The sequence below is a fragment of the Novosphingobium sp. BL-A-41-Hi4B-X5A genome (genome assembly GCF_055521705.1).
On the sequence record NZ_CM145500.1, the window covers coordinates 1,193,568 to 1,303,295 of the forward strand.

A 109,728-nucleotide genomic window follows, 5' to 3' on the forward strand; every position below is an offset into this window, starting at 1 on the left:
CGGAACCCAGCCACGAATCGACCGGCCGGGCATTCGGGCGCCTCACCCAGCGCGGTCACTATTCCTGCACGGTCACGCGGCCCGCACTGTTCGATGATTACCTGAAAGAGCAGATCGACCTGATCCGCGAAGGCTTCGAGGTCGAAATCGCGGTTCGTCCCTCGCGACAGGAAATTCCCTTCCCCTATGTGCTCGACGGTGCCTACGGTGCCCAGATCGGCCGCATAAACCCGCAGGAACTGGCGCAGCACTTCCCCGCCACAGACCTCGCCCACATCGGTGACGAAATCGCGGATGCCGATTATGCCGTCGGCGATGGCCCGATGCCGCTATCGCTGTTCGACGGCTTGCGCACCGATTTCAGCCTTGCCCGCCTGGCGCATTACACCGGCACGCAGATCGACGATTTCCAGCGCTACATCCTGTTCACCAACTATCACCGCTATGTCGACGAGTTCGTCGATTGGGCCGCGCAGCAGATCGATGGCGAGAAGTTCGTTGCCCTCACCGGCGCGGGCGGCCTCTCGCTCGATGCGCGCACCGAGAATGCCCGCGCGCGCCTGTCCGACACGGCATGGCGCCGTCATCAGATGCCCGCCTATCACCTTGTTGCCCCCGACAAGTCGGGCATCACGCTGGTCAATATCGGCGTCGGCCCATCGAACGCGAAGACGATCTGCGATCACCTCGCCGTCCTGCGCCCCGAGGCCTGGTTGATGATCGGCCACTGCGGCGGCTTGAGGCCGACCCAGAAGATCGGTGATTACGTGCTCGCCCACGCCTATCTGCGCGACGATCACGTGCTGGATCCGGTCCTTCCGCCCGAGATCCCCATCCCCGCCATCGCCGAAGTCCAAGTGGCCTTGCAGAAGGCCGCGGAGCTTGTCTCGGGCGAAGGCGGAACCGACCTCAAGAAGCGCATGCGCACTGGCACGATCGTTACCACCGACGATCGCAACTGGGAGCTGCGCTACACCCATTCCGCCCGGCGCCTGTCGCTCAGCCGCGCAGTCGGCATCGATATGGAAAGCGCCACCATCGCCGCGCAAGGCTACCGCTTCCGCGTGCCCTACGGCACCCTGCTATGCGTCTCTGACAAGCCGCTCCACGGCGAGATCAAGCTGCCGGGCCAGGCCAACCGCTTCTACGAGGAAGCCATCGCCGCCCACCTCGCCATCGGCACGACCGCGTGCGACCTGCTGCGTCAGGAAGGCCCCCGTCTCCACAGCCGCAAGCTGCGCGCGTTTAACGAACCGCCGTTCCGATAAGGCCACAAAAAGAAAGGCAATCCGGAGCAACTAGCCTTGCTCGCGGATTGCCGAGGTTGCGTCCCATCGCTCCGGGGTGGCCGGAGCCTGGTCCTGATTACTTGAAAACTTCGGCGCCCAGCGTGTCCATCGCGCTGCGGAACATGTCGACCGAGTTCGAGAAGACCTCGAAGTCGATACCCTTCCCGGTGACCATGTCCCAAGTCATCATCACCGCATCGTCCTTGCCCAGCGAGACCGAGGCAAAGCGGGTATTGCGATTGAAGCGCACGGCGTCTTCGGCGGTGAACTTCTTCTCCGGTGTGAAGTTGGCGACGAACTGCAGCGACTGGCACCCATCATGGGTCTTTTCGTTGCATTCGTAGAACAGAAGCGCCGCTTGCCAGCCACCGATCTCGGTGTTGATCAGCGGATCGCCATTGCCATCCTTGGCAAGTTCGGCGGTATATCCGAGGTTCTTCAGCGCTTCAGCCACACCTTCCGGCTTTACCGCGCTGACAGTGGCAGTTGCCGCCTGAGCTGCCGAAGGGGCAAGAACGCTGACGGCAGCGGCCGCCAGCAGGCTCTTCCAGATCATTCGCATCCTCAATCCCGAAAAGGGCTCTTGCCGGCCCGTTCGTTTATGGACGCGAAGCTGCCATCATTGCGCGCCCTCGGCAAGAGGGCTCGAAAACCCTTTTTCAGTCCATCAGGAACGCGGCGAGCTCCTCGCCCATTTCCGGCCTTGTCACACAGCTCATATGTGTGCCGGGGATCCAGGTAAGCGTGCCATCCGGCAGTGCCGCTGCCAACCGCTCGGCCGAGCCGTTGTCGCTGTCCCGATCGCCGCACAGCACCTGGCACGGCATCGTGATCGCCGAAAGCTCGGCCGGATCCGTGTCTGCCATCGTGCCCAGCAACATCCGCGCGGCCAGCCTGTCAACACCCATGGTCTTGAGGAACTGCTGCGAGAAATAGGCGGGATCATCGCGCTTGATCGTGCCGAAGCGGTCGATCACGTCGAGGAAGAAGTCCTGCCGCCGCGCCCAGCCGGCCAGCCCTTCCAGTCCCATGCCGGAAAGCACCAGCTTGCGCGGTTTCATGCCGCCGATCACCGCGCGCGCCGCAGTCCGCGAGCCGAGCGAGAAGCCGACCAGGTCGAAGTCCGTCAGGCCAAGATGCGCTACCAGCGCCTCGAGATCGCGCACCAGCACGTCTTGCGGATAGGCGGCTGGGTCATGTGGCGCCGCACTGCGGCCATGCACGCGCAGGTCCGGCATCAGGCATTCGAAGCCAGCCTCAGCCAGCTTCGCAGCCGTCCCGAACTTGATCCAGTTGACCTCAGCCGAGGAAAACAGGCCATGCAGAAGCACCACCGGTCTCCCCGCGCCCAGGCGATGCAGCGCCAGCTGAGCGCCGCCAAAGCCGGGGAAGAACGCGGTGGTTGCTTCCGTCATCAGGCGATCAGCCCTTCTTCAGGTGGCGGCGACCGAGCAGCTCTGCGATCTGCACCGCGTTCAGAGCGGCGCCCTTGCGCAGGTTGTCCGAAACGCACCAGATGTTCAGACCGTTGTCGATGGTCGAGTCTTCGCGAACGCGCGAAACGAACGTGGCGAAATCGCCGACGCATTCGACCGGCGTCACGTATCCGCCGTTCTCGCGCTTGTCGATCAGCATCACGCCCGGCGCTTCGCGCAGGATGTTCTGCGCTTCCTCGGCAGAGATTTCGTTCTCGAACTCGATGTTGATCGATTCCGAGTGGCCGATGAACACCGGCACGCGCACGCAGGTAGCCGTGACCTTGACCTTGGGGTCGAGGATCTTCTTGGTCTCGGCGACCATCTTCCATTCTTCCTTGGTTGAACCATCGTCAAGGAAGACGTCGATGTGCGGGATCACGTTGAAGGCGATCTGCTTGGTGAACTTCTTGGGCTCGACCGGATCGCCGACGAAGATTGCGCGGCTCTGCTCGAACAGCTCGTCCATGCCTTCCTTCCCGGCGCCAGACACCGACTGATAGGTCGAGACGACGACGCGCTTGATCTTGGCGGCATCATGCAAGGGCTTCAACGCCACGACCATCTGCGCGGTCGAGCAGTTCGGGTTCGCGATGATGTTCTTGGCGGTGTAGCCGTCAATCGCGTCCGGATTCACCTCGGGCACGATCAGCGGCACGTCCGGGTCCATGCGATAGAGCGACGAGTTGTCGATCACCACGCAGCCCGCAGCCGCGGCACGAGGCGCATGAACCTGGGTCGGACCGGAACCTGCAGCGAACAAGGCAATGTCCCAGCCGGTGAAATCGAAGTTGTCGACGTTCTGGACTTTCAGCATCCTGCCCGTCTCGCCGAATTCGATCTCGGTGCCCTGCGAGCGCGACGATGCCAGTGCCGCGATCTCGTCGCAGGGAAACTCGCGCTCGGCCAGAATGTTGAGCATCTCGCGGCCCACATTCCCCGTCGCACCGACCACTACAACCCGGTAACCCATTTCCATTCCCTTCCTGCGGCCCGCCCTTCAACAGCGGACGGGCCGTTCCCTAGCGGCTGGTTCCGACCAGCCAAGTGTTTTGGGCTTTAGGCCCATGAAGTGAGGCTACTTGCCACTCCCCGCGCCATTACGGTCAAGGAAGCGGAAAATCGTCTCGTACAAGTGCTGGCTCACCTTCGGCCCGCTGATGCGGTGGGTGTAGCCGGGATAGAGCATCATCTCGAACGGCACCGCCTCGGCCTGCATCTTGGCGATGATCGCGCTGGCGTTCTCGAACACCACGTTGTCATCGGCCATGCCGTGAATGATCAGCAGCGGATCGCTGATCTTGCCGGTGTCGGCCAGCGCGTTCGACTTCTCGTAGACCTGCGGCAGCTTGGCCGGATCGCCCAGATAGCGCTCGGTATAGGTCGTGTCGTACATCTGCCACTTGGTCACTGGCGCCACGGCGATGCCAGCGGCATATGCGCCCGGATTGGCCTCGAGCATCTTGATCGACATGTAGCCGCCATAGGACCAGCCGAACGTGCTGATCTTGTCGGCATCGACGAAGCTCTGCTTCTTCAGCCAGTTGGCTCCGGCCAGCTGGTCCTCCACCTCGACCGAACCCATCGCGTGATGCAGCGCCGAGGCGAACTTCACGCCGCGGTTTTCCGAGCCGCGATTGTCGATCGCGAAGTAGATGTAGCCCTTGTCGACGATCGCCTGCGCCAGCGCGCCCTGGAAGCCCTTGCTGACCACCTGCGCGGTCGGCCCGCCGTAGTGGTAGGTGAACACCGGGTACTTCTTGCCGGGCTCCAGCGGCGGGGTGATCATCATGTAGTGCAGCGGCGTGCCATCAGCGGCCGGGATCGTGCCGAACTGCGCCGGACGATGGCTGGCGAGGTAGGGCGCGTAAGGATGCGAGCCTGCGACCTTGTTCTCCTCGATCCACGCCAAGCGCTTGCCGGTCGTGTCGGCAATATAGGACTGCGCCGGCTGTGCGTCGGACGATCGCGTGATCATCAGCGTCTGCCCGCTCTTGTCCATGCTTGCGCCGTTGACCCAGCCCAGCTCGGTCAGCCGCGTCAGCTTGCCCGGTACCTTCAGGTCCATCGCATAGACCTGCTGCGCCAGCACATCGTCCTTGGTGCCGGTGAGGTAGAGCTTGCCGCTCTTCTCGTCCACGCCGACAAGCCCGGTGACTACCCACTCACCCTTGGTCAGCTGGCTCCACTTGCCCTTGCTGAAGCGGTAGAGGTGCCCGAACCCGTCGCGCTGAGACCACCAGACGAGGCTGCCGTCCGAAAGGAATCGATAGCTGTCCGACAGGTCGATCCAGTGCTTGTCCGCCGCCTTCTCGCTGAACAGCACGCTCGACTTGCCGGTCATGGGATCGACCTTGAGCATGTCGAGCACGGTCTGCTCGCGGTTCATGCGCTGGACATAGAGCGTCTTGCCATCGGGCACCCAGTCGACACGGGCGAGGTAGATGTCCTTGTCCTGCCCAAGATCAACCTGCACGCGGTTCGAACCATCCGGCCCCATCACGTAGAGCGAAACTTCGGCGTTCGGCGTGCCCGCGGCCGGATAGCGCTGGTCGAAGGTCTTGGTGCCTTCCGCGCCAATGGCCGCGCGGGTGACCACGCCGACCATGCTTTCGTCGAAGCGCTCCACCGCGATGCGGCTCTCATCCGGCGACCACCAGAATCCGTTGAAGCGGTTCATTTCCTCCTGCGCGACGAACTCGGCTTCACCCCAGTGAACGTGGGCGTTTGCCTCCTCAGGCGTGATCGCCTGCGCCGCCGCCCCGGTCACCGGCCCTGCCCACAGGCGACGGTCGCGCACGAAAGCGATATGCTCGCCCTTCGGCCCAAGCTTCGGCGTCAGCTCACCACCCTTGGTACCTTCAACCTTGCGTACCGACCCATCGAGCCCTGCCAGCAGCAGATCGCCATCCACCGGTACCAGCACCGACTTTCCGTCCGCACTCCACTCGTAGGAGACGATACCCTTGAGATCGCCGATGCGCTGGCGTTCGCGCTGCATCTTCTCGGCCTCGCTCAACTGGCGGCCCGAGGAGAGCTTGAGCGAATCCACCAGCATCTTCCATTCACCGGTCTGACGGTCGAAGCCCCACAAGTCGTAGCGCTCGCGGTCGTCGGCGCGGTTGCGCAGCAGCGTCAGGTAACGGCCATCGGGCGAGAGCTTCACCGCACGCGGCGCCGGGCCGTTGAGGCTCGGGCTGGCAAACACGCGCTCGAACGTGAGATCCTTCGCTTCAGCAGGCGCGGCAGTGGTCATCGGTGATCCCTGTTGGGCAAGCGCAGGCGAGGCGACGAGGGAAAAGAGCGCGCAGGCGGCGAGCAGGCGGAAATGACGCATGGGTTTTCGGTATCCTCTGGCCCGGCTTGCCGCCGGGGCATGTTAGCGATGCGCCTACGTGGCCCGAAATGGTTGCGCTTGAAAGCAGAAAAGGCGCCCTGGCCTTGAGCCAGGACGCCTTTCTCAACACGTTACCCGTGCTTTGGCGTTGCTCAGGCCTTGGTGACCTTGCGCTCAGCAATACGCGCCGATTTGCCGGTGCGGCCGCGAAGGTAGTAGAGCTTCGCACGACGCACGACACCACGGCGCACCACGTTAATCGAATCGATGTTGGGCGAGTAGAGCGGGAACACGCGCTCCACGCCTTCGCCGAACGAGATCTTGCGAACGGTGAAGTTCGAGCCGAGGCCACGGTTCGAGCGTGCGATGCACACGCCTTCGTAGGCCTGGACGCGGGTACGCTCGCCTTCGACGACGCGCACGCCAACGCGGACGGTGTCGCCTGCGCGGAAGTCCGGAATTTCCTTCTTCGCCTTGAAATCGGCGATGGCTTCAGCTTCAAGCTGCTGAATCAGGTTCATTTTCAATCGTCCTGCACTTCACGCTGCGCGCCAGAGGCAGACTGGACCCGAACGCCGATGTGGCGCTCCCAAAGGTCCGGCCTGCGTAACCGTGTATCGTCTTCCGAACGGCGTTTCCGCCATTCCGCGATTTTCGCATGATCCCCCGATCGCAGCACTTCAGGGATCGTGCGCCCTTCCCACTCAGCAGGTCGGGTATAGTGCGGGTATTCAAGGAGTCCGTTCTCGAACGACTCCTCATGCCCGCTAGAAGCCGCGCCCATTACGCCGGGAAGCAACCGAATGCAAGCGTCGAGCAGCATCAGCGCCGCACATTCGCCACCCGAAAGCACGATGTCTCCAACCGAGACTTCTTCAACGTCGCGGCCCTCGAAAATCCGCTCGTCAAATCCCTCGAACCGCCCGCAGACGAGGATCACCCCCGGCCCGGCGGCAAGCTCCCGCACCCGCTCCTGCGTCAGCGGCTTGCCACGCGGCGTCATGGCGATCACGGGGCAACCGGGATGGCTTTCCCTCGCATGGTCGATGGCCTTTGCCAGCACATCCACCCTGAGCACCATCCCTGCCCCGCCGCCTGCCGGCGTGTCGTCGACGGTCTTGTGCCTGTCGATGGCAAAGTCCCGGATCTGCACCGCATCCATCGCCCAGGTCCCCTCACGCAACGCGCGCCCAGCAAGGCTGACGCCAAGCGGGCCGGGGAACATCTCGGGGTAGAGCGTGAGAACTGTGGCGGCGAAGTTCATTTGAACACATCCATGTCTGGCGCACCAGAGCGACCGCGCCTGACGACAGTAACCGTAACGAAGGCCAATATCGCCCAGCCAACGAAGATTGCCGCGAGCAATCCGAGCATTGCCAGTCCCGCAGCCATCGCCATGCCGCAAGCATCGACGCCGCAATTGTCAGCGGGCGTGGTCATGGCATTGATGATCACGAACAGGCACGGAACCGCCCCGATTGCGGGGATCGGCCCTGACGCCCACAATACGACTTTACGCTTGGACCAATCGGGCCTGAATCGCGCAAAGCTCCAGGCGAGCGCAAGTGGCATGGCCAGCCCGAGCATCAAGAACAACAGCGCCAGCATCAATCCGACCAATTCTCAACCACCAACCCCGGCACATCCGCAAAGTCCTTTGCGTTGGCCGTCACCACCGTTAGGCCGAGCGAAATGGCATGGGCCGCAATCAGCCGGTCATAACTGGCCCGCTTGAACGGAATCTTCGCGTAAGCCCTTGCCGCCTTCTCATCAAAAGCCAGAACCGGCACCTCTTCGAGAAAGATTTCCAAAATCTTGGCCGGAGGTGGCTTGCCCTGTTCAGTGCCGAGGGCGACTTCCGCAAGAACAATCGACGAGATTACGATATCACCCTCGTCGGCCTCGGCCATTCGTGCACGAAAGACGGGATCATCACCCTCGATGGCCACGATCACCGCATTGGTATCCAGCATGTATTTCAAGCGGGATCGCCATCTTCAGATGGCTCGGGCCAGCCATGCTTCGCGCGCCATTCGGCATCATCCCAAACGCGCGGGCTATCCTCGAACACCCGATCTTCCGGCTCGATCCGCTTCAAGCCAGAACCCCGTCCGATGCCCCAGACCTTCTCGATATTGAACTTGCGCTTCGCCTTGGACTTGGGGTGAAGGATCAGATCGCCGTCCTTCTCCTCGATCACCCACTCGCGATCAGGCTCGACGCCCAAGGCCGCCGGAATGCGGATGGCAACCGAGTTTCCCGATTTGAAGCTCTTGGCAGTATGCTCGATGCCCATCACGGCCTCCGTATATACGCAGCGTATATACTACTCGACCCACCCCGCCTCAATCACAATCCGCTCGTCGGTCCATTCCGGAACCGCTTCGGGCTTCATGGGCACCATAAACTTCTTTCCATCCGGCTTACGGATCTCGATCACGTCGCCCGCGCCGAAGTTCTCGACCGCGACGCATTCGCCCAGCGCCTCGCCCTCGGTCGAGATGGCAGGCAGGCCGATCAAGTCGGCATGGTAATATTCGTCATCAGGCAATGCCGGCATTTCCGAGCGCCGCACGGTCAGCGCCGTTCCGCGCAGCTTCTCCGCCGCGGTGCGATCGGGCACTTCGGCGAAGCGGGCAATCGCGCCGCCCTTGCCGTCGTCCTTCAGCTTTACCACGGTCAGCGCGGAGTCGTTGAAGGCGCGGTAACGCTTCAGCGCCACCACGCCTTCACCGAACAGCTTCAAGCGGACCTCGCCCGCCACTCCATGCGCGCCGGTGATGGCGGCGAGCGTGACGGGCTGATCGCGCAAGATCAGGCCTCAGCCTGCTCTTCAGCAGCCGGAGCTTCCTCGGCCGGCGCAGCCGATGCAGCGGCAGCGGCTTCAGCAGCTTCACGAGCCTTCTCGGCCTTTTCCTCGGCGCGCTCCTGCGCCTTCTTGCCGGGGACGCCAGCCTGCGGGTTGTTGGTGGGCTTGCGCTCCTTGATGCCGGCCTTGTCGAGCATGCGGGCAACGCGGTCGGTCGGCTGGGCGCCAACGCCGATCCAGTAACGCACGCGGTCTTCAACCAGGCGCACGCGGTTCTCGTCGTCCTTGGCGAGCAGCGGGTTGTAGGTGCCGACCTGCTCGAGGTACTTGCCGTCACGCGGGGCGCGGCTGTTGGAAACGACGATCTTGTAGTACGGGCGCTTCTTCGAACCACCGCGCGAAAGACGCATAGAAACGGACATCTGGATTACCTTTCAATCAAACTGGAAAAACGGAAAAACGCGAAATCACTTCTTCTTGAGCAGGTCGCCGAGATTGCCCGGCAAGCCGCCCGAACCCAAACCGGGCAGGCCGCCGCCACCCAGACCACCGAGACCACCGGCCCCCATCTGCTGGTCCAGCCCCGGCATCGCGGCGCCAAGGCCACCCTTGCCGAACAGCGCGCCCAAGCCCTTGAGACCGCCCATCTTCTTGATCTGCTTCATGGCCTTGGCCATTTCCTGGTGCATCTTCAGAAGCTTGTTGACGTCCTGCACTTGCGTGCCGGAGCCCTTTGCCACGCGGATCTTGCGCTTGGCGTTGAGCAGTTCGGGGCGCTCGCGCTCCTTGGGTGTCATCGAACCGATGATCGCGTCCATGCGCAGCAGCACCTTGTCGTCCATGCCGGACTGCGCCATCGCCGCCTTGGCCTTCTTCATGCCCGGCATCATGCCCGCTAGCACGCCGAGGCCGCCCATGTTCTGCATCTGCCGCAGCTGGGTGCGCAGGTCGTTCATGTCGAACTGACCCTTGGACATGCGCTGGGCGAGCTTCTCGGCGTCTTCTGCCTGGATCGTCGCCGCCGCCTTCTCGACGATGGAGACGATGTCGCCCATGCCCAGAATGCGGCCTGCCACGCGCTCGGGGTGGAACGGCTCGATCGCGTCAAGCTTTTCGCCGGTCGCGGCAAACTTGATCGGCTTGCCGGTGACGGCCCGCATCGACAGCGCTGCGCCGCCGCGCGCATCGCCGTCCATGCGGGTGAGGATCACCCCGGTAAGGTCAACCTCGCCCGAGAACGACTGCGCGACGTTGACCGCGTCCTGACCCGTCAGCGAGTCAACGACAAGCAGCGTTTCCTTCGGCACCGAGACGGCGGCAACCGCCTTCATCTCGTCCATCAGCGCCTGATCGACGTGGAGACGGCCTGCCGTATCGAGCAGCAGCACGTCCACCGCCTGCAGCTTGGCCGCATTCACCGCGCGGGTGGCAATGTCGACCGGCTGCTGGCCGGTGATGATCGGCAGCGTGGCAACGCCCGCCTGCTCGCCCAGCACGCGAAGCTGCTCCTGCGCCGCCGGACGGTTGACGTCCAGCGAGGCCATCAGGACCTTCTTGCCCTGCTTTTCCTTCAGCAGCTTGCCGATCTTGGCGGTGCTGGTGGTCTTGCCCGAACCCTGCAGGCCGACCATCATGATCACGACCGGCGGCGCGGCGTTCAGATCAAGCTCGGCGGTGCCGCCGCCAAGCATCTCGACCAGCGCATCGTTGACGATCTTGACGACCTGCTGGCCGGGCGTGACCGACTTCAGGACCGACTGGCCGACGGCCTGTTCCGAAACCTGATCGACGAAGCGGCGAACGACGGGAAGCGCAACGTCGGCCTCGAGCAGCGCGATGCGCACTTCGCGCATGGCGGCGAGGACGTCTTCCTCACGCAGCGCGCCGCGGCCGCGCAGGCGATCGAATACGCCTCCAAGCCGGTCTGAAAGACTGTCGAACACGCGCAATTCCCATCATCATGCCCTTGATCGGGGACCACTTTCGCGTAACGCGAAAAACGCCGGTGGGCGAAACCTCGCCGACCAGCGTGTGGCATCCTGAACAGGGGCCGTTGTCGAATCCGCAAGACGCCATGGCGCTCGCAGGCCCGCCCCTTAACTCCGCTTTGCCCGCAAGGCAAGCAGCTTGCTCCGACGTCCACCCACTGCTCCCGTCCCTGGCGCTGCCGCTGACCGGTGCCGGACATAGTTCTTAACCAAAATTTCAGGACGTTCCCTTAGCTTTGGCCCTGACGGTATCGAACCGCAGGACATGCGGCAAAGGTGAGAGCGGGGGCATGGCGACAACGCCGATCAAGTTCGAGAAACGGGATATTGCCCCGGATGCTGGCAGCAGGGCGACCACCGACCGGCGGGAACACGATATCGTGGGTCTCGGTGTCATCATTGCAGCCGTCCTGCTCTTTGTGGCGAACGGCTCGTCGGTACTGCGCGACTTCCTGCATTCACTGGCCACGGGCGCGAGACCGCAGGAGCCGATGCTCGGAACTGCCTTGGTCCTCAACATCGCCCTCCTGCTGTTCGGTTGGCGCCGCTACGTCGATCTCACCCGCGAAGTCGGCCAGCGCCGTATCGCCGAGGAAGTGGCCCACAAGCTTGCCCATACCGACGCGCTGACCGGCTGCCTCAACCGCCGCAGCATCGGCCCTGCTCTTCAGGACATGATCCACGCCGCCCGGGTCACCGGCCACGAGGTCGTGGCGATGATGATGGACCTCGACAACTTCAAGAAGTCGAACGACGCCCATGGTCATCAAGCAGGCGATGCCGTGCTGCTGCAGACCGCCGAGCGGATTCGGGCACTGCTGCCTGAAAAATCGATCATGGCGCGCCTTGGTGGTGACGAGTTCGCCTTTGCCACGATCTACGATCCGGACCACGTCGAAGCTATCGACCGCCTGATGCTCCGCCTGAACACTTCGATCGCCCGCCCCGTGGAGATCGATGGACTCGCGCTCGAAGTGACCGCCTCGATCGGCCTTGCCAACACGAGTCCTGCTGACACGAGCGACGCCGCCGCCTTGGCGGAACTGCTGATCCACCGCGCAGACCTGGCCATGTATCAGGCCAAGAAAGCCGGCCGGAACCGCTACTACTGGTTCGAGCAGAACATGGAGAGCGAGTTGCGCTTCCGCAGCGAGCTGGAGCGCGGCATCCGCGAAGGAATCCCGCGCGGCGAATTCGTGCCCTATTACGAAAAGCAGGTCGATCTCGACACTGGCGAACTGACCGGCTTCGAAATGCTTGCCCGCTGGAAGAGCCCCAAGCACGGCCTGCTTTCGCCCGAACTGTTCATTCCCATCGCCGAGGAAATCGGCCTGATCTCCGAACTGTCGGAAAGCCTGATCCGCCAGGCACTGCGCGATGCGCGCGAATGGGATCCGCGGCTTACTCTCTCGGTCAACATCTCGCCGCTGCAGTTGCGCGATCCGTGGTTTGCCCAGAAGCTGCTCAAGCTGCTGGTCGAAGCCAACTTCCCGCCGCACCGGCTCGACATCGAAATTACCGAGACCTGCCTGCACGAGAACGTCGGCGTCGTGCGCACCCTGATCACCAGCCTCAAGAATCAGGGCATCCGCATCAGCCTCGACGATTTCGGCACCGGTTATTCGTCACTGGCGCAGCTGCGCACCCTGCCCTTCGACCGGATCAAGATCGACCGCTTCTTCGTCTCGACGCTGGGCAAGAGCAAGGACAGCGGCACCATCATCGAGGCGATCTCCTCGCTCGGCAAGGGCATGGACCTGCCGATCACTGCCGAAGGCATCGAAAGTCCCGAAGTGCTGGACGAACTGCGCAAATACGGTTCGTTCAAGGGCCAGGGCTACCTTTACGGGCAGCCGGCAGATGCGGACGAAGTCCGTGCCCTGCTGGCCAGCAGCAATCTTCTGCCCAGCATTGTCGTCCCCTCGCCCAGCGAACCGCTCGAACTTCCGCGAGCGGCGACGGCCTGATTTTCGGCGAAATGATTGCCACGAGGCGCGGCAATCCCTAAGTCGCGCGCCATGCGCATTCCCTTCCGCAAGATGCATGGCCTCGGCAACGATTTCGTCGTGATCGACGCGCGCGAGACGCCGGTGGCGATGACCACGCGCCGCGCCGCCGCGCTGGCCGACCGCCGCACCGGCATCGGCTGCGATCAGCTCATCGTGCTCGAACCATCGCAGGTCGCCGACGTGCGCATGCGCATCTTCAACAACGACGGCGGCGAGGTCGAGGCCTGCGGGAACGCCAGTCGCGCTGTTGGGCTTCTGCTCGGGGGCACGAACGCGATCGAGACCCTGGGTGGCCTGATCCGCTCCGAGGCGGGCGAGGATGGGGTCACCGTCGACATGGGCCTGCCCCGCTTTGGCTGGCAGGACATACCCCTGAGTTATGCCATGGATACCCTTGAGTTGCCGCTTGGCTGGGAAGAGTTGGAAAATCCCGTCGGCGTCAATGTCGGCAACCCCCATGCGGTGTTCTTCGTGCCCGATGCCGATGCGGTAGAGCTGGAAAGATTGGGCCCAGTCATTGAAAACGATGCGGTTTTCCCCGAGCGCGTGAACGTCAACGTCGCCAGCGTGGTCGGCCCAGACCACCTCAAGCTGCGCGTGTGGGAGCGCGGCGCCGGCCTGACCCGCGCCTGCGGCACCGGCGCCTGCGCGACGGCCGTTGCGGCGATGCGCCGCAAGCTGACCGGCCGCAAGGTCCGCGTCGACCTGCCCGGCGGCCCCCTCACCATCGCCTGGCCTGAAGGCGGCTCGATCGAGATGACCGGCCCTGCGGCGCTCAGCTTCGAAGGCTCGTTCGAGGATGCCGACTTCCCCGCATGAGCGGACGCATCGTCTCCCTTGGCTGCCGCCTCAACATTGCCGAAAGCGAGGCAATCGGCGGCTTTCTGCGCGATGGACCGCCCACGGTGGTCGTCAATTCCTGCGCGGTGACCGCCGAGGCCGTGCGGCAGTCGCGCCGTGCCGTGCGCAAACTGCGGCGCGAGCATCCCGATGCGCGGCTTGTCGTCACCGGTTGCGCAGCGACGATCGAGCGCGATGCGTTCGCTGCCATGCCGGAAGTCGATGCAGTCGTGCTGAACGGCGACAAGCTGAAACCGCAAGCATGGCGTCCCCGCGCAGGCGGGGAACTCGGCGTTGTTACGAAACCTCGCGCAAACCGACTGAAGCCCCCGTCTGCGCGAGGGCGCATTGAAGCGCAAACGCCCAGGCACACCCGCGCCTTCGTGCCGGTGCAGAACGGCTGCGATCACGCCTGCACCTTCTGCATCATCCCGCAGGGTCGCGGCCCGAGCCGGTCGCTCGACATACCACGAGTGCTTGAGGCCATCGCCCGCCACGAGGGCGTCAACGAGGTCGTGCTGACCGGCGTGGACGTCACGTCCTGGGGCGCGGACCTGCCGGGCCACCAACACCTCGGCAATCTCGTCGCCGCGATCCTTGCCGCGTTCCCCGCCCTGCCCCGCCTGCGCCTCTCGTCGCTCGACGGCGTGGAGATCGACCCGCTCTTGTTCGAGTTGATTACGCACGAACCGCGTGTGATGCCGCACGTCCACCTCTCGCTGCAATCGGGCAGCGACATGGTGCTCAAGCGGATGAAGCGGAGACACTCGCGCAAGGATGCAATCGAACTCGTCCAGCGCATGAAAGCTGCTCGCCCCGGAATCGCCGTCGGTGCCGACCTGATCGCCGGTTTCCCGACCGAAACGCCCGAGATGCACGCCGACAACGTCTCGATCGTGCGCGAATGCGCGGTCGTCCACGGTCACGTCTTCCCCTACTCCCCGCGTCCCGGCACGCCCGCAGCGCGGATGCCGCAAGTCGATCCGATGCTCGTCAAGGAACGAGCGGCCGAGGTGCGGGCCGAAGTGGCAAAGCAACGCCGGGATTGGCTGCGATCTCTGCTCGGCATGCCTGCGCAAGTCCTTGCCGAGCGCGACGGAACCGGCCATGCGGGACACTTTGCGACCTACCGCGTTCCGGAAGGTACTCCTGTCGGGAGCCTCGTCACGGTAACGCCGACCAAGATTGTTGAAGGAATACTGGAATGAGTCCGGAACCTGCCAGCGCAAGCTGGTCCGACCGCATCCTCGGCGGATTCCGCAAGACGTCCGAGCGGCTTGCCGAGAATCTCGGCGGCATCGTCGGCAGCAGCCGCCTCAGCGATGCGCAGCTCGATGATATCGAAGACGCGCTGATCCTGTCCGACCTCGGCCCGCGCGCCGCTGCCCGCATCCGCGAACGCCTGAAAGGTGCCCGCTTCGAGAATGGCGTGGACGAACAGGGCCTGAAGGAAGCCGTGGCCGAAGAGATTGCCGCGATCCTGCGACCGGTTGCCAAGCCGCTCGAAATCGTGGCCTTTCCGCGCCCGCAGGTGATCCTCGTCATCGGCGTCAACGGATCGGGCAAGACAACCACCATCGCCAAGCTTGCCCACCTGTTCCAGGAGCAGGACTATGGCGTGATGCTGGCGGCCGGCGACACTTTCCGTGCTGCCGCCATCGGCCAGCTTAAGGTCTGGGCCGATCGGCTCGGCGTGCCCATCGTCACCGGCCCCGAGGGCGGCGACCCGGCTGCTATCGTGTTCGATGCGGTAAAGACTGCCACCGACACCGGCATCGACACACTGATCGTGGATACCGCCGGTCGCCTCCAGAACAAGCGCGAGCTGATGGACGAGCTGGCAAAGGTGCGCCGCGTGCTCGGTCGCCTCAATCCCGAAGCCCCGCACGACGTGGTGCTGGTGCTCGACGCCACCAACGGACAAAATGCGCTGCAGCAGATCGAGATCTTCAAGGAAGTGGCGGGCGTGACCGGCCTGATCATGACCAAGCTCGACGGCACCGCGCGCGGGGGCGTGCTGGTGGCGGCGGCCGAGCAATATGGCCTGCCGATCCACGCGATCGGCGTGGGCGAGAAGATCGACGATCTGCGCCCGTTCGATCCCGACCTTGTTGCCAAGGTCATCGCAGGAGTGTTCCGGTGAGCGAAACGCAGAAGAAGCCCAAATCATCATGGGTGAACCTGCTGGTCGATTACGGCCCGCTGCTCGTGTTCTTCCTCGCCTACCGCTACTTCAAGCGCGATGGCGGGGACGCCGGACTTGCCGAGGTAGTGGCAGTTACCAAAGGCACCGCGGCCTTCATGGTCGCAACGGTCGTGGCGTTGATCGTCTCGAAGCTGCGGCTCGGTAAGATTTCGCCGATGCTGTGGCTGTCGACAGTGCTGATACTCGGGTTCGGGACCTTGACCGTCCTGCTGGGCGATCCCTTCTGGATCCAGGTCAAGCCAACGGCGATCTACCTGCTTTTTGCCGGCGTGCTGTTTGCGGGTCTTGCCAAAGGCAAAGCCATGCTGCGCTACCTGCTTGAGGCCGCATTCGACGGGTTGAACGAGGAAGGCTGGCTGAAGCTTTCGCGGAACTGGGCGTTCTTCTTCCTGTTCCTTGCCGCGCTGAACGAAGTCCTGCGCTATTTCTTCAACACGGCGAACGGCAATTTCGAGATCTGGCTGCAGGCCAAGCTATGGGGCGTCACCACGCTGTCGTTCCTGTTCACTTTCGCGCAGATTCCCATGCTGATGAAGCATGGCCTTGCTGTGGAAGACCAGACCGAAGTGGAACAGAACCCACCGCACGACTGAGGCGCGCCTGCGCCTCCCCAAGGGACTGGAACCCCATCCCTAATTTTGTGTGACATTTGCGGCACGCTGCCTAATATGCACGGCAACCGTGGGGGCATGGTCGTGCTCCTGCCATATGACGGTTGCACATAGGGGGAAATCACATGGCCAAGTTCTTTGGCAATCTTCATCTCGTTCTTGTCGTCGGTCTTGTCGCTGCCATCGCGGTTATGGTGGGCTACGGCGCATCCGCTCCGGCTGACACCAACTCGGTGTTCCGCTGGCTCCATGCCTTCTTCGGGATCCTGTGGATCGGCCTGCTCTATTACCTGAACTTCGTGCAGGTTCCGACCATGCCGAAGATCCCCGCCGAGCAGAAGGGCGCGATCACCGGCCACATCGCACCGAAGGTGTTCTTCTTCTTCCGTTATGCCGCGCTGCTGACCGTGGTCACCGGCCTCGTCATCGCGTTCGTCAACGGCTATGGCCATCAGGCATTGTCTTTCTCGGGCGAAGGCAACGTCAACATGATCGGGCTTGGCATGTGGCTGGCGCTGATCATGGCATTCAACGTGTGGTTCATCATCTGGCCCGCCCAGAAGAAGATCCTCGGGATCGTCGAAGCCTCGGCCGAGGAAAAGGCTGCTGCAGCACCCCGCGCTCTCGCCGCAAGCCGCACCAACCTGCTGCTGTCGCTGCCGATGCTGTACTGCATGGTGAGCGCGAACCTGGGCTGATCATCCCGGCCTTGATGCACTGGAACAGGGGGCGCGGCATCATCGGTTGCCGCGCCCTTTTTCTGCGACGGGATATTAAATCGCGTTCATGCGTTGCCCCCTCAACCCGCACTGCGGGTGCGAACACCAAGGGGAGTAATTCACCACATGCGCAAGTTCACGATCCTCGCTGCCGCCGCGGCGACCGCCCTGACGCTTTCCGCCTGCTCGGAAAAGACCCAGGAAGCTGCCGAGACGACAGCGGAATCGGCAGGCAATGACGTTGCCAATGCTGCCGACAACGCAGCTGCCGCTACCGACGAGCTGGGTGACAAGGCTGCTGCCGCCGTCGACAACGCCGCCGCAAAGACCGACGAAATGGCCGACAAGGCAGCTGCGGCTACCAAGCAGGAAGCCGCCGAAGCCGAAGCCAGCCTTCACAATGAATCGGTGGCGGAAGCCAAGAAGGACTGATCCGATCTCCCGGGGCGGCACTGCCGCTCCGGGCATCGACGTGATTGGACGTCAGCTTGTGAAAAGACCGGCAAGCTTTTCGATGAGATGAGCCGATACATAGGGCTTGCTGAGAATTGGCCGATCATTGAACGGCGGATCGACAGACCCATAGCCCGTGGCAATGATGAAGGGCACTTCGCGCGCGGCAAGTGCTTCTGCCAGAGACGAGCCGGATTCCCCGGCAAGGTTCCAATCGAGGACCGCTGCATCGATGCCGCCTGCAGCGATCGCCTCCAGGCCCTCGCTCACCCTGCCGACCGGCCCCAATGGCACTGCGCCGTGATCTTCCAAGGCATCGCACAACATGGCGGCGACTATGAACTCGTCTTCAACAACCAGTATGCGTTTGCCGTCAATCATCGTGCGTCCCAGGAGTTGGCCGGACATGCGGCACCGCGATACGGCATCGTAACCCGGCCCGATTATAGTCCAGATCAACCCGGCCACCAAGCTGGCGGGGTATCGCTTCGGTCAAGAGGCGCGAGCCGAAACCCTTGCGTTCCGGCACATTCACCGCAGGGCCACCACTCTCCACCCAATCTATTACAACCATTTCGGATTCATCGACTGCCCAACGCACCGTCACCCGGCCGGTCAGGCCTGACAGCGCGCCGTATTTCATCGCGTTGGTGGCCAGTTCATGCAGGACCATCACCAGCGAAACTGTGGCATTCGCCGGCATGACCACATCCGGCCCCGACACGTCGAGCCGCATGTCATCTGCCCTGCAGATCAGCAGCCCGTGATTGACGATGTCGGCGAGGTGCGCTCCCGCCCAGTTGGTCCGGCTCAGGGCGTCATGGGCGCCGGACAGAGCGGCGAGCCTGTTGCTGAATGTGCCGATCCGACCATCGGCAGCACCTCCCCCGCGAAAGGTCTGGTGGGCCATCGCCTGCACCACCATCAGCGTGTTCTTGACGCGATGGTTCAATTCATCAACGAGCAGCTTCAGTTGCTCTTCCAGTTGCTTGCGCTCGGTAATGTCGATGCCGGTCGATTGGGCAACCGACCACTCGCCTGCATCGTCGAATTCAAGGGCGTGATTGCGCCACAGCATCCACCGGGTCCCACCCGCCGCTTCGAAACGGTTTTCGATGGTCAGTTCCGGATGCGCAGGAGTCAGATTGCGCAACATGGCGCGGACATGGTTCTGGTCCTCTCCGGTGACGAAATCCCAAAGGTTTCTGCCCGTCAACTCATGCGGCTCGCGCGCGAGGGTGGCCGCGTAAGCTCGGTTGACGAACAGGATCAGCCCGTCAGACCGAAAACGGCAGACAGTTTCAAGCTGAGCATCGAGAATTTCGCGCAGTAACGCGCTATCGGACATGCGGGCGCCCCTGTTGCCACAATGGGCCAGAAGTAACGGAATTCTGACGAATTCCAATATCCTTAGCTGGAAACCGGATGAACCGAAGCGGACCGGTCAGATCTTCAGCTGGCTACCGAGTTCGACAACGCGGTTGGTGGGAAGCCGGAAGAACTCCATGGCACTTGCCGCGTTGCGCAGCATCCAGGCGAACAGCTTCTCTCGCCACAGCGCCATGCCGGGCTTGTCCGAAGGAATCAGGGTCTGGCGTGACAGGAAGAAGCTGGTCTTCATCATGTTGAACGGCTCGCCGCACATGCTCACGCCCTTCAATGCGCCGGGCACGTCGGTTTCCTCTAGGAAGCCGAAACGCAGGGTCAGGCGGTAAAAGCCATTGCCGAAGTCCTTGACGGCGTAGCGTTCGCCTTCATCCATGTAAGGCACGTCTTCGATCGAGACGGTGAGGATCACGACGCGCTCGTGCAGAACCTTGTTGTGCTTGATGTTGTGCAACAGTGCCGAAGGAACGCCAGCGGCGGTCGAGGCCATGAAGATTGCCGTGCCGGATACCCTGGCTGCGCTCGAATGCGCGGACTTTGTGAAGACCTCGAGGGGGATCGTGCCTTCGGCCATGTTCTCCCGCATCAAGGCACGCCCGCGTGACCAGGTTGTCAGCAAGGTGAAGATGGCAATGCCCATTACCAGCGGCACCCAGCCACCGTCGGGGATCTTGGTCATGTTGGCGCCAAGGTATGCCCCGTCGATTGCGAAGAACAGGGCCAGCATGGCGACGGCCGCAGGGGCCTTCCAATGCCACAGCTTGAACAGCACGACCGCCAGCAGGAAGTTGTCGATCAACATCGCCCCGGTCACCGCGATGCCATAGGCGGCGGTAAGGTTGGACGAGCGCTGGAACACCAGCACCAGCAGGATCACCGCGATCATCAGCGCCCAGTTGATCACCGGGATGTAGATCTGGCCGGCTGCGGTCGAGGTGTGCTTGATCGTCATGCGCGGGATAAAACCAAGCTGGATTGCCTGCTGCGTCACCGAGAATGCGCCGGAGATGACCGCCTGCGAAGCAATCACTGCAGCGCATGAGGCGATGAACAGCAGCGGCCATTGGAACCACTCTGGCGCAAGGTAATAGAACGGGCTTTCGAGCGCGGCCGGATTGCGGATCAGCAACGATGCCTGGCCGAGATAGTTGAGCACCAGCGCTGGCAGGACGAAGATCAGCCACGACATGCGGATCGGGCTGCGGCCGAAGTGGCCCATGTCAGCGTAAAGCGCCTCAGCGCCGGTCACCGCGAGCACGGCGGCGCCCATCGCGAGGAAACCTCGCCATGGGTCGGAGATGAACATGGTGACCGCGTGGTGCGGACTGAGCGCGGTGATGACCTGGGGGTATTCGGCGATGCTGAGGCTGCCGAGCACTGCAATGGTGCCGAAATAGACCAGCATGATCGGCCCGAAGAACGCGGCAACCTTTTCGGTCCCGCGGCTCTGGATGAAGAACAGGCCGATCAGGATACCGACGACCAGCGGCACGATCAGGGGATGCATGTCAGGCCGGTAAACTGCGACGCCTTCGATCGCGCCCATCACCGAAACCGCCGGGGTGATCATCGAATCACCATAGAACAGCGCGGTGGCAAACACGCCGAGCAGGATGATCCCCTTGCCCCAGCGCTTGCCATCCGTGTGCTGGTTGATCAGCGCAAGCAGCGCGAGGCTGCCGCCTTCACCCTTGTTGTCGGCGCGCATGATGATCGAGACGTACTTGAACGTCACGATGATCATCATCGACCAGAACATCAGGCTGATGATGCCGTAGATGTGCAGCAGGTCCAGCGGGAGCTTGTGGTGCCCTGCAAACGTGTCGCGCAGAGCGTAAAGCGGGCTGGTGCCGATGTCGCCGAAGACGACGCCGATCGCGCCGACAGCAAGCTTCGTCAGGGAGCCGTGCGAGTGCCCTGCATGGCCGTGGCCGGCGGTGTGCGCAGGCGCGCCCCCACTGGCATGTTCGGCATTGCTGACAGCATTACTCATGGCAACAGCGCCCCCGGGCTCACAGCCTCGATCGCAACCACCAGAAGGGCGGTGCGGCGCGGCGCTTTAGCACTGCCCCAATGCACCCGCAATGGGCTGGAAAACGGCCGCGCGCGAGGATAACGAACGGCATATGCAGCCGTTCCGAACGCCATTTTTCTGCTTTTTATTCAGCAGCTTCGTTGGAGGCGCCAGCTTCTGGAGCGGGTACCGGAACCGGCGCCCCCGCGGTCACCGCGCCGGAGCTTGCCGCCAGCATCGAGTCGATCCGCTGGATTCGTTCTGACAGATCCGCGCGATAGGGAGCGTCTGCGGGAGAACGCCGGAGCAGCTCTGCCCACATTGCGCGAGCATCGGCTAGCCTGCCGGACTGGGCGAGTGCCAGACCCATGAAGAACGGGGGACCGGGATGATCCGGCGCAATCGCCGCCGCCTTCTGGAACGCGAATTGCGCCGCCGGCGTGATGATCCCATCACTGTGGCCGACCAAGGCGTTACCGAGCGAAACCCACAGGTCAGCATCCTGGGGGAACTGCTGCGTTCCCTTGCGCAGCACTTCCGCCGCGGCGCCGTATTGCCCCTGCCGGGCAAGTCCGTCGGCCAGGATCATCCAGCTCTGCCCTTGCGCGAACTGGTCGCCCATCTGCTGGCGTTGCTTGACCAGAGCCTCGTCCGCAGCGCGCTTGTTCTCGATCGGCGCCTTGGGCGCACCGGGCGTGCCAGGGTGCCCTTGCAGCGCATAACCCGCAATCCCGACGAGCAATGCCGCGCCTGACAGCTCCCAACCGGCACGCGGCATCTTCAAAACGAATGCCAGCAGCGCGAAAACTATCGCTGCAACCAGCACGATCAGGATCCAGGTCATTCGCTGCCCTCCGGCTTTGCGCCCTTGCGGAAACGGCCGCGCAGCAAGATCGCCGCAAGCAGCAGGATGACCAGCGGAGCCGCAAACAGCGGCCACATGATCGGCTTGTTCTGCGGCGCATAGCTGACGTAATCGCCATAGCGCTCAACGAGCCAGGCGCGAATGGCCTCGGGATCCTCGCCGGCCTTGATGCGGGTGCGGACTTGATGCCGCATGTCGCCAGCCATCGGCGCATCGGAATCCGAAATGGCCTGGCTCTGGCACTTGAGACAGCGCAGCGTCTCCATCAATCGCTGTGCCTTGGCCTCTTGCGCCGGATCTTCAAGCTGCTTGTAGGCATAAGGTGCGGGCGGCAGTTGATCCTGAGCGAAGAGCGGCTGAGCCGCCAGCAAAGCCATGATCGGGAAGAAAAGGCGCTTCACGATTGCGCCTCCTTCAGCTTTTCAAGAATGAGCGGCACATCCTCGGGACGGATCTCGCCAATGTGCTGATACCGGATCACCCCTTTGGCATCGATCACAAAAGTCTCTGGTACGCCGGACGAGCCAATGGCGAGCTGCACTTCCGAGAGATCGTCCTTGCCGATGCGGGCGAAGGGATTGCCGTTTCTCGCAAGAAAGTCCTCAAGGTCCTGCTTACGATCACGCAAGGCAACACCGTCGATCTCGATGCCCTGCTGACGCAGCGCTTCCAATTGCGGCGCTTCGACCGCGCAAGGAATACACCAGCTCGCAAAGACATTCAGCAGCCTTGGCTTGCCCTTCATCTCGGCCGTGTTCAGCCCGGGCCTGTCGTCGGTTGCTGCCGCGAGATTGAACTGCGGCAGTGGCTTGCCGATGAAGGTGCTTGCCACTTCGCGGTCAGCCGGGCGGACTAGGCCCCAGATCACCAGGGCGAAGAATGCGCCGAACAGGATCAGCGGGAGCCAGATGGCCAATCCGGAGCGCTTGGGCGCGGGCTCGGTCACTTGAGTTGCTCCTGCTGCGACTTGCGCCAGGCGATCTTGCCTTCGGCCCGCAAGCGCCGGATATCGTGGGCGACGCGGCCAATCAACGCGAGCAGGCCACCAAATGCCACGAGAAGGCCCCCCAGCCAAAGCAGCGGCACGAAGGGCTTCCACCAGAAGCGCATTTGCCAGCGGCCGTCTTCACCCTCGTTGCCCAGAACCGCATAGAGCTGGCCGTTCCAGCGCGTATGTAGCGCGGATTCGGTGCGCTCGCCCGGCGGCGAGGTAAAAGTGCGCGCCTGCGGGTGCAGCGTTACAGGATTGCCGCCCTTGTAGGACGCGCTCACGGTGGCCTCCAGCGCGGTCCAGTTCGGCCCGGCCACCGGCTCGACGCTTTCCAGCTTGAGCGAGATCGGCCCCACAGCCTGCGTATCGCCGACGTTCATGGCGGCGAGGCGCTCGGTGGAAAATGCGCTTTCGGCCGCCGCGCCGAGCAGGGCCACGGCAATGCCGAAGTGCCCGAAGACCATGCCATAGACCGCAAGAGGGGTGCGGCGCAGATTGCGGCCACGCAGCGGTAACCAGCTCGCTACGGCGAGCCCTATGCCCACGGCGATGCCCAGCATCGGCAGCACGCGAATGCCCGGCGCCATCACTGCTACAGCCAGCAGCACCACTGCCGCCAGCAATGCAGGCACGGCAACGGCAGCGGTGATCCGCCCCGGCTTGTCCTTGCGCCAGCGCAGCAACGGTCCGACCGCCATGACCATCATCATCGGGATCGCAAAGATCGCCGAAACCGGGTTGAAGTACGGCGGCCCGACCGAAACCTTGGCTCCGAACGCCTCGGTCAGCAGCGGGTACAGCGTGCCCAGAAGCACGATGCCGAGAATGCCGCAGAGCATCACATTGTTGAACACCAGGCTGGATTCGCGGCTGAAGACACTGAAGCGTTCCCCCTCAGTCACGGTCGAGGCGCGAATGCCGAACAGCGCCAGCGCGCCGCCAATGTAGATTGCCAGCAAGGCGAGGATGAACGAGCCGCGCTCCGGATCAACGGCGAAGGCATGAACAGAGGTGAGAATGCCAGAGCGGACGAGGAACGTACCCACCATCGACATCGAGAAGGCAATCACCCCGAGCATGACCGTCCACGCGCGCAAAGCGTTGCGGCTTGCCAGCACCGAAGCCGAATGCAGCAGCGCCGTTGCCGCCAGCCACGGCATAAGCGAAGCGTTTTCGACCGGATCCCAGAACCACCAGCCGCCCCAGCCGAGCGTGTAGTACGCCCAGTAGGAGCCGGCGGTGATGCCCACCGTCAGGAAGATCCACGCGCCCAGCACCCAAGGCCGCATTGCCCGGGCGAAAGCGGGACCGACGTCGCGCGTGATCAGCGCACCAATTGCGAAGCTGAAGGCGACCGACAGACCGACATAACCGACGTAAAGCGTCGGCGGATGAAACGCGAGGCCGATGTCCTGCAGCAGCGGGTTGAGCCCTGCCCCTTCCGGTGCTGGTTCGGGCAAGCGCTCGAAAGGGTTCGAGGACAAGAGCAAGAAGGCGTAGAAGCCAAGGCTGACGAAGGCTTGCCCGGCGAGCGTGGCCAGAAGCGTTTCCTCGCGAAGGCGCTGCTCGACCAAGGCTACGATGCCGCCCGAAACCGCCATGATCGTCACCCACAGCAGCATCGAGCCTTCGTGGTTGCCCCAGGTACCGGCCAGCTTGAAGATGAACGGCTTCATCGAGTGGCTGTTCTCGGCAACGAGCTTCACCGAAAGATCAGTCTCGAGAAACAGGTCGATCAGGCAGAGGAAAGACACCGCAACCAGTGCTCCCTGCATCACGGCAAGCGGCCGAACCACGCCGGCCAGCACCTTGCCGCCCGGCCGGAGCGCCGAGAAACCGGCGAACAGTTGCAGCACGGCAAGCGCTGCCGCCATCCACAATACGGCAAGACCGAGTTCTGCGATCATTTGGTTTCGGCCACCACTTCCTTGGCCTGTGCGGCGGTCATGTCGCCCATCTGGCGTGGAACATACTTCTCGTCATGCTTGGCGAGAAGATTGTCGGCTACGAAGGTCTGACCCTCCATGCGCCCCTCGGCGACGACGCCCGATCCCTCGACGAAGAGGTCCGGGGTGATGCCGGTATAGCGGACCGGCACGCGGGCCTTGCCGTCGCCGACGATGAAATCGATCGTCACGCCGTCGGCCTGTGTCTTGAGCGAGCCCTTCTCGACCATGCCGCCGAGGCGGATGGCGCGGCCCTGCTCCGGCTTGTCCTTCACAAGATCGCTTGGCACATAGAAGTAGCTGGCCTGGTTGGACAGGGCATAGGCGGCAAGCAGCCCTGCCCCGATCAGCGCAGCAAGTGCGATGACCAGGAGGACGAGCCGCTGGTGCTTGGGCTTGATGCCGCCGGTTGAATTGGTGCTCACTTGCCTCTCACCTTGTCACGACGGCGTTCCGCCCGGACCATCGCCACCAGCGTCCAGCCGACCAGCACCAGCGTGCCGATCACGCCGATCGCCAGGGCTGCTGCCACGTAATCCCACTGCTGAAGACCTTCGCGCATCGTAAGCTTACGCCATCGCTTTCCGGCGCAGACGCGCCTCGGCCTGAATTTCGGCCAGAAGAGTGCGCATCCGCGCAAGAACCACGCCGCCGAACACCAAGCTGAAACCCAGCGCGGCAATGAGCAGCGGCCAGAGGAATGTTCCGTCGATGGCCGACTTGCCCGCGGTAATCGAAGGGGGTTGATGCAGGCTGTTCCACCACACCACCGAGCGGTTGATGATCGGGATGTTGATGGCGCCGACCAGACCGAAAATTGCCGTGATACGGCTGCCGCCGCCGCCGCCGGCCATGTCCCGCTGCGCAGCGCCGGACAGAGCGATGTAGCCGAAGTACAGGAACAGCAGGACGAGGAAACTGGTCAGACGTCCATCCCAGACCCACCACGTGCCCCAGGTCGGCCTCGCCCAGATCGAGCCGGTCGCGAGGCAAATCGCCGTGAACGTCGCACCGGGAACAGCCGCCGCACGTCCGGCGATGGCCGCCAGCGGATGCCGCCAGACCAGTTCGACAAGGCTTGCAATCGCAATGGTCGACCACCCGGCCATGCCTAGCCACGCTGCGGGGACATGGATGAACAGGATCCGCACGGTGTCGCCCATCAGGCGATCGGGTGGCACGACAATCACGCCGTAGAGCACCGCGCCCATCGACAGGAGCAGGCCGGACACCAGAAGCAACGGCATCATCCAGCGGGCAAGGCGCAGGAAACGGGCGGGATTGGCAAATCCGTGCATGGGCGCGGGGAATCTGATCCTTCTCCCGGCGACCCCCGCCGCCGGTCCGTCATCGCTCTGCCACTTGCCGCGCCACGGGGCAAGCGCAATGGCGCCGAGCCGTACCAAAAGGCGATACGACAGGGCGAAAATGCCTTTGATGTCAGGAGAGAATGGGGCGACCGATGGGGTTCGAACCCACGACCTCCGGTACCACAAACCGGCGCTCTAACCAACTGAGCTACGGTCGCCACATTGCTGCGCAGGTTTGCTCTGCGCGGGGTGGCCCCTTTGCAGAAAGGCGCGACAAAGGGAAGCGGAAATTTGAAGGCGGCAAAGATTCAGCGGCTGAACCTGTCACCCCAAGTGCGAAAGGCGATGCGTGGCGGGTTCACGCCGACATCGATCAAGGCCTGCTCTTCCACGCTGGCCGAATCGACCTTCACAGTCTGCGTAAGCAGGAACCATCGGCTACGCACCTGCAACTGGTTGAGCGGAACGCCAACGCCCTCCCCTCCTGCGCCACGCAAGGCCTCGTCGGCATTTTTCCAGCCGAGCGCAGGCCGTGACGCCAACAAGGCGCGGGCGCGCTGCGCCGGAATGGCCTGCGGCGCGATCATCGTCAGCAGAAGGGACTGATCCGGCCGCAAGGTGTTGACGTTGATCGGTGACAAGTCCGCCCCGGGCAAGGCGCAAAGCCATGGTCGCAAGCGCTCATAGAACTGCGGCGTCATCCCCCGCACCGCGCGAATCTCGCTGACATCGCTGATCAACCGGCCCGCGGTTCGGTATGGGACGGCCTGGCCCTGATAGCTGTCGTCCTCGGCCCCATTTGGCGCCGGTGCATTGTCAGTGTCGATCCAATCGGCAATCGAATCGCTGATGATGGCGGCTTCTGCTTCGGGAATGGCCAGCCCCTTCATCAATGCTCGCATCTGGTTCAGCCCAACCAGCCTGAGGCGCAGGGCGCCTTGGGCATCAGCTTCGGCGAGGGAGTTGAGATTGAAACAGTTCCCCGCATCGTCAACGCGCGCCATCACGGTGCCACGCGGCAAGGGCAGCGGAAAGTCCCGACCGAGCAGACCGCTGCGATCTACCGTCCGGTCCTGCGAGGTTTCGACCAAAGACTTGATCCGCGCCATCGCCAGCGTTTCGGCGCTTGTCGCATAGAGCCGCGCCTGCGTCATCGCCTGGCCATTGGCGGCAAGGCGCGTGGCGAGATTGAGACGGTCGAGCATCAACGCGGCAATGACCGCCATCACCGCAACCAGCAGCAGGACGGAGAGCAAGGCCGCACCCCGCTCGCGAGGGTCATCCGGCCTCACTGATAGTTCACCCCGACAAGCGAAACCACGCGCAATGGCGGCACGCCGTTCTGCGGGATCAGCAGTTCGATCGCCACGGGCAGTTCGGTCGACAGTTGCGGGTCCCAGCGATCACGCCAATTGCCGTCCTTCGCCCGGAAGCGCACCGTGGGTGGCGCATTGAGGGCGAGAACACCCGCTCCGGCTTCCGCCGCCGAACCATCAGGAAAAGGATAGCCGGCCCGAACCAGTGCCTTTGCGGTGATCCGATACTCCACCTTCTGCAGGCCGGGGCGCGGTGCGCCATCGACATTGTCCCAGCCGCTCCGGGTAAAACGGATCATCACGCCATCGGTGTTGGCTTCGAAGGCCGGGTGGCTCGTGCCGGAAATGTCACGCGAAGGACGCGGCACCGCCTGCGCCAGATCGGCCGTCCACACCGAAAGGAAACGCCGCTGGCTGGCAATGCTTTCTGTCTTGTCCCGGCTCGCAAGCTCGGCATCCACCGAGAACCGCAGCAGTCCCAGTGCACCGACCGCAATTACCGCGAACAGGGCCAGTGCAATCAGCATCTCGACCAGGGTGAAGCCGTTGGGCGAAGGTTGCTGCCTCACGCGCCGGGCAGCCTGGTGAAATCGAGAGTGAAGGACTGGCTCTGCGCGCCCGGAGTTGTCTCGCGGACCGACAGGACAATGCCCAAGACGCCATAATTTGGGCGCATCTCGACGGTGCGGGTCCATTGGAAGCGGCGCCCCGCATTCTCGATGGTGCCCGAAGCCGATCCGACCGGCGGCGGCGCTGGATCGGTCAGAATCTCGGCCGCCATGTTCTGCGCCACGATTTCCCGAAGCAGCCGCTGATCCAGATCTGCCGTGCGCGAAATGCTCGCGCCCTCCATCTGCAGCAAGGCAAGCGCCGCGATGGCGAACACCGCAAGCGCCACGAGCAGTTCGAGCAAGGTAAAGCCGTTACGCTCAGCCGCCATCGACGATCACGCTCCCATCGCGACGCAGGTGGATTGAAAGCGCCGCTTCAGCACGCTGCAGACGGATCAGGGCTTCGCTGCTGGCAAGCCCCAGGGAATCGAAGACGATGCGTTGCCGTTGGCCGTCCACCACGGTTTCGGGATTCCAACCGGTGAGCTCAAAGCCCCGGCCCGGCAATGGCTGCCAACGCCCCTCGCGGCGCCCTTCGAAGTAGTAACCCTTCTCACTCACTACCAGTGATACAGGTCGCGCGCCGACGATGGCCTCATCCCGCGCCGCGAGCGTTCGCGCTGCAAAGCGCTCGGCCTCGTCACGCAGCTTGCGCCCATCGCCGGGGATCGTCAGCACTGCCGCCGTCGCCAGGAGCCCCATGACCAGCAGCACAACCATCATCTCGACCAGCGAGAAACCGTTGCGGGCAGTAAAAGAGCGACTCTGACGGGGCACGAAATCTCGCATGCGGCAGGAACGTGACGGTTTTACGACCAAGTGACCAGAGGCTTCAAGTTGCAGTCTGCCGCCTCGTTGGAGTAGGTAACAGGCGATGTCGCTCGCCAACGAAGCTTCCGCCGACCGCCTTCTGACCTTGCCGGGCATGATGCGCGTGCCAACGCCCAGACTCGAGATGTTCATGCTGCGCGGGTTTCTGACCGATCAGGAATGCGCTTCGCTGGTCGCTCGCATCGATCGTGACCGTCGGCCTTCGACTATCGCGGATGCAAACGGTGATCATTACTTCCGGACAAGCGAGACCTGCGATCTGCCGATGCAGGAACCGGAGATCGTTGCCCTTGACGAGAAGATCTCAGCAATCGCCGGAATTGATCGACAGTTCGGCGAGCCCATTCAGGGTCAGCGCTATGAACCCGGGCAGGAATTCAAATCGCACACGGATTACTTTGATCCGCATGGAGCGGATTTTCAGCGCTACTGCAACATAGCCGGGCAGCGCACCTGGACCTTCATGGTCTATCTCAATGACGTCGAGGCGGGCGGTGCAACGCGGTTCAAGGTGATCGACAAGATCATTCAGCCCGAAAAGGGCAAGCTGGTGTGCTGGAACAACCGTCGTCCCGACGGTTCGGTAAACCCGGCCACGCTCCATCATGCCATGAAGGTGCGCAAGGGCCTAAAGTACGTGATCACCAAATGGTATCGCGAACGTCCCTGGACCTGACGGTCAGCCTTCCTCGTCGCTGCTCCGCGCGCTTCGGATGGCTGGAAGGCACCGAAACAGAACGTTCGTGTCCGCCTCCCCGAGCAAGGCCGTAAATCGGGTTTCGTGCCTCTCGATCCGCGCCACGGCGTCGTCCGCCATCTTGCGACCGGCTTCCGTCAAAGTCAGCGCATGGCTGCGACCATCCAGGCGCCGACGCTCGACCAGGCCTCGCTCCATCAGCCGCGAGATGATCGGAACCATGTTGGCGCGCTTGATCGCCAGCACCTGCCCGACCTCGGTCTGCGAACAGTCAGGATTTTCGGCAATGACCAACAGCGTCGTCACTTCGGCCGGACGCAAGTCAAGATCGGAAAGTTCGCGCCCCAGGTCTGCCATCATCACGGCGGACGCCCGGCGGAGCTGATAGCCGAGGCGGCTCTCAAGGGAATTGGTCAGCGTCATGGCCTGATCTTTAGGACGGCTATCGCTGATAGCAATATGCCATGGCAAACCACTCACGCAAAAGAAAAGGGCGACCGAAGCCGCCCTTTCCGTGAATGCCCTGTCGCCAGCGTTCAGCGCTTGAGCGAAAGACCACCAAAGCGCTTGTTGAACTGGGCAACACGGCCGCCCTGGTCCAGCTGGCGCGTACCACCGGTCCATGCCGGGTGCGAGGTCGGGTCGATTTCGAGAGCGAGCGTGTCGCCTTCCTTGCCCCAAGTGGAGCGGGTCTCGAAAACGGTGCCGTCGGTCATCTGCACCTTGATCATGTGGTAGTCGGGGTGAATGCCAGTCTTCATGGGTCTTGCTCCGGTGCGCAGCCGGTTCCGACCGGCCGCTAGAATCTGTAAGGGCGCGCGCCTAGCGGAATGCGGCGCTGTTGTCCAGCGTGGCCAGTGATCAGCTGTCCGCAATCATCGCAGTGAAGTTGACCTCGCAGGTCACCTTGTCGCCGATCATCGCCTTGCCAGCGAACTTGCATACGCGCGAACGCTTCTGGGTGAACTCGACATGCAGGTCGAGCAGGACACCGGGCTCCACGGGATTGCGGAACTTGGCCTCCTCGATCGCCATGAAGTAGACCAGCTTGCCGGACCCCGCGAGACCGAGCGATTCCACGGCGAGGACGCCAGCCGCCTGGGCCAGCGCCTCGATCTGGAGGACGCCTGGCATGATCGGGCGGCCGGGGAAATGCCCTTGGAAGAACTGCTCGTTCATCGACACGGCTTTCACCGCGTGGATACGCTCGTTCAGGGTGAGAGAAGCGACACGATCGACCAGCAAAAGCGGATAGCGGTGCGGAAGCGCCGCCATCACCTTGCGAACGTCATAGTCGGTGATCACGCCCTGCGGCGCGTTCTGTTCCTCGGACATTACCCGGCCCCCAAACCGAAGACCTCAGCGGCCTTCGGGTGCCTTCTTCGCAGGCTGCGCTGCGGTCGCCGGCTGCTGTGCGGCCTGGGCCTGAGCCTGCTGCTCACGCTGCGCGCGCGGCATCCAGCCAGCCGGCGGCACCAGCTGTGCCGAAGGAATGGCCTTGTTGAGCTCGGTCAGGATATCCTGGTTGAGATTGTAGACCTGGCCCGCCTTGATGACCGACTGGGAATCGATCACCAGCGTGATCTTCTTCTTGTCCATCGCGGCCTGGGTGGCGGCATCAAGCTTGTCGCCGATCTGCTCGAGCACGTACTGCTGCGAGAGGTTGAGAGGCTCGAGAATCTTCTGGATCTCGGCCTGGCCAGCCTGTTCGATCTGCTGGATCTGTTCGTACTGGGCCTGCAGCGCAGCACGGTTCGGGTTTGCAGCCTTCGAGTCCGCCTGAAGCTTGTCGATCAGCGGCTTGAGCTGCGCTTCGATCTGGGCTTTGCGCGCATTGGCCTGGTCGATCTGCGGCTTGTAGGTGGTCGGACGCTGCTGCTGCGCGGTCTGGTACGCAGCCGATGCGGCGACAACTGCCGAAGGATTGGCGATTGCGATGCCAGGGGTGACCGTGCCGGAAGTGGCCTGCGCCACAGCAGCAGTCGGCGAAACGGAAAGAACGGCGAGGCCCGCGAGAAGCGCGGAAGCGTAACGGATTTTCATCAGAACTGGGTTCCCACGTTGAAAGTGAAGGTCTTGGGATCATCGCCGTTGGCCTTCTTGAGGACCTTGGCAAAATCGAGGCGGAACGGGCCAAACGGCGAATTCCAGTTCACGCCGATGCCGACCGAGACGCGCGGCGAGATCGTGTCGCCGACGTACTCTTCGACATAGCGCGTGATCCGTGCGGGATCCGCGTTGGGTGGAATAACGGTGGTGATCTTGCCGGCATCGTCGGTGTAATAAGTCACCGCATTGGGATTCTGCGTCAGCGGCTTGGTGATGCCCCATACCGCACCGGCGTCGACATAGACCGAAGGACGGAGGCCCAGTTCGCGGGCGCCTGACCCCAGCGGGATTTCAAGCTCGGCACGAGTCAGATAGTAGTACTTCCCGCCCAGCGCGTCATCGACCCACTGGTTGCGGTCAGTCGAAGCGGTATCGGGGACGCCGTCGTTGTTGGTGTCGATCGTGAGGAACTTGCGCAGAACGCGCGGGCCCACGCCGCGAATGTCGAAACCGCGGATCTGAGGCTCGCCAAGGAAGAAGCGGTCTGTCAGGCGGACATCGTCAACTGTCGGATCGCTCGACCGGCTCGACAGCGCCTTGATCGCACCGCCTTCCGCACGGACCGAGAAGATGAAGCCACCGCCCACCGGCCAGAACTTCGCGGCGTTGGCGGTGATGCGCGCATAGCGGACGGAACCGCCCAGCCCGGCAACGTCGGCGCCGACTACGAATTGGGTACCGCGGCTCGGACGCAGGCGGTTGTCCAGCGTGTCATAGACCAGCGAGGCGCCGAGGATGGAACTGGTGCGCTTGCCGATGGCATCGCACAAGTAGCGCCCTGCCAGCAGAATGCTGCACTGGCCGTTAACGTAGAACGTGTTCTGGTCGAGCGTAACGTCATCAAGATTGAACGTGTAGCGCCCGATCAGGGACATGTATTCCGACAGCGGCACGCCGACACGAGCCGAGAAGCCGGTCGTCGCCTGCTTGTAGGTCGTGTTGCGGTTCGAGTTGAACTGGTTGAAACTGTTCAGGTCACGGCGGTAGACGTCGACGCCCATCGAGATGTTCTTGTCGAACAGATAGGGCTCGGTAAAGCTCACCTGCACCGACCGGGTGAAGCGCGAATAATCCACCGACAGGCCGATGGTCTGGCCACGACCGCGGAAGTTGTTCTGGCGGATCGATCCCTGGAAAATGAAGCTCTCAAGGCTCGAGAAACCGGCCGAAAGCTGCAGTTCGCCAGTCGGCCGCTCTTCCACGTTAGCTTCAAGCACGATGCGGTCGGGCGCGCTGCCCGGTTTCTGTTCGATCTCGAACTTTTCCTGGAAGTAGCCCAGCGACTTGATGCGGTTGGTCGAACGCTTGACCTGGAAGGTATTGAACGCGTCGCCCTCAGCCAGACGGAACTCGCGGCGCACGACCTTGTCCTGCGTCAGCGTGTTGCCATTGACGTCGACCCGCTCGACATAGACGCGAGGTGCCTCAGCGATGCGGAAGGTGACCGACATCGTCAGGTCGTCCTTGTTGCGCGAAAAGTCCGGGCGGACGTCGGCGAAGGCATAGCCAAAGGCGCCTGCGGTTTCCGTCAGCGCGTCGACCTGATCCTCGACCATCTTGGCGTTGTACCAGTCACCGGCCTTGATCGGCAGGCGCTTGGACATCGCATCGCTGTCAAAATCGCGCAGCTGGCTGTCGACCTTCACGTCGCCGAACTTGTAGCGGTCGCCTTCCTCCACCACGTAAGTGATGATGAAGTCCTTCTTGTCCGGCGTCAGCTCGGCCACGGCTGAGACCACGCGGAAATCGGCATAGCCTTCGGTCAGATAGAACTGCCGCAACTTCTGCTGGTCAAACGCAAGACGATCGGGATCATAGCTGGTGCCGCTCGAGAACAGGCGGAAGAAGCGCGCCTGCTTCGTCACCATCTCGCCGCGCAGCTTGCCGTCGCCAAACTTCTCGTTGCCGATGATGTTGATCTGGCGGACCTTGGACTTCGGCCCCTCACTGATCTCGAACACGATATCGACGCGATTCTGGTCAAGCATGACCATCTTCGGCTCGACCGTCGCCGCGAAGCGGCCCTGCCGCTTGTAGAGTTCGATGATGCGCGCAACGTCGGCGCGGACCTTGGAACGCGTGAAGATCTGGCGGGCCGCGAGCTTGATCTCGGGCAGGATCTTGTCTTCCTTGAGGCGCTTGTTGCCTTCAAGGATGATGCGGTTGATGACCGGGTTTTCCTTGACCTGAACCATCACGTCGCCGCTGTTGTTGCGGATCGAGACGTCGGCGAACAGTTCGGTCGCGTAGAGGTCCTTCAGCGCCTGGTCACCCAGCGCCTGGGTGTAGGTCTGGCCGGGGCGCAGGCGGATGTAGGACAGGATCGTATCGGGTTCGAGACGCTGCGAACCCTGCACCGTCACGGTGCGGATGACGTCTCCGGCAGGTACTGCAGCCTGCACCACCGAGGCCGGGGCTGCAGGCTGAGATACGGGAGCCACGGCCTGCGCCGAGGCAATCCCTGGAACAGCCACCAAAGCGCTGGTGGCCAGAAGGCCTGCGCACAGCGGGGAAGTCCTGGCGTTCCGATTTTCTGCCCGGCCCGCGTTACGTCCAATCATCACCAAGCGCCATCCCGTAATAAAGTGGCAGCAGGACGCCCGCGAGGAAGTCCGGCCGCGGCAAGCAATGTAGCCCTCTGCCCGATGCCACAAGGCCAATCAAGCAAACATTGCCCCGCATTTCTGTGGAAAGACATTATGTGGAAGTCCGCCCGTCACCCCTGACCAGACGGTTTTGCGCCCGCCGCACCGGACGCCATCAAACTCGCCTCACCCTCCAAACAGCTTGAGCGACGCCACGTCGTTGATCGTGACGAACAGCATCAAGGCCATGACGAACGCAAGGCCAGTGCGGAACGCCCACTCCTGCCCGCGCTGCCCCACCGGCTTCTTCCGCACGGCTTCCGCCGCGTAGAAGGCGAGATGGCCGCCGTCGAGGACCGGAATTGGCAGGAGGTTAATGAACCCCAAGTTAATCGAAATGAGCGCCACGAAGCTGACGTACGCCTGCCAGCCCGAAACCAGCTGCTCACCAGAAAACTTGGCGATCTTGATTGGCCCGCCAAGCTCCTTGACCTCACGCTTGCCGGTAATGATCTGGCCTATGCCATTGACCATCATCGAGATTATGCTGCCGGTCTGCCTCACGCCGTCGGCGACCGCTTCAAGCGGACCGACCCGAATAATTTCGTAGCTTTTTGGACCGACGCCAAGGAAACCAATCTTCTGGGTGTTGCCGAAGCGATCGCTCTCCACTTTAACCGCCGCGCTTACGGCGATGCTGACCTGCTGACCATTGCGAACAACCACGACATCCATCGGTTCACCGGGATTTTGTCCGACCTCAAGCCTGACATCGAGGAAGGAATCAACCGCATGTCCGCGTATGGACACGATCCGGTCGTCTACTCGCATGCCAGCTTTATCTGCGGCAGAACCGGCCTGAACTTCACCCACAACGGGAGGTACGACAGCCTTTCCGTAAGCCATGGTAAATCCGGCAAGGATCAGTACGGCAAACAGCAGGTTGGTGATCGGGCCGGCCAGCACGATCAACGAACGTTGCCACAAGGGCTTTGCCTGAAACGTGCGATTGCGCTCCTCGGCGGGAAGAGCGAGCCACTCCTGGCTGGGCTGGCTGGCCGGGTTCATGTCCCCGGCAAACTGAACGTATCCGCCAAGCGGCAAGGCAGAGAGCTTCCAGCGCGTACCGCGCTTGTCAGTCCAGCCGGCGAGTTCCTTGCCGAAGCCGATCGAGAAGACGTCGGCCTTGACCCCGAACCAGCGGCCAACGAGATAATGGCCGAGCTCATGGATGAAGACCAATGGCCCCAGCACCAGCACGAAACCGAGCAAAGTGACAAGGATTCCAGGGCTTTCGATCTGGGGCATCAGCGTACGGGTTCCATCAGTTCGCGCGCCCTCGCCCGCGCCTCGGCATCAATCGCAATGACATCGTCAAGACAAGCGGGCGCCGGCATAGCGTTGCGCGACAGCACATCCTCAACCGATTGCACGATCCGGGTGAATGCAATCTGACCATCCAAGAACGCTGCCACGGCGATCTCGTTGGCTGCGTTCATCGTGGCAGGGGCTGCCCCACCTTCGATCACAGCGTTGCGGGCCAAGCGCGTAGCCGGAAAGCGGACCTCGTCCGGCGCGCGGAAAGTCAGCTGTCCGATGGCAGCCAGATCGAGCGGAGCGCAAGGCGTGTCCATCCGCTCGGGCCAGGCCAGCGCCGAAGCAATCGGCACGCGCATGTCCGACGGGCCGAGTTGGGCGAGAGTCGAGCCGTCGCGATATTCGACCATCGAATGCACGATCGACTGCGGGTGGACGATGATGCGCAGGCGTTCCACTCCTACGGGGAACAGATGGAACGCTTCGATGAACTCGAGCCCCTTGTTCATCATCGTGGCGGAATCGACGCTGATCTTGGCGCCCATCGACCAGTTGGGATGCTTGACCGCTTCGGCCGGGGTCGCGCCGTGCAACTGCTCCAGCGTCCAATCGCGGAAAGGCCCGCCACTCGCCGTCAACGTGATTGCATGAACGTGCGAGAGGTTGTTGCCAGCCAGACACTGGAAGATGGCATTGTGCTCGGAATCAACCGGAAGCAGCGTTGCCCCATGTCGCGCCACGGCCGCAGTCATGACGTCACCCGCGGAAACCAACGCTTCCTTGTTGGCCAGGGCGATGACGCCACCACGCTCGATTGCCGCCATGGTCGGGGCAAGCCCGGCGCAACCGACAATCGCAGCTACGGTAATGTCGGCGCCTCTCGAGGCCGCTTCAATCAAGGCCGCAGATCCCGCCGCTGCCTGAACATTGGTTCCGCCAAGAGCTTCGCGAAGAGCGGACAGTGCTGTCTCGTCGGCCACCACCGCAACCTCGGCACCAAACTCGCGGGCCAGCTTGGCCAAGCCCTCGGCATCGCCATTGGCGGTCAGAGCGATAACACGCCAGTCATCGCGATTTCGCCTGATCAGGTCGAGCGTGGAGGCACCGATCGAACCGGTTGCGCCCAGAACGGAAATGGAGCGCGCCATCTGCCTCTAAAGTCCTGCCTGCGTTGCGGCCCAAGCCGTGCCGACGATGATGGCAACCGGGAGCAAGCCGTCAACCCTGTCGAACAAACCGCCATGTCCCGGAATCAGCCCCGAGGAGTCTTTCACACCCGCGCGGCGCTTGAGCCAAGATTCGTAGAAGTCGCCCATCTGCGCGAAGATGGCGAGAACCGCACCTGCAATTGCTGCCATGCCAAGATTGGCAACTTCCAGCGCTGCTGCAACGCTCGCTCCGGTCGGCCCGATTGCTGAGACGAGATAGCTTGCCGAAAACACCATCAGCGACGCCCAGATGCCTGCCGCGGCCATGCCGCCAAGCAGCCCAGACCAAGTCTTGGAGGGACTGATTTTGGGTGCGATCTTTGGCCCGCCGAGCGAACGGCCGGTGAAGTACGCGCCAGTATCGGTGCATATCACAAGCCCCAGCACGGCCAGCATCAGCGGTTCAGGCATTACGGCAAGAGCTAGCCCGCCCCACCCGACATAGACCGCGCCGAAGATCACCATCGATGAGAGGCGCGATGCGCTGTCAGCGATCTTGCCGACCAGTCGCACATACTCGACGAACACGCCGAGAGCCACAACGGCGACGAACAGGTCCAGCAAAAGGCCGCCCGCCCAGAAGGCGGCGCCCGCGATCGCCAGCATGACAACGGCCGAAGCGAGACGCACGCCGAGGTCGGATTTCCTGGGAGCCTCTGCCGCGCTCGGGGTTACTTGGGGTTCAGCGTCCACCAAAGCGCCTCTCGCGCGATCCGAACTGCTCTAGCGCCTCGCGCAGGTGGTCGCCCGAAAAGTCCGGCCACAGAACGTCGGTAAACCACATCTCGGCATAAGCCGCCTGCCACAGCAGGAAGTTTGACAGGCGAATCTCGCCCGAGGTGCGAATCAGCAGGTCGAGCGGCGGCAGGCAGGCAGTATCGAGTTCGGCCTCGATGGCCTCGGGCGTGATCGCACCCTTGGCCGCAGCCTTGGCCGCCGCCCGCGCGATCTCCTGCTGCGAACCGTAGTTGAGCGCGATGGCCAGCGTCGTGCCGGTATTGCCCGAAGTGCGCGCCATGGCATCTTCGATCAGTTCCACGATATCGGGCGCAAGCACCTGATAGTCGCCGATGATCTTCAGCCGGGTGTTGTTGCTGACGAGTTCTGCAAGATCGTTGCGGATGAAGGCCCGCAACAATCCCATCAGGTCGGCAATCTCGTCCGCTGGCCGCTTCCAGTTCTCGGAAGAGAACGCATAGAGCGTCAGCGCCTCAAGGCCCATGTCGCGCGCGGCGCGGGCAATTTCGCGCACCGTGTCGACACCGCGCTTGTGACCAAAGGCACGCGGCATCATCCGCTTCTTCGCCCAGCGGCCATTGCCGTCCATGATGATCGCGACGTGCCGCGCGCCATGGGACGCGCCGCCGCCCGTCGAGGCGGGGACCGCCGTCACTTGCCGAGGATTTCCTTTTCCTTGGCCACGGCCGCTTCATCGGCCTGCTTGATGATATCGTCTGTCAGCTTCTGCAGGTCAGTCTCGGCGCGCTTGCGCTCGTCTTCCGAGATTTCCTTCTTGTTCTCGTCGGCCTTGAGCGCATCCATGCCATCGCGACGAACGTTGCGGATCGCGATGCGGGCGTTCTCGGCATACTTGCTGGCAAGCTTGGCCAGTTCCTTGCGGCGCTCCTCGGTCAGGTCCGGAATCGGCAGACGCAGGGTCTGGCCATCGCTGATCGGATTGAGGCCAAGACCGGCCGAACGGATCGCCTTTTCCACCGGGGTGACGTTCGACTTGTCCCACACCTGCACCGCAAGCATGCGCGGCTCGGGCGCGGAAACGCTGGCGACCTGCGACAGCGGCATGTGGCTGCCATAGACTTCGACCGTGATCGGATCGAGCAACGCGGTGTTGGCGCGCCCGGTGCGCAGGCCGGAAAGATCGCCCTTGAGCGATTCCACGGCACCCTTCATGCGGCGTTCGAGATCGGCCTTGTCGTACTTTGCCATGGCTCAGGCTCCTTGTCTGACGATCGTCTGCGTCCCCTCGCCCGCAAGCACGCGGGCGAGATTGCCGCGCTCACGAATCGAGAAGACGACGATCGGAATGTTGTTGTCACGGCACAGCGCCACGGCGCTCGCATCCATGACCTTCAGGTTGTCTGCCAGCACCGTGTCGTAATCCACGGTTTCATAACGCTTTGCCGTCGCATCCTTCTTCGGGTCGGCGTCATAGACGCCGTCCACGCTGGTGCCTTTCAGGAGAGCGTCGCACTTCATCTCGGCGGCGCGCAGCGCAGCACCGGAATCGGTGGTGAAATAGGGCGCGCCAACGCCCGCCGCAAAGATCACGATGCGGCCCTTTTCGAGGTGGCGTTCGGCACGACGTCGGATCACCGGCTCGCACACCTTGTCCATCTCGATCGCCGACTGCACGCGGGTCGGCACGCCAAGCTGCTCAAGCGCCGACTGCATTGCCAGCGCGTTCATCACCGTGGCGAGCATGCCCATGTAGTCAGCCTGGGCGCGATCCATGCCCTTGGCAGCGCCCGCCATGCCGCGGAAGATGTTGCCACCGCCGATCACCAGGCAGATCTCGAGGCCGCTGTCGCGCGCGTCCTTAACTTCCTGCGCAACGCGGGCGACATAGTCCGTGTCGATCCCGAACTGCTGTTCCCCCATCAGCACTTCGCCCGAGAGCTTCAGGAGGATGCGCTTGTAGCTGGGGACGCTCATGGATCGGATGCACTCGTAACCAAAGGGAAGTGGTCGCCCTTATAGCCCTGTGAAGGGGCCTGCCAAGGGCGCAGGCATAACAATCCCCGCACCGACGGACCAGATAACCGGTCCGTCCATGCGGGGATCGTTTGATACAGACTTACTTGATGCCGGCGGCAGCAGCCACTTCGGCAGCGAAGTCGGTCTCTTCCTTCTCAATGCCTTCGCCGAGCTGGAAGCGGACATAGTCCTTGAGCACGATCTTCGTGCCGGCTTCCTTGCCAGCGGCATCGACGACCTGCTGGATGGTCGACTTGTTGTCCATCACGAAGATCTGCGAAAGCAGCGCGTTTTCCTTGGCGTACTTGGCGACAGCGCCGTCGACCATCTTCGCCTGGACTTCGGCAGGCTTGCCGCTCTCGGCTGCCTTTTCAGCCGCGATCTTGCGCTCGCGGGCGATCAGTTCGGCGTCGAGCTGGTCGGCGGTCAGCGCCTGCGGGAAGGCAGCAGCGATGTGCATCGCGATCTGCTTGCCGAGTGCTTCGAGCTTGTCAGCCGCAGCTTCGGATTCGAGCGCAACGAGCACACCGATCTTGCCGAGGTTGGTGGCGGCCGCGTTGTGCATGTAAGGCACGACAACGCCGTTCGACACTTCAACGTGCTTGATGCGGCGCAGCTGCTGGTTTTCGCCGATGGTGGCGACGTTGTTGGTCAGCTTGTCGGCAACCGAACCACCGTCCGGATAGGCAGCAGCCTTAAGCGTCTCGACGTCAGAAGCGCCTGTGGTCAGCGCAACTTCGGTGGCCTTGCGCACGAAGTCCTGGAACTGATCGTTCTTGGCGACGAAGTCGGTTTCCGAGTTCACTTCGACAGCAACGCCCTTGGTGCCCGAAACGGCGACGCCAACGAGGCCTTCAGCCGCGGTACGGCTCGACTTCTTGGCAGCGGCAGCCAGACCCTTGGCGCGCAGCGCGTCCACGGCGGCTTCGAAGTCGCCGCCGGCTTCGTCGAGAGCCTTCTTGCAGTCCATCATGCCGGCGCCGGTGCGCTCGCGCAGGTTCTTCACGTCAGCGGCGGTGTAAGCCATTGCGTTGATCCTTTATCTTGAAAACACAGGAAGGCCGCAGCACTGCCGCGGCCCGTAAATCGCATCCGGGTCAGTTCGGTGACGGCCCGCCATTGCAAGCGGGCCGTCACTCGAAAAACCGGATCAGGCTTCAGCCGTAGCTTCTTCAGCCAGCGGCTCGGCCATGGCGCCGAGGTCGGCACCCGAAGCGATCGCAGCGTCACGGCCACCCTTGGTGGCGGCTGCGGCAACGGCTTCGCAGTACAGGCGGATGGCGCGGCTTGCGTCGTCGTTCGCCGGAACCGGGAACGCGATGCCGTCGGGCGAGACGTTCGAGTCGAGGATCGCGACGACCGGGATACCGAGGACGTTGGCTTCCTTGATCGCCAGCTCTTCCTTGTTGGCGTCGATCACGAACATAACGTCCGGAATGCCGCCCATGTCGCGGATGCCGCCCAGCGACAGCTCGAGCTTGTCGCGCTCACGGGTCAGCTGCAGGACTTCCTTCTTGGTCAGGCCGGCAGTGTCGCCCGCCAGCTGCTCTTCCAGCGCCTTGAAGCGCTTGATCGAACCCGAGATGGTCTTCCAGTTGGTGAGCATGCCGCCCAGCCAGCGGTGGTTGACGTAGTGCTGACCGGCAGCGCGCGCGGCCTGAGCGATCGGCTCCTGCGCCTGGCGCTTGGTGCCGACGAACAGGACCTTGCCGCCAGCCTGGACGGTCGCCGAGATGAACTCGAGCGCGCGGGCGAACAGCGGAACGGTCTGCGACAGGTCGAGGATGTGGATGCCGTTGCGGGCGCCGAAGATGTACGGCTTCATCCGCGGGTTCCAGCGGTGGGTCTGGTGGCCGAAGTGGGCCCCGGCTTCGATAAGCTGATGCATCGTGACGACTGGTGCCGCCATGGGTAATTCCTTTCCGGTTGTGCCTCCGGGACGCTGGAACCGCTGCGGAGCCCCCGCTGGCGGCACCGGTGAAAGTGCATCCCGTGTGGATTGTTCGCCTTGTTCTGCCAGCACCATGCCAGACAGCTTCAAGCGAACGCGCCGCCGTTAGAGGATGGCGGGGGAAAAATCCAGCATTGAATCGCTGACGCGTCCTCACGCACCGCACGATGCTTGATCGAGATTAATCCGCCCAGGAGGCAAAAAATACGCCCGTCAAATCAGGAAGTTGGTGGGACTCACAGCGAACTCGGGTGCAGCACGCCTGTTGCGGCTTGACGGAACAGAACAAAACAGGAACATTAGCTCCATATCCGAATCAGTCATCGGACAGTCAGGAACGATAGCTCAATCCACAGGTTATCCACAGGCGAATCGTAAAGAGATTCTTAACCAGGTGGATCTGGCAGAACGCAGGGAATGGTCCAATGCTCGCTCTTGTTTGCACAGTCGTCTTCGCAGCCGCAGCCACCTTCGCCGTGGGCGTGATCTTCATGACGATGCAGGGGCGCAAAGAGCAGATCGTTGCCCTTCTGGCTGAATATCGCTCGCTTGAGCGTGACCGCGAATTCCTTGTGCGCATCACCAGTCACGAAGCCGAATCGCCGCGTGCCTTTGCCGCCCCGCAGCTGCGCCGCACCGCGCGCCGCGCATTCAAGCAGGCGGAAGCGGCTCGCTCCGCACGCTCGCTGCGCGCTGCCGCCTGACCCGGGCATAGCGCACTACACCAACCGGGATCAGCAGCAGGTAAACAATGCAGATCCCGGATAGCGTCAACCAGGGTTCGCTCAGCAACGCCGCAATCACCAACCCGAACAAGGCGATCAGTTCGAGCCGCACGCTGCGCCGCGGCCGAAGCGACGACCAGCTCAGCGTAGCCAGATTGGAAATCATCAGGAACGCGACCAGCACGAGCCATGGCCCGACCAGCAACGGCTCGCGGAACACTGGATTGTCAGTGGCGATCCACAGGTAGAGCGGCAGGAACGCCAAGCCTGCCCCTACCGGTGCCGGCACACCCGTCAGGAATCCAGCTGACTTGTGCGGCTGTTCCTCGATGTCGATGCGAGCATTGAATCGGGCCAGCCGAAGTGCGCAAGCGATCGCCACGGCAAGAGCTGCAAACCAGCCCACTCGCGGCGCCTCCTGCAAGGACCACAGGAAAAGAATCAACGCGGGCGCGACGCCAAACGAGACGTTGTCCGCCAGACTGTCGAGCTCTGCGCCAAAGCGCGATTGTGCGTTAAGCAGGCGGGCGATCCGGCCATCGATACCATCGAGCAGACCTGCGATAATGACAGCAGCAACAGCCTTGCGCCAATCGTCGGCAACCTGCAGCGGATCGGTGCCGGACGCTGCAGTAACCGCGAACCGTATGCCGGTAAGGCCCGAGCAAAGCGCCGCAGTGGTAATCGCATTCGGGGCCATGGCCCGCAGCGTGAGGCCGCCGGGCAGGCGCCCGCGACGGAGGCGAGCCGCCCTGCCCTCGTCGATCATTGGCCGATGCCTTCGATCATCGGAGCTTCGCCGATCTCGGCAAGGATCGTCTCCCCCGCCACGCACTTCTGGCCCATGAGCACTTTCGGCTCGGTCCCGGCCGGCAGATAGACATCAACGCGGCTGCCGAAGCGGATCAACCCCACGCGCTGTCCCACCGCCACGATGTCGCCGCCCTTCACGAACGGCACGATGCGGCGTGCTATCAGACCGGCGATCTGCGTAAAACCAATCTGCACCCCATCGCCGCGTTCAACGAGGAAGTGCTGGCGCTCGTTCTCTTCACTCGCCTTGTCGAGGTCTGCATTCACGAATTTGCCGGGGATATAGACCACCCGTCGGATCGTCCCGGCGATCGGAGAGCGATTGATGTGCACGTCGAACACCGACATGAAGATCGAAACGCGGGTGACCGGTTCCGGGTCCATGCCACGAACGCCCGAGCCATCGTCGGCGCAGAGTTCGCGCGGCGGCGGCACCTTCTGAATCAGGGTGATCAGGCCATCAGCGGGAGACACAACGAACTTGTCGTCCCTTGGCGTCACGCGCACGGGATCGCGGAAGAAAGCCAGCACGCCCAAGGTCAGGAAAGCGAGCGGCCAGGCAATCGTTTCCCAGGCCATGAACGCTGCACCAGCGCTCAAGGCTGCGGCAATCAGGCCAAACTTGCGACCTTCGGGATGGATGGATGGCCATGACCAACCGGCGGAACCGCGACCACGGTTATCGAGAATTTCTCCGGACATGCGTCCCATCTAGGCGTTGGCTCGCGCCAGAACAAGCAATCATCCCTGCTTCTGCCACGGGGCGGACACCCTTGGCGGCATGGCCCGCCCGAGAAACGCAATGACCGCCTCGTTGAAAAGGTCGTTGCGATCGCCCGCGACCATATGCCCCGCACCGCCAATATCGGCCACTTCCAGATGAACGATCCGCTCTGCCAGATGGTCCACGCCTTCATTGGTGACGATGTCGGACTTCATGCCGCGCACCAGCAAGCTTGGGACCGACTGTGTCCAGTCCGCTGCGGCAATCATCTCTTCGAGGGAAATACCCGGGTTCCCGCCAGTCAGGAACTTCGGGTCCCAATGCCAGTAGAAGCGCCCATCGCCTCCCTCGCGCAGATTCTTGCGGAGGCCGTCGAGCCGCGCCGGGCGCTTGCGATCCGGGTAGTAGGCAGAGATCGCATCAGCAGCCTCTTCCAGCGATGCAAAGCCGTTCGGATTGGCGGACATGAAGCCGACGATCCGGTCGACGCCCGATTCGGACAATCGCACCACGACATCGACAAGCACCAATGCCGCCGGAACCGTGCCATGGCACGCCGCAGCCATTGACGACAGACCACCCAGCGATGCGCCTACGAAGGCAAACGGCCCTCGTGCACGCTTGGTAACTCTGGCGAGGTCGCCCGCCCGTCGCTGCAGCGAATAGTCACCGTCCGGCTCCCAGTCGCTCTCGCCATGACCGAGCAGGTCGTAGTTGATCACGTGATAACCGGCCGAAGCCAGTTCCTGACCGGCCCGATCCCAGCTGTGCCGGGTCTGCCCGCCGCCATGCCCAAGGATGACGGTCGGCGCATCGGGATCACCCAGCTCGTCTGCAACAATGGACAAGTTTCCTGAAACAGGGATGCGGATCTTCGTCATGCTGCGCAGCGTTGCGCAACTGCCATCGCAGCGCAACCACAATTAATTGGCCGATTAAGGCCCGGCTATATGGGGGGGCGCTCTCAGCAGGAGCGAAGGGCTGGTGGTGGACAGGGCTAGATTCGAACTAGCGTACGCTTGCGCGGGCAGATTTACAGTCTGCTGCCTTTAACCACTCGGCCACCTGTCCACACCAGTGCTGCCGGTGCCGGTTCTTCCCGAAGAAAGACCCGATTTTCGAAGTCTCCGAGGAGACCGTCCGGCCGAGTGGCGGCCCCTTTGGCGAAGCTGGACTTGCCTGTCAATGGGCAGGCTGGCATGCGCGACACGAAATTTTTCAACAAGCTTGCAGAGAAGGTCTCCCGATGCCCCGCAATGACGATCAACCGAAGGGCCGTGCGCTGCGCGGCCGCGCCGGCCGCAACAGGGGAGGACGCGGCTCGGGCCGGGGCAGCGCGGGCTCGATCCGCCTGTGGGGTCGGCACGCCATCGAGGCTGCGCTGACCAATCCCAACCGCGATGCCAAGAAGCTGTGGGGCACGCGCGAGGCGATCCAGGCCATGCTCGACGATCACGACGCCGAATTGCCCGCCTCGCTTCCGGTGGAATATGCCCAGGCGGCAGACCTTGCGCGCCTTGTCGCCAAGGACGCACCACACCAGGGCCTCGTGCTCGATTGCGCCCCGCTCGACGATGTCGCGCTCGACGACGTTCTCGACGAATCCGAGGGCCGCACCATCGTCGTGCTCGATTCTGTCACCGATCCGCACAACGTCGGCGCGATTCTCCGCTCCTGCGCCGCCTTCAATGTCGCCGCACTCGTCACGCAGGACCGTCATGCGCCGCCCGAATCGGGCACGCTCGCCAAGTCGGCTTCGGGCGCGCTGGAGATCGTGCCGTGGGTCCGCGTTGTGAACCTGTCGCGCGCGCTCGAGCGGATGAGCGAGGAAGGCTACTGGCGCATCGGCCTCGACGGCGATGGCAAGGCAGTATTCCCCTCCGCCGTTCCCGCAGGCCCGGTCGCGCTCGTCCTTGGCGCCGAGGGCGAAGGGCTGCGCCACAACGTTGCCCAGCACTGCGACGCGATAGCGCGCCTGCCGATTGCTTCGGCCATCGAAAGCCTTAACGTGTCGAACGCCGCGGCCATCGCGCTCTATGCGGTCGCCACGCGCGAGGGATAAGCACGACAGGAGGGGCAGATGCGGCGTTATTGGGCTTTGGCGGCGGCAACGCTCGCCACACTGCTGCTGGCAGGCTGCCTGCTCCTCCCCGGCAAGTTCACCTCAGGCATAGACCTGCGCAAGGACGGCAGCTTCAGCTTCACCTACAAGGGCGAGATCCATGTCCTCGCCCTGTCGAAGCTCGCCGCCGAAGAGCGCAACCGCAAGAACGAGACCGCGACTTTCGAACCTTCGACCTGTTTCGATGACGAGAAGGGCGAGGAACGGACCTGCACCGCCGACGAAATCGCGGAGCAGAAGAGGGTCTGGGAGGAAGACGTTGCCGCCAGCAAGGCTGCAGCTGAGGAAAAGAAGAAATCCGACGAGCAGATGGCCAAGGCCATGCTCGGCGGCATCGACCCATCCGATCCACGCGCCGCGCAGGAGTTCGCCGAACGCTTGCGCCGTCAGAGGGGCTGGAAGTCGGTCATCGACAAGGGCGATGGCAAGTTCGAAGTCGAATACGCGATCACCGGCAAGCTGACCCATGATTTCAGCTTCCCGATGGTGGAAAAGCTGCCGATGGTAATGCCCTTCGTCACAATGATCCGTCGTGCCGATGGTAGCGTGCGCATCGATGCACCGGCATTTGCCTCGGGCGCGGCAAGCTCTCCGATCATGGGCATGGCCGCCATGGCCGCCGATGAAAAGAGCGGAAAGGCCGGTGGCGATGGCATGCCCGTGCTCGACGGCGTGCTGACGCTGACCACCGACGGCGAGATTCTAGCGAACAATACCGACGAGGGTCCTGCCATGTCGCCTTCGGGCAGGACGCTGCAGTGGAAGGTCAACGAACGCACCAAGGAAGCGCCGACCGCCCTCATCCGCATCGTCACATGAAAAAAGCCGCGCCGGTCTGGCTGACCGACGCGGCTCCAAAATTCCCCGGGCCTCCAGTCCCGGTCAGTCAGCGATCAGTTGACCGCGTCCTTGAGGCCCTTGCCGGCCTTGAACTTGGGTTGTGCCGAAGCCTTGATCGACATCGGCTCACCGGTACGCGGGTTGCGACCGGTCGATGCCTTGCGCTTGGCCACCGAGAAGGTGCCAAAACCGACCAGGCGCACTTCGTCGCCCTTGGCCAGGGCACCGGAGATCGATTCGAAAACGGCCTCGACGGCCTTGGTCGCATCGCCCTTCGACAGGCCGCTGACATCGGCGACGGCGCCGATCAGATCGTTCTTGTTCATTGCGGAACCCCCTAAGTCTTTTGTCTTGGGTTGAATGGAATTGAGTCGCCTTTCGGGTGCACGGAAACAAGCCGAGAAACAATCACCTGTCAAAGGCTATTCGGCTCTGCCCAGCCCGGAATCACCTTATTTTTAGCCACTTTTCAGAACAGGAAAGGGGTGCACGCAACAATTGTGCGCACACCCCTCCCGAACTTGCACTTAACAAAGGTTAGTGGGCAGTCGGCGCAGCCCCTGTCGCGCCGGCCGGTGCGGTCGGCTGCGAGGCAAGATCGTCAGCCTCGGTCCACTCGATCGCCTGCGGCACCGATGACAGCGCGCGGGCCAGCACCTCGTCGACATGGCTGACCGGCACGATTTCCAGCCCTTCCTTGATGTTGGCCGGAATTTCAGCAAGATCCTTGCGGTTCTCCTCGGGGATCAGCACCGTCTTGATGCCGCCACGCAGCGCCGCAAGCAGCTTTTCCTTCAAGCCACCGATGGCCAGCACGCGGCCACGCAGCGTGACTTCACCGGTCATTGCCACTTCTGCGCGCACCGGAATACCGGTCAGCGTGGAGACCATGGCGGTGACCATGCCGATACCCGCGCTCGGCCCGTCCTTTGGCACGGCGCCCTCTGGCAAGTGGATGTGCAGGTCCTTGCGATTGAAGATCGAAGGCCGGATGCCATAGGCCGGGCTGCGTGCCTTGACGAAGCTGAACGCCATCTGGACGCTCTCGCTCATCACCTCGCCCAGCTTGCCGGTGGTCTTGACCGCGCCCTTGCCGGGCACTGTCACGCTTTCGATCGTCAGTAGTTCACCGCCCACCTCGGTCCAGGCGAGGCCCGTGACGGCGCCGACCTGATTTTCCTCGTCGGACACGCCGTGACGGAACTTGCGTACGCCGGCAAAGTCCGAAAGGTTTTCCGGCGTGATCGTGACCGACTTGGTCTTGCCTTCAAGGATCTGTCGCAGCGACTTGCGCGCAAGACGCGCCACTTCACGCTCCAGCGTGCGCACGCCAGCTTCGCGGGTGTAGTAGCGGATCAGGTCGCGCAGCGCTTCGGTCTCAAGCGTGAACTCGCCCTTCTTGAGGCCGTGCGCCTCAACCTGCTTGCGCACCAGATGGCGCTCGGCGATCTCGACCTTCTCGTCTTCCGTGTACCCTTCGAGCCGGATGATCTCCATGCGGTCCAGCAGCGGCTGCGGCAGGTTCAGGCTGTTCGCCGTGCAGACGAACATCACGTCCGAAAGGTCGAAATCGAGCTCCAGGTAGTGGTCCTGGAACTTCGCGTTCTGTTCGGGGTCGAGCACTTCCAGCAGCGCCGAGGCCGGATCGCCCCGGAAGTCCTGACCAAGCTTGTCGATCTCGTCGAGCAGGAACAGCGGGTTCGCAGTTCCAGCCTTCTTGAGGTTGGTCACGATCTTGCCCGGCAGCGAGCCGATGTAGGTGCGGCGGTGACCGCGGATCTCGGCCTCGTCACGCACGCCGCCCAAGGACTGGCGCACGAACTGGCGCCCCGTCGCCTTGGCGATCGACTTGCCGAGCGACGTCTTGCCAACGCCCGGAGGCCCGACAAGGCACAGGATCGGCCCCTTCAGCTTGTTGGTGCGCGCCTGGACGGCAAGATACTCGACAATACGGTCCTTGACCTTGTCCAGCGCATAGTGATCCGCATCGAGCACGGCCTGTGCAGCCGGAATGTCCTTCTTCAGCTTGCTGCGCTTGCCCCACGGCAGGCCCAGCAGCACGTCGAGGTAGTTCCGGATGACGGTCGCCTCGGCGCTCATCGGCTGCATCGTCTTGAGCTTCTTCAGCTCAGCCGTCGCCTTGGCCTTGGCTTCCTTCGACAGCTTGAGAGTGTCGATCTTCTCCTGAAGCTCGGCAATCTCGTTGGCTTCCTCGCCATCGCCGCCACCCAGTTCCGACTGGATCGCCTTGAGCTGTTCATTCAGGTAGTATTCGCGCTGGGTCTTTTCCATCTGGCGCTTCACGCGGCCACGGATCTTGCGCTCCACCTGCAGCACGCCCAGCTCGCCCTCCATGAAGGAAAGCACCATCTCAAGCCGCTTCATCGGGTCGGATTCGGAAAGTACTGCCTGCTTGTCGGCCACCTTGGCTGCAAGGTTCGCCGCAACCGAATCCGCAAGCTTCCCGGCATCCTCGATATCGCCAAGCTGGCCGCCGGCATCCTGCGGCAGCTTCTTCGAAAGCTTCGCGTATTCGGCGAACTGATCGACGACCGAGCGCATCATCGCGGAAATCTCGGTACTCTCGGCCACCACGGCTTCCTGCGGCTCGACCTGCGCAACCAGCATCGCGCCATGCGTCGTCGTCTCTTCGCGCAGGCCTTCAAGGACCGCGCGATCACGCCCTTCGACGAGCACGCGCACCGTGCCGTCCGGCAGCTTCAACAACTGAAGCACGCTGGCAATCACGCCGGTATCGTAAAGATCGTCGCGATCCGGATCGTCGCAGCCCGGATCGAGCTGGGCGAGCAGGAAAATGTCCTTGTTGCCGGCCATGGCCGCTTCCAGCGCCGCTACCGATTTCTCGCGCCCGACAAAGAGGGGCACGACCATGCCGGGGAAGACAACGATGTCGCGAAGGGGAAGCAGGGGATAGAGATTCATGGGCACTTCGTTTCCGTCCTGCCGGGCACGCCGCCCGGCGCTTTCCCGGGATATGGGGAGCGCGCGCGTCTGTCGCAATGGCTTTTGCCATATCGGCTGTGGATCACGACAACTCCGGCGCAGTCTGATCCTCTTCCCGGCGAAAGCCGTAAACCGGATGTTAGGTATAAATACGCATTGGAAGTCGGGGACGGGAAAGGTTGCCACACCGGATGCTGCGTACACGAACAACACTGATCGTCGGCGCAGGCGCGAGCGCCGAACTGCAATTTCCGACCAACGCGGAACTTCTTGCCCGCATCATCCAGGGCTATGACTTCAAGCGCGCCAACTCGGAAACGTCGACGCGCGACGGCCAGTTGCTTCTGCGCAACATCTACAAGCTTGCGGAAAGATTGAACAAAAAGGTTGGCGACGTTGCGGCGGCCGCCGAACGCCTGCGCAATGCCTGCCGCCTCGGTCGCTCGATCGATACCGTGCTCGAACAGTATGATCATGACCCCCTCGTCGTCGCCTGCGGCAAGCTGGCGATCACGTTCTTCATGGGTCAGGCCGAATCACGCAGCAACCTCAAGGACGCTCCCCGCGTCGAAGGGGAATTGCCGTTGCAGGGCAAGATCGCGGAATACTGGATCTATCAGCTCGGCCAGTTGATCACGTCGGGCGTGCCGCGCAGCAAGATTGGCCAGACGCTCGAACAGCTCACCATCATCAACTTCAACTACGACCGCTCGGTCGAGCATTTCCTGCCCTACGCGCTGGTCATGGCCTATGGGATAGAGCTCAAGGAAGCGCAGCAGGTCATTGCCGAAAAGCTCGACATCGTGCACCCGCATGGCTCCATTGGCCGCCTGCCATGGCAGAAGGGCGAAGCACCCCAGGCCGAATGGGGCGTTGAGCAGCCGTGGAACATCCACGCCATCGCTGCCCAGTTGAAGTCGCTCAACGAACGCAGCACCGATCGCAATGCCTTGCGCGATATCCGCCTGTCCGTGGCCAGTGCGAAGCGCCTCGTTTTCCTGGGCTTTGGCTTCCAGCCCCAGAACGTCGACTTGCTGTTCGAGAATACGCTATCGCATAACCCCGAAGTGCTGATCTCCACTTACGGCATGAGCAGCGGCAATGCCGCAACCGTCGCCCAGATGATCCGCCGCCTTGCCGGGCTGGAAACCGCCGACCAGTTGATGATCTCGCCGAACAAGGCCTGGGAAGTCCTGCGGGATTTTTCGCTGCTGCTGGAGAGTTGAGGCCCCCGGCTGCACGGGGGAGCAATCTCAACGTTCGGAAGGCAGCGGCTGCACCACCGGTTCAGAGACGAATATCGGAGCGGGCGGCGCAGTAGAAACCGGCTCGCTGGCCGCAGTAGGCATCGCGGGCGGCGGTGTCGGCGTGATCGCCGGCAGGACTATCGACCCTTCCTTCTGGAAGTCCGCCTTGCCCTTCAGTGCGTCGATCTCGGCCTGCCGGGTCTTGAGGTAAAGCTCGCGATAGGACGCGTAAGGGTTCGATTCCTCGCGGATGCGCTTGAACAGTTCGTCGTTCGCCACACGCTCGTCTAGCGAGCGGATGACGAAGCTGCCGTAGACATAGCCCGGATTGCGCAACGGACCGCCGACGGCAAACGGCATCAGGAAACGATCAAGCCCAAGCCCGATCACGTCGCGCAGCGTCGTCGGGCCGACCAGCGGCAGGAACATGTAAGGTCCCGGCCCGATGCCATAATAGCCGAACGTATAGGCAAACCCGTTGCGACGATACGGCAGGTTGAAAGGCTTCTTCTTCGCAACGTCAATCACGCCGCCGACGCCGATCGTCGAATTGATCGCGAACCGGCCGACTGTCTCGGCGGCCTTCCCCGGTTTCAGTTGCAGAAGATAGTTCAGCGCGACGATCGGCTCGGTCAGGTTGCGCAGGAAGTTCCTGAGACCCATGCGGATCGGACGCGGCACGCCCTTTTCGTAAACGTTGGCAACCGGCGCGATCACCGCGTCGTCCACCGCCTGCACCGCGTCGTAGCTCGCCTGATTGACCGCCTGCATCGGGTCTTGCTGCGGCGTCTTCTCGCCCGATACCACGATCGCCTGGTCATCCTGCTCGATCTGGTCGAGCGATGGGGCCGGGGCCTGCGGCAAGGCAACGGGTGTTGCGGGCTGTGGTTCAGTGGGTGTTTCGGCAGGAAGCGGCGTTGCTGCACTGGCAGAGGCGCCTTGTGCATCCTGCACCAGCGCGACCTCCGGTTCCGCTGGCCCATCCGCAACGGGAACGGCAAGCAGGGCAGCGCTGGCAAGCAAGGTCACACTCAAGCAGGAATTCCTGTCCGGTTCTTCAGTTTACCGCACAGCCTTGGCCTGCCCCCAGCCATGCCGCAAGTCATCGAATCGCAATTCATCGCCAGCCCGCACCGGCCTGACTGGTCAAACCACTGGTCAGAACGGCAGCTTGAAGCCCGGCGGGATGCCCGCAGCCATCTGTACCTTCTGCATTTCCTCTGCCGCTGCGGCATCGGCCTTGCCACGCGCGTCGTTGAACGCTGCCGCAACCAAGTCCTCGAGGATGCCCTTCTCCGATGGTGCCAGCAGGCTCTCGTCAATGCTGACGCCGATCACCCGCCCCTTGGCCGAAGCCTTGATCTTCACCAGCCCACCGCCGGCCGCACCCTCGACTTCGATATTGTCGAGCTTGCCTTGAGCGTCTTCCATCTGCTTCTGGATGGTCTGCGCCGCCTTCTGGGCGGCCTGGATCATCTCTTCCATCGACTTCATGCGCGTTTGCTCCAGGGTCTCTTCTCGTGCTCTCGCGAGCTTTCCTCATCAATGATCACCGCGCCCGGAAAAGCTGCCAGCGCCGCCTTGACCAAAGGATCTTCCTTCATCGCCGCGTCCGCCGCTGCCACCTTCTCGGCCTTGGCTTCCTCGAGGCTCGGGCGGGCATCGCCCTCCCCGCGCTCGATGATCCACGCCTCGCCAGTCACGTGATTCAGCGCGCGCCGGATATCCGCCGCCGGATCGTTCGGCAATCCCGGCGCCAACTGATAGCGCAGCAAGCCCGGCTTCAGTTCCACCACCCGCACGCCCAGCCGCATCGTCGATCCAACCAGCGGCGAGACGTGCTCCACCTGCTCGACCAGCGCTTCCCAGTCCATCGCGGGCGCAGCCGCCCCTTGAGCCACGGGAGTCGAGACACCACCCGGCTCTGCGGTTTGCGCCACGACCACGGGCCGCGAAGCAATCTCTTCCAGCTTCTTCACCAGCCCGCCAGGGTCCGGCAGGTCAGCCGCGTGCATCACCCGCAGCAAAGCCATCTGTGCCGCCACCAACGGGTCGGGCGCGACCTTCACTTCCTCGTAACCCTTGAGCAGCAGCTGCCACAGCCGGTGCAACTGCCCTGCCGAAAGCGCCTTTGCCCAGCCTTCCAGCGCCTCGCGCTCCTCGGTCGAGCGCACATCCGGCCCCACGCCGCCGATCTGCGTCACCGTCACGCGGTGGACGACGTCCATCTGCGCCCGCATCATCGCGATCGGCTCGATCCCCAGCGCATACTGCTGCGCCACTTCGTCGAGCACCGTGGCGCCCTTTCCGGAAAGCACGGCATCAAGCAGGCGGCGCTGCATCGTCTTGTCGGCCAGGCCCAGCATCTGCCGCACCTGTTCCGCCGTCACCCGCGTCTTGCCGTCATCGCTGCCGACAAGATCGGCATGGCTGATCGCCTGGTCGAGGATCGAAAGGCCATCGCGCACCGATCCTTCGGCAGCAGCCGCGACCATCGCCAGCGCCTCGTCCTCGGCCTCGACACCTTCCTTGCCGCAGATCATGCCGAAGTGGCTGGCGAGCAGCGGGGCGGGAATGCGCTTCAGGTCGAACCGCTGGCAGCGCGACAGCACCGTCACCGGCAGCTTGTCGACTTCGGTTGTCGCAAAGAGGAACTTCACATGCGCCGGCGGTTCCTCAAGTGTCTTGAGCAAGGCGTTGAAAGCATTGCGCGACAGCATGTGGACTTCGTCGACGATGTAGATCTTGTAGCGCGCCGAAACAGCCGCATAGCGAACCGCCTCGATGATCTCGCGCACGTCATCGACGCCGGTATTCGACGCCGCGTCCATCTCGATCACGTCGATGTGGCGACCCTCGGCAATCGCCCGGCACGGCTCGCACACCCCGCAAGGATCAATCGTTGGCCCGCCCTGCCCGTCCGGGCCAATGCAGTTGAGCGCCTTGGCAATCAGGCGCGCGGTCGAGGTCTTGCCGACCCCGCGCACACCAGTCATCAGGAAGGCGTGGGCCAGCCGGTCACGCTTGATCGCGTTGGCCAAGGTCTGGACCATCGCGTCCTGCCCGATCAGTTCGGCAAAGGTCTGCGACCGATACTTGCGCGCCAGCACGCGATAGGGCTGCGCAGCGGGTGGCGCTGCGGCCTCGACGGTCGGAGCTGGCGCAGTCTCTCGCACTACTGGTGCAGGAGCAGGAGCAGGCGCTGGCGGGGCGGCAACCGGCGCCGGATCACCAAACATCGAGCTCTGCCCCGCCGCTTCGAGTTCGGCAGCGGAAGGCTTGTTCTCCTCCTCTTGCGGAGGATCGCCAAACATGTCGGTGGAATCGGCCATTGCTACCTTAGGTAAGCACTCGCAGCCCGAATGTCGAATGCCCGACAAACGGGAATCGGTGGATTGACTCATAAGTTGCAAAATGCAACTTTAAAGCCATGACGAAAGTGCTTTCAGGCCGCCTCACCGCCGATTTTGACCGCTCGCTGGTGGTCTTCGTGATCGGTATGCGCATCAACCACTTCCACAAGGTGGGCAAGTGGCTCCCAGTCGCCCGCGCCATGGGGCCGATGATCAGGGAATTGGCGGGCAACCCGCAAAGCGGCTATCTTGGCGTCGAGACGATGCTGCGCGGACCACGCACGGTGGTGATGATGCAGTACTGGCGCGATTTTGACAGCCTCGAAGCCTACGCCCGCGATCGCGACCAGAAGCACTGGCCTGCCTGGACAGCGTTCAACAAGGCCGTGGGCAGCAACGGCACCGTCGGCATCTTCCACGAGACCTACGCCGTCGCTGCCGGAGCTTACGAGACGATCTACGGCAACATGCCGCCGTTCGGTCTCGGCAAGGTCGCTGGACTCATCCCGGCCACCGGCAAGCGCAATGAAGCACGCTCGCGCATGAAAGCCGCAACTGAGGGGTGAAATAGGAGCCGGCCGACCCGCCGCAACCCGTTGTGGCTGCTTCCTTCCGGACCTGACCAGGTTGGCGGACGCAAGCGTCCGACCGACTCCCGGCGCGGCATATGGAGAGGAAGCAGGGGCTTGTCCAGCCCCCAAGTGCTGTTCAGCGGCAGCGGCCCGCTCCTCCGGCCCGGCTACCTGTCGAGGTATGCTTTGGGTGGCCGGGCCGGGGGAGCGGGCCGGTGCCGCAAGCCTTCCGCGGATGCGGAAGGCGCACCTGACTAACGAAAATTATCCGCGTAGCTCTGCAGCTTCAGCTTGCGCGGCGGCGTCGGGATCACCCGCACTTCGATGCCATAGCGATCCGCATAGGCCTGCGCTTCTTCCTGCGAATTGAACGCAAGCGTCACCTGGCTCTGCGTGTCGCCCGATCCGGCCCAGCCCATCAGCGGGTCGGGACGGCGTGCCTCGGCGGGTTCGAATTCGAGCAGCCAGTCGCTGGTCCGGGCCTTGCCGGACTGCATGGCGTTCTTCGGGCGCTGATAGATGCGTGCTGACATGGCTTCGCGCTTGCACACGAATCAGGCTGCAAATCAAGTCCGCTTTTGCGCGTTGAAGGCGTTCTTGGTCTTGAGGCTCGGGTCCTCGGCCCAAGGCTCGTCCGGCCAGCGATGCTTGGGGTAGCGGCCCTTCATGTCCTTGACCACATCGCGCCACGATCCGCGCCAGAATCCGGGCAGGTCGGCCGTCGTCTGGATCGGCTTGCCGCCAGGACTGGTCAGGCTGAGCAACAGCGGTCTTGGCGGTTGCCCCACGCAAGGATGCCGCTCCAGCCCGAACAGCGCCTGCACCCGCAATTCCACGCAAGGCCCGCCTTCATGACCATAGTCGATCGCGTGGCTGGTACCGGCAGGCGAGCGGAACTCGGCCGGGGCCAGCTTGTCGAGCGCCTGCCGCTCGTTCCAGTCGAGCCGGTTCAGCAGTGCCTCGTGCAGCCTGCCCGCGCCGATCTGCAGATCGCGCCTCCCCGCCAGCAATGGCCCCAGCCAGTCCTCCAGCTCGTCCAGCAGAGCTTCTTCGGTCAGAGCCACCAGTCCCGCATACCCGGCCCGCACGATCAGCGCCTTGGCCGCGTCGCCCAGCCGCAAAAGCTCAAGCCCGCCATCACGCACCACCTCGATCAGCTTGATGGCAACCGCTTCGGCATCAGGCTTCGGGTCAGGCACCCGCGCCAGCACAATCGCCCCCAGCTTGCGCTCCAGTCGCGCTTCAACGCGCCCCTCCCCCGCGTTCCAGGCCAGCGAATGCCGCTCCTCCATCCGGTGAGAAAGGAAGCGCGTAACCTCTTCATCCTCCAGCGCAATCGCCGCCGTGATCCGCGCGCCCTTGGCCTCGCCTTGCGCGTCTCCGATAACCAGCCACTTCGCCGTCGCCAGCGGCGATGCCGAATCGAGCCGATAGCCTCGCCCGCCCGACGCCAGCCACTCCTCGCCCGAAGACCCCCGCGCCCGCGCAATCCGGTCGGGAAACGCCTCGGCCAGAAGCACGCCCAACGGCACCTCGCTCTTGCGTCCTTCGACAGGCTCAGGACGAGCGGGCTTGGCATCGGAACCCGGCTCGAACCCGTCTGAAACCCGCTGATGCTGAGCTTGTCGAAGCACCTTGTTGGCAAGCTCCGCCCACCGCGCCGCCAGCTTGCGCGATGCCTCGGCCCTGCTCCCGCGCTCGCCCGCCCAGCGGTCCAGCCGCCGCGCCAGATCCTCGCCGCGTCCGCCAAGGCCACGCTCCTGCAGCAACAGGGCAAGTCGCGCTGCCTCGTCGGCCTGTCCGCGCTCTGCAGCAAACAACAGCATGTGCGCCAATGCGGGCTCCATCGGCAGGCGCGCCATCGCTCGGCCATGTACGGTAATCTCGAAATGATCCCGCTCACCCTGAGCCTGTCGAAGGGCCAGCGCACCCAAGGCCTGCAAGGCCCCTCGCGCCGCGGCCATCGCAGCCGTTGGCGGAGGATCGAGCCAAGCCATCCCCGCCGGATCGCCCGCCCCCCACTGCGCCAGCGTCAGCGCCAACGGGGCCAGATCGCTCGTGACCACCTCGGGCGGATCAAACGCCGGTCGCCCCGCGTGTGCCGCCTCTTCCCACAGGCGATAGGCCACGCCCGGCCCCTGCCGCGCCGCACGCCCCGCCCGCTGCGCCGCCGAAGCCTGGCTCGCCCGCGTCGTCACTAGCCGCGTCACCCCTGCGGCCTTGTCGAACTCCGCCCGCCGCGAAAGGCCCGCGTCGACCACCACCGATACGCCATCCAGCGTCAGCGAGGTCTCGGCAATGCTCGTCGCCAGCACGATCCGCCGCCGCCCTTGCGCATCACGCCGGATCGCCGCGCGCTGCCCTGCGGGCTCCACCTGCCCATGCAGCGGCAACACCAGCGCCTGCGGCAAGCGCTCAGCCAGCAGTTCTGCCGTCCGCTCGATCTGTGCGACGCCCGGCAGAAACGCGAGGATATCCCCCGTCTCCTCCCGCCACGCCGTCTGGATTGCAGAGGCCATCGCTGCCTCGATCTTGACATCGGGCCGCGCACCCAGCCACTTGACCGTCAGAGGATGCGCCTTGCCTTCGCTCTCCACCACCGGGGCATCGCCAAGCAACGCGGCGAACCGCGATCCGTCGATGGTCGCTGACATCACCACGATGCGCAAATCCTCGCGCAGCACCCCTTGCGCCTCCACCGCCAGCGCCAGCCCGAGGTCGCTATCGAGGTGCCGCTCGTGCGCCTCATCGAACAGCACGGCGGAAATGCCCTGCAATTCCGGATCGTTCAGGATGGTCGAGACGAAGATCGCCTCGGTCATCACGATCACCCGCGTTCGGGCAGAGCGCTTCGCATCGAGGCGCGTAACATAGCCAATCGTCTGCCCGGCCTCCTCGCCCAGCAGTTCCGCCATCCGCTCAGCCGCCGCGCGCGCCGCCACACGCCGCGGCGACAGCACGATGACCTGTCCGCTGCACCACGTCTCGCCCAGCAAGGCTGGCGCAACCGCGGTCGTCTTGCCCGCCCCCGGCGGCGCGATCAGCACCGCGCTCGGCCCCGCGCGCAGGGCAGAAAGCAGGTCGGGCAGCACGGCGTGGATCGGCAGGTCGTTCACGCCATGCGCCTTAACGGCCTTTGCCCGCCCAAGGCAACGCTCCGGGAAACGCAGCCCCTTACAGATCGTTCATGGTCGATACCGAGCAAGCATGTTAGGGCCGGGAGAGATGAAGAGCACGCTGGAATTCGTCGTGGCGCTGACCACCGGCCTGCTGTTCAGCGGCGCGATGATCGGCTCCGTCATGCTTGGCGTCGGCGCGGTCTGCGGCGGCAGTTGCTACTGGTTGTGGCGGCGATTTGGCAGGCGCAAGTAACCTCAGCCCATGGGGTAAGGTATTTCGCGGCTAACCTTGTCGATTGCCTTCATCACATCGTCGCTCAGCACCAGATCGGCAGCGGCGAGGATCGCGTCGAGCTGACCTTCGGCCCCGACGCCGACGATGGTCGAAGCGACGAAGTCGTGTTGTTTGGACCAGGCCACGGCCATCGTCACCGGATCAAGCCCGGCCTCTGCGGCAACGCCCATGAATCGTTCGGTCGCGGCGATGCTGCGATCGTTGACGAAGCGCTTGCCCATCTGCGCCTGCCGCCCCTCCATCGCGAGATAGCGCGAGAACCGCGCGCCCTCAGGCCTTGCTCCACCGTTGTACTTGCCCGAAAGCACCCCGCCAGCGATTGGCGAATAGGGGATCAGGCTTACGCCCTCCTTGCGGCACACCTGCGCCAATTCGTCCTCGAAGCGGCGGTTGTTAAGGCTGAAATTGTTCTGGATCGTCTGGTAGCGCACTGTGCCAAGCCGTTCGGCGGTGGCCAGCGACTTCATCAGGCCCCAGCTCGTCTCGTTCGAACAGCCGGTGATCCGCACCTTCCCCGCCTGCACCAGCTCGTGCAGCACTTCCATCGTCTCGTCATAGGGCGTGTCGTGGTCGGGCCAGTGGGTCTGGTACAGATCGATGTAATCGGTGCCGAGCTTCTTCAGGCTCGCATCTATCGCCGTTTCGATGTTGCGCCGGTCGAGCGCAGTCATGCCGCTGCGGCAGGGTGAGCGGAACCACACGTGGCTCGGGCCGGAAACCTTGGTTGCCACCACGATAGCATCGCGCGGCTTGGTCTTGAGCCATTTGCCGACAATCTCTTCCGTCCGCCCCACCCACTTCACATCCGGCGGCACCGGATAGCCTTCGGCGGTATCGTAGAAGTTGATCCCCGCGTCATAGCAGCGATCGAGCACCCGCAGCGCTTCGGCCTCGTCCACCTGGCTGCCGAAGGTCATCGTCCCCATGCAGATGTCGGAAACGACAATGGCCGACCGGCCGAGGCGACGATGCTGCATCAGGCTCTCCCGTTATGTTTATGAAACTGGATCAGAATCTCCGCGCCACGGCGAAGAGCGCGGCTTCGGTCATGGCGACCTTGGCCGCACTGGCCGGGAAACCGGCAATCGCATCGATCGCCCGCTGCGCATACATCCGCGCCCGCTCGCGCGTGGCGTTCACGGCATCGTGCCGGCGGATCAGCTCGATGGCGTGGGCAAGGTCTTCGTCCGAAGAGCGGTCGCCCGCAATCGCCTCCTGCCAGAACTTGCGCTCCTCCGCGTCGCCCCGCGCATACGCGAGGATCACCGGCAGGGTCATCTTGCCTTCGCGGAAGTCGTCGCCCTGATCCTTGCCCATTTCGGCGACTTCGGAATCATAGTCGATCGCATCGTCGGCCAGCTGGAACGCGATGCCAAGGTTCCGGCCGTAGGAATCGAGCGCCAGCTCGTCAGCCTCGTCACGCTCGGCCACCACCGCGGCGATCCGGCACGCCGCAGAGAACAGCGCAGCCGTCTTGGCCGCGATGATGTCGAGGTACATTTCCTCGGTCGTCTCGATCTGCCGCTGCGCCACCAGCTGGTCGACCTCGCCCTCGGAGATCACCGCCGAAGCGTTCGAGAGGATGCGCAGCACCTTGAGGCTGCCGTCCTCGACCATCAGTTCGAAGCTGCGGCTGAACAGAAAGTCGCCCACCAACACCGTGGCCGGGTTGCCATAGACGATGTTCGCGGTCTTCTTGCCGCGCCGCATGTCCGAACCGTCGACCACGTCATCATGCAGCAGCGTTGCGGTGTGGATGAACTCCACCGCCGCCGCCAGCTTGTAGTGCCGCGATCCGCCGTATCCCAGCAGTGAGGCGCTGGCGAGCGTGAGCATCGGGCGCATGCGCTTTCCGCCACCGGCGATCAGGTGCCCGGCCAGGGTCGGGATCAGCGGAATGCGCGATTGCATCCGGTCGAGAATCACGGCGTTGACGCTGTTCATGCCCTCGGCAACGAGGGCCATCATCGGCGCCAGCGAAGGTTCGGCCTTGCGCGGCAGGGTATGGACGGTGGCAGTCATCGGCTAGACCGCTTGGCGACAAGGCGGGCGCTTGGCAAGACGCAACTTGCACTGTAGCGGCGCGTTACGACCTTTGGACGGGGAATGGGAATGAGCGAAGATCCGGTTCTGGCAAGTTATCGCCAGTCCATCGACAACATCGACGCGGCGATGATCCACATCCTTGCCGAACGCTTCCGCATCACCCAGGCCGTCGGCGCCTACAAGGCTGCCAACAAGCTCCCCGCATCCGATCCGGGCCGTGAAGAGCGCCAGATCACGCGCCTGCGCAAGCTGGCCGAGGACGCCAAGCTCGATCCCGAGTTCTCGGAAAAGTTCCTGCGCTTCATCATCCAGGAAGTGATCCGCCATCACGAACGCGCGGCGTCTTCGTCTTGATCCGCCCCTGACATCCGTCAGGGACTTGCGGCACCGGCCCGCTCCCCCGCCCGGCCACCCATTCAGGGTACTCTCGTGGTTGGCCGGGCGGGGGAGCGGGCCGGTGCCGCAAAGCTATCTGCGGATGCAGATAGCGTACTCAACAGAAGCCGCTTTCAATCCTCCAGCGGAACGCCCGGCACCTGCTTTGCGGTGCGGATCGTCAGCGAGGTCTTGACGCTCGCCACGTTGGGCGCAGGCGTCAGCTTGCTGGTCAGGAATTCCTGGAAGCTCTGCAGGTCGCGGCTGACGATCTTGAGGATGAAGTCGATCTCGCCATTGAGCATGTGGCATTCACGCACTTCGGGCAGCGTGCGCATGTGGTCTTCGAACTGGCGCAGCGATTCCTCGGCCTGGCTCTTGAGGCTGACCAGCGCGAAGACGGTGATCGCAAAACCCAGCTTCGAGGAATCAAGATCAGCGTGGTAACCGCGGATAACGCCGGCATCTTCCAGTGCGCGCACCCGGCGTAGGCAGGGCGGCGCGGTAAGTCCGACGCGCTGCGCCAGCTCTACGTTGGTCACCCGGCCCTCGGCCTGCAATTCGGCAAGCAGGCGCCGGTCGATACCATCAAGGGTTGCCATTCTTCGTGTTCGTCCGTTTCGTTTGACCCCGGTCGGGGAATTCGGAAAGAAGCGTGAGTCGCAACTTTCCGCACAAAATCTACCGTCCAAGATAATTTTATTGTTTCATACTGCAACCGTCCCACATTGCAACGCAGTGGATAGTCACCTTCACGCCACCGGCACGATTTGTTAGCCTTCTCCGGGCTAGTTCAGCGGACTAGCAACCTGTCCGGAGCTTCACGCTACGGTGCATGAAAGGCCACACGCGGAGCTCTGATGATCGTTGACGACCGCCTTGAGACCGTGCTGCGCACCCACGCGGCCGGCAAGACGGCAGCCAGAACGCAGCTGCGCCAGTTGGTCGATCTGCTCGGCCCGGTGCCGCTCGCCGCATGGAATCGGCAGCATGCGGGCGCGCTCCAGCGCATGGATTCGCTTTGCGCCATGTTGACCGACGAGGAATGCGCCGCCGTTCTTCGCTCAGCCCCGCACCGCTCTGCCGTCCTGGTTTACCATTTTGCCCAGGGCGGCCCCCGCACCGCAGCCGCCGCAGTATCGGCCGCGCGGCTGACCGACGAGGACTGGCTCGCCGTGATCCCGCGCCTGCCGGTGCAGGCACGTGGCTTCGTACGCCATCGCGCCGATCTGGGGGAGCCGGTTCGCCAGCTGCTCTCGCGCCTCGGCATCAACGATTTCCTCCTGCCCCAGCCGGAGGCGCCGGACGCAGTCGAACACGACCGCCCTGAAATCGAGGCCGCTCCGCTGCCCGAACCGGAAGCCCCCGCGCCGCTCCTGTCCGATGCCGCCCCGCCTTTGCCCGAACCCGTTTCGGCAGACGATGGCATCGGCGCAATCGTCCGCCGGATCGAAGCCTTCCGTCGCAAGCGCGAGGAACGCGAGGCCACCGCGCCTCAGGCCGCTCGCGGCGACGGGCTTGCCCCGCTCCTGCCATTCGGCGAGGAAAACGCCGCCCCGCGCAAGCCGGTCACTGCGATTGACCTGCGCACGGATGCGCTTGGGCTTGTCGTTCACGCAGGCATCGACCCGCCGGGGGTACTGCTTGGCAGCCACCTGTTCTGTGCCGACGCCACCGCGCCGATTCGGTGCGATGAAACCACCGCTCGTGCATTCCGGCAGCGCCAGCCGATCGAAGCAGGCTTGGTGTCGATCGAGGGGCCCGATCTGGTATCCGGCTCATGGCAGGCCGATGGCACCCCGATCTTCGCGCGCGATGGCGGGCGGTTTGCTGGCTACCACCTGCGCCTGCGCCGCCTTGTCGAAGCGTCGGCACCCGAACTGCCCCCCGCAGTGCCCGCCGCCGCGGTCGAAGCCGATCGCCTGCGCCAGCTACTGCACGAGCTGCGCACGCCGATCAACGCCATCCAGGGCTTTGCCGAGATGATCCAGAGCCAGGTCTTCGGCACCACCCCTCACCAATACCGCGCCATGGCCGCCAGCATCGCAGCCGACGCGGCACAGATGCTCGCCGGCTTCGAAGAGATCGAGCGTCTGGTTAAGCTGGAATCGCGCGCGCTGGAGATCGACACCGGGCTGGCCGATGCGGCAGCGCTGGTCGCAAGCCTGGTCGAACAGGTCTCCCCTGTTCTGTCTGCCCGCAACGTCCGCCTCGCCGTCAGCATGCCGCAAGGCCCGCTCGCCGTGGCATTCGCTGCCGATGAAATCGAACGCAGCGTGTGGCGCCTGCTTTCGGTCGTCGCCACCAGCGTCGCGCCGGGCGAGCGCATCACCATCGCGCTTGAACGGCACGAGCGCTTTGCCGCCTTGGCGGTAACGCTTCCCGCCGCGCTTGACCGGCTCGACGATGCTGCCCTCTTCGCGCCCGAAGCACCGGCTGGTGGCGGGGTGCTGGCCGCCTCGGCAATGCTCGGCAACGGCTTCGCCTTGCGCCTCGCGCGTGCAGAGTTCGAATCCGGCGGCGGAACCCTGCTGCGGGAGCGTTCGCAGTTCGTTGTCAGGATTCCGCTGGCAGACGAACCGCCGGGCGGTACCGTGCCGTTGCAGGCCCGCGCATGATCGCCTCTGCCTCTCCGGAAATCCTCCGCCTGCCATCGCCGGAGGACTTCGTCACCTTCGCACCCGAATTCGGCACCCGGTTTATCCTGACGGTCGATACGGAAGAGGAATTTGACTGGACCAAGCCGCTGGATCGCACCAGTCACGGCCTCGACCACATCCCACGCCTCGCCAAATTCCAGCAGTTCTGCGAGGGCCTGGGCGTTGTCCCGGTCTACCTTGTCGACTACCCTGTGGCGAGCGACCCACGCGCTGCCGAGGTCCTCGGCGCCGCCGTTTCCGCCGGGCGCGCTGAGATCGGCGTGCAGTTGCACCCCTGGGTCAACCCGCCCTATGATGAACTTGTCAATGTTCACAACAGCTTCGCCGGCAATCTTCCGGTCGATCTGGAACGTGCCAAGTTCCGCAAGCTGCGCGACACCATCGAGCAGGCCTTCGGGGTCGGCCCGCTGATCTACCGCGCCGGACGCTACGGTGTCGGTCCGAATACCGCAGCAGTCCTGTCCGATTGCGCCATCGCCATCGACACCTCGGTCCGCTCGCGCTTCGATTACAGCTCCACCGGCGGCCCCAACTTCCGCGAGCACCCCTTGCGCCCTTGGTGGATCGACCGCCGCAACGGTCTGATGGAAATGCCGCTCACCACGGTTTTCGCCGGGCACCTGCGCCGCCATGGTCCCGCGCTCTACCCATCGATGTGGCGCGTGCCACGCCTTCGCGGCGCACTCGCCCGGCTCGGCTTGCTCGATCGCATTCCGCTCACTCCCGAAGGCGTGACGCTCGAAGAGGCAGTGACCGGCATCGACATGGCTCTGGAAAACCAGCTGCCCCTGCTCGTGTTCTCCTTCCACAGCCCCTCGCTTCGACCGGGCTACACACCCTATGTCCGCAGCGAGGATGACCTCGACCAGTTCTATGATTGGTGGCGCGGCGTCTTCGCCCATCTCGCCCATAATCGCGTCCGTTCGACCTGCGTCCGCGAGATCATCGCCGCCGCGCAAGTCTGACGACCTTCGGCCGCAAGAAGCCCGCTCAAGTGCTTGCAAACCACGCACCGCCCCGCTAGCGGAAATCGCGATGGGCCTGTAGCTCAGTTGGTTAGAGCTGGCCGCTCATAACGGCTAGGTCGCGGGTTCAAGTCCTGCCGGGCCCACCATCATCCTTAACGATCCTGTGGAAGTCATTCCCGCTGCGCGTGCGCGCGGATGAATTGCCTTGGCCGCAGGCCGCCTCCACCGTAGCATCCACCCCGGCAAATGGTTGGAGGGGGAGGCAGCACTGATGCGAATGCTTTTGGGGATTGTCCCCTTGCTCGTGGGGTTTGGCGCGAGTTCGGCAACCGCGCAACCCGCGGGCCTCGGCGAGGTGCTGGTCAGCGCCAGCCGCAATGACGCCCGCTTCTGGCAAAAGGACCGCCCGGTCGTCGGTCTGCGCCGTCAGGCAGATGGCATGGTCATGAACCTGACAATCGTCTCCGACACCCGCGACGCCGCTACCCGCCGCAGCGAGATCGACGCCGCACTGCTCGCTGCCATTGATCGCGCCGCCGCGTCGGGTTTTCAATTGGTGACCGGAACCGTGCAGCTCGAACCCGTGACAAAAGCGAACTACAGCAGCCTGCCGCAATTGCCCGCTGGCCGGGTGGACACCAGCCGAATCGAACTGATGGTCAGGGGCAAGCTCGAGGGATCGTCCCGCGCCACGCAGGACAAGCTCAAGGCGTTCATCGCTTCGCTAAAAGGCAATGGCCGCGCGACGGTCGAGACGTCCGCCGTCACCTCGCTCAGCGTCGACAATCCTGACCAGTACCGCGAGAAGATCCTTGCCCTTGTCGCCCAGGATGCGCGCACCACTGCCGGCATCTTCGGGCCGGACTTCACGTTCAGCGTGACCGGTGTGGATGGGCAGGTGATCTGGACTCAGGCCAGCCCCAGCGATGTCTTCCTCTATATCCCATACCGCTACGCGATAACTCCGAGGCAGTTCGATGGGAGGACCGCGCCATGATCCCTCGCACCTTGTCACGCATTGTCGCGCTCGCAATGCTCGCCACGCCCCCGCAAGTGTCAGCGCAGGAGGATGACAGCATGGGCGAAGTCATCGTTACGGCGCAAAAGCGCAGCGAGAGGCTGCCGTCGGTGATGACCAGCCTGCCCTATCTCGACCGACGCCCGGCCGTCGGCCTGCGCCGGACAGCAGACGGTGTCGTGCGCCGCATCGAGATCGGCTCCGACTCCCGCAGCGAGGACATGCGCCGAAGCGAAGTGCAGGCCATGCTGCTCGCCGCGCTCGACCGCGCCAGCCGCGATGGCCTCAGTCTTGTCACCGGCGAACTCGAGGTAAAGGAAGTCACGCGAGAGAACTGGCGCACCCTGTTCCCCGCCCTCGCCAGCCCTGCCACCACCTCTGATGACGAGGATGATGACGACAGCTATGACGATGACGAGGACGAGGACGAAGGCAACGGCAAGGTCCAGCCGGGCTTCGAGGACGACGGCAGTACCGCCACCGCACGGCTGCTGATCAAGGCCAAGCTCACCGGCACGATCGACGACGCCCAGCGCAAGGTCTCCGCCTTCGTCAAGGCCGTGCCCGCCACGGGCCGCTCCGAGATCCGCCAGCTCGGCACGATGGCACTGACAATCGTCAACCCGGAGCAGTACCGCGAGGAGATCAACGCCCGCATCGCCAGAAGCGCGCTTCAGGCTGCAAGCCCCTACGGCGCGGGTTACGGCGTCGAAGTCACCGGGCTCGATCGCGCCATCGCCTGGGCACAAGTCAGCAATACCGAGGTGTTTCTCTACATCCCGTATGCCTTTGCGGTGCGGAGGTGAGATAGCCCGCCCGGCCTGATGGGTTTCAACTTCGCTTGCCTACACCGGGGGAGTGTGACAGGGACTCGCGCGCCCGAATTTCCCTGAATATCCGAAGCGGACGCGTCCTTTTTCCATGCTTACCATCAACGGCATCACCGTGCGCCTCGGCGGACGCGACATCATTTCCCGCGCCTCGGTCGCCGTGCCGCCACGCGCCCGCGTCGGTCTGGTCGGGCGCAACGGGGCGGGCAAGTCGACGCTGGTCAAGGCGATCATCGGCGAGATCGAGCCGGACGAAGGCGCGATCGAAATGCCGCGCCGTACGCGTCTCGGCTACCTCGCCCAGGAAGCACCCGCCGGAAGTGCCACGCCGTTCGAAACCGTGCTCGCCGCCGATGTCGAACGCACGCAGCTGCTTGCAGAGGCCGAGACTTGCACCGACCCGGACCGGCTCGGCGATGTCCACGACCGTCTGCTCGCGATCGACGCCTACTCCGCCGACGCCCGCGCCGCGCGCATCCTGATCGGCCTCGGCTTTGACGAGGCCATGCAGGCCGCTCCGCTCGACAGCTTCTCCGGCGGCTGGCGGATGCGCGTTGCGCTCGCCTCGCTGCTCTTCTCCGCGCCCGACGTGCTGCTGCTTGACGAGCCATCGAACCACCTCGATCTCGAAGCGACGCTGTGGCTGGAGAACTTCCTCAAGGCCTATCCCGGCACGCTGCTGCTGATCAGCCACGAGCGTGACCTGCTCAACAACGTGGCGGACCACATCGTCCACCTCCACGCTGGCAAGCTTACGCTCTACCCCGGCGGCTATGACAGCTTCGAACGCCAGCGCAACGAGCGGCTGGCACAGCAGGCGGCGGCGCGTGCGGCGCAGGAAGCCCAGGCCGACCGGCTCCGCGACTACATCGCCCGCAATTCCGCCCGCGCATCGACCGCCAAGCAGGCGCAGTCGCGCGCCAAGATGCTGGCCAAGATGCAGCCGATCGCGGCAGTGGTCGAGGATCCCTCGCTCAGCTTCGACTTTCCCGACCCCGAGGAACTGCGCCCGCCGCTGATCACGCTCGACCTCGCGTCTGTCGGCTACACCCCCGGCAAGCCGGTGCTGCAGCGGCTCAACCTGCGCATCGATCCGGATGACCGCATCGCGCTGCTCGGACGCAACGGCAACGGCAAGACCACGCTCGCCCGCCTGCTCGCCGCGCAGCTGACGCCGATGGACGGGGCGATGACGGCGACGGGGAAGATGCAGGTCGGGTACTTCACCCAGTACCAGGTCGAGGAGATCGCCGATGGCGGCACCCCGCTCGAACTGATGACGCGGGCGATGGAGGGCAAGAGCCCCGCCGCGGTCCGCGCGCAGCTCGGGCGCTTCGGCTTCTCGGGCAACCGCGCGACGAGCGCGGTCGGCACGCTGTCGGGCGGTGAGCGCGCCCGCCTTGCCCTCGCCCTCGTCACCCGCGACGCGCCGCACATGCTGGTGCTCGACGAGCCAACCAACCACCTCGACATCGATGCGCGCGAGGCGCTGGTGCAGGCATTGAATGCCTACAAGGGCGCGGTGATCCTGATCAGCCACGACCGGCACATGGCCGAACTGGTCGCCGACCGCCTGGTCCTCGTCGACGGCGGCACCGCCAAGCCGTTCGACGGCAGCATCGAGGACTACATCGACTTCATCCTCGGCCGCAACCAGCCCAAGACCGAGGGGGCGTCCGAGCAGCAGGCCAAGGGCGGCAACGCGCAGGACCGCAAGGCGCGGGCCGCGGCGCGCGATACGTACAAGGCGCTGCAGAAGAAGCAGACCGAGGCCGAAAAGCGCGTGGCCAAATTGCAGGCCGAGCTTGCCCAGATCGACCGCGCGATGTTCGAACCGGGCAGCGCCGCGCCGGAATTCGCCAAGCTCACGATGGGTGAGCTGTCGCAGCGGCGAAGCAAGGTTGCGCAGGCGCTGGAGGAAGCGGAAGCGGCATGGCTTGAAGCTGGCGAGGCGCTTGAAACGGCCAATTGAGGCCGCCTGACAGCAGCGCCGGAGCCGAAGTCCCGCACCGCAGCACGCCGAGGGGTTTACGCGGTTTACACGGTTCAGGGGTGGTTTCCCCACCTCCCGCCCCGTCATCCCGGCGGAGGCCGGGATCCATTTCAGCGGTTGACCTCACGACGTCGTCGACATGGGCCCCGGCCTGCGCCGGGGCGACGGGGGTTTGGGTGGGTTCCTCGTCCTCCTCCTCTTCGGCGAACAGCGCAGCGAGGCGGGATTGGGTTTCGGCGGTGCGGGTGGTCCAGGTCTGGCGGGCGAGTTCGGCGGCTTGCGCGATGTAGCGCTTGTGGGCTTCGTCCCAGTCGTCCCAGGCCTCGTCCGGTTCGTCGTCGGCGGGATAGGGGCAGGCGCGCTTGAAGTCCTGTTCGGCTTCGCGGGCGCAGCGGGCGAGGAAGCGTTCACGCGCCGGATCGGCGAGGCCGGTGGCGGCGGCGGTATCCTCCCCCGCGGCGAGCGCGAGGAGCATGTGGTCGAAGTCCTCGGCAAGGTGATGGACGGCTTGCGGGGCCTGCGCGGCGCGGGCGTCGAGCCGGGCGAGGTGCGCCAGCAGCAGGCGCGCGTCGAAGCGCCGCCGCTCGCCCACCGCCTCGCCCCGGAACCAGATCGTCTCGGTGGTGCCGTGGAGCGCGCGGGTGGCGAGCACCTGCTCGGCCGCCTCGCGCGCATGGAGCAGCGCGGCGTCCCACGCGGCGGCAAAGGCCGGATCGCGGCGACGGCGGACATAGGCCGTCTGCGAAGACACCCCCGCCACCTGCGCCGCCGCCCGCACCTGCCCATGGCGGCTGAGATGTTCGAGAAACAGCGAGATGCGCGTGGGCGTGAACTGGTTGGGGTGGAGGAGTGCTGAAGGACTGCCCTCGATCCCCCCTCCCGCAAGCGGGAGGGGCCGGGGGTGGGCCCTTCCTTCTTCTTCCCTAAACGCGAAAGCCCCCTCGCCTATCGGCGAATGCCCACGGCCCTCATGTTCGCCTGACGGCGAATGCCCACCCCTAACCCCTCCCGCCTGCGGGAGGGGAGTTGAAGCCGCGCGCCCCTGCCCCCTCGCGCCGACCGCAGGCAGAGCATCATCAGGAAGCCCGATGTCCCGGCTCGCGGGAATCCACCCTCGACCAAAGGAGGAAGGCTGATGCGGATCGGCGGCGTGCGGCATGGGCGGCTCCCGTTTGGAACGAAACGGGAACTTCTAGGCGAGGATGGGGGGTGTAGGAAAATGGTTTTGTGACGTGATATGGGAAAAGCAGAAGAGAAGGGGAACGTGGACCGGTGTCCTGAAATCTGAAAAAACGCGGCCTAAATTCAAATATAAGCACGATCTAAATAATGCAAAAGTGCTGCTTTGAAGAGGCGGAAATGACCCCTCATCTGCGCCCGAATTTCAGGTGCTTTTAAGATTCTAGCAGCTCGATAAGCATATCGAGGAAAATTTCGCGACCTTCCGAAATGCGTGTACTTCCTGTAAAGCTCACGCAGGTAAATTTCTTCTCGAGGAATACCTTTTTGTTTGGCAGCCCGAACTTTGGCTCGAATACCTTTATGCATCTTTGCATAATATCGGTTAAGTGAAGATTGTCTTATTAATGTTTTCTTGCCGTCAAATGTAAATCCAAGGTATTGGAACGGCTTATCCGAAATTTGACCTTCTGGAACCAATGTGAACTGACTCACTTCGGTCTTGTGCGCACTCAAAGTCAAGCCAACGGCTTGGAGCGCATTTTCTATCATTGCTACGACTACTGTGGAGTCAACAGATCTCGGCACCACAAGCGCAATATCATCAGAGTAGCGCCTGTAACTTCCTCCATGCTGTCGCGCAAAATCGCTGATATTTTGATCAACCGTTAACATACTTATGTTAGCGTATAAACCAGAGAGTGGAGTACCTTGCGGAATCCCAAATGTATTTCTATTTCTTTGCACGAGCGAGTCGCTTCGCCGCCTTACTAAGGTTCTAAATTCTTCCGCGCTACAGATACGTCCTTTCTTGGCATAACGACCTGCTAACCGCACCTTTAGCGCGTCGGCCTCCACCCAAGAGAACTTAGTCATGAATTCAAATATTTTGAAATCCGGTTCTGGCAGTCGCGAAGCGCCCAGTATCTTGCCCAATGCATCTAATAAAACATGATGGCTTATATGATCAAAAAAGCCGCTAATATCCACTGCGATCGCAGTACATTCACCACGAAGCTTGATTTCTTGAAATAAAGCCGAAGCGTGCGAGATATTATCGCCTACACCCGCCCTATACGCTAGTATCGAGGTCGAGAAAGGACGATGTGCAAGGTAGGTCTCATAGCGCGATCCAAGTTTACATCCATACCATTCGAGTAAAGCCGCATCCAAATGGGCTGCAAACTTAATCGGCCTTACTTTTTCCTGAAAGATGGTGCGCCCCGAGGCGTCCTTCTTTGCCCGCCGCTCCACGCTGTCGTAAGCGAGCAATGGCCAAAAATCATGGGTACAAACTTGATGTGCGGAAAAGCTAAGGCCGGTTCGCCGAGCTTCCGAAAGCCGAAGGTCAAAGTGTAGGTAGCTTCGCTCCTTAGAGACGAAATCGTCAGTGCGAGGATCAAACTCATCACTGTCCGGTGCGTACCCGGAGGCAGAGGATTCCGTTCGTCCCATATCCTCCGGGTTACTAACCTTACTCCCGGCAAGGCCGGTCCGCTTATACCTAGTGTGCTATAATATCGTTGTGGCGATGATTACATCCACACTCCATCTAGGCGAGGTCACCATGACTCAAATTATCACAGCTCTCATTGCCATCGTACGCAGCTGCGCACTTGACATCCTAAACAGTGCTCCCACCCGCCTAACGCGAGTGGCCAAAACTAAATACATAATGTCTTTGGTTAATGCAAGTACGGCATTTCCGCGAAAGCTTACATAATTCCAAGCTCGCCATCATGACCCAAGACCCCTAGTTGTACGCAGTTAGCTTACATTTAGGCCAAGGCTCCCCTCAGCTATACCCATTCGCCAAGCTCAGGATGAGCGGGCGGGGAGGAACTAGCGCTTCAACAACGGGGCCATGTATTGGCCTGTGAAACTTCTCGGGTTCTTGGCCACTAGCTCCGGGGTGCCTTCGGCGACGATTTCGCCACCGCGGACGCCGCCTTCGGGGCCGAGGTCGATGATCCAGTCGGCGGTCTTGATCACGTCGAGGTTGTGTTCGATCACGACGACCGAGTTGCCCTGTTCGACGAGGCGGTGGAGGACTTCCAGCAGCTTGCGCACGTCTTCGAAGTGGAGGCCGGTGGTGGGCTCGTCGAGGATGTAGAGCGTCTGCCCCGTGCTGCGGCGGGCGAGTTCCTTGGCGAGCTTGACGCGCTGCGCCTCGCCGCCCGACAGCGTCGTCGCCTGCTGGCCGACCTTGACGTAGCCCAGGCCCACTTCGTTGAGCATGTGCATCCGGTCCCGGATCGGGGGGACGGCCTTGAAGAACTCCTCGGCGTCCTCGATCGTCATGTCGAGCACGTCGGCGATGGAGTGGCCCTTGAACTTCACCTCGAGCGTTTCGCGGTTGTAGCGCTTGCCGTCGCACTCCTCGCACGTCACGTAGACGTCGGGCAGGAAGTGCATCTCGATCTTGATCAGGCCATCGCCCTGGCACTTCTCGCAGCGGCCGCCCTTGACGTTGAAGCTGAAGCGGCCGGCCTTGTAGCCGCGCGCGGCGCTCTCCGGGAGGCCGGCGAACCAGTCACGGATCAGGGTGAAGGCGCCGGTGTAGGTGGCGGGGTTGGACCTGGGGGTGCGGCCGATGGGCGACTGGTCGATCTCGATCACCTTGTCGCAGTTCTCAAGCCCGGTGACCTTGTCGTGCGCGCCGGCGATCACCCGCGCGCCATTGAGCGTGCGGGCGGCGACGGCGTGGAGCGTGTCGATGGTGAAGCTCGACTTGCCCGAGCCGGAAACGCCGGTGACGCAGGTGAAGGTGCCGAGCGGGATCTTCGCGCTGACGTTCTGGAGGTTGTTGGCGCGCGCGCCCTCGACGCTGATGAACAGGCCGTTGCCGGGGCGGCGCTTGGCCGGGACTTCGATGCGGCGGGCGCCGGTGAGGTACTGGCCGGTGAGGCTGTTGGGGTTGCCCAGAATGTCGTCGAGCGTGCCCTGCGCGACGATCTCGCCGCCGTGGACGCCCGCGCCGGGGCCGAGATCGACGACGTGGTCGGCGGTGCGGATGGCGTCCTCGTCATGCTCGACCACGATCACGGTGTTGCCGAGATCGCGCAGGCGCTTGAGCGTTTCGAGCAAGCGGTCGTTGTCGCGCTGGTGGAGGCCGATGCTCGGTTCGTCGAGCACGTAGAGCACGCCGGAGAGGCCCGAGCCGATCTGGCTGGCGAGGCGGATGCGTTGGCTCTCGCCGCCGGAGAGGGTGCCGGAAGTGCGATCGAGGTTGAGGTAATCGAGGCCGACATTATTGAGGAAGCCGAGACGCTCGTTGATTTCCTTGAGGATGGCGCGGGCGATCTGGCTCTGCTGGCTGGTGAGCTGGCTGTCGAGATTGGCGTACCATTCGACCGCGGCGGCGACGGAGAGGCGGGTGATGGAGGAGATATCGCGGCCCGCGACCTTGACCGACAGCGCCTCGGGCTTGAGGCGCTTGCCCTCGCAAGTCTCGCACGGTTGCGCGGTCTGGAACTTGCCGAGTTCCTCGCGCATCCACGCAGATTCGGTCTGCAGCATGCGGCGGTTGAGGTTGCCGATCACGCCTTCGAAGGCCTTGTTGACGGTGTAGGACTTCTTGCCGTCGATGAAGGTCAGGGGCACGGCCTTGCCGGCGGTGCCATAGAGAATGACGATCTTGACCTCGGCCGGAAGCGCGTCCCACGGCGTATCGAGGCTGAAGCCGAAATGCGCGGCGAGGCTGGCGAGGACCTGCATGTAATAGGGCGACGGCGGGTTGCTCTTGGCCCAGGGGACGACCGCGCCCTGCTTCAAGGAGAGGTTCTCGTTCGGGACGACGAGCTGGGGATCGAACAGGAGCTTTTCGCCGAGGCCATCGCAGGCGGGGCACGCGCCCTGGGGGGCGTTGAACGAGAACAGGCGCGGTTCGATGGACTCGATGGTGAAGCCGCTGACGGGGCAGGCGAACTTTTCGGAGAAGACGATGCGGTTGGCGGGCAGGCCCGTCTTCTTCATCGCTCCCGTCTTGCCCTTGGCGTCCGCTTCCTCTTCGCGGCCGGGGACGACGCCATCGGCGAGATCGACGTAGGCGAGGCCGTCGGCCAGCTTGAGCGCCTGTTCGAAGCTGTCGGCCAGGCGGGTCTGGATGCCGTCACGCACGGCGATGCGGTCCACCACAACCTCGATGTCGTGCTTCAATTTCTTGTCGAGCGCCGGGGCATCCTCGATCGGCATGATCTCGCCGTTGATGCGGACGCGGGTGTAGCCGGCCTTCTGCCATTCGGCGAGTTCGCGGCGGTATTCGCCCTTGCGACCGCGCACGACCGGGGCGAGCAGGTAGGCGCGGGTGCCCTCGGGCAGGGCCATGACGCGATCGACCATCTGGCTGACGGTCTGTGCGCTGATCGGCTCGCCAGTCGCAGGGCTGTAGGGGATGCCGATGCGCGCCCAGAGCAGGCGCATGTAGTCGTACACCTCGGTGACCGTTGCCACGGTGGAGCGCGGGTTGCGGCTGGTGGTCTTCTGCTCGATCGAAATGGCGGGTGAGAGGCCGTCGATATGTTCGACATCGGGCTTCTGCATCATCTCAAGGAACTGGCGCGCGTAGGCCGACAGCGATTCCACGTAGCGGCGCTGGCCCTCGGCATAGATCGTGTCGAAGGCGAGGCTGGACTTGCCCGAGCCGGACAGGCCGGTGATGACGATCAGGCTGTCGCGCGGGAGATCGACGTCGATCCCCTTGAGGTTGTGTTCACGGGCGCCGCGGACGGAAATGGTGGTCAAGGACATGCGCGGCGGTGTTCCATATTTGTTCGGGTTTCGCAAGGGATTCGGGCACGGGAGAAGGCCCGGCGATCCTGGCCATGTGGGGAGCGGGAGGACGCGGTGCAATATGGGCTTTGGGGGAGCCGCCCTGCCCCGCCCCCACGGTGCCGCGATGAACCGCGCGAGCGCTGCGACCGGCTGCAAACGGTTCGGCGCAAGGTGGATTGTGGCAATGCGCGCGCAAGGCGATCAAGGCCGCAGAACATGAGGGTCAAGGCAATGGACGTACGGACGATGTGCAGCGCGCTGGCGCTTGGGGTTGTGGCCTTGCCGGGCGTGGCGCTGGCGGATGATCCCTATGACCCGCAGATGCGCACGCAGGCGGCACGCGAACGCGACCGCGCGATCATCCGCAAATTGAACCAGCAGGAACTCGCCCGCGTGCGCGAACGCGATGCCCGCTATGCGAAAGACTGGGCCGCGTGGCGCGAGCATGACGCCCGCAATGGCCGTTCAGGACGCGACGCCGACCGCGCCTATGCGCAAGCCCAGGACGATTACGAGCAGCGCATGGCCGAATGGCGCCGCGCGGTGGCGGCGTGCCGGGCGGGGCGCTACGAATACTGCGCGCGGTGAGCGTGGCTCGAGGCGTTCACGGCACGAGTTTGCCCACGACTACCCCCTGCGCCGACAGCACCGGATTGAAGCCGGACGAATCCTTGAAGTGAACGTCTGTGATGCGGAACTGGAACTGTCCGCCCAGTTCAACGCCATCCGGCCCATAAAAGAGCCCGGACATGGAGCCCACCTTCGCGTTGTTCTGAGAAAGATCCGACAGGAAGCTGCGGCCTGAAGCGAAGCCGCTTGTAAAGAGTATGGGATCGTATGCCAGTGATTGCCCGGAGGTGCGATTGATCAAGATCGGCAACATCGAGCCTTCGAAGGTGCTGGCATCAAAGTTCACGAGAAACGTGGCTGCCCCCCTCAAATCCTTCCGGACCTGAGGGCTTAGCCCGGCCATGGCATCGCCATATATCTGGGCATTGTAGGTTGCCTTGCCGTTCCGGGGGCTGTCGAGGATGGTAGGACCGGTAACGCCCATCACCGCGAAATACGATTGTTCGATCGTGCCCGCCCCGGACGCTATGGTCTTCAAGAAATTGCCGAAGGTCGTATAGGACAGCTTGATATCGGGATTGGCGCCACCGGGATTGAACAGCTTGAGCTGCTCTGTCCCATCAGCGACAATCTTGCGGTATATTGTGTAGCGCGCGTCAGACTCGGCCGAAACAATGTCCTTTGCAGCGAGGCTGACCTGTTCCGACGAGCCGGGCTTGTAGGTGTATGAGCCGTCTGCAACGCGGAACTGCACTTTGGCGCCCTGTGTCTCGAACAGCACATCGTAGGGAAGGTCTGGTATGAACCGGTAGAGTTCGGCTGTCGGTCCGGCTTTGCCAATCATGAAGCCGGCGAAAGCGGCGCGGCTGTCAGGCGACTGCCCGTAGAAAGTGGCCCCGACTTCGTTGCCGCTCGGGCCATAAAATGCGCCCTCCCATTTCGCTGAAACACCGCCGAGGGTGAAGTCGCCATCAAAGCTGCTTGATCCGGAACTGATGCGCGAACTACCGGCCCATTCGGGACCTTCCTGATCGGCATTATCGTAGACACGCGTCTGGCGAGCCAGCCCCTGCGTCCGGATCTGTCCTGTCGCAAAGTCAACAACGACGACGCCGGATCCCCTGAGCCGGTACGCCGTATCCGTGACCAGCGTGCCGAACAGGAAAGTGCCGAAAAGCGCCTTGCCGGTCGTCGGCACTTGCGATGGGAGCGATGGGTAGCCGTAAGTGAAGGCCAGATCGGTGGCAGACACCTGGCCAGAACCGTTTATCAGTTTCTCGTAGAGGCCGCCGCCAACATAACTGCAGCAAGTTCCGCCGGAGTTGCTTGTCAGGAACAGGCTTTCCGATGTGTTGCCCGTCTCCTTGCGAAACTCGACCTGACGAAGCCCGGAAGCGATCACATCCGATCGCGCGAAGGACTGGTTTACTCCGTCCCCAGAGATGCGATAGCCGCCGGTTGCTCCGTCGTATGAGATAGAAAGGGGCGTCTTGGCCGCGCTGGCCTGAGTAGTCTGGCCCGTGTCCGAACTCACCACGGTCTGCAACTTCGCCGCAACATTAGCGAACGATTCCGAAACCTTGAGATCGTTCAACGAGGTGTTTGCAGGCGTGGGCGTAGGGGTGGGTGTCGGGGTTGGGGCAGGCGTTGGCGTGGGTGTAGGCGTCGGCGTGGGTGTGGGTGTCGGAACCGGCGTTGGCGTGCTGCTCACACCGCCGCCACTACCGCCGCCGCACGAGGCCAGCAGGAGGGCAAGTGTCGTGGTGGCCGTTGCGGCGAAAATCTTGCGGTTCACGGTTGCCCCAGTTTCTGGTCCGAATCCCTGTATTCGAACACCAATTCGGATGAAGAAATAGCCGGAAGCGATGATAATCGCGAACGTCTATTTGGCTCAAATATGTGATCTTTGTCACATTCTCAAAGGCTTGTTGAGATGGAAACGGGGCCAAAGAACAAATGCCCACCCCCTGCCCCTCCCGCCTGCGGGAGGGGGAAGTGGTCGCGCTCAGTTCTTCTTGCCGAAGAGGGCGCCCTGGACGCTGAGCGTGGTGTCGGTGGTGCCGTTGAGGAAGAAGGTGTAGCCGGCCTCGACCCCGCGCGGGCCGAAGAAGGCACCGCTGAACGCGCCCGATGCGTTGCTTCCCGACAGCGTGCCGGTGAAGCCCGGGCCGGAACTGCTGATCGTGCCGGTGCCGTCGTAGTTGCCGATCTGGGTCACCGTCGAACTGCCGGGCAGCTTTCCGGCAAGGGCGAGGCTGGTGTTGACCGAATTGCTGCCGAAGTTGGCCGAGAACGTGCCGGTGGACTCTCCGAACAGGACATAGGGTTGCCCGTTCCTGGCCGCGAGCCCTACGACTTGCGTGGAATAGGTGGCGCTGCCGCTGCGCGGAACGTCGGACGCCTGCGTGGGCACGCCGCCGACCAGACCGTAGCTCCGTTCTGCGCCCGGCTGGAAATGCGTCCAGTTTCCGAGCAGGGTATGGCTGAGCTTGACGCCGTTCACGCTGGGACTGGAGATGGACAGGACATCGAGGTTGCCGTTGCCGCTGGGCTTCTGCCAGGTGACCGTGGTATCGTTCTCCTGGGTCACGTTGGCCGGGGTGAATTCGACGACAAGGCCGCTGCCGTTGTTGAGATTATAGGTATCGGTCGCCGCGAAATACTTGATCTCCACGCCCTGGCCGAAAGCAAGCGTGCTTTCGTTCCTGAGTTCCGGGCCGACGGGTACACCGGTGATACCGCCCGACTGGAAGGTCTGGTCGCCGGTCAATTCAGCGAGCGTCTTGTAGGTGACCGGCGGAGGCGTGGATGCCATGCCGCCGCCATCGCCGCCACCGCATGAGGCCAGCAGGGTTGCGAGCGAAAGCGTGACGGTAGCGTTGCGCAGCGTTGTGATCATGTTGCCCTCTGTTGCTGCCCGAATCTCCATTCCGGGCAACCTGATGACAAGAACTAGAAGCAAACCCTTACGGGTGCGAACGTAAAGGCGGGGCAAACATGTGATTTTGATCACAATCCCTGCGTGCGCAAAGGTGCATGATGGTCATGCTGGGCCGAATTTCGTCGGTAAACTACGTGACTTTGTCGAAACCATACAATCGCGCGTGACGAAACTTTGCTAGGGCCTGCTAACCAAAGTTAGGGTTTCAGGGCCACCAAGCATGAGCGCCGACACTACAGTTCCAGCCAATCCGCCTGCGCAGAGCCTGTTCTGCCGCAGCGCGAGCGCGCGCGAGGACCGCCCGGCAATTTCGATGCGGGTGCGGGAAAGCTTTGCAGCCTATTTCGCGGCCGACTTCGCAGCGGCAATGACCGAGCATCGGCACGAGAACGACCAGATCGCCCCGACCGCGGCGTAAGACCTTTCTACATCGCCAGCGCCATGTGGCCGGGCTCACCCAGCCAGCGTGCATCGAGATTCCAGACGCGGGCGATGACCTCTTGCGAGAGAGCATCACGCGGCTTGCCCTGTGCGGCGACGCGGCCGCCATCGAGCACGACGACGTAATCGGCGTGGTTCATTGCCAGGGCGAGATCGTGGACGACGAGTACGACTCCCCGGCCCTCTTCCGCACGCCCGCGCAAGGTGCGGATCAAGGCCTGCTGGTGGGCAAGATCGAGCGCGGCCAGCGGTTCGTCCGCGAGAATCCAGTGCGGCTGCGTGGCAAGGACGCGGGCAAGCAAAGCGCGGGCGCGCTCGCCACCTGACAGGGTGGAAAGCGCGCGATCGGCCAGCGGTTCGAGCTGCATCGTCGTAATGGCTTGCGCGACGGCTTCGGCATCCTCTGCAGGGCTGGCGCGGTGCGGCAAGCGGCCGAGGCTGACAAGCGTGCGGACCGCGAGGTTCCATGCGACCTCACCCGATTGCGGAAGGTAGCCGATGCGGCGCGCTCGCTCCTGCGCGAGCATCTGCGCAAGCGGCTGGCTGGCAAGGGTGACGGTGCCGGTGGCAGGCTCGATCAGGCCGGCAAGCGCGGCGAGCAGCGTGGACTTGCCTGCGCCGTTCGGGCCGACAATGGCAGTGACACCGCCTGCGCGCAGTTGCGCGGTCACGCCATGCAGGCGGTGCGGGATAGAGATACCGAGTGCTTCGAGCATCATGCCAGTTCCCGCCGCAGCTTGAGGAGCAGGCGCAGGAAGAACGGGGCGCCGGCAAGGCTGAGCGCGATGCCGAGCCGCAGTTCGCCGCCTTGCAACGGAAGGACACGGCACAGACAATCGGCGACGAGCAGCAGCAGCGCTCCGGCAAGGGCCGATGGGAGCAGGGTCGCCGAAGGGCGCTGGTCGGTGAACGGGCGGACGAAGTGCGGAACCATCAGGCCGACGAAACCGATCATGCCGGCAACCGCGACGCCGCTGCCGACGATCAGGCCGATGGCGACGATCATCACGCCAAGCAGGCGCACAGGCTCGACCCCGAGCGAGCGGGCGGCGGCCTCACCGAGCGCCAATGCATCGAGCGCGGGGGCGGCGCGCCAGAGGGCGGCGAGGCCCAGCACGGTGAGCGGCGCGGCAAGCCGCACTTCGTGCCAGCCGCGATCGGCCAGAGCGCCCATCAGCCAGGTGACGATCTCGGACAGGGCGAAGGGATTGGGCGAGAGGCTGATGGCGAGGCTGGTCATGGCGCCGGCGAGGCTGGCGATCATCATGCCCGCCAGCGTGAACAGGGCGATGCCGCCGCTGCGCCCGGCGATCAGGGCAAGCAGGGCCATGGCTCCGGCGGCTCCGGTCAGCGCGAAGAGCGGCAGCGTGAGGGCCTGTGTTTCGTAGCCGGTGTAGAAGGAGAGGACCGCGCCAAGGGCCGCAGCGGGAGCGATGCCGAAAAGGCCGGGGTCGGCCAGCGGGTTGCGCAGGTAGCCCTGCATGGCTGCACCGGCGGCGCCAAGGCCGGCGCCAAGCGTCAGGGCGAGGAGCGCGCGGGGCAGGCGCAGTTCCATGAGGATAGCGGTGGCGTTGGGGACCGGGGAGCCGAACGGGTCTATCCACACCTGTCCGGCAAGGAGCGAGAGCGGGAGGGCGAGCGCGAGGGCGGCAAGGAGCAGGATTGCGGGACGGGTCATCGCGAGTGCCCCTCCACCATCTGCGATGGTCCCCCTCCCCGTGCCGGGGAGGAATTGCGGACTTCCGCCAAGCGCTGGGCGGCGGCGATCAGGGTGGGGCCGCCGCAGTAGAGGAGTTTGGGATTCAGGGTGGCGCGGCGGGTCTTGTTCAGCGCCTGGAGGGCGGGGTGACTGAGGACGCGGTCATCGCCTTTTCCGGTTTCGGCGGTCTGCCCGGCGACGAGGATCAGTTCTGGCGGGTCGGCGAGCATCTTCTCGAGCGGGAGGAGATCGGCTTGGCCAAGACCGCGCGCGGCGGCGAAGTTGGTGTAGCCGGTGCGGCGCAGGAGGTCGACGATGAGGGTGCCGTCGCCGGGGACCATGCCGCCCGACTGCCAGACGACGGTTTCGATCGGGCGCGCTCCGGCTGGCGGGGCAGCGGCGGCGAGTGCGGCGTCGATGCGGGCGATCAGCGCTTCGCCGCGATCCGGGTGTCCGGACAGCGCGGCGACATGGCGGATCTGGTCACGGCTGGCCTCGATGGTGCTGGCCATGCCCAGGGTTTCAAGCCGCAGGCCGAGGCGCTGGTAGGCGCTGGCGGTAGCGGGATCGATGAACGTGCTGCCGAGGACGAGATCGGGCTTGAGGGCGAGGACTTCCTCGACCGTGCCACGCGTTGCGGGCAGCGCGCTGGCCAGGCGCGCGTCCATCGAGGCGGAGCGCGGGTCCTTGCTGTAGTGCGAGATGGCGAGGATCTGCGCCGGGTCTGCCACTTCGGCGAGGATCGCGTCGGTGCAGGGATTGAGGCTGACGATGGTGGGGTGCGCGGTCGCGCGAGATCCGGGAGTGGCCTTGCCTTGGGGGATGCAGCTGGCGGTAAGGGACGCTGCGAGCAAGACCACCCCCCGGCCCCATCCTCGGGCGAGGATGGGGCGAAGAGCTTTTGCTTGTGGCGCAAGCCGTTGCATCAGTACCGCGCGCGAATGCCGATGTAGGCAGAGCGTCCCCAGGTGCCGTAATCGGCGACGGTCTGGTAGTTCACGTCGAACACGTTCTCGACACGGCCGTAGAGTTCTACCTTCTCGGTAAGGGGGAAGCTCGCGCGCACGGTGGTCAGCGCGTAGCCATCGAGGCGGCGGGTGTTCGACGCGTTGTCAAAGCTGTCTCCCACGAGGCGCAGATCGGCACCGAGGGTGAGCCCGGCGAGCGGTGATGTCCAGTCGCTCGACAGGGTCAGCGCATGAGCCGGACGACGGGCGAGATCCCTGCCGAAGTTCGCGGTGCCGCGCGTGCGGTTCTCGGTTTCGAGATAGGTATAGGCGGCCTGCAGGTGCAGCATATCGGTGGGACGCGCGCCGAGTTCGGCTTCGACACCCTGCGCGCGGGCTAGGCCGACGTTGTCGTAGAGGCCGAAGGGCCGCGTGGCGCAGGCGTTGAGGCTGGCGCACGAGACGAAGGTGATCAGGTTGCGGCTGTCGCGGCGGAACACGGTGACGGCCGCGTGGAGCTGGCCATAAGGCACGCCCCATTCGAGGCCGGCGTCGTAGCTCTTGCTGCGTTCGGGGTTGAGCGCGGCGTTGCCGTAGTTCGAAAGCAACTGGTAGAGCGTGGGGGCCTTGAAGCCTTCGCCGTAGCTGGCGCGCAGGCGCAGTTCCGGAGTGATGCTGAACGAGCCGTTGGCGCCGAAGGTCCATGCCGTGCCGAAGCGGCTGTGGTCGTCGACGCGAACGCCGGCGGCGAGGCTGGCGCGGTCGGTGCTCCAGCCGAGCAGGGCGTGGCCGCTGGTCAGGTTCGCCTTGGCTGGCGCATCGAAGGTGCTGGAGAAGCGGGTCCATTCGCTGTCGCCGCCGAAATCGAGGGTGAAGCTGGCCGGAAGGTTGAGGCGGCCGGTCAGGTCGACGCGCTCCGAGCGGCCCTTATAGCCGTAGGACGGGTCGGTGCCGAAGGTCGGATCGAAATAGTCGCGCTTCGTATCGGACAGCGCGAAGCCGGTGTTGAGCGTCAGGATGTTGCCGCTGTAGCGCAGGCCGACGCGGCCCGAGGCCTGGCGGGTGGTCTGGTATTCGGGAGTATCGCCGAAGACGAGGTAGGTCGGCGGGCCGAAACCGTCGATATCGGTGCGGGTGTCGGCGTAGCGGGCGGTGGCGACGATCGCGAGGTCCTGCGAGAGGTTGACGCGGCCCCGGCCCCCGACGCGCCACTGGCGGAAGCCGTCGGGCTCTGTGCCGACCGCTGCGGCCGAGACGCCATCGCTGCGGCTATAGCCGCCGTTGAGGGTAAGCGCGCCGAAGTCTGACGAGATACCGGCAGCGGCATCGGCAAGGTAGCTGTCGTTGGCGCCGAGTTCGGCGCTGGCTTCGATGCCGTTGAGATCGCGCGACTGGACGGCGATGACGCCGCCAATCGCGGCAGAGCCCCAGACGATCGAGTTGGAACCGCGCAGCACGTCGATGCGCTCGATGCCGCCGGGGGTCAGCGTGCCGAAATCGAAGCCGCCCGAGGGGGCCGAGACGTCTTCGAGGCGGACGCCATCGACGAGGACGAGGACCTGTTCGGCGTCCGAGCCGCGCAGGCGCACGCCGGTGAAGCTGCCGGGGCCGCCGTTGCGGGTGATGGTCAGGCCGGGAACGCGTTCGAGAACGCGGGTGATGTCGGGGCCTTGGATCGACTGGATTTCGGCGGCGGTGATGACGGTGACAGGCTGGCCGGTCTTGCTCAGGGCAGTTTCGCTGCCGGTGGCGATGACGGTGATCGATGCCGGATCAACCTTGTAGTCTGCGACGACGACATCATCGGTGCCTTGGGCAAAAGCAGGCACGGCAAAAGCCAGGGCGGAAACGGAAAGCAAGTACTTCTTCACAGGACGCAACTCCGGCCACGAACGGTTGATGCCGTCCATGGCGAGAGGTGCGCTGGGCCATGAATCTGGCGCGCCTCGTCGCGTGCGCCCGGTACACCCCGCCCGGCCGCGGAACGACTACCATCGGCAGGTTTCCTGGCTCCCGGGTCATCGCCCGCTGCCCGCCTTCCCAGCGCCGGGGATCGAATCCGGCACCAGTGGCATCACTGGACAGCGCGCTCTCCGGTTACAGTTGCGGGGGCAGCGCCGGATTTGAACCGGCTTCCCTCTTAGCCCGTGTTACCGGGCACCGTTGGCGTCGGCGCGGGGAACTAGCGGGAACTTAGCTGCGCTGCAAGAGGAACTACGTACTTCGGGGCAGGTTTGCTGCCCAATTCATTCTCACGCAAAGCCGCAAAGACGCGAAGATGCCGCGCAGGTTTGATAGGACAGCCATCACCTCCTGCGGCGATTATCCAAGAGCATTGCCTGCGGCCGCGCACGACCCCTTTGCGCCTTCGCGTCTTTGCGTGAGGTTTTCCGATTTGAGCGCCAGGCCGTGAGCTTGCCAGTTAACCGGATCGCAGGAGCTTGTGCCGCATCGGGACAGCGGGAAAAGCGGCCGTGCGCGAGGGCGCGCAAAAGGTTAGCGCAATTGAGGATTTTCAGGATTCTGCCCAGCCCCATGCCTCTCGAGCTTGCCTATCGCCCGATCGAACTGCCCGGCGTGGCAGCGACGGCTAATGGCGAGCAGGGCCCGCGCGATTTTGCGGCGCGGATCCGGCGCCGGGACATGCGCTCGATCCGCAAGGCCTTGCGCGCGCCTTCGCTGATGCGGCAGCGGCTGGGCGGCGTGGCTATGTTCGGCGTGCTGGGGCTGCTGCTCGGGCCGACCGGGTGGGGCGAACCGGGCGGCGTTCAAGCGGCTGTCGCGCGCGCCCAGATGGCGGGCCTGCAACCGTTCGAGCGCGGGGGTGACAGCTTTCCGGGCTCGGCGTTCTACTGGCTCGACACCAGCGACAGCGGACTGATCGCGCCGACAGAAGCGCAGGCGAAATGGGACCAGAGCCATTCGGATGCCGAGATCCTCTCGGCGCGTCCGGTCTCGGCGGCGGGATCGAGCGAGGACCGCTGGCGGGCGCTGCAATGCCTGACCGCAGCAATCTATTATGAGGCGGCGAGCGAGCCTGACGGCGGGCAACGCGCGGTCGCCCAGGTGGTGCTCAACCGTGTGGCGCATCCGGCTTGGCCGAACACGGTATGCGGCGTGGTCTACCAGGGGTCGGAGCGGCCGGGCTGCCAGTTCTCGTTCGCGTGCGATGGCTCGCTGGCGAGGAAGCCGATGAAGGCGTTCTGGGACCGGGCGCGGCGCGTGGCGGCCGATGCGCTGGCCGGATACGTCTATGCGCCGGTCGGGCTGGCGACGCATTACCATACGACGGCGGTGCATCCCTACTGGGCGCCGAGCTTATCGTTCATCGGCACGATCGGGGCGCACCGCTTCTATCGCTGGGCCGGCGCTGCAGGGCGTCCGGCGGCGTTTACGGCGCGGTACTTCGGCGGCGAGCCGCTGGCCGCGCCGCATCCGCGCACATGGACGCCCTCGCCTGTCGACATTGCCGATCCGCTGGCGCTGGAGAAGGCGTTCGAGGAAGGGCGGATCGTGGCGCCAGTTGCTGCGGCGACGGTTGCTCCGGTGGCGGCGGTCCCGCAGGCTGCGGCGCAGCAGAGCCTTGTCCGGCCGCAGGTGCTGCCAGGCGTGAAGGCGGGTGCGACCAGCGCGCCGGTTTCCGGCAGCGGTTCGGTGCTGCCGGGGTATGAGAACGCCAACAAGTGGATTGCGCAGCCGGGGGCTTGAGAGCTTCCAAGCCTTGGAATGGTTCACGCAGAGGCGCGGAGGAAGAAGCGAGACGCGGAGGAGCGTCGCGCGCGAACCGATGTGCCGGTCTTCAAATGGGAACCGGGAAGCGGCTTTGCCGCAGCTATCTTCTCTGCGTGTCCTTTTTCTCCTCTGCGTCTCTGCGTGAACAATTCAACGCTCACAGCCTGCACACACCCCTCCACCCCCGCTTCGCGGGCGGTCCCCCTTGTATCTTGAAAATGGTGCATGATGCGATTGCGGGAGGCTCCGCTAGCGGAGCCTCCCGCCCGTTCGCGAGCCCGTGTCCCCCTTGGTCGTAGCAGCCCGCTGGGGAGCTTGGGCCCGGACGGATCTTCATCAACCCGAACGGTTGCACGGGGCGTTGACCCCGCACACGCAAGGATGGGAACGGAGATATGGCACAGCACGATCAATTTGTCGGTATCGATGTCAGCAAGGCGCGGCTTGATGTCTGTCTGTGGCCGCAGAATGAGGCCTGCGCTTTTGCCAACGACCGGGATGGCTTGCGAGCCTTGATCCGGTGGCTTCGCCGCGTCAGACCCCACGCAGTCGGCTTCGAGGCTTCGGGTGGTTATGAACGCGCTCTGCTGACGGCTCTATGCGAGGCAGACCTGCCCGCTCGACGCGTCAACCCGATGCGCGTGCGCCAGTTCGCCCGCGCTGCCGGGATTCTGGCCAAGAACGACAGGATCGATGCTGCAGCGATCGCGCATTTCTGCGCTGCGCTGCCCCAGCGCGAGGTGGTCCACGATCCTGCCCGCGCCATGCTCGGCGAACTCGTCACGGCACGCCGCCAGCTGTGCGAGGAGCGCACCCGCTGCGCCAACCAGGCCGAGCAGACTGCCAGCGCGCTGCTCAGGCGGATCGCTGCACAGCGGATCAAACGGCTGTCAGCCGAGATCGCGCTGGTTGAAGCAGAGATCGCACGCCTGATCGCGGATCACCCCGAACTTGCCGAGCGCAACGCAATCATGCGCTCGGTGCCAGGCGTCGGGCCGACAACCGCGGCAACGCTCCTCGCGTTCATGCCGGAACTCGGTGCAATGAGCGCCCGACAGGCCGCATCGCTCGTCGGCGTCGCGCCTTTCGATTGCGAAAGCGGGGCCTTCAGGGGCAAGCGACGCATCGCCGGAGGGCGCAAACCTCCCCGCGATGCACTCTATATGGCCGCCCTCGTCGCAAGTCGGCGCAACACCACAATGGCCGTCGCATACCACAATCTGAAAAACGCCGGAAAACCAGCAAAAGTCGCCCTCGTTGCGATCATGCGAAAACTCATCACAGCTCTCAACGCCATGATCCGAAACAAACAGAAATGGGCTGCCACATAGACGGTTGCTCCCCGTTTGTCCTGCAGAAAAACGGAGAGGACCTGCTGGTGTGTTCTCAATCCGTCGCAAAACCGTTTCAGGACGGATGGTTATTCGTTCCTTTACCGTGTCGTCACACACACTCTTAGCGCTGGTGGGTCTAGGGCGGGGTCGTGGAGAACGGCACCGATTGTCCCCGGCGCCGTCAGAGAGTTGAGGCACCATGCTGCGTTTTGCGCCCCGTTACGGCATCATTTCCCCCTGTCTTTCGCGAAAGATCCAGGCGCGGCACCTGCGGGCGGTAAACGATAATGGGGCAGGCTCAGGGCCAGGCTCGATCTGTCAGGACGAGGCGCTCGATACCGCATTGCGGCTGTTTGCGGCGCATGGCTTCTCGGCGGCGGCTCGCGCACGAGATGCTGCGGTCATTGCAGAACGCAGCGGCGAGCCGGGCCGCGTGGAATTCTGGGTCGAGGTCTGCGCGACGCTCGACCGGCGGATGGCGCGCGACTTCCTGAAGCGCAAGCGCAGCTGATCTGCACCCGAGTTTGCGGAGAGGAAAAGCAAAAGGGTAGCCCCGGTGGAAACGCCGGGGCTTTTTTGCTGCAGATTGCTTGCGTATTGCCTTATAAATTTTCGGCTCGCTGACCGACTGTCGGGCAGTTTTCAAGCCATCTTGCTATTGCGAACTGATATCACAAAAACCCCGGATATAGCGGGTTTTCGCGGTTGCATTCGTGTGCGCACGGGCCTAGGGCGCGAGTCATTCTGCCAGAACCTTCCTGTCTCGCGGGGCACGGGAGGGACCTGGGCGAAAGCTCTGCTGGCATTTGTATGCTTGTCCCCGCGAACGGGAAAGGACCGTAGAGCATGGCACGCAAGAAGATCGCGCTTATCGGCGCAGGCAACATCGGGGGCACCCTCGCCCACCTCGCCGCCCAGAAGGAACTGGGTGACATCGTCCTGTTTGACGTGGTCGAAGGCGTGCCGCAGGGCAAGGCGCTCGACCTGTCGCAGTGCGGCCCGGTCGAAGGCTTCGACGCCAAGATCACCGGAACCAACGACTATGCCGACATTGCCGGCGCCGACGTGATCATCGTGACCGCCGGTGTTGCCCGCAAGCCCGGCATGAGCCGCGACGACCTGCTCGGCATCAACCTCAAGGTGATGAAGGCCGTCGGCGAAGGCATCCGCGACAACGCGCCCGACGCTTTCGTCATCTGCATCACCAACCCGCTCGACGCGATGGTGTGGGCGCTGCGCGAATTCTCCGGCCTTCCGCACAACAAGGTCGTCGGCATGGCCGGCGTGCTCGACTCGGCACGCTTCAGCACGTTCCTGGCATGGGAATTCGGCGTCTCGATCCGCGACGTGAACACTTTCGTGCTCGGCGGCCACGGCGACACCATGGTGCCCGTCACCCAGTATTCGACCGTCAACGGCATTCCGGTGCCCGACCTCGTCAAGATGGGCCTGTCGACGCAGGAAAAGATCGACGCGATCGTGCAGCGCACGCGTTCGGGCGGCGGCGAGATCGTCGGCCTGCTCAAGACCGGCTCGGCGTTCTACGCACCGGCCGCCTCGGGCATCGCCATGGCCGAAGCCTACCTCAACGACCAGAAGCGCATCCTGCCTTGCGCTGCCTACGTCGATGGCCAGTACGGCGTTGACGGCCTCTATGTCGGCGTGCCGGTGATGATCGGTGCAGGCGGCGTGGAGCAGGTGATCGAGATCGAACTCGACGCCGAAGCCAAGTCGAACCTCCAAGTCTCGGTCGACGCGGTCAAGGAACTGCTGGAAGCCTGCAAGGGCATCGACAACTCGCTGGCTTGAGCTGACACGGATCTGCGCCCTCGCCTGAGCGGGGGCGCAAGCGCCTGACGTTCCGGAGTAATTGATGTCCATTCTCGTCGACAAGAACACCAAGGTCATCACGCAGGGGATGACCGGCAAGACCGGCAGCTTCCACACGCAGGCTGCGCTTGATTACGGCACGCAGATGGTTGGCGGCGTGACTCCCGGCAAGGGCGGCACCACGCACATCGGCCTGCCGCAGTTCGACACCGTGGCAGAGGCCAAGGCGGTGACCGGCGCAACCGCTTCGTGCGTCTATGTGCCGCCTTCGGGCTGCGCCGACGCCATCCTCGAGGCGATCGATGCCGAGATGGAACTGATCGTGGCGATCACCGAGGGCGTCCCCGTGCTCGACATGGTCAAGGTCAAGCGCGCGCTGTCGGGTTCGAAGAGCCGCCTGATCGGCCCGAACTGCCCCGGCGTGCTGACGCCGAACCAGTGCAAGATCGGCATCATGCCCGGTTCGATCTTCAAGGAAGGCTCGGTCGGCGTGGTCTCGCGCTCGGGCACGCTGACCTATGAAGCGGTGTTCCAGACCTCGGCCATCGGCCTTGGCCAGACCACCGCTGTCGGCATCGGCGGCGACCCGGTCAACGGCACCAACTTCATCGACGTGCTCGAACTGTTCCTCGCCGACGAGGCGACCAAGTCGATCATCATGATCGGCGAGATCGGCGGCGATGCCGAGGAGCAGGCCGCGCAGTTCCTGATCGACGAGGCCAAGCGTGGCCGCAAGAAGCCGATGGCCGGCTTCATCGCGGGCCGCACCGCGCCTCCGGGCCGCCGCATGGGCCATGCCGGCGCCATCGTCTCGGGCGGCAAGGGCGACGCCGAAAGCAAGATCGCGGCGATGGAAGCCGCCGGCATCAAGGTCTCCGCCTCGCCCAGCCTGCTGGGTGAAACGCTGGCCGAAGTGCTGAAGGGCTGAGGTCAAAAGCTACCGCCCGGATAGGTTACCTTGCGTAAGGTGCCACCGGGCGGATGCTTGAAGTTTTTCAGGTAGGCCCCCGCAACGGAAGCGGCCTGCCGTCGTTACGGATTTTTGCGCAAGCCTTGCGAGGTGCGCGCTGGAAGGGTCGGCTCTGCGAGAGTGGAGCGGAAAATGTCCGAAGCCCCCAACCTCCCCGGGGGGACCAGGAGTTGATGATGGGTTCTGAACTGCACGATTTCGACGTGGATCCGGCTCAGGAAGGTCCGCAGCCCGGTCCTTCGTGGGCCAACAAGCGCTGGCCGATCACCGATGCCGCGGCAGGCGACGACCTGACCCAGGCGATGGACCCGATGGCGCTGAAACTCGTCATCGAGAAGGCCGCCAAGAAGGGCGGCGTCGCGCTGGATGAAGGCGCGCTGCAGCAGGCGGCGATGGATTCGATCCGCGCGATGATGCTGATCCGCACCTATCGCGTGCGCGGGCATCTGGCCGCCGATCTCGACCCGCTTGGCCTTGCCCGCCAGAAGCTCCCGGCCGACATTTCGCCCGAGTACCACGGCTTTACCGCCGCCGACATGACCCGCAAGGTCTATCTCGGTGGTGCGCTCGGCCTTGAATGGGCGACCGTCAACGAACTCGTCGCGATCCTGCGCGCAAACTACTGCGGGCACATCGGCTTCGAATACATGCACATCGCCGACGTGGAGGAGCGCCGCTTCATCCAGGATCGCATCGAAGGCGGCGACAAGTCGGTCGACTTCACCCCCAACGGCAAGAAGGCGATCCTCGCCGCCGTGGTGCGCGGCGAGCAGTACGAGAAGTTCCTCGGCAAGAAGTACGTCGGCACCAAGCGCTTCGGCCTCGACGGCGGGGAATCGATGATCCCGGCCCTGGAAGCGGTGATCAAGTACGGCGGCCAGCTGGGCGTCAAGGAAATCGTCTACGGCATGGCCCACCGCGGCCGCCTGAACGTCCTCGCCAACGTGATGGCCAAGCCCTACCGCGTGATCTTCCACGAATTCTCGGGTGGCTCGGCCAACCCCGAGGACGTCGGCGGTTCGGGCGACGTGAAGTACCACCTTGGCACCTCGACCGACCGCGAGTTCGACGGGACCAAGGTGCACATGAGCCTTGTGCCGAACCCCTCGCACCTCGAAACGGTCGATCCGATCGTGCTCGGCAAGGTGCGTGCGCAGCAGGTGTTCCGCGACGATATCGGTGACGACGTGGGGCCTAACGCGCGCCACAAGCAGGTGCTGCCCGTTTTGATCCACGGTGACGCGGCCTTTGCCGGCCAGGGCATCGTGTGGGAGTGCTTCGGCCTTTCGGGCGTACGCGGCTACAACACCGGTGGCTGCATCCACTTCATCATCAACAACCAGATCGGCTTCACCACCTCGCCCCAGTTCTCGCGCGGGTCTCCGTACCCCTCGGACGTGGCCAAGGGCGTGCAGGCGCCGATCCTGCATGTGAACGGCGACGATCCCGAAGCGGTGACCTTCGCCTGCAAGCTGGCGATCGACTACCGTCAGAAGTTCGGCCGCGACATCGTGGTCGACATGTGGTGCTACCGCCGCTTCGGCCACAACGAGGGTGACGAGCCTTCGTTCACCCAACCGCTGATGTACGCCAAGATCCGCCAGCATCCGGGTGTCAGCGATATCTACGCCAAGCGCCTGGTTGGCGAAGGCGTGATCGATGCCAACTACAAGGGCGAGATCGAGAGTCACTTCGTGGCGACGCTCGAGACCGAGTTCGAGGCGGCCAAGGGCTACAAGGCCAACGAAGCCGACTGGTTCGGCGGCCGCTGGTCGGGCTTCAACAAGCCGGCCGACCCTGTGACCGCGCGCCGCAACGTCGGCACCGGCATCGACCAGAAGCTGTTCGACAGCCTCGGCCGCACGCTGACAACGGTTCCCGAGGACCTGACCGTCCACAAGACGCTGGGTCGCGTGATCGATGCAAAGCGCGAGATGTTCAGCTCGGGCCAGGGCTTTGACTGGGCGACCGGCGAAGCGCTGGCGTTCGGCAGCCTCGTGTCCGAGGGCTATGGCGTGCGTCTGTCCGGACAGGACTGCGGCCGCGGCACCTTCAGCCAGCGTCACGCGGTGTGGGTCGACCAGAAGGACGAACGCAAGTACGTGCCGCTCAAGACGCTGCCGCACGGCACGTTCGAGGTGCTGGATTCGACGCTTTCGGAATATGGCGTGCTCGGCTTCGAGTATGGCTATGCCAGCGCGGACCCGAAGAGCCTGGTGCTGTGGGAAGCGCAGTTCGGCGACTTCGCCAACGGCGCGCAGATCGTGATCGACCAGTACATCGCCGCATCCGAAGCCAAGTGGCTGCGCGCCAATGGCCTCGTCATGCTGCTGCCGCACGGGTACGAAGGACAGGGTCCGGAGCACTCCTCGGCACGCATGGAGCGCTATCTGCAGCTTTGCGCCGAAGACAACATCCAGGTGTGCAACATCACCACGCCGGCCAACTACTTCCACGTGCTGCGCCGGCAGATGCACCGCCCGTTCCGCAAGCCGCTGATCATCATGACGCCCAAGAGCCTGCTGCGCCACCCGTTGGCAAAGTCGGTCGCTTCGGACTTCGTGGGCGAAAGCCACTTCATGCGCATACTGTCGGACATCAATCCGGCAGCGGACAAGGACACCCGCAAGGTCATCCTGTGTTCGGGCAAGGTCGCCTATGACCTGATCGAAGCGCGCGATGCGGCGGGCATCACCGATACGCAGATCATCCGCCTCGAGCAGCTCTACCCCTTCCCCGGCGAGCCGCTGGCCCTGCGCCTTTCGCGCATGACCAACCTCGAGGAAGTGGTGTGGTGCCAGGAAGAGCCGCGCAACAACGGTTCGTGGTTCTTTGTCGAGCCGATGATCGAGGAATCGCTCAAGGCGGCCAAGAGCAAGGTTGCCCGCGCCCGCTATGCCGGTCGTGCTGCGGCGGCGTCGCCCGCCACGGGCCTCGCCAGCCGCCATGCCAGCGAGCAGGGCGCGCTGGTGGCCGACGCGCTGGGCCTTTCGGTACGTGGCGAGATCCGCCGTCAAAAGAAGAACTGATTTTCCTTCTCCCCGAGGAACATGAATTATGTCGATTGAAGTGAAGGTTCCGACGCTGGGTGAAAGCGTCAGCGAAGCAACCGTCGGCCAGTGGCTGAAGAAGCCCGGCGAGGCCGTGGCACTGGACGAGCCGATCGTCAGCCTCGAGACCGACAAGGTCGCGGTCGAGGTTCCGGCTCCGGCTGCGGGCGTGCTTGGCGCGCTCGTGGCCAACGAGGGCGACACGGTGAACGTCGGCGCGCTGCTCGCGCTGATCGAGGACAGCGTGGCGGCCGCTGGCGCACAGGCCCCTGCCCCGCGCACCGAAGCGCCGGTTCCGCCCGCTTCGGCTTCGGAAGCACCTGCTGCGGCTCCTGCGGCTGCGCCTTCGGGTGACGCAGCCGCGCTCTCGCCCGCGGTCCGCCGTGCGGTGCTGGAATATGGCATCGATCCTTCGACCGTGAAGGGCACTGGCAAGGACGGGCGCCTGACCAAGGAAGACGTGATGGCGGCGGCTGCGGCCAAGCAGGCCTCGCCTGCTCCGGCAGTGTCGGCTCCGGCCGCGGCGCCTGCTGCTGCTCCGGCTGGCGGTCGCAACGAAGAGCGCGTCAAGATGACGCGACTGCGCCAGACCATCGCCAAGCGCCTCAAGAGCGCGCAGGAAACCGCCGCCCTGCTGACCACGTTCAACGACGTGGACATGACTGCCGTCATGGAAGCGCGCGCCAAGTACAAGGACGTGTTCGAGAAGAAGCACGGCGTGAAGCTTGGCCTGATGTCGTTCTTCGCCAAGGCCTCGGTTCTGGCACTGAAGGACATTCCGGCCGTCAACGCGCAGATGCAGGGCGATGAGATCGTCTACTTCGACTACGTCGACATCTCGGTCGCGGTCTCGGCTCCGAACGGGCTGGTCGTGCCGGTGGTGCGCGATGTCGACAAGATGAGCTTTGCCGACATCGAGAAGGCGATTGCCAATTACGGCAAGGCGGCGCGCGACGGCACGCTGACCATGGCCGACATGGCGGGCGGCACTTTCACCATCTCCAACGGCGGCGTGTTCGGCGGGCTTATGTCGACCCCGATCATCAACCCGCCGCAGTCGGCCGTGCTCGGCCTGCACCGCATCGAGGACCGCCCGGTCGTCCGCAATGGGGAGATCGTGGTGCGCCCGATGATGTACATCGCGCTGTCCTATGACCACCGTATCATCGACGGTCGCGAGGCAGTGACGGCACTGAAGACGATCAAGGAAGCGATCGAGGACCCGACCCGCCTGCTGATCGATCTTTGAGCGGACAGTACGGAACTGACTTGAATCTGAAGCCGTTCGTGCTGAGCTTGGCGCAGCACGAACGCGCAATGGAGCCGGAAAATGGCTGAATACGATTACGACGTCCTTGTCATCGGTGGTGGCCCCGGCGGTTATGTCGCGGCGATCCGCGCGGCGCAACTGGGCCTCAAGACCGCTTGTGCCGAAGGGCGCGAGACGCTGGGCGGAACCTGCCTCAACGTCGGTTGCATTCCCTCCAAGGCGCTGCTGCACGGCTCGGAGAAGTTCGACGAGGCGCGGAACGGCACGTTCGCCAGCTATGGCATCAAGACTGGCGCGGTCGAGCTCGATCTGGATGCGATGCAGGCGCAGAAGGCGGATTCGGTGAAGGGCCTGACCGGCGGCATCGAATTCCTGTTCAAGAAGAACAAGGTGACCTGGCTCAAGGGCTACGCTGCGTTCGAGGACGCGCACAGCGTGACCGTGGCTGGCCAGAAGGTCACCGCGAAGAACATCGTGATCGCCACCGGTTCGAGCGTTACTCCCCTGCCGGGCGTGACCGTGGACAACGATGCGGGCGTGATCGTCGACAGCACCGGTGCACTGGCGCTGAACCGCGTACCGAACCACATGGTGGTCATCGGTGGCGGCGTGATCGGGCTGGAACTCGGCTCGGTGTGGCGCCGCCTTGGTGCGAAGGTGACGGTCGTCGAATTTCTCGACCAGTTGCTGCCCGGCATGGACGGCGACGTGCGCAAGGAAGCCGCCAAGATCTTCAAGAAGCAGGGCATGGACATCAAGCTCGGCACGAAGGTGACCGGCGTTGCAGTGGAAGGCGGAAAGGCCACGCTGACTGTCGAGCCTGCAAAGGGCGGCGAGGCTGCGACCATCGAGGCTGACTGCGTGCTGGTGGCAATCGGGCGTCGGCCCAATGTCGACGGCCTCGGCCTCGACAAGATCGGGCTCGAACTGAACGCGCGCGGTCAGATCGAAACCGACCACGACTTTGCCACCAAGGTCCCGGGCGTTTGGGCCGTGGGCGACGTGATTCCGGGCCCGATGCTGGCTCATAAGGCCGAGGACGAAGGCATTGCCGTGGCCGAAAACATCGCCGGGCTCACCGGAATCGTGAACCATGACGTGATTCCCGGCGTAGTGTACACGATGCCTGAATTCGCCGGTGTCGGTCTTACGGAAGAGGCCGCGAAGGAAAAAGGCGAGATCAAGGTCGGCAAGTTCCCGATGCTCGCCAACAGCCGCGCCAAGACCAACCATGAGCCGGACGGCTTCGTGAAGGTGATCTCCGACGCCAAGACCGACCGCGTTCTGGGCGTGTGGTGCATTGCCTCGGTTGCCGGCACGATGATTGCGCAGGCGGCACAGGCGATGGAATTCGGCGCGACCAGCGAAGACATTGCCTATACCTGCCACGCGCACCCGACCCATTCGGAAGCGCTCAAGGAAGCGGCGATGGCGGTGACGGGCAAGCCGATTCACATGTGATCGGACTCACCTCAGCGAATACGGGGGCCGTCCTTCGGGGCGGCCCTTTTCGTTTGGGTCAGAAGCACTTGGCGTTGCGGCGTGACATTTGCCCCCTGCCCTGCTAGCGGCCAAGCGGAATAAGGAAAGCAAACGAATAACATGGCAGGTTACAAGGAACCCGGTCTTGGCGACCGTCGCGATGCTTCGGCACAGGCACGCGCCAAGGCTATCGAGGCGATGAAGGCCAAGGCGAAGGCGCCGGTGGACCCGGCAGTGCTGGCCGAGAAGATCGCCCGCGCCGAGGCCAAGGAAAAGGCCGAAGCGGAAAAGCGCGAGGCGGCTCGCCTCAAGCGCGAGGAAGAGAAGGCCGAGAAAGCCAAGCGCGCTGCCGAGCAGGCCAATGCCCCCGCGCCGCCAAGTGCGGAAGAGCTGGCAGCCGCGCAGAAGGCTGCCCGCGATGCCCGCTACGCCGCCCGCAAGGCGCGGAAGAAGTAGGCGTTGGACGCCGCCCTTCCGGTTCACGGAGCTTCACCCCACGCCCCTCCACCGATGTGGGAGCTGGAAGACGGCGACGAACTGATCGACACCTGCCGCGTGCCCGATGGTGCGAGGCTGCGGCTGGTACGCAATGGCGAGGACTTCGTCATCCTGCTCGACCGCAACGAATTGATGAGCACCGACGTCTGCGCTTCGGAAGTGCAGCTGGCGGAAATGACCTGCGCGCGCCTTGTCGGCCGTGACGATCTGCAGATGCTGATCGGTGGCTACGGATTGGGCTTCACCTTGCGGGCAGCACTTGCCGTGCTCGGTCCCAAGGCTGGCGTCACCGTGGCCGAGATCGTGCCGGAAATCGTTGCGTGGGCGCTTGGTCCGATGGCGCAGCTGACCGCCGGCTGCCTTGATGATCCGCGCGTGCAGCTGGTGCACGATGACGTGGCCATGCTGATCGATTCCGCGCGTGGTGGCTACGATGCGATCCTGCTCGATGTCGACAACGGCCCCGAAGGGCTGACGCGCATGATAAACGGGTGGCTCTATTCGCCCGACGGACTGGAAGCGGCATCCCGCGCGCTGCGGCCGGGCGGCATCCTTGCAGTGTGGTCTGCTTTCGAAGACCCGGCTTTCGTCGAACTGCTCGAGCAGGCGGGCTTTACCGTTGACGTGGCCAGCGTCGATGCCGGCGAAGAGCCGCGCGAAGGACGCAAGCCGCTACATCACGTGATCTTCTTCGCGACAAAAGCCTGAAGCTTTCGTTTGTGCCCTGCCGCCTGTGACGGTAACCGCAGGGTTTGAATCGAAGGAGTGCCACGATGGCCATCAAGCTGACCCTGACCGAAGACGAGACCGAAATCCTGATCGATGCTCTGGAAGCCGATCTCGAGGGCTATGTCGAAGCGGCGAAGGAAGCGCGCGGCAACAACAACCGCGAGGACGTCAAGACTTTCACCGAGGCAGCGACGCGCATCCAGGAGCTGAAGGGCAAGCTGGAAGCTTTGCTGGGCCAGTAAGGCCCGCATGCCCTCCCCGTTGCCCAACGCCGACCTTTCGGCACTGATCGGCCTGCTCGATCTTGTCGGCATTGCCGTTTTCGCCCTGACCGGCGCACTTCTGGCGGCGCAGCTCAGGCAGACATTCGTGACGATGGCGTTCTTTGCGCTGGTGACGGGCGTGGGCGGCGGGTCGGTTCGCGACCTGCTGATCGGCGCGCCGGTGTTCTGGGTGCGTGATCCGTGGGTGGCGCCAGTGTGCCTGGGCGTGGCGCTGGTGGCGTGGTTCACCCCGCACCGCTGGTGGGAGCGGCCAGTGCTGGAATGGGCCGACGCGGCGGGACTTGGCGCCTATGCCGTGTTGGGCACGGCCAAGGCGCTGGCGTTCGGCGTATCGCCTGTGCCGGCCGTGCTGATGGGTGTGATCACCGGCTGTGTCGGCGGCATCATCCGCGACGTGCTGGCAGGAAGGCCCTCGATCCTGATGCGGCCCGAACTTTACGTGACGGCGGCTGCGCTTTCCGCAGGGGTCTGTGCCGCCGGCGCGGCGCTGGGACTTGATCGCGGCATAGTCTGGCCGGTGGCTGCGCTGGCCGGCTTTGCGCTCAGAGGCGCAGCGATCTGGTGGAAGCTGGGGCTGCCCACCTACACCACTGCAGACCAGGACGGCTGAGGCCATCACCCCCTCCCCAAGAAGAGGAGGGGCGCTTGCATGGTCAGCCGATCATCTCGACTACGACCTTGCCCATGGCCTGACGGTTTTCGAGCAGGGCGATGGCTTCGCGCCCCTGATCGAGCGTGTAGCGCTGCGAGACGCGCGGGTTGATCTTGCCGGCCTTGAGCAGCGCAAAGAGTTCCTCGACCTCGGCCTTGAAGGCGGCAGGTTCGCGAGCGGTCCATGCGCCCCAGAACACGCCGCAGACGTCGCATGATTTGAGCAAGGTGAGATTGAGCGGAAGCCTGGCGATGCCGGCCGGGAAGCCGACGACGAGAAAGCGGCCTTCCCACGCGATCGCACGCAGGGCCGGTTCGGAATAATCGCCGCCGACGATATCGTAGACGATGTCCGCGCCATTCGGGCCGCAGGCTGCCTTGAGCTGTCCAGCCAGCGCCTTGGACTGGGCCTTGTCGAACGGCGGGCGGCCGTAGATCACGACATCGTCTGCGCCGGCGTCGCGTGCGACTTGTGCCTTTTCCTCGCTGGAGACGGCAGCGATCACCCGGGCGCCGAAGGCCTTGGCGAGTTCGACGGCGGAAAGTCCGACACCGCCTGCCGCGCCGAGGACCAGCACGGTATCACCAGCCTTGATGTGGCCGCGATCCTTGAGGCCGTGGATGGTGGTGCCGTAAGTCATCAACAACGAAGCGCCGGTGGCATAGTCGACGCCATCGGGCAGCGGGAACAGGCGCGCGACCGGGGCCACGACCTTTTCGGCCAAGCCGCCGTTGCCGATCATGGCGATTACGCGGTCTCCGACGGACCACCCGGTCACGCCCTCGCCCAATGCTTCAATTTCACCCGCGAGTTCGCTGCCGGGAGCGTAAGGTCGCTCGGGCTTGAACTGGTAGAGATCGCGGATCATCAGCGTGTCGGGGAAGTTGATCGAGCAGGCGTGGACGCGCACAAGCACTTCGCCCTTCCCCGGCACCGGATCGGGCAGGTCATCCATGACCAGGGTTTCGGGTCCGCCTGCAGCGTGGGTGCGCAGAGCCTTCATTTCACTTCTCCCAATAGTTGCGGATTCGATCCGCTCCGCATCAGGGAAGCAAGTTTTGCGCGCCTTGGGAAGCCCTGTTAAGTGCGCAGTTAAGCTGCCGCTACGGCATCCGTGCCACGCGCGAGGAAGGGCAGGCTGTCGCGCATCTTCGCTTCGTGCGTCGCGATGGCATCGCCCCGGGCCATGGTCAGGCCGACCTCGTCAAGGCCATTGAGCAGGCAGTGCTTGCGGAACGGGTCGATCTCGAAGGTGAAGCGATCCTGGAATGGCGTCGTCACCGTCTGGGTTTCAAGGTCGATCGAGACGGGATCGGTCTGCGCGACTTCCATCAGGCGGTCGATCGCCTCTTGCGGCAGCACGACGGTAAGGATGCCGTTCTTGAAGGCGTTGCCTGAGAAAATGTCGGAGAAGGAGGGTGCGATCACGGCCTTGATGCCCATGTCGCCCAGCGCCCAGGCGGCGTGTTCGCGGCTGGAGCCGCAGCCGAAGTTGTCACCGGCGATCAGGATCGGCGAGCCGGAAAATTCCACGCTGTCAAAGATGTTGTCAGGATCGGCGCGCAAGGCCTCGAACGCGCCCTTGCCGAGACCCTGACGGGTGATCGTCTTGAGCCACTTGGCAGGGATGATCACGTCGGTATCGACGTTCTTGCGGCCGAACGGGATGGCCCGTCCTTCGATCTGCTTCACCGGTTCCATGGCCGTCGCTATAGCTTGCCGGTTAGGCGATGCAATGGGCGAGATGGCGCAATATAGTTACGTGTCGGAGAGGTTGTGGATCCCGGCCTGCGCCGGGATGACGGAATTGAACCGTTCCCCCGTTCGTCGCTCCGGCGCAGGCCGCGGCCCATCGCCTGTGCAAACTCAGTCGGTCTCGGGCGCGTCGGCGGGCGGGGCCTTGGGTTCGGTCTTCTCTGCGCGTTCCTTGCGGCGCGACGCATAGAGCAGGGCTGCGGCCAGTGCTGCCGAGCCGATTGCCGCGCCCGCCATGGCTGCCTTGCCGGTCCAGTCCGTCTTCTTGGTCACGCTTGAGAACTCCTTGAAACGTGTAGCCAAGATTGGCCGGGCGTTCTGCGATTGCAAGGCTCAGGCGAGGAATTTCCGCAGCTTCGTCCATTCGCCAAGCTTCGCCTCATAGGTCAGCGAGGCGTGCGCCGGACTGCTGGATGGCAGCCGCAGGAGTTCGAAGGTCCCTCCCCCGGCCAGTTGCTGCGTGCCGATGCTGGCCGACTTGGCACCGTTGAAGGCGATGCATCGCAGTTGCGGGAGGGCGGCGGCAAGAGTGGCCAGCGCATTGGGCGCGACATCACGAATGGCGGTATCGAGGCTGCCCGAACGCGTGGCCGAACCGATCGAATCCCAAAGGCCGATGCGATGGGCGAGCAGGGTTTCGAGGCGGCGTTCATAGTCCTGCGCGACGAGATCGATGTCGACCACTGCGCCGACCAGCCGCCAGAACTGGTTGCGCGGATTGGCGTAATAGCGCGCGGCGGCAAGGCTCGCCTCACCCGGCAGGCTGCCGAGGATGAGGACACGGGTGTGCCGATCGACGACGGGAGCGAAGGAGGACTTGCGGATCGTCACGCCGGGGCTGGAGCGACGGTGTCTCGGGGTGCCTCGTCCTTCGCAGGCGTGCCGCAGGTCATGCAGAAGCGGAAGAAGGCCATCTTGCGTGTGTTGCAGCTGTGGCAGTGGTCGAACAGGGTCATGCCGCAGTGAACGCAGAAGTTGGCTTCGGCATCGCCGGTGGTCGAGATCGGACGGTCGCAGCCGGGGCAGACCTTGGCGGCCATCTTCTTGAACGCCTCGTCATGGCTGACGCGGGCGCGGCGTTCCTTTTCGGCTTGCGCCTCGACTTCCTGCCGGTGCGCGAGATAGGCGCGCATGTTCTTGATGAGGAAGTGCCCGGCGGCGAAAGTCAGGATGATGCCTACGGCATAGCGGATGTAGCCGCCGTAGCTCGGCAGGTAGGGCACGAGCTCGACGAAGAACACGAATACGGCAGCGAGCACGAAGCCGCGCATCAGCGGCCAGTGATCGCTCTTGCGCTTCTTCACCACCATCCATGCGGCCAGGCCAAGCATTGGCAGGGTGATCAGCAGCCGCAGGCCGAAAACCCGCAGTTCCTGCCAGAACATCGCGCGCTCCTGCGCCGGGATAGCGTCGGAGATCAGCTGGTTTTCGCGCAGGCGCAGCGTGCTTTCGCGCTGGTCGAGCGGGGCGCGCTCGTTCTCGAGGTTTGCAATCGCCTGCTGGATGCTGCGTTCGTTGGCCTTGAGCTGTTCGAGTTCGCGGGTGCGGGCGAGAACTTCGGGGTCCTGCGCCGGATTGGTCGTGGCGGTGCGCGCGGCGATCCAGGCCTTGAAGGTTTCGTTGGCGGTGCTGGACTGGCGCTGTGCCTGATCGAGCTGGAGGCGCTGGATTTCGAGCTTGTCGTCGATGGCAGTCTTGCTGTCGCCGATCTTGCGGATCTCGTCGCGGACCTGCCGGATCGCAGGGGAGTCGTCGGCGGGGGCGGTGTAAACCTGTTCCTCGACCATCGGCAGATCGCCGATGACGAGGTTGCCGAGGCCGACGATGAAACCGGCAAAGACGATGGAAACCGCCCAGAGCACGCCGCGATAGACGCGTTCGGGCACGCGCACGCCCTTGATCATGTCCATGGATCACCCCTCCTTGGTTGAGGAGAGGCTAAGCTTCGACTGGGGTGTTGTAAATTGCTGGCAATAGCTGCCACGCAGTTCCCCCTCACACCGCTCACCCTGAGCGTGTCGAAGGGTGCTCCCGCGGCCGCTGCGCCGGATGCTTCGACAAGCTCAGCATGAGCGGGTTTATTGGGGTTTGAGCAGGCTTACTTCTGGACCAGCGGGCTGACGGGATCGCGGGAGGATTCCCATTGCTGCCACTTGTCGCCAAGGCCAGTGTGATCAAGCGCGCCTTCGCGCATGGCGGCGGCGGCCTGTGCGGCGGGGAGCGGCGGGAGCGGGCCGTTGTCACCGAGCATGAGTTCGTCACCCAGCAGGCGGAAATCCTGCGGGCCGGGACGGAAGGCCTGCACCACGGTCATCACGCTGCCGCCGTACTGGACGACATCGATCACCAGCGCATCGACTTCGCCCGTGGGCGTCTCGACCTTGACCTGCCGGGCAATGGCGCAATCGGGCCATTGCGCCGCACCGCCTCCGATGAAGGCGCGGGCGGCAGCGTCCTGATCCTTGGGGCTGGCGCCGTCAAACGTCTGAAGCTGGCGGCTGCCATCGGCGCGCATGCACAGCGACTGTGGCTGGTAGTGGCCGCCGGGCGGCAGGTCCGACGCCGTCCAGAACGCGTGGGCCATGAGGAACCCGGCGAGCTGGAGCGCAGCTGTTGGAAGGCCTGCCACGGGCGCGTCAGTCGATCAGCTTGCGCACATCAGTCAACCGGCCGGTGACGGCGGCGGCGGCGGCCATTGCCGGGCTGACGAGATGGGTGCGCGCGCCGGGGCCCTGGCGGCCGACGAAGTTGCGGTTCGAGGTCGAGGCGCAGCGTTCGCCTGCAGGCACCTTGTCCGGGTTCATGCCGAGGCAGGCCGAACAGCCCGGTTCGCGCCATTCGAAACCGGCCTCGGTGAAGATGCGGTCAAGCCCTTCGTCCTCGGCCTGCTGCTTGACGAGGCCGGAGCCGGGGACAACGATTGCCCACTTGACGTTGTCGGCCTTCTTGCGGCCCTTGAGGATGGCGGCGGCGGCGCGCATATCCTCGATCCGGCTGTTGGTGCACGAGCCGATGAAGATGTTCTGGACTTCGACGTCTTCCATGCGCTGGCCCGGCGTCAGGCCCATATAGGCGAGGCTGGCCTTGGCGGCTTCCTGCTTGGAAGGGTCGGCGAAGCTTTCCGGCGCGGGGACGAGGCCGCTGATCGGCAGGACGTCCTCGGGACTGGTGCCCCAGGTGACCGACGGCGCGATGTCCTTGGCGTCGATCACCACGACCTTGTCATACGTGGCGCCGGGATCGGTGGCGAGGCTGGTCCACCAGGCGACGGCCTTGTCCCAGTCCTCGCCCTTCGGGGCATAGGGACGACCCTTGAGGTAGGCGAAGGTCTTTTCATCGGGCGCGCACAGGCCAGCGCGGGCGCCGTGTTCGATCGCCATGTTCGAGATGGTCAGGCGGCCTTCGATGGAAAGGTCGCGGATGACCTGCCCTGTATATTCGATGACCGAGCCGGTGCCGCCCGCCGCGCCGAGCACGCCGGTAATGTGCAGGACGACGTCCTTGGCGGTGACGCCGGGCATCAGCGTGCCTTCGACGCGCACTTCCATGGACTTCGACTGCTTGAGCAACAGCGTCTGCGTCGCGAGCACATGCTCGACCTCGCTGGTGCCGATGCCGAAGGCCAATGCGCCAAGGCCGCCGTGGCAGGCAGTATGGCTGTCACCGCAGACGATGGTGGCGCCGGGGAGCGAGAAGCCCTGCTCCGGCCCTACAACGTGGACGATGCCTTGTTCGGCGTCGGCATCGCCGATGTAGCGGATGCCGAAAGCGGGCGCGTTGCGCTCCAGCGCTTCGAGCTGCTGCGCGGACTCAGGGTCGGCAATCGGCACGCGCTGGCCGTTAGCGGTGCGGCGCGCGGTGGTGGGCAGGTTATGGTCGGGCACCGCGAGCGTGAGATCGGGGCGGCGCACCTTGCGACCGGCGGCGCGCAAGGCCTCGAAAGCCTGCGGGCTGGTCACTTCGTGGACGAGGTGACGGTCGATATAGATGAGCGCGGTGCCATCATCGCGCTGTTCGACGACGTGGGCGTCCCAGATCTTCTGGTAGAGCGTGCGGGGATTTGCGGTGTTCGACATGGCACAAGCGGTTAGGCCCGCCCTCCCCGCAATTCAAGCAGGAAAGGGCGGGCCGGGAGGCCCCAAGGCGCAATTTTGTTACGCCTCTGGAACATTATCCGCCAATCGATCAGCCGCGGCGCCCGTCACGATCCCACTTCTCGGCGCGAAGGCGCTGGGTAATGCTGGCAACGCGGCGTTCGAGCGTGCGGTATTCGCCCGACGACAGGCCGCGATCGGCGTAGCGGTTGTAGGTGGCCTTCAGGTCACGGGCATCGCGGCGCAGGCCCTGGGCTTCGCGCGGCGAGATGGCGCGGTTGCGCTGGGCGCGGTCGATGCGGTTGTCGAGCTGCCAGATGTCGCGGCGGATGTCGGCATTGCGGCCAGGCGTCATGTAGGCGGCTTCAGCGCGGTTACCGCCCGGATAGCGGTCATTGTCATGGGCGAGCGCCGGGGTGGCGACGCCTGCGACAAGGGTGGAAAGGACAACGGCGAAAACGGTCTTGCGCATGGGATAAGCTCCTCATTGGTCTGTGAGGAGAAAGTGCCGTCCGGCGGCTGAACGGCAGAAAAACGAGCCGTCGCGACTTTCGGGCAAAGTGTAAGAATGTGTCGCGGGGGCCGACGAGGCGTTGTAAGGGAGCGCCATGCAGACGCTTGTTGCCTTGTTCATCATTGTTGCCACGGTGCTGGTCATGGAATTCGTGGCATGGTCGAGCCACAAGTATGTGATGCACGGGTTCGGCTGGGGCTGGCATCGTGACCATCACGAACCGCACGACGGGTTCTTCGAGAAGAACGACCTTTACGCCGTGGTTGGGGCCGCGATCTCGATCAGCTTCTTCATCCTCGGCAGCCCGCTGGTGATGGGCGCAGAGGCGTGGTGGCCGGCGACGTTCATTGGGCTTGGCGTCATGGCCTATGGCGCGATCTATACGCTGGTGCACGATGGCCTCGTCCACCAGCGCTGGTTCCGCTGGGTGCCGAAGAAGGGCTATGCCAAGCGGCTCGTGCAGGCCCACAAGCTGCACCATGCGACGATTGGCAAGGAAGGCGGGGTGAGCTTCGGCTTCATCTTCGCGCGCGATCCGCAAGTGCTGAAGAAGGAACTGCGGGCGCAGCGCGAGCAGGGGATCGCGGTGTTGCGTGAGGCGGTGGATTGACTTCCTAACTCGCCCAGATGAACCGAACGAGCGCCATCGAAAACGCGAACAGGTAAGCGTACCCGAAGCTGTCGAGACGGACGAGCAGCTGGCCCCGCTTGTTTCGAGCCTTGCCAATCAGAGCCATAACTGCACCGATGGCGAGAGGCGTGACCACAAGGTTGGTTGCGCGAAACGCAGGGTCCCGGATGGCCGAGGCCGGGAACAGAAACAGGCTGATCCCACCCGCAATCAATCCCCATAAAGTATATCCCACAACCGAGAACGCGGGAGTACGTGGCTTTCGAAGCGGATCTGCCATTGCACGCAGGCCAAGCTCCGCAAGTAGCTCGAACAGCACCTGCAGCAGTATTTCTCCGAAGATCTGGAAAATGAGTTCGAAGACAAGCTCCATAAGAATGGATGAATACGATGGTTCGAGAATTCGACAAGACCGTCTTGTCACATTTTAGGCCAGCCTGATCTCGTTCAGCACGCCCTTGGCCAGATTGCGGAAGCGCAGGGCGTCGGAGACGGAGAGGGACTGGGCGTGGGCGGCGGCGTTGCGCAAGCGTCGCATCTCTTCGATCATGCCGACGGTGCGGGCAGGCAGGATGCCGCGTTTTTGCAGGGTGCGGCCAGCCTCAGACGCGTCGGGATTGGCCACGGCATGTTCGCTGGCAAGCGATTGCAACGCCTCTTCCACGCCGGACCATGAATCAAGCACGGCGGCACCGGGCGAGAGATCAAGCAGCTTGAGGAAGCGGGCGTGATCGCCGGTCAGGGCAATTTCGGGGCCGCCAGGCTCAGGCGGCGCCGGGCTGGCTTCGGATTCGAGGCGGTCGAGCCGTTGCGCAAAACGGGCGGACTTGTCCCCCCAGCTCAGTTCATCGAGCCGCGCCAGCAGCGCAAGCAGCGGTCGGCGGAAGATCAGCGCAATGACCAGAGCGGACAGTGGCCAGGCAAGTGCGGTGACGAGACTGGCCGCAAAGGCGGGCCAATCGGTCCCTGAACCGGCGCTCTCGAGCGTGAGTTTGAACATGCCGACTCCGTAATCCGAGCAGGCAGGCAATCTATCTGAAATGGAACAAAAAGAGAACTTGCAATTCAGGCTATGGGTACGACCCGGCTTCTCAGCCACTGCGAAAGCGGCCTTTCGAAAAGCAGATGGACAATCACGGCAGCAACGAGAGACATGACAAGAACCAGAACGACGAAGATTGCTTCCTCGGTTGCGCCGTAGGGCAGGCGAAAATGCCGCCAGCCCATCTGGCTGACCATCATCACCGGCATGTGGACGATATAGAGGGCGTAGGAGATATCGCCGCCGAAGTTCCAGAACCGGGCATCCGATCCCCCAGATCTGGTGGGCACCAGCACCATCGCGGCAAGCAGAAGCCAACTGCCGCCGCCCCAGAACAGAACGCGCAGCCAGCCGCTCATGTCCGCCCCTGGCATGACGAGGGGCGAGAGGAGCAGGCTGGCGGCGAGCGCTAGCGCGCACAGGCGCACGCGCGGCTGGAATTGCCACCCTCCCCGGTAGATCAGCGCCAGCATCGTGCCGCCGGACAGTTCGAGGATGATCGGCGATGACCAGTTGGCGAGGGGCTGCGGCAGATCGAGCAATGATCCAGCCAGAACCAGCAGGAACAGGATGACTGCCGTGCGTCGGACAGTGGCAGAAGCATCCTTCGCCATTGCCAGCGCGACAACGAAATAGAACAGCATCTCGAAGTTCAGCGTCCAGCCCACCTCGAGCGGTGGCACGATGCGCCCGTGCGCGGTGTTCGATGCGTAAGGCACGAACAGCATGGCATGCACCATGCTCTGCCAATCGGGTGCGGGCGGGAAGCGCAGGCTCCACAGCAGCACGAACAGCAACCCCGCCCAGTACAGCGGAACCACGCGAATGATCCGACGCAGGGCAAATGTGCGAACAGCGCCGGCTTTGCCGAAAAGTTTTTCTGACGACAGCACGATCACGAAACCGGAGATCACGAAAAACAGGTCGACGCCGAAGTTGCCGATCGCGGCCAATGCTGGTCGCTCCAGGCCGACACCGACGAACTGCCCAAGCCAGAATGCAAATATCTCGGCATGCATGCCGGCAACGGCAATGGCAGCAATGAAGCGGAGTGCCTGAATCGCAACGATGCGCTCCTGGCTCACTCTGCCCGCGTCCATATCCAGGTGCCGGTGATAGCCATGACCGCAGAGGGAATGAGCACCCAAGGCCAGCCTGCTGTCACGCCGGTCAGGACCACGCTGACGCCCATGGCGATCAGCGCGCCGGTCTTGGCCTTGCGCGAAATCGCGCGGCGCTCACGCCATTGGCGCAAGGGTGGGCCATAGCGCGGGTGGTCGAGCAGGCGCTGCTCCCAGGCGGGGTTGGAGCGGGCAAAGCAGAAGGTGGCAAGAAGCAGGAACGGGACCGTCGGCAGGATCGGCAGGAACGCGCCGACCGCTCCCAGCGCCACGCTGATCACGCCGCCTGCGAGATAGAGGTGGCGGCGCAAGTCCCCTGCCCTGCCGTCAGGCCGTGGCGGCTATGCGCGCGGCGTGATCGCGCACCAGTGCGATCATGTTGGGAACGCCTTGGGTGCGGTTGGACGAGAGTTGCTTCTTGAGATCGAAGGGCGCGAGTTCTTCGGCAATGTCCGTTTCGGCAACCTCGGCGGCGGGCCTGTCCTGTACGGCGGCAAGGACGAGCGCGACGATGCCCTTGGTGATCGCGGCGTTGCTGTCGGCCAGGAAGTGCAGTTTGCCGCCCTCGGCTTGTGTCGGATAGACCCAGACGCTGGCAGAACAGCCGCGCACGAGCGTGGCATCGGTCTTGAGCGCATCGGGCATGTCCTCAAGCTCGCGCCCGAGCTCTATCAGCAGACGATAGCGCTCGTCGCCGTCAAGGAATTCGTACTCTTCGAGGATGTCTTCAAGGCTGCGCATGGGCACGCATTAGCGGTCAGTGCCGGGTGCGTCCATGGGCTGAGTGGGCAGAATCGGTTAGCACTTTCGAGCGTCATCCCGGCGAAGGCCGGGATCCACTCCGCTGACGTCATACCTAACCGCGAGGTCATGGGCCCCGGCCTGCGCCGGGGCGACGATGGTTGAGAGGTTGCACGCTAGCCAGAGATGCCACCGGGACGCGTGAGGGCGTACCAGATCACGTAGATCCACGAGAGTACGCCATGGATCAGCGCCCAGACGATCGACTTGTGCAGGCTCCACGAAATGGTGATTGCGATGGCCGAACCGAGGCCGATGCCGGCCTTGGCGGCACCTTCGGTGTGGCGGCTCAAAGGTCCACGCCCGAGGCGATGGCTTCAAGCTTTCGCAGACGCTCGCGCATGTCGGCGAGTTCGATGAGGCTGCCGGCATCGCCCGTTTCCGTGCGTTCAAGCTCCATGCGCTTGAGGGCGAGCCAGCCGTCCCAGCCGCGCAGGGCGGCAAGGGCAACCATGGCGAGGCCAGTGAGACCGGAGAGGGAGAGAACGAGATCGGAGGACATGGTTGGATGCTCCTTTTCGTCAGCGGTCGCGCAGCGACTCAATCTCACGCGAGAGGCGGTGGGTTTCCCCTTCGTTGGTGGCGATGCGTTCCAGGACTTCGAGCCGCTTGCGCAAGTCCGAGACTTCACGTTCGAGGCTGGCGGTGTAGGCGGGGTCGATCGGCGGTTGCTGCATGATGCCCGCCCGATAGCGATCCCGGTTTGTGCGAATGATGACGAAGGCGATGATCGCGATGACCGCGACGATGGTTGATCCGGGGCCCACTTGTTGCGTCCTCAGTTGACCTTGACGTCGCGCAGGTTCTCGATCTGCAGCGCGAGGTCGGAATTGTTTTCGGTGGCGATACGTTCGAGCACGCGGACGCGCTGTTCAAGGCGCTCGGCCTGAGCGGCGTACTGGGCGGCCTTCTCGGCCGTCTGCTTCGAGAGCAGTTCAAGTTCGCGTTCCCTGAAAGCGAGGCGACGCTTGTAGATGTCCGAGCCGATACCGAGCACGATCGGCAGGACGATGACCATGAACACCAGCGCCAGGATGACATCTTCGTTCATTGCATCTTCTCCTGAGCGGGGCGCAGTGCCTCGATCTGGCGAGAGACGTCGAAACCGCTGTCGGTGACGATGGCCTCGACATTGGCGAGGCGCTGGTGCGTCTTGTCCAGCTGGTCGCGCAGGAAGGCGTTCTCCTCGCGCAGCTTGGCATAGGCCTCCTGATCGGCCCGATCGGTCTTGCCGCCCCATTCGTCCTCAAGGGCATAGCCGTGGCGCGCACGGATCCAGTTGTTGATCACCCAGCCGCCCGTGGAGATGGCGATGATTGCCAGGACGAATTCGGGGCCGGCCCAGTTCATTGCGGCCTCCGGTCTTCGAGCGCGGCCGTATCGCGGCGGAGCGCTTCGATCTGCGCGGCGGTATCGAAACCCTTGTCGGTGACGATGGCTTCGAGGACACGGACGCGCTCTTCGAGTGCCCGGGTGTGCTGGGCGTATTGCGCGGCCTTCTCTGCGCTCAGTTCGGCTGTCGCATTGATCTGCATCTCCGCAATCTTGGTGCGGTGCTTGGTCCAGATCGCCACGATCGGGATCATCAGTGCGATGATCGGAATCAGAGGCCCAATAGTTTCAGGTCCCATGGCTCAAGTCCCCCTCAGGACGGTTGTGTTCTTAGCGCAGCTTCTCGATCTCGGCCGAGAGGCGCGGGTTGGAATTGACGTAGAAGCTTTCGACGTCGGCCAGGCGGCGGTCGATATCGCGGAACTCGGCGCGAACTTCGCGGGCGGTGCGGGCGGGCGACTGGCGGACGCGCTGCCAGAACTGCTGCTCCTGACGGTCACCGTAGAGGTTCGCAGGCTTCTTGTTCGCAAGGAAGCCGAGGGCAAAGTAGACCAGGAACGGCCAGCCCATCGAACATGCCAGGATCAGAAAGCCGAGGCGGACCCAAAGCACGTCAACCCCGGTGTAATCGGCAACTCCGGCGCAGACGCCCATGAACTTGCCGTTGACCTTGTCGCGATAAAAGCGGGTGCGGGGGCTGTTCACTTCGAGGTCCTTCCCTGTTCGGCGAAAAGGCGATCCAGTTCGCGCAGTTTCTGATTGTCGGTTTCGCGATCATGCACGATGCGTGCAGGCCGGAATTCGGGATTGTCGGCAGCGACGAGGCGCTCGACCGTGTCCATGCGCTCATCAAGCCGGCGGGCGAGCTGGTAGAGCTCTTCCAGCAGCGCCTCGTCCCCGTTGGTAAGCGTGGCTGCCGTCTTCCACTTGGTGATGTAGTGGAAAATGATCCACGGGAGGCCAAGGAAAATGGCAGCAATTGCAACGACGTCTTCCATGGCTCAGCCTTCCTTTCCGAGCTGGCGCTTCATCGCTTCGAGTTCCTCGTCGATCTTGTCCTGGCCGGCGAGCGCGGCGATCTCGTCCGCAAGGCTGGGGCGGGAATTGCCATCGGCGAGGCTGAGCGCATCGGCGCGGCCTTCGGCATAATCGACGCGGCGTTCGAGCTGGTCGAAGCGAGCCATGGCTTCATCGACCCGCTCGTTGGCGAGCAGCGAGCGCAGGCGGACGCGGTTCTCGGCGCTTTCGAGGCGCGCGGCGATCGCGGTCTGCCGGCTGCGGGCTTCGCGCAGGCGGGTCTGCAGCTTCTCGATGTCCTGCTCGTAGGCGCGCATCGCATCGTCGAGCACAGTGATCTCGGTCTTGAGCTGGTCGGCCATGTCAGCGGCCTTCTTCTTCTCGACCAGAGCGGCACGGGCCAGGTCCTCGCGGTCCTTCGACAGGGCGAGCTGGGCCTTTTCCGCCCAATCTGCCTGGAGGCGTTCCAGCTTGGACACGTGACGGCCCATCTCCTTCTGATCGGCGATGGTACGGGCAGCCGAGGCGCGGACTTCGACCAGCGTCTCCTCCATCTCCATGATGATCATCCGGATCATCTTGGCAGGATCGTCAGCCTTATCAAGCAAGTCGTTGAAATTGGCTGCAATGATGTCGCGCGTCCGCGAAAAGATACCCATCAGGTTTACTCCGGGAGTGAAGAGGGGGCGGGATTGGCCATTCCCGCCACCATTGCTGAAATTGCGCAGGCGATCCAGTTCCGCATCGAGCCGGGTGGTGCGGGCACCTTCCACGCGCTCGGAGCGAAT

At 63.9% G+C, this 109,728-nt stretch carries 119 protein-coding genes, 3 tRNA genes, 1 other RNA gene and 1 riboswitch (2 of these 124 running past the window's edge); of the genes, 37 read left to right on the top strand and 86 right to left on the bottom strand.

Annotation, left to right across the window (positions count from 1 at the left end):
* Positions 1-1,268: the 3' portion of an AMP nucleosidase gene (locus ACZ1JY_RS05410; RefSeq protein WP_465130620.1), read on the top strand. Its footprint begins 175 nt before the window's first position; 1,268 of the gene's 1,443 nt are visible here — the last part of the coding sequence; the start codon falls outside the window, past its left edge; its stop codon occupies positions 1,266-1,268.
* A 97-nt stretch (positions 1,269-1,365) separates the two neighbouring features.
* Here the strand turns inward: ACZ1JY_RS05410 and ACZ1JY_RS05415 are convergent, their stop codons facing one another.
* The 12 genes from ACZ1JY_RS05415 to ffh form a co-directional block, all read right to left on the bottom strand.
* Entirely contained in the window at positions 1,366-1,851 is a 486-nt protein-coding gene (locus ACZ1JY_RS05415) for a YbjN domain-containing protein (RefSeq protein ID WP_118073493.1), read from the bottom strand.
* Positions 1,852-1,948: 97 nt separating this feature from the next.
* Positions 1,949-2,704 carry an alpha/beta fold hydrolase gene (locus ACZ1JY_RS05420; protein WP_465130621.1) on the bottom strand — a complete coding sequence of 252 codons (756 nt, stop codon included), beginning with the start codon at positions 2,702-2,704 and terminating at the stop codon, positions 1,949-1,951.
* 7 nt (positions 2,705-2,711) lie between these two features.
* Positions 2,712-3,737, bottom strand: coding sequence for an aspartate-semialdehyde dehydrogenase (locus ACZ1JY_RS05425; protein ID WP_465130622.1), 1,026 nt, complete (start codon positions 3,735-3,737; stop codon positions 2,712-2,714).
* Between the two features lie 105 nt (positions 3,738-3,842).
* On the bottom strand, positions 3,843-6,101 hold the full coding sequence (locus tag ACZ1JY_RS05430) for a S9 family peptidase (protein ID WP_465130623.1): 2,259 nt from the start codon (positions 6,099-6,101) through the stop codon (positions 3,843-3,845).
* Between the two features lie 152 nt (positions 6,102-6,253).
* Positions 6,254-6,622, bottom strand: coding sequence for a 50S ribosomal protein L19 (rplS, locus tag ACZ1JY_RS05435; RefSeq protein WP_465130624.1), 369 nt, complete (start codon positions 6,620-6,622; stop codon positions 6,254-6,256).
* A 2-nt stretch (positions 6,623-6,624) separates the two neighbouring features.
* Entirely contained in the window at positions 6,625-7,365 is a 741-nt protein-coding gene (gene trmD / locus ACZ1JY_RS05440; RefSeq protein WP_465130625.1) for a tRNA (guanosine(37)-N1)-methyltransferase TrmD, read from the bottom strand.
* Positions 7,362-7,709, bottom strand: a complete 348-nt coding sequence (locus ACZ1JY_RS05445) for a hypothetical protein (protein WP_465130626.1) — start codon at positions 7,707-7,709, stop codon at positions 7,362-7,364. Before ACZ1JY_RS05445 ends, trmD begins: the two co-directional genes overlap by 4 nt.
* Entirely contained in the window at positions 7,709-8,074 is a 366-nt protein-coding gene (locus ACZ1JY_RS05450) for a PIN domain-containing protein (protein ID WP_465130878.1), read from the bottom strand. Before ACZ1JY_RS05450 ends, ACZ1JY_RS05445 begins: the two co-directional genes overlap by 1 nt.
* A gap of 5 nt (positions 8,075-8,079) precedes the next feature.
* Entirely contained in the window at positions 8,080-8,397 is a 318-nt protein-coding gene (locus ACZ1JY_RS05455) for an AbrB/MazE/SpoVT family DNA-binding domain-containing protein (protein ID WP_465130627.1), read from the bottom strand.
* 30 nt (positions 8,398-8,427) lie between these two features.
* Positions 8,428-8,913, bottom strand: a complete 486-nt coding sequence (rimM, locus tag ACZ1JY_RS05460; protein ID WP_465130628.1) for a ribosome maturation factor RimM — start codon at positions 8,911-8,913, stop codon at positions 8,428-8,430.
* A gap of 2 nt (positions 8,914-8,915) precedes the next feature.
* Entirely contained in the window at positions 8,916-9,332 is a 417-nt protein-coding gene (gene rpsP, locus ACZ1JY_RS05465) for a 30S ribosomal protein S16 (RefSeq protein ID WP_118073487.1), read from the bottom strand.
* A 45-nt stretch (positions 9,333-9,377) separates the two neighbouring features.
* On the bottom strand, positions 9,378-10,853 hold the full coding sequence (gene ffh / locus ACZ1JY_RS05470; RefSeq protein ID WP_465130629.1) for a signal recognition particle protein: 1,476 nt from the start codon (positions 10,851-10,853) through the stop codon (positions 9,378-9,380).
* A 335-nt stretch (positions 10,854-11,188) separates the two neighbouring features.
* Between ffh and ACZ1JY_RS05475 the strand changes: the two genes are divergently transcribed.
* The 7 genes from ACZ1JY_RS05475 (at position 11,189) to ACZ1JY_RS05505 (ending at position 17,715) form a co-directional block, all read left to right on the top strand.
* Positions 11,189-12,865 carry a putative bifunctional diguanylate cyclase/phosphodiesterase gene (locus ACZ1JY_RS05475; protein WP_465130630.1) on the top strand — a complete coding sequence of 559 codons (1,677 nt, stop codon included), beginning with the start codon at positions 11,189-11,191 and terminating at the stop codon, positions 12,863-12,865.
* Positions 12,866-12,916: 51 nt separating this feature from the next.
* The gene (gene dapF / locus ACZ1JY_RS05480; protein ID WP_168903754.1) at positions 12,917-13,726 is read left to right on the top strand and encodes a diaminopimelate epimerase; all 810 of its coding nucleotides are present in this window, start codon (positions 12,917-12,919) and stop codon (positions 13,724-13,726) included.
* Positions 13,723-14,955, top strand: a complete 1,233-nt coding sequence (locus ACZ1JY_RS05485; protein WP_465130631.1) for a MiaB/RimO family radical SAM methylthiotransferase — start codon at positions 13,723-13,725, stop codon at positions 14,953-14,955. Before dapF ends, ACZ1JY_RS05485 begins: the two co-directional genes overlap by 4 nt.
* Positions 14,952-15,890 carry a signal recognition particle-docking protein FtsY gene (gene ftsY, locus ACZ1JY_RS05490; protein ID WP_118073483.1) on the top strand — a complete coding sequence of 313 codons (939 nt, stop codon included), beginning with the start codon at positions 14,952-14,954 and terminating at the stop codon, positions 15,888-15,890. The genes ACZ1JY_RS05485 and ftsY overlap by 4 nt, the downstream gene beginning before the upstream one ends.
* Positions 15,887-16,546 carry an inner membrane-spanning protein YciB gene (locus ACZ1JY_RS05495; protein WP_465130632.1) on the top strand — a complete coding sequence of 220 codons (660 nt, stop codon included), beginning with the start codon at positions 15,887-15,889 and terminating at the stop codon, positions 16,544-16,546. Before ftsY ends, ACZ1JY_RS05495 begins: the two co-directional genes overlap by 4 nt.
* A 143-nt stretch (positions 16,547-16,689) precedes the next feature.
* Entirely contained in the window at positions 16,690-17,262 is a 573-nt protein-coding gene (locus ACZ1JY_RS05500) for a urate hydroxylase PuuD (protein ID WP_168903752.1), read from the top strand.
* 147 nt (positions 17,263-17,409) lie between these two features.
* On the top strand, positions 17,410-17,715 hold the full coding sequence (locus ACZ1JY_RS05505) for a hypothetical protein (protein WP_062343423.1): 306 nt from the start codon (positions 17,410-17,412) through the stop codon (positions 17,713-17,715).
* Positions 17,716-17,766: 51 nt separating this feature from the next.
* On the opposite strand, the gene ACZ1JY_RS05510 is transcribed toward ACZ1JY_RS05505, so the two are convergent.
* The 15 genes from ACZ1JY_RS05510 to ACZ1JY_RS05580 all read right to left on the bottom strand — a co-directional run bounded on the left by ACZ1JY_RS05510 (position 17,767) and on the right by ACZ1JY_RS05580 (position 28,952).
* Positions 17,767-18,117 (bottom strand): response regulator, encoded by a 351-nt coding sequence (locus ACZ1JY_RS05510; RefSeq protein WP_118074710.1) that lies wholly within the window; start codon positions 18,115-18,117, stop codon positions 17,767-17,769.
* Positions 18,110-19,084, bottom strand: a complete 975-nt coding sequence (locus tag ACZ1JY_RS05515; RefSeq protein WP_465130633.1) for a sensor histidine kinase — start codon at positions 19,082-19,084, stop codon at positions 18,110-18,112. Before ACZ1JY_RS05515 ends, ACZ1JY_RS05510 begins: the two co-directional genes overlap by 8 nt.
* A gap of 96 nt (positions 19,085-19,180) precedes the next feature.
* Positions 19,181-21,115: a potassium transporter Kup gene (locus ACZ1JY_RS05520; protein WP_206065598.1), complete on the bottom strand. Its 1,935-nt coding sequence runs from the start codon at positions 21,113-21,115 to the stop codon at positions 19,181-19,183.
* Positions 21,116-21,281: 166 nt separating this feature from the next.
* Positions 21,282-21,980, bottom strand: a complete 699-nt coding sequence (locus ACZ1JY_RS05525; protein WP_465130634.1) for a tetratricopeptide repeat protein — start codon at positions 21,978-21,980, stop codon at positions 21,282-21,284.
* Positions 21,977-22,378: a cytochrome c-type biogenesis protein gene (locus ACZ1JY_RS05530; RefSeq protein ID WP_465130879.1), complete on the bottom strand. Its 402-nt coding sequence runs from the start codon at positions 22,376-22,378 to the stop codon at positions 21,977-21,979. Before ACZ1JY_RS05530 ends, ACZ1JY_RS05525 begins: the two co-directional genes overlap by 4 nt.
* 20 nt (positions 22,379-22,398) lie before the next feature.
* The gene (locus tag ACZ1JY_RS05535) at positions 22,399-22,947 is read right to left on the bottom strand and encodes a DsbE family thiol:disulfide interchange protein (RefSeq protein WP_118073479.1); all 549 of its coding nucleotides are present in this window, start codon (positions 22,945-22,947) and stop codon (positions 22,399-22,401) included.
* The gene (locus ACZ1JY_RS05540) at positions 22,944-24,899 is read right to left on the bottom strand and encodes a heme lyase CcmF/NrfE family subunit (protein ID WP_118073478.1); all 1,956 of its coding nucleotides are present in this window, start codon (positions 24,897-24,899) and stop codon (positions 22,944-22,946) included. Before ACZ1JY_RS05540 ends, ACZ1JY_RS05535 begins: the two co-directional genes overlap by 4 nt.
* Positions 24,896-25,363 (bottom strand): cytochrome c maturation protein CcmE, encoded by a 468-nt coding sequence (gene ccmE, locus ACZ1JY_RS05545; RefSeq protein WP_118073477.1) that lies wholly within the window; start codon positions 25,361-25,363, stop codon positions 24,896-24,898. The genes ACZ1JY_RS05540 and ccmE overlap by 4 nt, the downstream gene beginning before the upstream one ends.
* Positions 25,360-25,500 carry a hypothetical protein gene (locus tag ACZ1JY_RS05550; RefSeq protein WP_162895998.1) on the bottom strand — a complete coding sequence of 47 codons (141 nt, stop codon included), beginning with the start codon at positions 25,498-25,500 and terminating at the stop codon, positions 25,360-25,362. The genes ccmE and ACZ1JY_RS05550 overlap by 4 nt, the downstream gene beginning before the upstream one ends.
* Positions 25,501-25,507: 7 nt before the next feature.
* Positions 25,508-26,236, bottom strand: a complete 729-nt coding sequence (gene ccmC / locus ACZ1JY_RS05555; RefSeq protein WP_168903747.1) for a heme ABC transporter permease CcmC — start codon at positions 26,234-26,236, stop codon at positions 25,508-25,510.
* A 153-nt stretch (positions 26,237-26,389) separates the two neighbouring features.
* Positions 26,390-26,466, bottom strand: a tRNA-His gene (locus ACZ1JY_RS05560).
* A gap of 90 nt (positions 26,467-26,556) precedes the next feature.
* A complete protein-coding gene (gene gspK / locus ACZ1JY_RS05565; protein ID WP_465130635.1) occupies positions 26,557-27,540 on the bottom strand; it encodes a type II secretion system minor pseudopilin GspK in 984 nt (327 codons plus the stop codon).
* A complete protein-coding gene (gspJ, locus tag ACZ1JY_RS05570) occupies positions 27,537-28,133 on the bottom strand; it encodes a type II secretion system minor pseudopilin GspJ (protein ID WP_465130636.1) in 597 nt (198 codons plus the stop codon). Before gspJ ends, gspK begins: the two co-directional genes overlap by 4 nt.
* Entirely contained in the window at positions 28,130-28,504 is a 375-nt protein-coding gene (gene gspI, locus ACZ1JY_RS05575) for a type II secretion system minor pseudopilin GspI (protein WP_465130637.1), read from the bottom strand. Before gspI ends, gspJ begins: the two co-directional genes overlap by 4 nt.
* The gene (locus ACZ1JY_RS05580) at positions 28,494-28,952 is read right to left on the bottom strand and encodes a GspH/FimT family pseudopilin (protein ID WP_465130638.1); all 459 of its coding nucleotides are present in this window, start codon (positions 28,950-28,952) and stop codon (positions 28,494-28,496) included. Before ACZ1JY_RS05580 ends, gspI begins: the two co-directional genes overlap by 11 nt.
* 97 nt (positions 28,953-29,049) lie before the next feature.
* Between ACZ1JY_RS05580 and ACZ1JY_RS05585 the strand changes: the two genes are divergently transcribed.
* Entirely contained in the window at positions 29,050-29,682 is a 633-nt protein-coding gene (locus ACZ1JY_RS05585) for a prolyl hydroxylase family protein (RefSeq protein WP_465130639.1), read from the top strand.
* Between the two features lie 3 nt (positions 29,683-29,685).
* Here ACZ1JY_RS05585 and ACZ1JY_RS05590 read toward each other — a convergent pair whose 3' ends face one another.
* The 13 genes from ACZ1JY_RS05590 to rpsB form a co-directional block, all read right to left on the bottom strand.
* Positions 29,686-30,126 (bottom strand): MarR family winged helix-turn-helix transcriptional regulator, encoded by a 441-nt coding sequence (locus ACZ1JY_RS05590; RefSeq protein WP_465130640.1) that lies wholly within the window; start codon positions 30,124-30,126, stop codon positions 29,686-29,688.
* A 113-nt stretch (positions 30,127-30,239) separates the two neighbouring features.
* Positions 30,240-30,464 (bottom strand): 50S ribosomal protein L31, encoded by a 225-nt coding sequence (gene rpmE / locus ACZ1JY_RS05595; protein ID WP_039337458.1) that lies wholly within the window; start codon positions 30,462-30,464, stop codon positions 30,240-30,242.
* A 100-nt stretch (positions 30,465-30,564) separates the two neighbouring features.
* Positions 30,565-31,038: a 3-hydroxyacyl-ACP dehydratase FabZ gene (gene fabZ, locus ACZ1JY_RS05600; protein ID WP_118073471.1), complete on the bottom strand. Its 474-nt coding sequence runs from the start codon at positions 31,036-31,038 to the stop codon at positions 30,565-30,567.
* Between the two features lie 24 nt (positions 31,039-31,062).
* Positions 31,063-31,746: an OmpH family outer membrane protein gene (locus ACZ1JY_RS05605; RefSeq protein WP_168903742.1), complete on the bottom strand. Its 684-nt coding sequence runs from the start codon at positions 31,744-31,746 to the stop codon at positions 31,063-31,065.
* Positions 31,746-34,373: an outer membrane protein assembly factor BamA gene (gene bamA / locus ACZ1JY_RS05610; RefSeq protein ID WP_465130641.1), complete on the bottom strand. Its 2,628-nt coding sequence runs from the start codon at positions 34,371-34,373 to the stop codon at positions 31,746-31,748. Before bamA ends, ACZ1JY_RS05605 begins: the two co-directional genes overlap by 1 nt.
* Before the next feature lie 210 nt (positions 34,374-34,583).
* Positions 34,584-35,705, bottom strand: coding sequence for an RIP metalloprotease RseP (gene rseP / locus ACZ1JY_RS05615; protein WP_168903741.1), 1,122 nt, complete (start codon positions 35,703-35,705; stop codon positions 34,584-34,586).
* Positions 35,705-36,862: a 1-deoxy-D-xylulose-5-phosphate reductoisomerase gene (locus ACZ1JY_RS05620; protein ID WP_465130642.1), complete on the bottom strand. Its 1,158-nt coding sequence runs from the start codon at positions 36,860-36,862 to the stop codon at positions 35,705-35,707. Before ACZ1JY_RS05620 ends, rseP begins: the two co-directional genes overlap by 1 nt.
* A 6-nt stretch (positions 36,863-36,868) precedes the next feature.
* Complete coding sequence (locus ACZ1JY_RS05625) at positions 36,869-37,615, bottom strand: phosphatidate cytidylyltransferase (RefSeq protein ID WP_465130643.1); 747 nt, start codon at positions 37,613-37,615, stop codon at positions 36,869-36,871.
* Complete coding sequence (gene uppS / locus ACZ1JY_RS05630; RefSeq protein ID WP_465130880.1) at positions 37,605-38,249, bottom strand: polyprenyl diphosphate synthase; 645 nt, start codon at positions 38,247-38,249, stop codon at positions 37,605-37,607. Before uppS ends, ACZ1JY_RS05625 begins: the two co-directional genes overlap by 11 nt.
* A 62-nt stretch (positions 38,250-38,311) precedes the next feature.
* Positions 38,312-38,869 carry a ribosome recycling factor gene (gene frr, locus ACZ1JY_RS05635; RefSeq protein ID WP_118073464.1) on the bottom strand — a complete coding sequence of 186 codons (558 nt, stop codon included), beginning with the start codon at positions 38,867-38,869 and terminating at the stop codon, positions 38,312-38,314.
* A 3-nt stretch (positions 38,870-38,872) separates the two neighbouring features.
* On the bottom strand, positions 38,873-39,595 hold the full coding sequence (pyrH, locus tag ACZ1JY_RS05640) for a UMP kinase (protein ID WP_168903737.1): 723 nt from the start codon (positions 39,593-39,595) through the stop codon (positions 38,873-38,875).
* 142 nt (positions 39,596-39,737) lie between these two features.
* The gene (gene tsf / locus ACZ1JY_RS05645) at positions 39,738-40,664 is read right to left on the bottom strand and encodes a translation elongation factor Ts (RefSeq protein WP_118073462.1); all 927 of its coding nucleotides are present in this window, start codon (positions 40,662-40,664) and stop codon (positions 39,738-39,740) included.
* A 123-nt stretch (positions 40,665-40,787) separates the two neighbouring features.
* A complete protein-coding gene (gene rpsB, locus ACZ1JY_RS05650) occupies positions 40,788-41,546 on the bottom strand; it encodes a 30S ribosomal protein S2 (RefSeq protein ID WP_039337510.1) in 759 nt (252 codons plus the stop codon).
* A 467-nt stretch (positions 41,547-42,013) separates the two neighbouring features.
* On the opposite strand from rpsB, the gene ACZ1JY_RS05655 reads away from it, so the two are divergent.
* A complete protein-coding gene (locus ACZ1JY_RS05655) occupies positions 42,014-42,292 on the top strand; it encodes a hypothetical protein (RefSeq protein ID WP_168903735.1) in 279 nt (92 codons plus the stop codon).
* Here ACZ1JY_RS05655 and ACZ1JY_RS05660 read toward each other — a convergent pair.
* The 4 genes from ACZ1JY_RS05660 to ACZ1JY_RS05675 form a co-directional block, all read right to left on the bottom strand.
* Positions 42,240-43,082: a CDP-alcohol phosphatidyltransferase family protein gene (locus tag ACZ1JY_RS05660; RefSeq protein WP_168903734.1), complete on the bottom strand. Its 843-nt coding sequence runs from the start codon at positions 43,080-43,082 to the stop codon at positions 42,240-42,242. The two genes, ACZ1JY_RS05655 and ACZ1JY_RS05660, sit on opposite strands and share 53 nt — an antisense overlap.
* Positions 43,079-43,828: a phosphatidylserine decarboxylase gene (locus ACZ1JY_RS05665; RefSeq protein ID WP_118074707.1), complete on the bottom strand. Its 750-nt coding sequence runs from the start codon at positions 43,826-43,828 to the stop codon at positions 43,079-43,081. The genes ACZ1JY_RS05660 and ACZ1JY_RS05665 overlap by 4 nt, the downstream gene beginning before the upstream one ends.
* A 39-nt stretch (positions 43,829-43,867) precedes the next feature.
* A complete protein-coding gene (locus ACZ1JY_RS05670; protein WP_465130644.1) occupies positions 43,868-44,731 on the bottom strand; it encodes an alpha/beta fold hydrolase in 864 nt (287 codons plus the stop codon).
* Positions 44,732-44,835: 104 nt separating this feature from the next.
* A tRNA-Tyr gene (locus ACZ1JY_RS05675) sits at positions 44,836-44,921 on the bottom strand.
* A 175-nt stretch (positions 44,922-45,096) separates the two neighbouring features.
* On the opposite strand from ACZ1JY_RS05675, the gene rlmB reads away from it, so the two are divergent.
* Both rlmB and ACZ1JY_RS05685 read left to right on the top strand, forming a co-directional pair.
* Complete coding sequence (rlmB, locus tag ACZ1JY_RS05680; protein WP_118073459.1) at positions 45,097-45,912, top strand: 23S rRNA (guanosine(2251)-2'-O)-methyltransferase RlmB; 816 nt, start codon at positions 45,097-45,099, stop codon at positions 45,910-45,912.
* Between the two features lie 18 nt (positions 45,913-45,930).
* Positions 45,931-46,791, top strand: a complete 861-nt coding sequence (locus ACZ1JY_RS05685; RefSeq protein ID WP_168903732.1) for a hypothetical protein — start codon at positions 45,931-45,933, stop codon at positions 46,789-46,791.
* A gap of 74 nt (positions 46,792-46,865) precedes the next feature.
* Here ACZ1JY_RS05685 and ACZ1JY_RS05690 read toward each other — a convergent pair whose 3' ends face one another.
* On the bottom strand, positions 46,866-47,138 hold the full coding sequence (locus ACZ1JY_RS05690; RefSeq protein ID WP_039337436.1) for an HU family DNA-binding protein: 273 nt from the start codon (positions 47,136-47,138) through the stop codon (positions 46,866-46,868).
* A gap of 211 nt (positions 47,139-47,349) precedes the next feature.
* Positions 47,350-49,755 carry an endopeptidase La gene (gene lon / locus ACZ1JY_RS05695; RefSeq protein ID WP_168903731.1) on the bottom strand — a complete coding sequence of 802 codons (2,406 nt, stop codon included), beginning with the start codon at positions 49,753-49,755 and terminating at the stop codon, positions 47,350-47,352.
* Positions 49,756-49,967: 212 nt separating this feature from the next.
* On the opposite strand from lon, the gene ACZ1JY_RS05700 reads away from it, so the two are divergent.
* Positions 49,968-51,002, top strand: a complete 1,035-nt coding sequence (locus tag ACZ1JY_RS05700) for an SIR2 family protein (RefSeq protein ID WP_168903730.1) — start codon at positions 49,968-49,970, stop codon at positions 51,000-51,002.
* 27 nt (positions 51,003-51,029) lie between these two features.
* Here ACZ1JY_RS05700 and ACZ1JY_RS05705 read toward each other — a convergent pair whose 3' ends face one another.
* The 3 genes from ACZ1JY_RS05705 to ACZ1JY_RS05715 form a co-directional block, all read right to left on the bottom strand.
* Positions 51,030-52,052, bottom strand: coding sequence for an MlaA family lipoprotein (locus ACZ1JY_RS05705; protein ID WP_465130881.1), 1,023 nt, complete (start codon positions 52,050-52,052; stop codon positions 51,030-51,032).
* A 129-nt stretch (positions 52,053-52,181) separates the two neighbouring features.
* Positions 52,182-52,517: a YbaB/EbfC family nucleoid-associated protein gene (locus tag ACZ1JY_RS05710; RefSeq protein ID WP_118073455.1), complete on the bottom strand. Its 336-nt coding sequence runs from the start codon at positions 52,515-52,517 to the stop codon at positions 52,182-52,184.
* Complete coding sequence (locus tag ACZ1JY_RS05715; protein WP_465130645.1) at positions 52,514-54,355, bottom strand: DNA polymerase III subunit gamma/tau; 1,842 nt, start codon at positions 54,353-54,355, stop codon at positions 52,514-52,516. Before ACZ1JY_RS05715 ends, ACZ1JY_RS05710 begins: the two co-directional genes overlap by 4 nt.
* Positions 54,356-54,453: 98 nt before the next feature.
* Between ACZ1JY_RS05715 and ACZ1JY_RS05720 the strand changes: the two genes are divergently transcribed.
* The gene (locus ACZ1JY_RS05720) at positions 54,454-54,942 is read left to right on the top strand and encodes a DUF4188 domain-containing protein (protein ID WP_118073453.1); all 489 of its coding nucleotides are present in this window, start codon (positions 54,454-54,456) and stop codon (positions 54,940-54,942) included.
* Here the strand turns inward: ACZ1JY_RS05720 and ffs are convergent.
* The 3 genes from ffs to hrpB all read right to left on the bottom strand — a co-directional run bounded on the left by ffs (position 54,941) and on the right by hrpB (position 58,064).
* An RNA gene (gene ffs / locus ACZ1JY_RS05725) (signal recognition particle sRNA small type) lies at positions 54,941-55,035 on the bottom strand. The two genes, ACZ1JY_RS05720 and ffs, sit on opposite strands and share 2 nt — an antisense overlap.
* Before the next feature lie 167 nt (positions 55,036-55,202).
* Positions 55,203-55,481: an ETC complex I subunit gene (locus ACZ1JY_RS05730; RefSeq protein WP_118074704.1), complete on the bottom strand. Its 279-nt coding sequence runs from the start codon at positions 55,479-55,481 to the stop codon at positions 55,203-55,205.
* Between the two features lie 33 nt (positions 55,482-55,514).
* On the bottom strand, positions 55,515-58,064 hold the full coding sequence (gene hrpB, locus ACZ1JY_RS05735; protein ID WP_465130646.1) for an ATP-dependent helicase HrpB: 2,550 nt from the start codon (positions 58,062-58,064) through the stop codon (positions 55,515-55,517).
* Positions 58,065-58,173: 109 nt separating this feature from the next.
* Between hrpB and ACZ1JY_RS05740 the strand changes: the two genes are divergently transcribed.
* Complete coding sequence (locus ACZ1JY_RS05740) at positions 58,174-58,320, top strand: hypothetical protein (protein WP_465130647.1); 147 nt, start codon at positions 58,174-58,176, stop codon at positions 58,318-58,320.
* A 2-nt stretch (positions 58,321-58,322) separates the two neighbouring features.
* On the opposite strand, the gene ACZ1JY_RS05745 is transcribed toward ACZ1JY_RS05740, so the two are convergent.
* A complete protein-coding gene (locus tag ACZ1JY_RS05745; protein ID WP_465130648.1) occupies positions 58,323-59,339 on the bottom strand; it encodes an aldo/keto reductase in 1,017 nt (338 codons plus the stop codon).
* 31 nt (positions 59,340-59,370) lie between these two features.
* Positions 59,371-60,384, bottom strand: a complete 1,014-nt coding sequence (locus ACZ1JY_RS05750) for a polyprenyl synthetase family protein (RefSeq protein ID WP_118073451.1) — start codon at positions 60,382-60,384, stop codon at positions 59,371-59,373.
* A gap of 90 nt (positions 60,385-60,474) precedes the next feature.
* On the opposite strand from ACZ1JY_RS05750, the gene ACZ1JY_RS05755 reads away from it, so the two are divergent.
* A complete protein-coding gene (locus ACZ1JY_RS05755) occupies positions 60,475-60,762 on the top strand; it encodes a chorismate mutase (protein ID WP_118073450.1) in 288 nt (95 codons plus the stop codon).
* 155 nt (positions 60,763-60,917) lie between these two features.
* On the opposite strand, the gene ACZ1JY_RS05760 is transcribed toward ACZ1JY_RS05755, so the two are convergent.
* A complete protein-coding gene (locus tag ACZ1JY_RS05760) occupies positions 60,918-61,385 on the bottom strand; it encodes an Lrp/AsnC family transcriptional regulator (RefSeq protein ID WP_118073449.1) in 468 nt (155 codons plus the stop codon).
* Between the two features lie 258 nt (positions 61,386-61,643).
* Here ACZ1JY_RS05760 and ACZ1JY_RS05765 point away from each other — a divergent pair, with 258 nt between their 5' ends.
* From ACZ1JY_RS05765 to ACZ1JY_RS05790, 6 genes are all read left to right on the top strand, one after another.
* Positions 61,644-63,401, top strand: coding sequence for a sensor histidine kinase (locus ACZ1JY_RS05765; RefSeq protein WP_465130649.1), 1,758 nt, complete (start codon positions 61,644-61,646; stop codon positions 63,399-63,401).
* On the top strand, positions 63,398-64,408 hold the full coding sequence (locus ACZ1JY_RS05770) for a polysaccharide deacetylase family protein (protein WP_465130650.1): 1,011 nt from the start codon (positions 63,398-63,400) through the stop codon (positions 64,406-64,408). The genes ACZ1JY_RS05765 and ACZ1JY_RS05770 overlap by 4 nt, the downstream gene beginning before the upstream one ends.
* Positions 64,409-64,480: 72 nt before the next feature.
* A tRNA-Ile gene (locus ACZ1JY_RS05775) sits at positions 64,481-64,557 on the top strand.
* A gap of 125 nt (positions 64,558-64,682) precedes the next feature.
* Positions 64,683-65,408 (top strand): TonB-dependent receptor, encoded by a 726-nt coding sequence (locus ACZ1JY_RS05780; RefSeq protein ID WP_465130651.1) that lies wholly within the window; start codon positions 64,683-64,685, stop codon positions 65,406-65,408.
* The gene (locus tag ACZ1JY_RS05785; RefSeq protein ID WP_465130652.1) at positions 65,405-66,235 is read left to right on the top strand and encodes a hypothetical protein; all 831 of its coding nucleotides are present in this window, start codon (positions 65,405-65,407) and stop codon (positions 66,233-66,235) included. Before ACZ1JY_RS05780 ends, ACZ1JY_RS05785 begins: the two co-directional genes overlap by 4 nt.
* 115 nt (positions 66,236-66,350) lie before the next feature.
* Positions 66,351-68,231: an ABC-F family ATP-binding cassette domain-containing protein gene (locus tag ACZ1JY_RS05790; protein ID WP_465130653.1), complete on the top strand. Its 1,881-nt coding sequence runs from the start codon at positions 66,351-66,353 to the stop codon at positions 68,229-68,231.
* Here the strand turns inward: ACZ1JY_RS05790 and ACZ1JY_RS05795 are convergent.
* From ACZ1JY_RS05795 to uvrA, 3 genes are all read right to left on the bottom strand, one after another.
* Positions 68,125-69,003 carry a hypothetical protein gene (locus ACZ1JY_RS05795; protein ID WP_465130654.1) on the bottom strand — a complete coding sequence of 293 codons (879 nt, stop codon included), beginning with the start codon at positions 69,001-69,003 and terminating at the stop codon, positions 68,125-68,127. The genes ACZ1JY_RS05790 and ACZ1JY_RS05795 overlap by 107 nt on opposite strands.
* Before the next feature lie 554 nt (positions 69,004-69,557).
* Positions 69,558-70,886 (bottom strand): antiviral reverse transcriptase Drt2, encoded by a 1,329-nt coding sequence (gene drt2, locus ACZ1JY_RS05800; protein ID WP_465130655.1) that lies wholly within the window; start codon positions 70,884-70,886, stop codon positions 69,558-69,560.
* Positions 70,887-71,273: 387 nt separating this feature from the next.
* Entirely contained in the window at positions 71,274-74,180 is a 2,907-nt protein-coding gene (gene uvrA, locus ACZ1JY_RS05805; protein WP_465130656.1) for an excinuclease ABC subunit UvrA, read from the bottom strand.
* A gap of 240 nt (positions 74,181-74,420) precedes the next feature.
* On the opposite strand from uvrA, the gene ACZ1JY_RS05810 reads away from it, so the two are divergent.
* Positions 74,421-74,792 (top strand): hypothetical protein, encoded by a 372-nt coding sequence (locus ACZ1JY_RS05810; RefSeq protein WP_465130657.1) that lies wholly within the window; start codon positions 74,421-74,423, stop codon positions 74,790-74,792.
* A gap of 16 nt (positions 74,793-74,808) precedes the next feature.
* On the opposite strand, the gene ACZ1JY_RS05815 is transcribed toward ACZ1JY_RS05810, so the two are convergent.
* Together ACZ1JY_RS05815 and ACZ1JY_RS05820 are read right to left on the bottom strand one after the other, a co-directional pair.
* Entirely contained in the window at positions 74,809-76,368 is a 1,560-nt protein-coding gene (locus tag ACZ1JY_RS05815; protein WP_465130658.1) for a transferrin-binding protein-like solute binding protein, read from the bottom strand.
* A gap of 411 nt (positions 76,369-76,779) precedes the next feature.
* On the bottom strand, positions 76,780-77,673 hold the full coding sequence (locus tag ACZ1JY_RS05820) for a HupA family protein (RefSeq protein WP_465130659.1): 894 nt from the start codon (positions 77,671-77,673) through the stop codon (positions 76,780-76,782).
* A gap of 262 nt (positions 77,674-77,935) precedes the next feature.
* On the opposite strand from ACZ1JY_RS05820, the gene ACZ1JY_RS05825 reads away from it, so the two are divergent.
* On the top strand, positions 77,936-78,133 hold the full coding sequence (locus ACZ1JY_RS05825; RefSeq protein ID WP_168903714.1) for a hypothetical protein: 198 nt from the start codon (positions 77,936-77,938) through the stop codon (positions 78,131-78,133).
* 7 nt (positions 78,134-78,140) lie between these two features.
* On the opposite strand, the gene ACZ1JY_RS05830 is transcribed toward ACZ1JY_RS05825, so the two are convergent.
* The 4 genes from ACZ1JY_RS05830 to ACZ1JY_RS05845 form a co-directional block, all read right to left on the bottom strand.
* Complete coding sequence (locus ACZ1JY_RS05830) at positions 78,141-78,875, bottom strand: ABC transporter ATP-binding protein (protein ID WP_465130660.1); 735 nt, start codon at positions 78,873-78,875, stop codon at positions 78,141-78,143.
* Positions 78,872-79,834: a FecCD family ABC transporter permease gene (locus ACZ1JY_RS05835; protein WP_465130661.1), complete on the bottom strand. Its 963-nt coding sequence runs from the start codon at positions 79,832-79,834 to the stop codon at positions 78,872-78,874. Before ACZ1JY_RS05835 ends, ACZ1JY_RS05830 begins: the two co-directional genes overlap by 4 nt.
* On the bottom strand, positions 79,831-80,715 hold the full coding sequence (locus tag ACZ1JY_RS05840) for an ABC transporter substrate-binding protein (RefSeq protein WP_465130662.1): 885 nt from the start codon (positions 80,713-80,715) through the stop codon (positions 79,831-79,833). Before ACZ1JY_RS05840 ends, ACZ1JY_RS05835 begins: the two co-directional genes overlap by 4 nt.
* A gap of 65 nt (positions 80,716-80,780) precedes the next feature.
* Positions 80,781-82,712, bottom strand: coding sequence for a TonB-dependent receptor plug domain-containing protein (locus ACZ1JY_RS05845; protein WP_465130663.1), 1,932 nt, complete (start codon positions 82,710-82,712; stop codon positions 80,781-80,783).
* A 69-nt stretch (positions 82,713-82,781) separates the two neighbouring features.
* Positions 82,782-82,982, bottom strand: a riboswitch (cobalamin riboswitch).
* 355 nt (positions 82,983-83,337) lie between these two features.
* Between ACZ1JY_RS05845 and ACZ1JY_RS05850 the strand changes: the two genes are divergently transcribed.
* The 12 genes from ACZ1JY_RS05850 (at position 83,338) to ACZ1JY_RS05905 (ending at position 96,591) form a co-directional block, all read left to right on the top strand.
* Complete coding sequence (locus ACZ1JY_RS05850) at positions 83,338-84,510, top strand: cell wall hydrolase (RefSeq protein WP_465130664.1); 1,173 nt, start codon at positions 83,338-83,340, stop codon at positions 84,508-84,510.
* 419 nt (positions 84,511-84,929) lie between these two features.
* Positions 84,930-85,865: an IS110 family RNA-guided transposase gene (locus tag ACZ1JY_RS05855; RefSeq protein ID WP_465129402.1), complete on the top strand. Its 936-nt coding sequence runs from the start codon at positions 84,930-84,932 to the stop codon at positions 85,863-85,865.
* A gap of 202 nt (positions 85,866-86,067) precedes the next feature.
* Positions 86,068-86,379 (top strand): hypothetical protein, encoded by a 312-nt coding sequence (locus ACZ1JY_RS05860; protein ID WP_168903710.1) that lies wholly within the window; start codon positions 86,068-86,070, stop codon positions 86,377-86,379.
* Between the two features lie 335 nt (positions 86,380-86,714).
* On the top strand, positions 86,715-87,677 hold the full coding sequence (gene mdh / locus ACZ1JY_RS05865) for a malate dehydrogenase (RefSeq protein ID WP_118073434.1): 963 nt from the start codon (positions 86,715-86,717) through the stop codon (positions 87,675-87,677).
* Positions 87,678-87,741: 64 nt separating this feature from the next.
* Positions 87,742-88,626: a succinate--CoA ligase subunit alpha gene (sucD, locus tag ACZ1JY_RS05870; protein WP_062343955.1), complete on the top strand. Its 885-nt coding sequence runs from the start codon at positions 87,742-87,744 to the stop codon at positions 88,624-88,626.
* A 218-nt stretch (positions 88,627-88,844) separates the two neighbouring features.
* The gene (locus tag ACZ1JY_RS05875) at positions 88,845-91,697 is read left to right on the top strand and encodes a 2-oxoglutarate dehydrogenase E1 component (protein WP_465130665.1); all 2,853 of its coding nucleotides are present in this window, start codon (positions 88,845-88,847) and stop codon (positions 91,695-91,697) included.
* Positions 91,698-91,725: 28 nt separating this feature from the next.
* Complete coding sequence (gene odhB / locus ACZ1JY_RS05880; protein WP_465130666.1) at positions 91,726-92,967, top strand: 2-oxoglutarate dehydrogenase complex dihydrolipoyllysine-residue succinyltransferase; 1,242 nt, start codon at positions 91,726-91,728, stop codon at positions 92,965-92,967.
* Positions 92,968-93,048: 81 nt separating this feature from the next.
* Positions 93,049-94,449 carry a dihydrolipoyl dehydrogenase gene (gene lpdA, locus ACZ1JY_RS05885; RefSeq protein WP_168903705.1) on the top strand — a complete coding sequence of 467 codons (1,401 nt, stop codon included), beginning with the start codon at positions 93,049-93,051 and terminating at the stop codon, positions 94,447-94,449.
* A 141-nt stretch (positions 94,450-94,590) separates the two neighbouring features.
* Positions 94,591-94,926 carry a DUF6481 family protein gene (locus tag ACZ1JY_RS05890; protein ID WP_118073430.1) on the top strand — a complete coding sequence of 112 codons (336 nt, stop codon included), beginning with the start codon at positions 94,591-94,593 and terminating at the stop codon, positions 94,924-94,926.
* A gap of 54 nt (positions 94,927-94,980) precedes the next feature.
* Positions 94,981-95,676, top strand: a complete 696-nt coding sequence (locus ACZ1JY_RS05895) for a spermidine synthase (RefSeq protein ID WP_118073429.1) — start codon at positions 94,981-94,983, stop codon at positions 95,674-95,676.
* Between the two features lie 65 nt (positions 95,677-95,741).
* The gene (locus ACZ1JY_RS05900) at positions 95,742-95,939 is read left to right on the top strand and encodes a hypothetical protein (protein ID WP_118073428.1); all 198 of its coding nucleotides are present in this window, start codon (positions 95,742-95,744) and stop codon (positions 95,937-95,939) included.
* A 7-nt stretch (positions 95,940-95,946) separates the two neighbouring features.
* Complete coding sequence (locus ACZ1JY_RS05905) at positions 95,947-96,591, top strand: trimeric intracellular cation channel family protein (RefSeq protein WP_465130667.1); 645 nt, start codon at positions 95,947-95,949, stop codon at positions 96,589-96,591.
* Between the two features lie 43 nt (positions 96,592-96,634).
* On the opposite strand, the gene ACZ1JY_RS05910 is transcribed toward ACZ1JY_RS05905, so the two are convergent.
* The 8 genes from ACZ1JY_RS05910 to ACZ1JY_RS05945 all read right to left on the bottom strand — a co-directional run bounded on the left by ACZ1JY_RS05910 (position 96,635) and on the right by ACZ1JY_RS05945 (position 102,954).
* Complete coding sequence (locus ACZ1JY_RS05910; protein ID WP_465130668.1) at positions 96,635-97,636, bottom strand: NADPH:quinone oxidoreductase family protein; 1,002 nt, start codon at positions 97,634-97,636, stop codon at positions 96,635-96,637.
* Between the two features lie 89 nt (positions 97,637-97,725).
* Positions 97,726-98,334 (bottom strand): 3-isopropylmalate dehydratase small subunit, encoded by a 609-nt coding sequence (leuD, locus tag ACZ1JY_RS05915; protein ID WP_465130669.1) that lies wholly within the window; start codon positions 98,332-98,334, stop codon positions 97,726-97,728.
* A 165-nt stretch (positions 98,335-98,499) separates the two neighbouring features.
* The gene (locus ACZ1JY_RS05920; protein WP_156135865.1) at positions 98,500-98,661 is read right to left on the bottom strand and encodes an LPXTG cell wall anchor domain-containing protein; all 162 of its coding nucleotides are present in this window, start codon (positions 98,659-98,661) and stop codon (positions 98,500-98,502) included.
* A 60-nt stretch (positions 98,662-98,721) separates the two neighbouring features.
* Complete coding sequence (locus ACZ1JY_RS05925) at positions 98,722-99,219, bottom strand: DNA-deoxyinosine glycosylase (protein ID WP_465130670.1); 498 nt, start codon at positions 99,217-99,219, stop codon at positions 98,722-98,724.
* Positions 99,216-100,298 (bottom strand): zinc ribbon domain-containing protein, encoded by a 1,083-nt coding sequence (locus ACZ1JY_RS05930; RefSeq protein WP_465130671.1) that lies wholly within the window; start codon positions 100,296-100,298, stop codon positions 99,216-99,218. The genes ACZ1JY_RS05925 and ACZ1JY_RS05930 overlap by 4 nt, the downstream gene beginning before the upstream one ends.
* Positions 100,299-100,486: 188 nt before the next feature.
* Positions 100,487-101,017: a hypothetical protein gene (locus ACZ1JY_RS05935; RefSeq protein WP_162895986.1), complete on the bottom strand. Its 531-nt coding sequence runs from the start codon at positions 101,015-101,017 to the stop codon at positions 100,487-100,489.
* A 7-nt stretch (positions 101,018-101,024) separates the two neighbouring features.
* Entirely contained in the window at positions 101,025-102,464 is a 1,440-nt protein-coding gene (gene leuC / locus ACZ1JY_RS05940) for a 3-isopropylmalate dehydratase large subunit (protein WP_465130672.1), read from the bottom strand.
* 109 nt (positions 102,465-102,573) lie between these two features.
* Positions 102,574-102,954, bottom strand: coding sequence for a hypothetical protein (locus tag ACZ1JY_RS05945; RefSeq protein ID WP_465130673.1), 381 nt, complete (start codon positions 102,952-102,954; stop codon positions 102,574-102,576).
* Between the two features lie 136 nt (positions 102,955-103,090).
* Between ACZ1JY_RS05945 and ACZ1JY_RS05950 the strand changes: the two genes are divergently transcribed.
* Positions 103,091-103,606: a sterol desaturase family protein gene (locus ACZ1JY_RS05950; protein ID WP_465130674.1), complete on the top strand. Its 516-nt coding sequence runs from the start codon at positions 103,091-103,093 to the stop codon at positions 103,604-103,606.
* Positions 103,607-103,610: 4 nt separating this feature from the next.
* Here ACZ1JY_RS05950 and ACZ1JY_RS05955 read toward each other — a convergent pair whose 3' ends face one another.
* From ACZ1JY_RS05955 to pspA, 14 genes are all read right to left on the bottom strand, one after another.
* Positions 103,611-104,000: a hypothetical protein gene (locus ACZ1JY_RS05955; RefSeq protein ID WP_465130675.1), complete on the bottom strand. Its 390-nt coding sequence runs from the start codon at positions 103,998-104,000 to the stop codon at positions 103,611-103,613.
* Positions 104,001-104,054: 54 nt separating this feature from the next.
* Positions 104,055-104,627 (bottom strand): hypothetical protein, encoded by a 573-nt coding sequence (locus ACZ1JY_RS05960; RefSeq protein ID WP_465130676.1) that lies wholly within the window; start codon positions 104,625-104,627, stop codon positions 104,055-104,057.
* Between the two features lie 65 nt (positions 104,628-104,692).
* Positions 104,693-105,754, bottom strand: a complete 1,062-nt coding sequence (locus ACZ1JY_RS05965; RefSeq protein WP_465130677.1) for an acyltransferase family protein — start codon at positions 105,752-105,754, stop codon at positions 104,693-104,695.
* Positions 105,751-106,101 carry a YbaN family protein gene (locus ACZ1JY_RS05970; RefSeq protein ID WP_118073416.1) on the bottom strand — a complete coding sequence of 117 codons (351 nt, stop codon included), beginning with the start codon at positions 106,099-106,101 and terminating at the stop codon, positions 105,751-105,753. The genes ACZ1JY_RS05965 and ACZ1JY_RS05970 overlap by 4 nt, the downstream gene beginning before the upstream one ends.
* Before the next feature lie 16 nt (positions 106,102-106,117).
* Positions 106,118-106,531 (bottom strand): SufE family protein, encoded by a 414-nt coding sequence (locus tag ACZ1JY_RS05975; protein WP_465130678.1) that lies wholly within the window; start codon positions 106,529-106,531, stop codon positions 106,118-106,120.
* Positions 106,532-106,707: 176 nt separating this feature from the next.
* Entirely contained in the window at positions 106,708-106,884 is a 177-nt protein-coding gene (locus tag ACZ1JY_RS05980) for a hypothetical protein (RefSeq protein WP_465130679.1), read from the bottom strand.
* Positions 106,881-107,093 (bottom strand): hypothetical protein, encoded by a 213-nt coding sequence (locus ACZ1JY_RS05985; RefSeq protein ID WP_465130680.1) that lies wholly within the window; start codon positions 107,091-107,093, stop codon positions 106,881-106,883. The genes ACZ1JY_RS05980 and ACZ1JY_RS05985 overlap by 4 nt, the downstream gene beginning before the upstream one ends.
* Positions 107,094-107,112: 19 nt before the next feature.
* The gene (locus tag ACZ1JY_RS05990; RefSeq protein WP_465130681.1) at positions 107,113-107,358 is read right to left on the bottom strand and encodes a hypothetical protein; all 246 of its coding nucleotides are present in this window, start codon (positions 107,356-107,358) and stop codon (positions 107,113-107,115) included.
* Between the two features lie 11 nt (positions 107,359-107,369).
* Complete coding sequence (locus ACZ1JY_RS05995; protein WP_168903690.1) at positions 107,370-107,642, bottom strand: hypothetical protein; 273 nt, start codon at positions 107,640-107,642, stop codon at positions 107,370-107,372.
* Complete coding sequence (locus ACZ1JY_RS06000) at positions 107,639-107,941, bottom strand: hypothetical protein (protein ID WP_118073411.1); 303 nt, start codon at positions 107,939-107,941, stop codon at positions 107,639-107,641. The genes ACZ1JY_RS05995 and ACZ1JY_RS06000 overlap by 4 nt, the downstream gene beginning before the upstream one ends.
* On the bottom strand, positions 107,938-108,222 hold the full coding sequence (locus ACZ1JY_RS06005; RefSeq protein ID WP_118073410.1) for a hypothetical protein: 285 nt from the start codon (positions 108,220-108,222) through the stop codon (positions 107,938-107,940). The genes ACZ1JY_RS06000 and ACZ1JY_RS06005 overlap by 4 nt, the downstream gene beginning before the upstream one ends.
* Positions 108,223-108,253: 31 nt before the next feature.
* Positions 108,254-108,628, bottom strand: coding sequence for an envelope stress response membrane protein PspC (pspC, locus tag ACZ1JY_RS06010; RefSeq protein WP_039337341.1), 375 nt, complete (start codon positions 108,626-108,628; stop codon positions 108,254-108,256).
* Complete coding sequence (gene pspB / locus ACZ1JY_RS06015; protein WP_039337340.1) at positions 108,625-108,921, bottom strand: envelope stress response membrane protein PspB; 297 nt, start codon at positions 108,919-108,921, stop codon at positions 108,625-108,627. Before pspB ends, pspC begins: the two co-directional genes overlap by 4 nt.
* 3 nt (positions 108,922-108,924) lie before the next feature.
* Positions 108,925-109,728: the 3' portion of a phage shock protein PspA gene (pspA, locus tag ACZ1JY_RS06020; protein ID WP_465130682.1), read on the bottom strand. Its footprint extends 21 nt past the window's final position; only the last 804 of its 825 coding nucleotides appear in the window; the start codon falls outside the window, past its right edge; the stop codon is at positions 108,925-108,927.

Bases quoted from the DNA above. Each gene is read 5' to 3' on its own strand.
- pyrH (WP_168903737.1), bottom strand. From the start codon at position 39,595: ATGAGCGTCCCCAGCTACAAGCGCATCCTCCTGAAGCTCTCGGGCGAA.
- ACZ1JY_RS05500 (WP_168903752.1), top strand. From the start codon at position 16,690: ATGGCCAAGTTCTTTGGCAATCTTCATCTCGTTCTTGTCGTCGGTCTT.
- ACZ1JY_RS05890 (WP_118073430.1), top strand. From the start codon at position 94,591: ATGGCAGGTTACAAGGAACCCGGTCTTGGCGACCGTCGCGATGCTTCG.
- ACZ1JY_RS05950 (WP_465130674.1), top strand. From the start codon at position 103,091: ATGCAGACGCTTGTTGCCTTGTTCATCATTGTTGCCACGGTGCTGGTC.
- ACZ1JY_RS06000 (WP_118073411.1), bottom strand. From the start codon at position 107,941: ATGAACTGGGCCGGCCCCGAATTCGTCCTGGCAATCATCGCCATCTCC.
- ACZ1JY_RS05590 (WP_465130640.1), bottom strand. From the start codon at position 30,126: ATGACGCTGACCAATTCCCTTGAGAGCCGCCTCGGCTATCAGCTCCGC.
- drt2 (WP_465130655.1), bottom strand. From the start codon at position 70,886: ATGGGACGAACGGAATCCTCTGCCTCCGGGTACGCACCGGACAGTGAT.
- ACZ1JY_RS05515 (WP_465130633.1), bottom strand. From the start codon at position 19,084: ATGTCCGATAGCGCGTTACTGCGCGAAATTCTCGATGCTCAGCTTGAA.
- leuD (WP_465130669.1), bottom strand. From the start codon at position 98,334: ATGGAACCGGTGAAGCAGATCGAAGGACGGGCCATCCCGTTCGGCCGC.
- rpsP (WP_118073487.1), bottom strand. From the start codon at position 9,332: ATGTCCGTTTCTATGCGTCTTTCGCGCGGTGGTTCGAAGAAGCGCCCG.
- ACZ1JY_RS05710 (WP_118073455.1), bottom strand. From the start codon at position 52,517: ATGAAGTCGATGGAAGAGATGATCCAGGCCGCCCAGAAGGCGGCGCAG.
- ACZ1JY_RS05685 (WP_168903732.1), top strand. From the start codon at position 45,931: ATGCGGCGTTATTGGGCTTTGGCGGCGGCAACGCTCGCCACACTGCTG.
- ACZ1JY_RS05975 (WP_465130678.1), bottom strand. From the start codon at position 106,531: ATGCGCAGCCTTGAAGACATCCTCGAAGAGTACGAATTCCTTGACGGC.
- uvrA (WP_465130656.1), bottom strand. From the start codon at position 74,180: ATGTCCTTGACCACCATTTCCGTCCGCGGCGCCCGTGAACACAACCTC.
- sucD (WP_062343955.1), top strand. From the start codon at position 87,742: ATGTCCATTCTCGTCGACAAGAACACCAAGGTCATCACGCAGGGGATG.
- ACZ1JY_RS05655 (WP_168903735.1), top strand. From the start codon at position 42,014: ATGCTCGCTCTTGTTTGCACAGTCGTCTTCGCAGCCGCAGCCACCTTC.
- ACZ1JY_RS05750 (WP_118073451.1), bottom strand. From the start codon at position 60,384: ATGACTGCCACCGTCCATACCCTGCCGCGCAAGGCCGAACCTTCGCTG.
- ACZ1JY_RS05985 (WP_465130680.1), bottom strand. From the start codon at position 107,093: ATGTCCTCCGATCTCGTTCTCTCCCTCTCCGGTCTCACTGGCCTCGCC.
- ACZ1JY_RS05620 (WP_465130642.1), bottom strand. From the start codon at position 36,862: ATGGCGCGCTCCATTTCCGTTCTGGGCGCAACCGGTTCGATCGGTGCC.
- tsf (WP_118073462.1), bottom strand. From the start codon at position 40,664: ATGGCTTACACCGCCGCTGACGTGAAGAACCTGCGCGAGCGCACCGGC.
- ACZ1JY_RS05955 (WP_465130675.1), bottom strand. From the start codon at position 104,000: ATGGAGCTTGTCTTCGAACTCATTTTCCAGATCTTCGGAGAAATACTG.
- ACZ1JY_RS05665 (WP_118074707.1), bottom strand. From the start codon at position 43,828: ATGTCCGGAGAAATTCTCGATAACCGTGGTCGCGGTTCCGCCGGTTGG.
- ACZ1JY_RS05525 (WP_465130634.1), bottom strand. From the start codon at position 21,980: ATGACCTGGATCCTGATCGTGCTGGTTGCAGCGATAGTTTTCGCGCTG.
- rlmB (WP_118073459.1), top strand. From the start codon at position 45,097: ATGCCCCGCAATGACGATCAACCGAAGGGCCGTGCGCTGCGCGGCCGC.
- ACZ1JY_RS05430 (WP_465130623.1), bottom strand. From the start codon at position 6,101: ATGCGTCATTTCCGCCTGCTCGCCGCCTGCGCGCTCTTTTCCCTCGTC.
- ftsY (WP_118073483.1), top strand. From the start codon at position 14,952: ATGAGTCCGGAACCTGCCAGCGCAAGCTGGTCCGACCGCATCCTCGGC.
- dapF (WP_168903754.1), top strand. From the start codon at position 12,917: ATGCGCATTCCCTTCCGCAAGATGCATGGCCTCGGCAACGATTTCGTC.
- ACZ1JY_RS05670 (WP_465130644.1), bottom strand. From the start codon at position 44,731: ATGACGAAGATCCGCATCCCTGTTTCAGGAAACTTGTCCATTGTTGCA.
- rpsB (WP_039337510.1), bottom strand. From the start codon at position 41,546: ATGGCGGCACCAGTCGTCACGATGCATCAGCTTATCGAAGCCGGGGCC.
- pspB (WP_039337340.1), bottom strand. From the start codon at position 108,921: ATGGAAGACGTCGTTGCAATTGCTGCCATTTTCCTTGGCCTCCCGTGG.
- ACZ1JY_RS05850 (WP_465130664.1), top strand. From the start codon at position 83,338: ATGCCTCTCGAGCTTGCCTATCGCCCGATCGAACTGCCCGGCGTGGCA.
- trmD (WP_465130625.1), bottom strand. From the start codon at position 7,365: ATGAACTTCGCCGCCACAGTTCTCACGCTCTACCCCGAGATGTTCCCC.
- ACZ1JY_RS05945 (WP_465130673.1), bottom strand. From the start codon at position 102,954: ATGCGCAAGACCGTTTTCGCCGTTGTCCTTTCCACCCTTGTCGCAGGC.
- ACZ1JY_RS05900 (WP_118073428.1), top strand. From the start codon at position 95,742: ATGGCCATCAAGCTGACCCTGACCGAAGACGAGACCGAAATCCTGATC.
- fabZ (WP_118073471.1), bottom strand. From the start codon at position 31,038: ATGTCCGAGGAACAGAACGCGCCGCAGGGCGTGATCACCGACTATGAC.
- ACZ1JY_RS05445 (WP_465130626.1), bottom strand. From the start codon at position 7,709: ATGCTGGCGCTGTTGTTCTTGATGCTCGGGCTGGCCATGCCACTTGCG.
- ACZ1JY_RS05780 (WP_465130651.1), top strand. From the start codon at position 64,683: ATGCGAATGCTTTTGGGGATTGTCCCCTTGCTCGTGGGGTTTGGCGCG.
- ACZ1JY_RS05730 (WP_118074704.1), bottom strand. From the start codon at position 55,481: ATGTCAGCACGCATCTATCAGCGCCCGAAGAACGCCATGCAGTCCGGC.
- ACZ1JY_RS05835 (WP_465130661.1), bottom strand. From the start codon at position 79,834: ATGACCCGTCCCGCAATCCTGCTCCTTGCCGCCCTCGCGCTCGCCCTC.
- ACZ1JY_RS05785 (WP_465130652.1), top strand. From the start codon at position 65,405: ATGATCCCTCGCACCTTGTCACGCATTGTCGCGCTCGCAATGCTCGCC.
- frr (WP_118073464.1), bottom strand. From the start codon at position 38,869: ATGGCAAAGTACGACAAGGCCGATCTCGAACGCCGCATGAAGGGTGCC.
- ACZ1JY_RS05825 (WP_168903714.1), top strand. From the start codon at position 77,936: ATGAGCGCCGACACTACAGTTCCAGCCAATCCGCCTGCGCAGAGCCTG.
- odhB (WP_465130666.1), top strand. From the start codon at position 91,726: ATGTCGATTGAAGTGAAGGTTCCGACGCTGGGTGAAAGCGTCAGCGAA.
- ACZ1JY_RS05660 (WP_168903734.1), bottom strand. From the start codon at position 43,082: ATGATCGACGAGGGCAGGGCGGCTCGCCTCCGTCGCGGGCGCCTGCCC.
- ACZ1JY_RS05505 (WP_062343423.1), top strand. From the start codon at position 17,410: ATGCGCAAGTTCACGATCCTCGCTGCCGCCGCGGCGACCGCCCTGACG.
- ACZ1JY_RS05530 (WP_465130879.1), bottom strand. From the start codon at position 22,378: ATGGCTTTGCTGGCGGCTCAGCCGCTCTTCGCTCAGGATCAACTGCCG.
- ACZ1JY_RS05605 (WP_168903742.1), bottom strand. From the start codon at position 31,746: ATGAAAATCCGTTACGCTTCCGCGCTTCTCGCGGGCCTCGCCGTTCTT.
- ACZ1JY_RS06005 (WP_118073410.1), bottom strand. From the start codon at position 108,222: ATGGGACCTGAAACTATTGGGCCTCTGATTCCGATCATCGCACTGATG.
- ACZ1JY_RS05425 (WP_465130622.1), bottom strand. From the start codon at position 3,737: ATGGGTTACCGGGTTGTAGTGGTCGGTGCGACGGGGAATGTGGGCCGC.
- ACZ1JY_RS05895 (WP_118073429.1), top strand. From the start codon at position 94,981: ATGTGGGAGCTGGAAGACGGCGACGAACTGATCGACACCTGCCGCGTG.
- ACZ1JY_RS05420 (WP_465130621.1), bottom strand. From the start codon at position 2,704: ATGACGGAAGCAACCACCGCGTTCTTCCCCGGCTTTGGCGGCGCTCAG.
- ACZ1JY_RS05450 (WP_465130878.1), bottom strand. From the start codon at position 8,074: ATGCTGGATACCAATGCGGTGATCGTGGCCATCGAGGGTGATGATCCC.
- ACZ1JY_RS05520 (WP_206065598.1), bottom strand. From the start codon at position 21,115: ATGAGTAATGCTGTCAGCAATGCCGAACATGCCAGTGGGGGCGCGCCT.
- ACZ1JY_RS05550 (WP_162895998.1), bottom strand. From the start codon at position 25,500: ATGCGCGAAGGTCTTCAGCAGTGGGATTACGTGGCAGCAGCCCTGGCG.
- leuC (WP_465130672.1), bottom strand. From the start codon at position 102,464: ATGTCGAACACCGCAAATCCCCGCACGCTCTACCAGAAGATCTGGGAC.
- ACZ1JY_RS05585 (WP_465130639.1), top strand. From the start codon at position 29,050: ATGTCGCTCGCCAACGAAGCTTCCGCCGACCGCCTTCTGACCTTGCCG.
- ACZ1JY_RS05930 (WP_465130671.1), bottom strand. From the start codon at position 100,298: ATGGACATGATCAAGGGCGTGCGCGTGCCCGAACGCGTCTATCGCGGC.
- ACZ1JY_RS05910 (WP_465130668.1), bottom strand. From the start codon at position 97,636: ATGAAGGCTCTGCGCACCCACGCTGCAGGCGGACCCGAAACCCTGGTC.
- ACZ1JY_RS05540 (WP_118073478.1), bottom strand. From the start codon at position 24,899: ATGATCGCAGAACTCGGTCTTGCCGTATTGTGGATGGCGGCAGCGCTT.
- ACZ1JY_RS05845 (WP_465130663.1), bottom strand. From the start codon at position 82,712: ATGGACGGCATCAACCGTTCGTGGCCGGAGTTGCGTCCTGTGAAGAAG.
- ACZ1JY_RS05855 (WP_465129402.1), top strand. From the start codon at position 84,930: ATGGCACAGCACGATCAATTTGTCGGTATCGATGTCAGCAAGGCGCGG.
- ACZ1JY_RS05875 (WP_465130665.1), top strand. From the start codon at position 88,845: ATGGGTTCTGAACTGCACGATTTCGACGTGGATCCGGCTCAGGAAGGT.
- ACZ1JY_RS05485 (WP_465130631.1), top strand. From the start codon at position 13,723: ATGAGCGGACGCATCGTCTCCCTTGGCTGCCGCCTCAACATTGCCGAA.
- ACZ1JY_RS05830 (WP_465130660.1), bottom strand. From the start codon at position 78,875: ATGATGCTCGAAGCACTCGGTATCTCTATCCCGCACCGCCTGCATGGC.
- ACZ1JY_RS05715 (WP_465130645.1), bottom strand. From the start codon at position 54,355: ATGGCCGATTCCACCGACATGTTTGGCGATCCTCCGCAAGAGGAGGAG.
- rpmE (WP_039337458.1), bottom strand. From the start codon at position 30,464: ATGAAGACTGGCATTCACCCCGACTACCACATGATCAAGGTGCAGATG.
- ACZ1JY_RS05455 (WP_465130627.1), bottom strand. From the start codon at position 8,397: ATGGGCATCGAGCATACTGCCAAGAGCTTCAAATCGGGAAACTCGGTT.
- rseP (WP_168903741.1), bottom strand. From the start codon at position 35,705: ATGCCCCAGATCGAAAGCCCTGGAATCCTTGTCACTTTGCTCGGTTTC.
- ccmC (WP_168903747.1), bottom strand. From the start codon at position 26,236: ATGCACGGATTTGCCAATCCCGCCCGTTTCCTGCGCCTTGCCCGCTGG.
- ACZ1JY_RS05745 (WP_465130648.1), bottom strand. From the start codon at position 59,339: ATGCAGCATCGTCGCCTCGGCCGGTCGGCCATTGTCGTTTCCGACATC.
- ACZ1JY_RS05995 (WP_168903690.1), bottom strand. From the start codon at position 107,642: ATGAACGAAGATGTCATCCTGGCGCTGGTGTTCATGGTCATCGTCCTG.
- lpdA (WP_168903705.1), top strand. From the start codon at position 93,049: ATGGCTGAATACGATTACGACGTCCTTGTCATCGGTGGTGGCCCCGGC.
- ACZ1JY_RS05755 (WP_118073450.1), top strand. From the start codon at position 60,475: ATGAGCGAAGATCCGGTTCTGGCAAGTTATCGCCAGTCCATCGACAAC.
- ACZ1JY_RS05740 (WP_465130647.1), top strand. From the start codon at position 58,174: ATGAAGAGCACGCTGGAATTCGTCGTGGCGCTGACCACCGGCCTGCTG.
- ACZ1JY_RS05760 (WP_118073449.1), bottom strand. From the start codon at position 61,385: ATGGCAACCCTTGATGGTATCGACCGGCGCCTGCTTGCCGAATTGCAG.
- ACZ1JY_RS05765 (WP_465130649.1), top strand. From the start codon at position 61,644: ATGATCGTTGACGACCGCCTTGAGACCGTGCTGCGCACCCACGCGGCC.
- ACZ1JY_RS05860 (WP_168903710.1), top strand. From the start codon at position 86,068: ATGCTGCGTTTTGCGCCCCGTTACGGCATCATTTCCCCCTGTCTTTCG.
- ACZ1JY_RS05790 (WP_465130653.1), top strand. From the start codon at position 66,351: ATGCTTACCATCAACGGCATCACCGTGCGCCTCGGCGGACGCGACATC.
- gspI (WP_465130637.1), bottom strand. From the start codon at position 28,504: ATGGCGGCTGAGCGTAACGGCTTTACCTTGCTCGAACTGCTCGTGGCG.
- lon (WP_168903731.1), bottom strand. From the start codon at position 49,755: ATGAATCTCTATCCCCTGCTTCCCCTTCGCGACATCGTTGTCTTCCCC.
- bamA (WP_465130641.1), bottom strand. From the start codon at position 34,373: ATGATTGGACGTAACGCGGGCCGGGCAGAAAATCGGAACGCCAGGACT.
- ACZ1JY_RS05770 (WP_465130650.1), top strand. From the start codon at position 63,398: ATGATCGCCTCTGCCTCTCCGGAAATCCTCCGCCTGCCATCGCCGGAG.
- ACZ1JY_RS05510 (WP_118074710.1), bottom strand. From the start codon at position 18,117: ATGATTGACGGCAAACGCATACTGGTTGTTGAAGACGAGTTCATAGTC.
- rplS (WP_465130624.1), bottom strand. From the start codon at position 6,622: ATGAACCTGATTCAGCAGCTTGAAGCTGAAGCCATCGCCGATTTCAAG.
- ACZ1JY_RS05905 (WP_465130667.1), top strand. From the start codon at position 95,947: ATGCCCTCCCCGTTGCCCAACGCCGACCTTTCGGCACTGATCGGCCTG.
- ACZ1JY_RS05690 (WP_039337436.1), bottom strand. From the start codon at position 47,138: ATGAACAAGAACGATCTGATCGGCGCCGTCGCCGATGTCAGCGGCCTG.
- ACZ1JY_RS05960 (WP_465130676.1), bottom strand. From the start codon at position 104,627: ATGTTCAAACTCACGCTCGAGAGCGCCGGTTCAGGGACCGATTGGCCC.
- mdh (WP_118073434.1), top strand. From the start codon at position 86,715: ATGGCACGCAAGAAGATCGCGCTTATCGGCGCAGGCAACATCGGGGGC.
- ACZ1JY_RS05700 (WP_168903730.1), top strand. From the start codon at position 49,968: ATGCTGCGTACACGAACAACACTGATCGTCGGCGCAGGCGCGAGCGCC.
- ACZ1JY_RS05820 (WP_465130659.1), bottom strand. From the start codon at position 77,673: ATGATCACAACGCTGCGCAACGCTACCGTCACGCTTTCGCTCGCAACC.
- ACZ1JY_RS05810 (WP_465130657.1), top strand. From the start codon at position 74,421: ATGAGGGTCAAGGCAATGGACGTACGGACGATGTGCAGCGCGCTGGCG.
- ACZ1JY_RS05415 (WP_118073493.1), bottom strand. From the start codon at position 1,851: ATGCGAATGATCTGGAAGAGCCTGCTGGCGGCCGCTGCCGTCAGCGTT.
- uppS (WP_465130880.1), bottom strand. From the start codon at position 38,249: ATGGACGGCAATGGCCGCTGGGCGAAGAAGCGGATGATGCCGCGTGCC.
- ACZ1JY_RS05475 (WP_465130630.1), top strand. From the start codon at position 11,189: ATGGCGACAACGCCGATCAAGTTCGAGAAACGGGATATTGCCCCGGAT.
- ACZ1JY_RS05720 (WP_118073453.1), top strand. From the start codon at position 54,454: ATGACGAAAGTGCTTTCAGGCCGCCTCACCGCCGATTTTGACCGCTCG.